This window comes from Streptomyces antarcticus (genome assembly GCF_026627255.1).
GTDB classification, from domain to species: domain Bacteria; phylum Actinomycetota; class Actinomycetes; order Streptomycetales; family Streptomycetaceae; genus Streptomyces; species Streptomyces antarcticus.
In genome coordinates this window covers 55,989-147,554 of the sequence record NZ_JAPNLM010000021.1, presented here as the reverse complement: position 1 = coordinate 147,554, position 91,566 = coordinate 55,989, and the positions used below count along the sequence as shown (strand labels likewise).

Sequence of the window (91,566 nt, the reverse complement as noted above, 5' to 3'; positions counted from 1 at the left end):
AAGGACCTGGACCGAGTCATCCCCGAGATCGATGACCCCGCAGCAGCCAAGTACTGCCAGCAGTTGCACCAGCTCGCTGTGCTCGTGTCAAGGAACCTGCCCAGCACCAAATGAGACAACTTCTTAGCCGTCGTTTCTTATGGCGGTTCTTGGGCCACTCCATGCGGGGATACTGCTTCAGTGCTGTTGACATGGATCGCTGAGGTGGCCGAAGAGCCGTTGGCATTGGAGCCGAGTGACCGGCGGGTGGAGTGGGAGACCAACACCTGGTCGCTGGGGGCAGAGGACGAGGACCGGCAGTCGTTGTCCTCTGCCGAGGTGGTCGCTGCCTTCGAGCAGACTGCCGCTGGCATCCGGGAACGCGTTCGCGAGCTGGGCTTTTCCGGAGTAGCGACGTTCTATGTGTGGCACGACGGGCAGGCCGGGCAGCTCCGGTGCTCGACCGGCTCTGTTCCTCCGGATGGTCTGCCGTTCAACGGCACCTACGTGGTTTCCGACCATCTTGGTCCGGTCGTCGAGGGGTTTCTGGCCGACAGCATGCCCGGCGTTGGCACCTGGTCGGACCTGGACGACGCGGAGAGCCGCTTGGCGCAGGCCATGACAGAGCCTGAGATCACGCCCATGCGTGTCTGGACCAGCAACGTTGGAACCTCACACTGAATGCCCTTGCGCATCCAGGCGGGCGAGTCGGCGGTGGCCGATGAGGATTGCGGCTATGCCGACGAAGGCAAGGAAGTGTTCCGCCTTGCGTTCGTAGCGGCGGTGGAGCCGACGGCAGCCCGCCAGCCAGGACACGGTTCGCTCGACCACCCAGCGATGCCGGCCCAGCCGCTGTGAGGAGTCGACGCCCCTGCGTACGATGCGGGGGCTGATTCCACGCTCACGCAGCCATCGGCGCAGGCGGTCGTAGTCATAGCCCTTGTCGGCGTGCAGCTTCGCCGGCCGTCGGCGCCGGGGCCCGCGGCGTGAACGGATGGGCGGGATGCCCCAGACAAGCGGTTCCAGACCCTGACTGTCGTGCATGTTCGCGCCCGAGATGCCCAGGGACAGCGGAAGCCCGTTCCTGTCGGTGATCAGGTGGATCTTCGATCTCAACTTGCCACGGTCGGTCGGATTCGGTCCCGTCAGTGGCCCCCTTTTGCCGCCCGCAGACTGACCGAGTCGATCGCGCACCGCGACCAGTCCAACTCGCCCCTCAGTCCCAGTTCGTCCAGGATCACGCGGTAGAGCTTTGCCCAGACCCGGTCCCGGCTCCACTGGGCGAAGCGCCGGTAGACCGTCTGCCAGCTCGCGCCGAACACCGGCGGCAGCTGCCGCCACGTGCAGCCCGAGGTCGCCACGAACATGATCGCCGCCAGCACCTCACGATCACCCGCCCGACGCCGGCCACCACCCTGCGGACGTACCACCACCGTCGGTGGCACCACCCGCCGGAACAACACCCACAACTCGTCCGGCACCAGCCGCTCTATGAGATCCGTCATGCACGGCTCAACGAATGATCACGCCATAAGAAACGACGTCTAAGCCCGGACAGGACAATTGCAGCCGACGAGAAGGTCAAGGACGCCTTCAAGCACTGATCGTCAGGCGGCAGGGCCGGGACCACAGGAGCGGTTCCGGCCCTGCCGCGTGTCCGGACGCTGTCGTCCGGGGTCAGACGGCGGCGGGCTCGGGCCGGCGCAGTTCGGCCTGGCCGAAGAGGAGGGCGTAGCCGTCGGGGAGCCGGCGCAGGATGCGGGCAAGGAGGTCGGGTCCGGCGAGGCGGCCGGCGACGGCGAGGACAGCGCCGGTGTCCCAGCGGGCGGTGGCCGGGCTGGCGCCGGTGCGTACGGCGAAGTCTTTGACGAAGCCCCAGCCGGTGAGGTGTTCGGTAGTGGGGATCTGGGCGGTCAGAGTGAGGGCGGCTTCGACGGGCAGACACTGGGCGAGGTCGACGCGTTCGTCGCCGGTGAGCTGGCGGCCGAGGCTGGCCAGGACGTGGCGGACGGCTTCCGCGGCGCGTTCGCGGGTGGGGTAGGCGCCTTCGTAGCGCACGCGTTCCAGCATCTGGTCGAACGTCATGAACGTCTGGGGCGGGTTCGGTCGAGGCTGGTCGTACATGGCTGCGGTTGCCTTTCTGTGCGAAGGATCCGGCCTGCGGCCGGTGGAGGTCAGAGAGGTATGGGCGGTCGGGTGGGTCGACAGTCAGGTGGTCTGGGGGTGGCCGAAGAGGAGGTCGTAACCGTGGGGGAGCTGGAAGAGGATCTCGCGGGTGAGGACGTCTCCCGCGGCGGCGGCCGCCGTGGACAGGACCGCACCGATGTCCCACAGGGCCGTCTTCTCGGTGGCGCCGTCTATCCAGGCCGCGGTCGCACGGACGAACCGCTCCGACGAGAGCGGCTCCGCGGCCTGGAGCGGGTTGAGGAGGATCAGGGCGTAGGTCTCGGGGAGGCGGGCGGCGAGCTCGGCCCGCACGCTGCCGACCAGGTGTGCGCCCAGCAGGGCCAGGACGACGCGGGCAACACGATCGGCCTCTTCCGGGGTTTCGTACTCGCCGCGTTCCTGGACATGGGCCAGAAACGCTTCCCGGCGCATCGACATCACGTCACCTCCGGAGAAGGGGTGAGGGGGTCAAAGGGAGAGGTGCGGAGGGCGGGGTGCCGGAGGGGGAATCGGCGCTTCCCGCCCTCCGCTGCCGGCTGGTACTGGAGGGTTCAGCCGGAGATCTGCTTGCGGCCGCTCTCGCCGCCGATACTGATCTTGCGGGGCTTGGCGCGCTCGGCGATCGGGATCCGCAGGGTCAGAACACCCGCGTCGTAGTCGGCCCGGATGCGCTCGGTGTCCAGGGTGTCGGCCAGGACGACCTGGCGGGAGAAGACACCCAGGGGACGCTCGGAGAGCTCCACCTTCACGGAGTCGGCCTTCGCGACCGGCCGGCGCTCCGCCTTCACGGTCAGCATGTTCCGCTCGACGTCGATGTCGATCGCCTCACGGTCCACACCCGGGAGGTCGAAGGCGATCACGTACTCCTCACCCTCCCGGTAGGCATCCATCGGCATCACGGACGGCTTCGACCACGTACCCGACGCCCCCGACATCTGCTGGACGATCCGGTCCATCTCGCGGAACGGGTCAGTGCGCATCAACATCGCGAAACACCTCCAGTTGGTTCAGGCAGAAACTGCCAATGCGCTTCAACGTGCATCCGTTGTAACATGTCATCCAAGCGATGACAAGTGTCGAGTCATCTGGAGGATGACGAGACGGCGGAGAGCCCCACGACCGACCCCGCCCCGCCGGCCACGCCGGTTCCCTCCCTTCCCTGCCGCCCCGGCGGGCGGCGCTCGAGGCCATCACCCAGTCAGTGAGGGACGCGCAGCAGCCCTCCGCGCGAGCGCCTGCGCCCCCAGCACCGCGCGCGGCCGGCTCCGGCCCGCACCCGGCTCTGGCCGCACTGCTGACGCTGCGCGAGGTCCGCGCTAACGCTGCGCGAGGTCCGCGAACAGCTCGCCGGCTGGGAGAGCGGGCTGGTCGAAACCGCCCGAGGCGAGGGTGCGAGCTGGGACGAGCTCGCCGGACCCCTCGGGGTAGCCAGCCGCCAGGCCGCCAACGCCGATACCTCCGCCTGCGCCCCGGCTCCAACGGAGAAGAACTGTGGAGGACGATCCACTCGACTCCCACAGCTCCCGCGGCATCCCGTCACCGGCGGCTTCAGGGGTGCGTGCGCCGTGGCCGGGCAGCGCACAGCCAAACCTCGTGACTGCGGCGTGATTGAGCCACCCTTCTCACACCTGGCCGGCTCGGCAGGATTAGAGTGTGCCCGTGACCGAGCAAAATCCGGAACTCATCGCCGGCCGGTACCAGCTGGTCGAACGCATCGGCCAGGGGGGTATGGGCCGGGTCTGGCGCGGCCTCGACCAGCACCTCTTCGGACGCGAGGTCGCCGTCAAGGAGATTCTCTTCCCCCCGGGTATGGACGACGGCGACCGTGCAGTGCTGCTCCGGCGGTTCACCAGTGAGGCCCGCGCGGCGGTCACTCTCAGCCACCCGGGGATCATCACCGTCCACGATGTCGTGGACCACCACGGCGCCCCCGTCATCGTCATGGAGTTGATCCGCGGTCAGTCCCTGGCCGCCGCCATTCGCAGCCGGGGCCGGCTGCCGGTACGGCGCGTGGCCGAGATCGGCGCCGCCATGCTCGACGCGCTGGTCGAGGCACACGGGGCGCGGATCGTCCACCGCGACGTCAAGCCGGACAACGTTCTCCTGACCAAGGACCGTGTCGTCCTGACCGACTTCGGCATAGCCCACCTCGCGGACGCCACGACCAAGCTGAGCCACAGCGGAATTGTCATCGGTACGCCGCAATACATGCCGCCGGAGCAACTGGAGGGCAAGCGCCCGACTCCAGCAAACGACCTGTGGGCGCTCGGCGCCACCCTCTACCACGCCGTTGAGGGGCACCCGCCGTTCGACGCAGAGGGACTCCACGCCCTGGCCGTGGCCGTGTTCACCCGCCCGCACCGGCCGTCGCTGCACGCCGGCCCGCTGGCGCCCGTGCTGGACGCGCTGCTCGCCAAGGACCCGGATCAGCGCGTGAGGGCCGCGGAAGCGGCCGAGATGCTGGCGTCAGTGCTGCGGTCCTGCCCGCCCGGGCCTCAGGCCGACGCGCCGGGGAACGGACCGGAGACGCACGGGCCCGCCGCGAGCCGCACGTCCGATCCGAGGACGGCACCCGTACCGGCACCGGACGCGGCGGAGCACGTTTCTGCTGCGCCCACGCTGGAGTTGGCTCCGTCGACGACGCCGTCACCGCGGACGCCCACCGCCGTGGACCCCGGCGCGCGCCTCGGTACCCGGCAAGACACCCCGCCGGAGGACCCGACCGGGCCGCCCGTGCCCCTGCCTCCGGCCGACGACCCACATGAGCCGAGGACGACGGCCGAGGTGGGGCGCGGCCGGCGGCATGCCCTCACCCGGCGAACCCTGGTCCTGGGCGCGGCGCTGGCCACGCTCGCCACGGGATCCGCCCTGACCTGGACCCTCGCCCGCGATGAAGACGCGCCTCGCGGCCGCGAGGCGGCCGGCGGCTCAGGTGCCTCCTCCGTCACGGTGGTGATCGGGGTGGACGCACCACTGAGCGGCGGGCTGTCCGCGATGGGCGTCGGAATCAGGAACTCCGCCGACCTGGCGGCCAAGACGGCCAATGAATCCCGGTACGTACCCGGTGTGAACTTCGAGATCAAAACCCTGGACGACGGGGCCGACCCGGCCAAGGGCGGTCCCAATGCCGCCCGGTTCGTGTCCGACGAGAAGGTGCTGGGGGTCGTCGGGCCCCTCAACTCCGGAGTCGCCAAGACCCTCGTGCCACCGCTCCAGCGGGCGGGCGTCGTGACGGTGTCACCGGGCAACACCGATCCCGCGCTGACGCTCGGCCCCGACTGGGCCGCGGGCACCAAGTCCCGTCCGCACTCCACCTACTTCCGCACCATCGCCACCGACGTCCACCAGGGGCCGTTCGCAGCCCGTTACCTGCACGGCAAAGCCAAGAAGACCAAGCTCTACGTCGTCGACGACGCGAGCGCCCACGGCACCGCCCTCACCTCCGGTCTCACGACCGAGTTCACGAAGCTGGGCGGCACCGTCGTGGGGACCGAGCAGGTCGATCCCGCGGAACGCGCCTTCGCGGGCCTCGCCGACAGGGTACGGTCCTCGGGCGCCGAAGCCGTCTACTTCGGCGGCTACTACGACACCGCAGCGCCGATCTCCCAGCAGCTCAAGCAAGCGGGCGTGAACGTGCCCCTGATGGGCGGCGACGGCATCTTCGACCAGCAGTACCTCACGGCGAACCCGCAGGCCGACGGGGACCTCGCGACCAACATCGGGTCACCCGCCGAGGAGTCGGCGGCGGGGCGGGAATTCCTGGCCCGGTACGGCAAGGCGGGCTACCCGGAGGCGGCCGGCTGGTACGGCCCCTACGCATATGACGCGACCTGGGCGCTCATCGAGGCGGTCAGAGCCCTCGTGACGGCCAACGGCGGCACCCTCCCCCCTGATGCCCGGGCGAAACTCCCGCAGGCCGTGGCCCGTTCCGCCTTTGACGGTGTCACGGGCAGCGTCGCCTTCGACGGGGCCGGCGACACGGTCAACCACAACGTGACGGTATACGCCGTGGACGATGGCAGCTGGGTGACCGCGCCGAGCGGGAGCGTCGCCCCCCGGTGATGCCCGCCGGGAGAACGCCCGCATTCAGGGCCGAGGGCGCGGAAGTCGTCGGGCTGGGACAGATCGCCCAGGCCGCTGGCAAGGCCGTTCTGGACGACAGCCGGGAGCAGTGGCCCGATGTGTACCTCATGCGGCGGAGCGACGGGGGGGCCTGGCAACGGGTCGCCTCCTGGCACCCCGACGCTGGCTCCGAAACTCCCTTTGCTCCGGGTCCCGGATGCCGTCAACGCCCGTTCGCGACTGCCCGAACTCCCCGCTGAACGCGCAGCCATGCCCACTCCCCCGTCGGGCCGTGGGGCCGTGGGGCCGTGGGGCCGTGGGGCCGTGGGGCCGTGGGGCCGTCGGCGGAAGGACTGCAGGGCTGACCTCCACCAGGGGCCGGCCCTGAGGCATTCCCAGCCACCGGACCCGCGCACATGTCCCGCGGGCACCACGTCGCCGAGCCAGGCCCCCGGCCGCCGATCCGCAGCAGCCGGACCCGCCCCGGACCCAGAGGCCGCGGCGGGGGGCGAAGACGGACGAAGGCGGAGGCGGAGGTGCTCACGAGCCGGGAGGGACGCCGCCCGCGGGGTCCGGTCGCAGTCCGGCGTCCGAGCAGGCCCGGCAGGACGACCACCTCAACCGAACCCGCGCCCCCGAGCTCGTCCCGGCATCCATTCGTGCCCAACGCAGCGGGCGCTCCCGGTCCGCCCGGCCCCGACCGCATCGCGGCGGCCGCACCCATCAGCATGCCGCCAGCGCCCACAAAAAGGGGCAGCCCGCCCTGACCATGTCCTGGGCGACAAGGCCTACAGCTCCTTCAGCCACGTGCTCGTTCTGACCGCCCGGAGCTGCCGACCACAGCCAACCAGGCTCGGCGCCATGCACCCCGGGATGGCCGCTGGCGGAACGGGCAGCCCGGGGGACGCGCCCGGGTGATGCCGGGCGCGCCGCCGTGCGACTCGGTGGTGCGGGGCCCGTGAGCCCGTGTCAGTTGCCGATACCGGAGCTGCCGACGCCCGAGTTGCCGATGCCGTGGCTGCCGATGCCCGTGTTACCGACGCCCGCGTTGCCCAGACCCCAGTTGGCAACGCCCGAGTTGCCGATGCCGTCGTTGAAGGCGCCCGAGTTGCCGACGCCCGAGTTCCCGATGCCTGCGTTGCCCACGCCGTCGGCGCTGGCCGCGCCGGCGCCGCAGAGAGCCAGAACTGCCGCGGCACCCATCGCGGTCGTCACACGGAGAAGAGTTGTACGCATCGTCGCATGCCTCCTGTTTCAGGAATCCTTACCCTCTATCCCTAGCATGCAGACATGTCAGATACGGGTATAAATGTCCGAAATTGCCGTGTCGTCCGCCGGTGTGAGGTCACAGGGCGGCGGCCCAGAGGGCCCGCTCCCCCGCGACGATCACCTCGTGCTGGCCCACGTAACGCGTGAGCGGGACGGCCACCAGCGGGACGCGCCGACTGCATCTCTGGGGCTGACAGCCAACGATCACGGCAGCCCCTGGCCGTCACTTCCCGACGTCCGCTCCCCTGCCGACCGCTCGGCCACCGCTGCGACTGATGTCCGTGGTCCATGACACGCTGCTGGCGTGGTCATGCAGCCACCGCACGACGCGACCGACTTCGCCTTCCGCCCCGACCGACGCCCCGGACATACCTGTCGTCGTGCGCGACTTCAGCGCGCTGCGGCGACCCCCCGCCCCCCTGTGGAAGGGCGCCACCCAGCCGTGGCCGGGGTGGCCGCCGTGCCTTCGTCGTACGGGACCTACCTGGCGACCACGACCTGGCGGCAGGTCCTCCTCGCGGCCAAGGGCGTCGGGCGCGGCCTGACCCCGCGACTGCGTCGCACCCCCTGGCTCGCCTTCAACGAGCTCATCTCCCGCACCGCACCCCTCCAGACATACCTGCAGCTGAGAAACGTGCCTGCGCCCGCGCCCGCCGCCGGCCGCAGGCTCTTCGTGAATGCCCTCTACCAGTACGGCAGTGAGCGCAGCGCCCACAGTGGCGGGGACGGTCACCACACCGTCCTGGCCTGGGCCGAACTGGACGCCGGCTTCGGCTTCGGCTTCGGCTTCGGCTTCGGCTTCGGCTTCGGCTTCGGCTTCGGCTTCGGCTTCGGCAACAGTCCGGTCCTGCTGGCCCGCACCCGGCCGTCCGCGCTCATCGCGGCAGATCGCGAGCGCAGGACGGGCACAGCCCGCGGTAGGTGACCTCGACGTCGGACACCGTGAAGCCGTACCGCTCCTGCGCCGGCAGGCCGGGCGGGGTGACGGTCGGGCGGACGTCGCGGATGATGCCGCATCCGGTGCACACCAGGTGCTGGTGCGGGTGGTGCGCGTTGGGGTCGAAGCGCTTCGCACGGCCGTGGACGGAAACTTCCGCGACCTCACCGAGCAGGACGAGCTCGCCCAGGGTGTTGTAGACGGTCGCGCGCGCGATCTCGGGCAGCTGCCGGGCCGCTCGGGCGTGCACCTCGTCGGCCGTGAGGTGGAGGTGGTCACCGTCGAGGACCTCGACGACGACGCGCCGCTGGGACGTCATCCGCCAGCCCCGCCGTCGCAGGCGCTCCAACAGGTCGCTCATGGCGGCTCACCCTTTCAGGCTCGACGGGACGACTGAATGACTGGATGACGGAGACGGAGACGGCGTTTGACCGGCATGGCGCCGAGCCAGCCGCCTCTTCTCCGAAAGGGAGGCACAGATTACCGGGAGGCCGCGGGTTTCTTCGACATCAAATCCACTTCGGTGTGCACGCTCCTTGCCGCCGGGAAAGGTCGCGATGATCAGACAATGCCATCCATGGCGGCAGTTCCGGAGAGCGGGGGGAACGGCGGACGGCCCGCCGGGGCCCGATCTGGATTTCGACTGCCGGTGATGGGGAAGCACCCCGCGTGTTCTCGCGGCAGTGGGCTCTCCGGTGCGCGACTATACGGACGCGCCGACACGCTCCCGGTCATCGGCGCCGTTCAGGCGGCGCCGGGGGCGGACGGTCGGCAGCGGGACCACCGATATGGAAAGAAGGACGGACGTGTCCGGAAGCGACAGCGAGAACCCGGTAATCCCTGCCCCCACCCCCGAGCCGACTCGCCCCCGCTCGAACCGGGACTGGTGGCCGGATCAGCTGGATCTTCAGGTGCTCCACCAGCACTCGCCTCTGGCCGATCCGATGGGTGCGGGCTTCGACTACGCGAAGGAGTTCGCGACGCTGGACCTCGACGCCCTGAAGCAGGACGTCTTCGAGGTGATGACGGCGTCACAGGAATGGTGGCCCGCCGACTACGGCCACTACGGGCCGCTCTTCATCCGGATGAGCTGGCATTCCGCCGGAACATACCGCATCGCCGACGGCCGGGGCGGCGGCGGAGCCGGCGCGCAGCGTTTCGCCCCCCTCAACAGCTGGCCGGACAATGCGAGCCTCGACAAGGCGCGCCGTCTGCTGTGGCCGGTCAAGCAGAAGTACGGACGGAAGATCTCCTGGGCCGACCTGCTCGTCTTCGCCGGCAATTGCGCCATGGAATCGATGGGGTTCAAGACGTTCGGCTTCGCTTTCGGGCGGCAGGACATCTGGGAGCCCGAGGAGATCTTCTGGGGCCCCGAGGACACGTGGCTCGGAGACGCGCGCTACAGCGGCGACAGGGAACTGACCGGTCCGTTCGGAGCGGTGCAGATGGGCTTGATCTACGTCAACCCGGAAGGGCCCAACGGGAATCCGGATCCGCTTGCATCCGCCCGGGACATCCGCGAGACGTTCGGGCGCATGGCGATGAACGACGAGGAGACGGCCGCGCTCATCATCGGCGGCCACACCTTCGGCAAGTGCCACGGTGCGGGCGGCGCCGAGTACATCGGCCCTGAGCCCGAGGCGTGCCCCGTCGATCAGCAGGGCATCGGCTGGCGGAACACGTACGGCAGCGGCAAGGGCGCCGACGCGCTCACCAGCGGGCTCGAGGGAGCGTGGACCTCCGCGCCGACGACGTGGGACAACGGGTACCTGGACAACCTGTTCCGGTACGAGTGGGAACTGACGACGAGCCCGGCCGGCGCGAAGCAGTGGACCCCGACGGACGACTCGGCCCGGGACACGGTGCCCGATGCCCACGACCCGTCGAAGCGGCACGCCCCCATGATGCTGACCACGGACCTCGCAATGCGGGTGGACCCGGTCTACGGCGCGATCGCCAAGCGCTTCCACGAGAATCCGGAGGAACTCGCGGAGGCGTTCGGCAAGGCGTGGTACAAGCTGCTGCACCGCGACATGGGACCCCTTTCCCGGTACCTCGGCCCGTGGGTCCCCGAAGCGCAGCTGTGGCAGGACCCGGTGCCCGCGGTTGACCACGAGCTGGTCTCGGACGCGGACGTCGCCGCCCTCAAGGGCAGGGTCCTCTCGTCGGGACTGTCCGTCTCCCAGCTGGTCGCCGCCGCGTGGGCCTCGGCGGCGAGCTTCCGCGGCACCGACAAGCGCGGTGGGGCCAACGGAGCCCGCATCCGACTCGCGCCGCAGAAGGACTGGGAGGTCAACGACCTCCCCGAGGTGGCCGAGGTGCTGCGCACCCTGGAGCAGATCCAGCAGGACTTCAACCGTGCGCAGACCGGCGGGACGAAGGTCTCGCTCGCGGACCTGATCGTCCTGGGCGGATGCGCGGCCGTGGAGCAGGCCGCGAAGAACGCCGGGCACGACATCACGGTGCCGTTCGCACCGGGGCGTACGGACGCCTCGCAGGAGCAGACCGACGTGGAGACCTTCGCCGTCCTCGAACCCGAGGCGGACGGGTTCCGCAACTACCTGCGGGCCGGGGTGAAGCTGTCGCCGGAGACCCTGCTCCTGGACCGCGCCTCCATGCTGACCCTGACGGCGCCCGAGATGACGGTCCTGATCGGCGGCATGCGAGCCCTGGACAGCGGCTTCCGGCGCTCTCCCCACGGCGTCCTCACCGACCGGCCGGGGGTGTTGACGAACGACTTCTTCGTCAACCTGCTCGACATGCGCACGCAGTGGAAGGCCTCGGACGCCGACGAGAACGTCTTCGAGGGCCGGGACGCCGTCACGGGCGAGACCAAGTGGACCGCGACCGCCGTCGACCTCGTCTTCGGCTCGCACGCCCAGCTGCGGGCCCTCTCGGAGGTCTACGCCTCCAGGGACGCGGGGGAGAAGTTCGTGCGCGACTTCGCCGCCGCCTGGGACAAGGTGATGCGGCTCGACCGCTTCGACCTCGCCTGAGTCCGACGCGCCGGCCGGCCGTTCATCGGCCGACCGGCGCACCGGGCCCCCGGCATCGACCGGCGCGACGAAGCAGAGCAGACTGCGGTGCAGTACGTCGGACCCGACCGGAGGCGCGCGCCATGGGGATCACCCTGCTCAGCATCGCCCTGGTGGTGGCCGCCCTCGTCATCAGGACGGCCGTCGCCGAGTTCCGCCGTCCCGGCAGCGGGCGCGGGCAGTGGGCGTTCCTCACCAGTCCCCGGGCAATGGCCACCGGAGCCCTCGCCGCCCTGCTGCTCGGGATCCTCGCCTGGATCACCGCGGGCGCTTCGGCGGCCGCCTGGGCCGTGTTCGCCGGAGCACTCGTCGCGTACGTCGTGGGAACGGGCGAGAGCAAGGACTGAGGCCTCTTCCCCCGTCCCCGCCGGCGTGGCGGGCGCAGCGGGCGCGGTGGTTCACCCCGCGAACGTCCCACCGCACGCTCAGGCCGGCTTCATCACCGCGTACGGGACAAAGGCCGGCGTCCCTGACCAGGCCGCGATATGGAGGCGCTGCGGTGCAGCGGACGGCGCTCGTACAGCAGCACCGGCCGGCAGGCGGTCGGACCGGGCCGTGGCCGCGAGCAGGACCGCCCCGACCGCCGCGAGGGCCTTGTTCGCAGCGGAGGCTCGGCTGTCCACTCCCTGCCCGAGCATCAGCGTGATCACATCCATCAGCAGGCTGAACGCGGTGATCCCGGCCAGCACGCAGGCCACCCAGAGCAGTACCCGTGACGCTGGCCTCAACCCGTACCGCAACACCGCTCCGCTGACCAACGGGGCCGGCGCACCCACCGCCATGACCGCCCACCCAACCCGGAGGCCCACCAGTCACCGCCGTGGTAGAGCAAGGAGGTCCCGCTCAGCGCGCACGCCAGGCCGAAGCCGGCGTACAGCGCCGAGCACGAAAGCAGTTCCAGCGGCGCCGACCAGTCTCAGCGGAACGCGGCGACATTGCGGGCGGCCCAGTCGGCGAAGGGCCGCGGGGCGTGACCGAGGACCTGCTGGACGTCCGGGCTGACGCGCAGCTCGGCCGGGCTCGGGGAGCCGAGGATGTCCAGAGTGTCGTCGGCGAGCTCCGCCGGCATGCTCTGGGTCATGGCGGTCTTGGCCTCGTCGCGGGTGAGCTCGTGAAACCTCACTGGCGAGCCCAGCGCGGAGGCGATAGCGTCCGCCTGCTGGCGCGGAGTGATCACCTCCGGGCCGGTCAGCTCGTAGACGGTGCCGGTGTGCCGGTCATCCAGCAAGCAGGCTGCCGCGACCGCGGCGATGTCCGCCGGGTCGATGATCGGCACTCCGACGTCGCCGAAGGGCGCGGCGACGACCTGTTGCGCGCGGACGGACTCGGCCCACCACAGGGCGTTGGAGGCGAAGCCGCCCGGCCGCAGGATGGCCCACTCCAGGTCGGACTCCCGCAGCATGTCCTCCAGTGCGCGCATCGCGATCCGCGTGTGGCCGGAGGGCCTGGTCACCACGCCCAGCGTGGAGAGCAGGACGACCCGGCGGACCCCGCTGGCCGCAGCTTCGCGGATGATGTCGGCAGGGTTGGCTCCAGTGGCGTGCAGGTCGCCGGACAGCAGCAGGAACAGCGCCTTCGCACCGGCCAGCGCGGGCTTGAGGCTGGCCGGCTTGGCCAGGTCGGCCGGCACGTGGCGGACGCCGTTCGGAACCGCCGCCGTGTGCCGTGACACGGCCGTCACTTGCTGGCCCGCCTCGGCCAGCGCCTGCGTCAACGGCCGGCCGATATTCCCGGTGGCCCCGGTCACTACGATCATGATCAGCTCCTTGTCGGATGTTCTCTGTGGCCATCACGCTAGGAGCATGGGCTAACTTTTGGTAAGGACATACCTCGAGGTAAGCTCATGACATGACGGAAGGCGCGCAGACCAGACAGGCCGAGACGGGGAAGCGGTATGACGTGTTTCACACCGACTGCCCGGCGCGCGATGTGGTCGACCATGTGACCAGCAGGTGGGGCATCTGGGTGCTCATCTCGTTGCGGAGCAATGACCTTCGTTTCTACGAGCTGCGCGAGAGCATCCAGGGCATCAGCGAGAAGATGCTCGCCCAGACCCTGCGGGCGCTGGTCCAGGACGGCCTGGTCTGGCGGGAGGTCGAGCCGACGACGCCGCCCCAGGTCACCTACGGGCTGACCGAGTTCGGCCGGGACGTCGGCGAGCCGCTGACGGAGCTGTTCGACCGGATCACACGGCGGCTGTCGCCGCGCAGCACGGGATAGCGAGGCGCCCGCCGTCCGACCACGGGCCGGCCGTACCGAGTCGTCGCCCCGCCCTCCGCACTGCTCACCCACAACACCGGCCGCGGCGAGGACGAGTGCGTGCTCGACACGGACGCACTGACCATCACCGAGGTACCGCTCACCCCCTGACGCCTCCGACCCCGCCAGGCCGTACGCGTCACAGGGCAGGAGCGGAGCGGCCACGCCCGACTACGCGCCGCCGCACCCTTGTTCGATGTACAGCCGCGTGCGGGCCTGCCGGGTGATGACGCGGCCGGGGGGCGGAGCGGCAGGGTTCACGGCCGTCCGCCCCCCTCGCGGATCGGTCTGGCGAAGTAGGAGGTCGTCGCGGATGAGGGCTGCGGAGCCTGGCGCATCGTGACGCGGGTCGGGTTCACCTCGCGCCGCGTGCCGATGCGGGCCAGACCCCCTTCTCGCGAGGCCGCACGCTGGATCCTCACCGCTCCCGACCGGCACACCCCGCACACCACCCAGCGCCTGCAGCGGATTCTCGCGCGCTGCCCGGAAGCCAGGTGTCGTGCTTCCGTGCTCCCCGCGGCGAGGCGCGCCAGCCGGGGCAGAGCCGCGATGCCGGCGGGCGACAAGAGGTCACGCTCAAGGATCAGCCGGTGCCACAGCTCCGTCCACGCTTCGGCGTCGTCCTTACGATCCACCGAAGACAGAAGCTCGGGAACGCGATCCACGTCGGAGTACCAGTCGTACATTCGCGCCCAGTTCACCACCCAGTCATTGAACCGTCCCGCGAGCGACCAGCGCCCTCATGGCTCTTTCGAGCGGGGCTGGGACGTCGGAATGCGATGCGTGAAGAACAGGGCGAGCAGGGCGGCGAGGGCGAGGATGGCGAGCGCCGCCTGAAGCCCGTCGAGTCTCGCTGCGGCGTTCGCGTCCAGCGCGCTCCGGGTCACCTCGCTGCTGGTGCCGGCTTCGTCGAGGGCCGTCTCGAGTTGCGCGTCCGACAGGAACGGCGCGCCGCTTTGAATCTTGACGGTTGCCTGGCTCTTGACGCTTTCGGGGATCGCCGGATTCTGCTCGACGCTGGTCAGGAAGGACGTGGCAAGCGTGGCGATCATGATCGAGCCGGCGAGTGCCGTACCGATCGAGGCACCGAGATTGGTGACGGCGTTCTGCACGCCGCCGACCTCCGCACTCTGTGCTTCCGGTACCGCGGACACGGTGACCGCCCCGAGCTGGGACGCCAGTGCGCCCATGCCGAGACCGATCAGCAGGAGGGGGACGGTGACGACTTCCGCACCCGCGTCCGCGTCGAGCGCGGCCATCATGACCACCGCGCCCGCGAGCAGGGCGATGACACCGAGCCGTACCACCCGCCTCGGCGAGATGTCCGGGAGGAGGCGGGGGATCAGGACCGCGGCCGCGAGCAGCGTCACCGACAGCGGCAGGAGTCGGACACCGGTCTGCAGGGCGGACAGGCCGAGGGCGACCGACAGGTAGAGCGGGACGACGAAGAACACGCCCATCTGCACGAGGTATTGGAAGAAGAACATGGTCAGCCCACCGGTGAGCTGCTTGTTCTGCAACAGGGCCGGATCGAGGAGCGGATCCCTGCCCTGCTCCACGAGGCCGGCCTCCCAGCGCAGGAAGAGCCAGATCAACAGCAGGCCTGCCAGCATCAGCCACACGACCAGCGAGATCCCCAGCCACGACGGCGCGTCGGGCTTCGGCTGGAACCACCCCCACTCGTCCGAGCGGAGCACCCCGTAGACGAACAGCCCGAGCCCGAGCGCGGACAGCACCACACCGACGAGATCGATGCGCCGGCGTTCGCCGGTCGGGGCGTCGGCGATGCGGCGGGCCAGCACCAGAATGCCGAGCACCACCAGCACCTCCCCGGCGAACACCCACCGCCAGGAGAAGTACGTCGTCGCGACACCACCGATGAGCGGACCGACCGCGATCGCCACGGCCCCTGCCGCCGCGACGAGTCCGTATGCGGCGGGACGGCGTTCAGCGACGAAGTTGCCGGCGACGAGCGCCACGATCGCGGGCAGGATGAGCGCCGCCCCGAGGCCTTCGAGGAGCGCCCAGCCAATCAGGAGTACCGTGAGATTCGGTGCGAGCGCCGTAGTGAAGGAACCGGCCCCGTAGATGCAGCAGCCGATCAGGAACGCGCGTTTGCGGCCGATCAGCGCCCCGATCTTGCCTCCGGGAATCATGAACATCGCCATCACGAGGGTGTAGGCGGTGATCGCGCCCTGGATGCCCGACACGGTCGTGCCCACGTCCTCGGCCACCGTCGCGATCGAGACGTTCATGACCGAGCTGTCGAGCGCCATCAAGAACTGACCGGCCGACAGTGTCAGCAAGACGACCCGCGCTGGTGCCGAACTCTCGACAGGGCCTGTCCTCGGTGCCATAGGCAGGATCGTCCCAGCAAACCCAGCGGACGGATCCGTGACCCGCCACAGGTCAACCGATTGGCGGACCGTGCCGTTCGGTGCGGCCGTTTCGACCCGATGGTCGTCGTGGTCGAGGTGAGGTCCGAAACCGGGATCTCCGCGGCGGAGCGGAGCGGCCCCTGCCGCCCTGACGGCGGTGCAGTTCCGGTACGAGACGCTGCCGCCGCCCCACCGGTACTCGAACTGCCACCGGATGAGGATCCCCCGCCCGTCTCCGCACTGACCCACTGAGCGCACACTCCGCCCGGAAGGCCGGAAGGGATGAACCGGCCTCGCCTTGCGGGAGAGTGGTGGCCCTTGCCTGGGTCGTTGCCGCACTCAGGCGTCCCGGCGGACGAAGACCGCGCCGGCGACGGCCATCGCGGTCGCCGCCCGCAGCAGCAGAACCAGACCACCGGTCGAGGGCGAAAGGCCCCCCGCATCCTGATGGACCTGCGTGAGGTGAAGTCCGGCCCGATCCGGCCTCGAGCATCCCAGCGGGCGGCGACCAACAGGGCGCCCGCGCGCGGGTTGTGAGCCCAGCATCTTGCTCAACTAAGAACGCTGCGGCCCGCGCGTGGAGGCTCTCGTCAGTTCGCGCCCGTACGTGCCGGGGCCGTCCGACGGGCGCGGCGAACCGCCGGCGGCGGGGAGCACGACTGCGGCCGGGGCATCGTACGGCTCCGGCCCGGCCCCTGCGGGCAGGCCTCGCCGCAGCGCGCGTCCTCTACAGGTGTAGAGTCCTATTCCTCAGCCTCTACAGATGTAGAGGTCGGTCTGACCCAACCTCAAGGAGTCACGATGAGCGCCACCGCCCCATCCGCCATCGGACACGGGCACCGGCCCGGGCCCGGGGCCCTGCGACCCTTCAAGGTGGGCGCGGGCGGCTTCGTGCTGCTGGGTACCGGCCACCTCGCCATTGCCGCCGCGACGGCCTGGGGCGACCCGACACCACAGCAAGAAGCCTCCTCGGCAGCCATGCGGGCCACGGGCATGACGATGCTGGGCCTGGAACGCAGCACCCTCGACCTCGTCAACGGCATGAGTGCCGTCATGGCCCTGTTCGTCATCTCCGGCGCGGCCCTTGCCCTGCTCGCAGCCCGGCACTCCCCGGCCTTGGTCGAGCGGCGCACCGCTTTCGGGTGGACGCTCCTCGCCACCTCACTCGCCGGCCTGGCGATATCAGCCCTCTTCCTGCCCCCTCCGCCGATCGCCGTCCTCACCGTCACCAGCTGCGCCTTCGCCCTGTCCCTGCGCCGGGCCGCACGCTGACCTCGGCACCGGTGCCGGTGCCGGTGCCGGTGCCGGTGTCCGTCAACTCGACGGCGGGCTGAGACTCCCGCCCCTCGCCGCGGCCGTGCCGCTCGGCAGGCCGCCGGGCAACGGCCCTGCCCGTCGGGGCGGCATGAACGTACGGCAGTCCGGCCGGACAGGGGTGCGCTCCGCCCCGGCCGGTTGCCGGGGCGGAGCGAGGAGGCGTACGGGGTTGGCCTCAGCGGCCGCTCGCGCGCCTGCGGTGGCGGAGCAGGGCGAGTCCGCCACCGAGGGCGAGCGTCGCACTGGAACCGCCGGCAAGGAGCAGGGTGGAGGATGCGGAGTCGCCCTCCGTGCGCGGGAGGCCGTAGCCGCTGGAGTAGCCCATGGTGTCGTACTCCGAGCCGGGCAGCTTGTCGGCGTAGCGGGCCTTGACCAGCTTCTGGTAGTCGCTGAGCGATACGGACGCCTGGCCGCCCAGCCCTTGCCGGGCTTGGTCGTTGAGCGGCTCGACGGTGAGGAGTTTGAGCTGGTACCAGCCGCGGTTCTGCGGCTCGGTGAAGACCAGCGTGCCCGCGGTGGCCTTGCCGGCGTACACGGCGTCGCTGTCGCCGTCGCGCACGGCCGCCAAGTGCCAGCCGCCGCCTTGGGTGGGAGCCAGCATGACGGTGGCGTTGCGGCCGTTGACGGTGGTGCTCAGCGAGGAGACCAGCTGCGTCAGCTTGACCGCCTCGGTGGGCAGTGGCTGGGCGGTGCCCGCGACGAACCCGGGAGTGATCTCGTTCAGTGCCACCGGGTCCTTGATCGTGAAGACCGGGAGCCCCTGGCACGGCTCGGCGGTCTCGGGGATCGTCTGCACCGGGCCGCCGGCGTCACCGGTGGGCACCGGAGTACGCAGGAAACGGCAGACGGTGTCGCGCACGTCGGCGGACCTCACCGCGTTGAGAGCCGCCTGGTAGTCCGGGATGTCTGCCGGGAGAGGATCCCTGGCCGGGGCCGCGTGGACCGGAACCGCGACGGACAGCAGTGCGGAGGCACTCAGCGCGATGACGATGGAGAGACGGGAGCGGCGGGAGGCCGCCCGATTGCTGGACGTTTTGGTGCAGCTGGTGTCGCGCATGTCGCCTGCCTTAGCGGGAGATGCCGATGCGGGAGTGGGTCCACTTGGACGAGCTGTTGCTCACGTAGTCGTTGTAGTTCCACCACGTGTACGTGGTGGTGTCCGGCCACGGGTCGGCCACGGCGATCGTGGTGTTCGACGTGTCGAAGCCGTAGACCACGTTCATGTGGCCGCCACCGGACGCCCACCCGATGCGGGCACCGATCGGCCGGGCCGCCTTGACGTCGGTGTACACCTGGTTGAACGTGGCCGCGCTGTTCAGGCCGGAGCCGGTGTGGGCCATGCCGAGGCTGCTCCAGCCCTTGGCCATGTCGTCGAGCGTGGCGGGCTGGTTGTTGCAGCCGTAGTAGGGCTGGGCCCGGTTGCAGAAGTCCGTCTGTGTGGAGCCGAAGCCCTGGAACTTCGCGATGGTCAGCCCGGAGGCGGCCCAGCACCACTGGGACTTCTCCTGTTTCAGCATGGTGATGGTGTCCTGGCCCGCTTCCGCGTGAGCCGTGCCTGCCGCGGCCGTGAGCGATCCCAAGGCGGCCAGCGCGATGGCCGACGCCGTGGTTCCGTACCTGAACCTGCCCATTTTCCTGCCTTCCCCTGATGGGTACAACGAGATGAACGGGGCAATCTGGCAGGAATATGACAGCGCATTATGTCTGCGGCAGAAAGGGGACTTGCGGCAGATTGCCCCCTAATGATTACTTTTCAGGTAGTCATGGGATTCTGGCCTACGGCTCCCATCTGCCTGCCGAAGCGGGTGCCGTACGGGCACGCCGACCCCATCAACAAGCTGGAGCTCAGCCCCCACGGGCGGACCCCCGCCAGCGGGTCCGACGACCGGACCGTACGGCTGTGGCGGGTGGACGGGGCCGGGCCGCCTCGGGGGTGAGCGCGGCCGTTGCGCAGGCACCGGCGACCCGGCCCTTCCGCCGGGCGAAGTTCCCGGCCGTGAGCACGGCGCGGACGGTTTCGGCTCCGTCCCGGACGTGGATGTTCGAGGTGTCGGCCCGAGGGTCGCCGACCCGCAGCGGTCCCCTCCAGAGAGACGAGACGATGTCCCCGAGGATCGACGAAGCCGGACAGGACACACCCTGGCGCCGCCCCGGCAGGGCCCGATACGCCGCCGTCCGCGTCCGCGGGCTGCTCCGGCCTCCCGTCACGGTCCACGGCCCGCCCCCGGAACCGTGGTCATCGATCACGACCAGTCCGCCATCACCCGGGACGGCACCGTCCTACGGGCAGCATCCACCGCCCGCCCGGCAGCGGCCCGTTCCCGGTCATCCTGGCCGCGCACCCGTACGGCAAGGACAACCTGCCGAAACCCACCTCCCGCTCCCCGCCATCCCCCACCCGTAGCCCGCCCGTAGCCCGCCCCGGAGAGGCCGTCACCGCCCACCTCGCTCCCGCGTTGCGTTCCCCCCTCTCCACGAACGCGCTACTCGAGCCCCGGGCGTACCCGGCGATCCCCGCGGCGCTCCCGCAGCTCCGCCAGTTCCCGGAGGGCATGCCGGTCTCCGGCCTCGACGGCCAGTCGGGCCAGTCGCTCGGCGCCCTGGAGGTCCCCTGCCCGCTCCCGTATCCAGGCCAGCGCGGTGTAGCAGCGTGGGCTTCCGGCGTCGGCGGCCCGCCGGGCCGTGTCTTCGGCACCTTGGCGGTCCCCCGTCCGCTCCTGCAACCTGGCCAGGGCGTTGTAGGCGCGCCAGTCTCCCGCGTCGGCGGCCAGACCGTAAAGGCGCTCGGCGCCCTTGGGGTCCTCGGCCCGCTCACGGCTCCGGCCCAGTCTGCGAAGGGCGCCCTGGTCGCCGGCGCCGGTGGACAGTCGGGCGAGTCGCTCGGCGCCCTGGAGGTCCCCCGCTCGTTCCCGCATTTCGGTCAGGCTACGGAGAGCGTCCGGATTTCCCGCACCGGCGGCGAGCCGGGCCAGTCGCTCGGCGCCTTTGGAGTCGCCTGCTCGATCCCGCATCCAGGCCAGAGCGGCACAGCAGTGCGCGTCTCCGGCATCCACCGCCAGCCGGGCCATCCGCTCGGCGCCCGGGAAGTCACCGGCCCTTTCGCGTGTCTCGGCCAGCGCGGCGTAAGCCCCGGAGTCGCCCGCGCGGGCGGCGAGCCGGGCCAGGTACTCGGCGTCGTGGGTGAGGCCCATTGCTTCTGCTTCACGGCTCAGCCGGGCCAGAGGGCCTGCGTCCTCGGCGTGGGCGGCTGAGGCTGTCCAGAACGACTGTGGCGGGCGTACGCGTGCGCGGGTGGCGCGGCCGTGGGCATCGAGGTAGTCCGACAGGCGCGAGACACCGCACTGTGCCCCCATACCGCTGGTGCGGAGGACGGGTTCCAGGGCCGCGGCAACGTGCTGGACAGGAGCACGGGCGTCGGCGAGGGCAGAAGGGAACCAATCGGGGCCGGCCGTGGTGCGCTGCTCGTCGCTCAGGTAGCCGGGGGCCGCGTCGTGGAGGAAGCCGTCGGGCAGGGGGGTGTCCCAGCCCATCCGGCAGGCGTCCATGGCGGCAGTGATCAGGGCGTGCGTGTAGCAGGCGGGGGGCGCGTCGGCGGATTCGTAGCGGTCCACGAGTTGCAGGCCGGCTGCCAGGGTCTGGGTGATCTTCCCGTCCCGGGAGGACCGGCCGGCAGCCGTGAGCGCCGGATCGTCACCGCGGGTGTCGAGCACCCGCAGGTCCTCTACGCCGAAGGCGGAGGGGATGCACACGACGGCTGTGGCACCCGTCAGGAGCGTACGGGCATGGCGGTGTGGGTCCGCGCTGCCGAAGGCGCGTTCAGGTGGGGGCGCGGTCACCTCCGTGAAGGCGGTGTCCCACAGGGTGGCCATGATGATCGTGGGGCCGGGCTGGGCCAGACGTGAGAGCAGGCCGGCGGCGAGCGCTTCGCCCTCACGGCCGGCCAGAAGCTGGTGGGCGTCGTCGAGCCACAGGACCGTGCGGGGGGTGAGCACACGGGCGGCCATGACCTCCAGTGCACTTGCCGCTGTGCGGGGGAAGACGAGTTGCCAGTCGGCCAGGGCGCCGACGTGACGGACGGCTTCGTACGCGGCGCGGGTCTTGCCCGTGCACGAGCCCCCGCGCACCACCACCAGCACCGCCTCCCGGCCGGTGACCGCGGTCCGTAGCACCTCGCGCAACTGCTGGTCGTGGGGGCGCTCGACGTAGGAGGGGAGGACGAAGCCGGTGGAAGGCGAGCTGATGCCGGAGATTGACGGATGGACGCGCAATTGGGCCGCCGTCCAACGGTCCAGGCGCTGGGGCGGGTCGGTCAGGGCATCGCGTTGGGCCCTTGCCTCGGCGGCGGCCAGGTCGGCGGCTGCCCGTTGCCCCAACCGTGCTTGTTCGGCCTCCCGGACGCGGGCCCGGTTGACCGCTGTGTGCCGCTGCCGCCACCGCTGCGGATCGAGCAGTGCTGCGTCACGGGCGGCGATGCCGCCATGGGCGGCTGCTGCCTGCCTGATGCCGGCGATCACACCGGCCAGGACGTCCACGTCCGCGGGGAACGCCTTGCCGCTCAGCCAGTTGTCGACGGTGTTGTGCGAGCGCTCCACGCGCGCGGCAAGCTCTCGCAGGGAGGGGCGCACGCCCACTGGTAGCTGTCGGCGTAGGTGTTCCACACTCTGGAGATCGGCGAAGAACCCTTCCTCCAGCGCGGCCGCGGTGTCGTACTGCGTCATGGGGCTACCGGCCCGTCCCTTCGACAGCCGTCCAGCGCGTCCACAACGAACGCGTCGGATGGCTGTCAGCGTAGGCCCGCCAACCGCCGTCCGGAACACCGCCTGTCCAGTCCGGGGCGGGGCAGTCGATGGACACACCGGTGGACGGACGTGATGGGGGTTGTCCCGCTCCCCACAACGCATCCATCGGAGTCAATGATGAGTACGTTCCACGTTTTGTTCGTCCTGCTGGCCACGCAGGGGATCGTCGTGGTGCTGACCACCACCGTGACCGCGGCAACGGTCGTGGTGATCGTCCGTCAGTCCTTGCAGAGTGCCCCGGCCCAGGACCGAGCCGCGATTCTCCGCTCCGTCGCCGAGATCACTCGCGCACTGTGCGGTCGCCGGAAGTGAGAACGTCCGGCGAGTAGGCGGAGATCGACAGCGGGCACGACTCCGTGCCCGCGCCACCGCACCGAGATCGCCCACCGCTACGAAGTCAGCGACCGCGCGCGCCGCGCCGGCGTGTCCTTACCAAGCGCTCTTGTCGCGCGCATCCCAATTGGTGGGCGAGTTGACGCGGGGCACCGGGCGGCCAATCGGTTCTTCGCCTTTGCGCCGGCGGTGTGGCATGACGAGTCCGGTGCCCGGGGTAGCCGGCGTCAGCGACGGTGAGGGTCTTGCTGATGGCGGCCTTGGCGCCGGAATCCTCCCAGGCCTTGCAGTCGTTACGGATTCCGGCAAGCAGTCTGCCCACCGCGACGACCATGCGGGTGTCGGCGTCGATGACGACCTGCTGGATGGTGGAGTACCGGTAGTTCTTCGACTGTGCGGCGATGGTGTGGTCGCGGGTCGGGGCCAGGTGCCGTCAACGATGAGCACGGCGTCCTCGGCGAACCGTTTGCGGGGCTGGAGCGTGAGCATCGGCCCGAAGTGGTCGATGATGCCGTCCGCGACCGACTTGGACACCCCGAACAAGGGGGCGAGTTGGCGCATCGTCAGGTTGGTGCGCCAGTACGCCGCGACCAGCAGTGCCCGGTCCTGCAGCGGAAGGCTCCACGGCCGGCCCTTGCGGACCGCATCCGCACCCTCACGTCGCAGCACAGCCACCAGCTTCCCGAAGCAGCGCGGGTTCGGCCCGCTGAACGGGGCTATCCAAGACGGCTACGACGCCGTGATCACACCACCCACACCAAGATCAGCTCACCCGTGACCAGCAGTTACGGGAGAAGCCTTGGGCACTGCTCCGCCGACGCAGCATCGGTACGCACGAGGACGTCGTCACGCAATGGGGCGCCACTGGCCACAAACGTCCAGAGCTTCCGCCTCTCCGCAGCATCAGCCTTGAACAGCACAGTTGTGCCCTGTTCAGCCAGCGTCTCCATGATCGCGACCATGTCCACCGGTGACCCCTCCAGAAGTGGCTCGAACACACCACGGTCAAGCGGGAATACGCGGCACCTCAACATGCGGCCCTACCATTCCCGAGGTCGGAGAGCCCGTGGGTTCAGGGAACTGAAGGTTTTTGAGCGGGCACCTGCGGGTATCTGCGGTTATCTGCGGGTCGGATGCTGTGCTCTGCGGGGATCGACCCCCGAGTCCGTGCGGACTCACTGCGAGGAGTCCTGGCTTGTGGGCGTCGTCGCCTCGTGGAGATGCTCCTCAAGCGGACCCAGGTGCCGGTCATGGGCCAGGACGATCTCGTCCGCGAGGTTGAGGATGCGGATGGTGCCGTCGGGAAACCGGACGGTGATGCCGACGGCGAAGTCGTAGTTGCCGTGCTCGTAGCGGATCTCCCGGACGGAGAGGATCCGCTGGCCGGCGAACCGGGTCATGGGAAAACCGGGCAGGTCGTCCTCGACTGTGGTGTGGCCGTATTCGTCCATGTCGTAGGGGCCGTGAGGCTGGTCGATCTCAAGGAACAGCCCGTCGCCCGGTGTGTGGAACCGGATGGGGCCGAGGCCGTCCATGTACAGCCACATGTGCAGGAGGGAGGGCTCGTTCTCCTGGTAGTGATGCCAGGAGGTCGTCACCTTCAGAAGGTGTCTGCCGACCAGGTCCTGAGCGTTGATCATCCGTCGATGCTGTCACGAGGTTCCACGATGCGGCACTGGTTTCCAGGAGGCGCCGGGCCGAGTCCGCGTATCGCAAGGCGGTCTTCTCGTCGAGCCCGCACACCTCGGCGGCGCGGTCTGCTGGGGTGCGCAGAGCGCTGCGCCCCGGCTCTACGGTCCGGTGGCTTTTCGCGAGCGGTTGCCGCTGGTGGCGGGGCGGAGGGTTCCGGGGCCGTAGCAGGCACGGGCCCGGTCGGTGACCGCTTCGATCGCGAGGGCGCGGTCGTCGCCGGGGGCGAAGTGAGCTGCTGGGCGGCTCCCGTGTCCGGTCAGGATGCGGTGCACCGTCGAGGCGGGCAGGCCCAGAACCGGACCGATACGCGCGGGTCCGAGCTTGCGGTCCCGCTGCGACGGCAGACCTGTGCCTCCACCTCGGCGGATGTCCGGTGCGGGGTCCTGGCAGGCCGGCTGGAGCGGTCGTGCAGGCCCGCCTCGTGGCGGCGAAGTGGGTACCCGGCATGGCCTTCTCCCCGGTGGGTAGCTGCCCGGCGGGCGGGACGCACTCGCCATGCCGCAGACGGCTGATGAGGGGGTGGTTCCCGGGCATCCGGTGCGGCCCGCCGACGAGCGTCCCCCAGGGGGACGGCTGTCCCGGCGGCTGGTGAGGGAGCTGACCAGCTCCTCGACCACTGCTCGTGGCGCGGTTGCGCTACCCGTGGCGGACGGGACACAGGATAATGGGGCGCATGGTCACGGTCTCCCCCGCCTCCTCCGCACCGTCCGCGGCCGAGGTGCTGTACGCCCGGTATGCCGGCCGCCTGCCCGCTTCTCTCGAGAAGCTCACGGGCCCCGACCACGGAGTGGTCCACCTCCCGCTGCACGTGGCCTGGTCCGGGCTGCGCGCCTACGACCTCGACCGCCCCCGGCTGCGGATGGGCATGTACCGCACCGTCCTCGCCGAAGGCCAGCACGAGGACCTGGTCCACCTCCTCAACCGCGACCTCCTGATCACTCAGTGGCCCGTCCTGCGCACGCTGGTCCCCCGGCACCTGCGCCAGGCCTGGGAGGAAGCCTTCCCCGAGCTCACCGCTGAGGAATCCCCCGCCGCGTGAACCTCTCCGACCTGCACCGCCGGCTCCTCGCGGCCGTCATGGACGTCGGCGCCCCCTACCCCCTGGTGATTACCGGCGGGTACGCCGTCCAGGCGCACGGCCTCGTCGACCGCCTCAGTCAGGACCTCGACGTCGCCACCGAGAACCCGGCCCCCATGCCCGAGATCGTCGGCAGTCTCGAACGGGGACTCGCCACCCGGGGCTGGCGCGTACGGGTGATCAGCGTGGACCCGCTCTCCGCCCGCCTCATGGTCACCGACCCGGGCACTGGCGAGGACTGCGAGGTAGACGTCCTCAAAGAGCACTTCTGGACGCCCCCGGCACAGACCGCGTACGGCCCGGTCATGCCTTTCGACTCCGTCATCGGCACCAAGGTCCGTGCTCTCGCTGACCGCGGCGTCGCACGCGACCTCATCGACGTCCACGCCGCCTCCCGGCACCGCGACGTCGGCGAACTCGAACGGCTGGGCGAGCGGCACGGCCGCGACGAGTTCCGGCTCGAAGACCTCCGCGACCGCCTCGCCGGCGCCCTATGGACCGACGACGAGGAGTTCACGGCCTACGGCCTCACTGCGGAGGAGACCGCCGAAATCCGGGCCTGGGCCCGGCACTGGGCCGACGACCTCGACCGACGGCTACACGAAAGCGAACCTGAGGCCTGACGAACCCGTGGAGACCGCACCACGTATGCACCACTACACGGGCGCCGCGGGTACACAGTCCGCCTCGCCCTCGGCGAACGCGGCGAACGCGGCGAAGATGTCCTGGTACTTCGTCGCTGGTTGGCACGGGGTCAGAGTTCGGTTGTCCACATCCCGGCAGGGTGCTCACTCGGTGGCAGCCACAACTGAGGCTGTGACTCCCGATGGCTCTCCTCAGCCTGTTCGTCCCAGTGAAATCGGTCATCCGCGGCAGGCCACGCAACTTGCAGCACAGGGAAGGGAGGACGCCGGTAGAACCCGATGGCCTGTCGGAGGAAGGTCCGGTACCAGCGGAGATCGACCTGCCTGAGCGCGACGTGGCGACCGCCGACAACGTCAGGATGTCTCTGGCCGTCAGCCAGTACAGCGCCCGCGGCGGCCTTCTCTCCCATTCTGTTGAGCATGCGGTGCATGGCGTGGATTTCAAGTCCGAACATGGCGAGCTCAGGCGCGCTGTGAGTGTGCGCCAGGCCGATCGTGTAGGCGAATCCAGGCCCGCTGTCGTCTTCGGGAACCATCACGACGTGCCATCCGTGCCGCTTCACATTCCCGATGATCGTCAGATCCATGCGGTCCGCGTCGTCCCGGTCACCGTAGTCATGGCAGAGGACGCAGTGGCACTGGAACGGGTCAGCAGTCATACCCGGAGGCTACGAGGTGAGTGGTCCGGCGACGCCTCCGTACCGGATCAGCTCGGACGGGACTGCCGTGCCGGGGCGCTGGCATCGGCCGGTGCCGGTGCGGGCACGGCGCCGGGAGGCAGCGCCCGCAGGGCGCGCACGACCGTACGGTTCACCGCAGCATTGGAGGCCGCCACGACGCGGGCCTGCTCCAGGCGTGCCCTCGTCTCCCAGGCCGACGCGCGTCGGGGCGCGCGGTCGGCCGGGCGGCGGGCGAAGCCGACGCCTGCCACGTGCCCGGCGAGGGCGGGAGTGACAGCCGCCGACCGCTCCCGCAGGGAGCCGCCGACGGCCGAGGGCTCTCGGGCCCGCTCGATCGGGCCGTGCGGCCGATGAGCTTTCCCGGACGTCGGCGGATGTGCGGATCAGCGCAGTCCGGCGAAGAGGTCGTTCTCGGGTACGGCCGCGCCGGTGGCGTCCTTGACACGTACGAAGGTCTCCATGCCCATCAACTCGCCGAACCTCTCCTTGCCCATCTTGAGGAAGAAGATGTTCTCGCCCTGACTGGCGTGCGCGGCCAGCGCGTCGAACTTCTGACCGCTGAACGCGGTGGTGTCCACCCATGTGGTGATCTCTTCGTCGGGGAGGCCGATCTCGGCCATCGCGGCCGCCTCTGCGGGATCCGGCTCCGGCATGTCCCCGTGAAACTCGCGCATGATCTCCCCGAACCGCTGCATTCCGGAGCGGGGCATCGTCGTCCAGTACACCTTCGGTGTCAGCGCGGTCATCTCCAGCGCCGCCATCGTGATCCGGTGGGCCTGGATGTGGTCGGGGTGGCCGTAGAAGCCGTTCTCGTCGTAGGTGACGACCACATCGGGGCGGTAGTGCCGCATGAGTTCCGCGAGTCGGGCGGCGCCTTCCTCCACGGGGGTCTGCCAGAAGGATCCGGGGGCGTCGTTGCTCGACCAGCCCATCATCCCGGAGTCGGCATAGTCCAGCATCTCCAGATCGCTGATCTTCAGGACGTCACAACTCGCCTCAAGTTCTTGACGGCGCATCAAGGCGACGGCCGCCGGATCGTGCCCGGGACCGCCCGGCTTGACACCCCCCGGACCGTCACCGCAACGGCCGTCGGTACACGTCACGAGAACCGTGCGAATGCCTTCCGCCGCGTACCGCGCGAGGACCCCTCCGGTGCCGGTGGCCTCGTCGTCGGGGTGGGCGTGCACTGCCATGAGCGTCAAGGGCCGGTCAGTCACGAAACAATCCTCCTGCAGAAATACTTCTTGGTCCAAGTGCGCGGCGGGCGTACCGCGATCCGGGGGGGGCGGGTTCTGGTGGGGCGGACGACCTTGTGGTCTCCGTGCTCCCGCCCGTGGCTCCGATCCCTCGGTTGATGCAACCGCGCCGACCAGACCGGCTGTTCCCGGGGCGGCTTCCTGGTTTTCCCAGACAGCCTCGATCCTGAGCCGGCCGAGGCGGTCTGTCGCTCGGCCGCTTCCGCGATGTCCGGGTCCACCCGGCCTGGCGCCGCGATTTCCGTGGTGCGCGGCAAGCGCGGCGCCGTAGCCCGCGCATGCACCGGCGGCTGCACGGCCGCGCCGCCCGTATTCCGTACGGGTCCGGATCCGGCAGACCCTCCAGGAGCGCGGCCCTGGTGAGCGCAGCCGCCTTGTCCCACGACGTTTATGGCCTTTCCCGCGACCTTTACGACTTGTCCGACGACGTTTCCGAGCGGGCCGGCGCGAGAAGTCGTAGGCCGGGGAAGGGACGCGGCCCGGGCACAGCGCTGTCCCTCGACCTGAGGAGCCGCAGGACAGCGATGTACCCGCGGACATCAGGGGGTGAGCCCCCAGCCGACGTCTTCCCCGGCCACATCGCAGTCAATGCCAGTGCTGCTCAGCTCACGGCGATACCCCCGTTGCTTGCGAGATCCGTTTCGGTTGCCCTTGCGGTACGGATCAGCAGTTCCGTCGGTCAGAGGTGCCGTACGGCGAAGCTTTCTAGGGTGCCCACGGCCCGAGCATGTCCTTCATCGCTTCCGTCGTCGCGAGCTGCAGCAGCGGGCCGTAGGTGAGCCGGCCGACGCCGAGGCGGCGGAAGTGCTCGAGGTCGTGCTTGACGGGATGGGCTGTGGAGTTCACGGGAATGGCGACGGCTCCGATCACCGCCGCCAGCAGGTCGTCGTTGTCCTGGATGGCCACCGGGTAGACACTGTCGGCGCCAGCCTGCTCCATGGCCCGCAGCCGCTCGATTGCCTCGTCGAGGACGCTGGGGGCATCGTCGGCATGCAGGAAGAGGTCGGTGCGCCCGTTGACCCAGATCGGGATCCCCGCGTCGTCGGCCGCCGCGCGCAGGCCCGCGATGTAGCGCGCGTGCTCCTTCGTGCTGCGCACGCGGCCGCCGTCCGAGTGGACGGTGTCCTCGATGTTGAGACCGACGCCGCCGACTTCGATGAGTCCGGCGATGAGGTCTGCGGGCTTCTGCCCGTACCCAGCCTCCAGGTCCACGGACACGGGGATGTCGACCGCCGCGATGATTGGCCTGACGGCAGCGAGTACCTCCTCGAAGGACTGCCCCTCGTGGTCATCGGCCCCCCGTGAGTCGGCGAGTGGATGACTGCCGATCGTTAGCGCGGGGAACCCGGCATGGGCTGCCGTCCGCGCGGACCAGACGTCCCAGACGGTCGGCAGTACCAGCGGCTTGTGCTCGGCGTGCAGCTGCTTGAGGCGTTGAGCGCGCTCAACGGTGGTGCGAGAGTCCATGTCAAGGACGCTACCCCCAATTCGCCACCAACCCATCGTCATCGGAGCGACCGTCGAGCGGCTCGGCTGGGCCGACGAGAATGGGCGGTTCGACGAGCAGAAGATGCGCGAGGCGTCGGCGAGTAGCCCGGCGCCCCTGCCGGGAGGGACGCTTTCGTGCGTCCGGGGTCAGTCGAGCGGGAGCGCCTGGTGCGCGGCGACGATCGCGTCGATGCGGTGCGCCGGGTCGAGGTCGGCCGTGGTGAGCCGGTATCCGGCGCCGTGGGTCGTGGGTCGTGATCTACGCGCGGGGGCTGTCGATGCGGAGGTCGAGGTCCGCGTGATGCTGGTCCCGCCGGGACCGGTCGGCGATCGTCGGGATCGCTGCCACCGCCGCGTGATACCGGATCGGGTAGGTACGGGTGATCTCGTCGCCCCGGCCGTTCCCACCCCGGCAGCCCGGCAGCCCGGCCAGTCCCTCCGTGATCTCCGTGGCGGGCCGCGCGGAAGCCGCCGCCGAAGCCCTCGCCGATGCCGCCGAGGCAGACAGCAGGGCAGGCAGGCAGGCAGGCAGGCAGCACGCTCGGAGCACGGCCGCCGGCCGCAGGAAACGGGGCGGGGGCATCATCGCCGCCCGGATCACCGAACTGATCGACCAAGCGGCCGGGCGCGGGAGAAACGATCCGCCGGCCGAACCCGCGCCGGGCAACGCGACAGCCTCCATCACGACGACTTGGAGCCCTTCGTACGGACCCCCATGCCCGTGCGGCGCTTGCACTGGATCACCCGGTCCGGCGAGAGCGCGGCATGGTGGCGGCCATCGCATCGGCGCAGGGTCCGCCACCACGGCCCTCGTCCTTGAACCGCCAGCTCCGCGGCGCCATCGCCTAGTTGTCGACGGACATCGTGGACGAGCTCGACAAGATCGGCGCCACAACAGGCCGCCCGGAACCGCGCCCCGCAGCCTGAGATTCCGGTGGTCAGGACACGCCACGGCCGATGGGGCCCTGGGCTCATGATCGCTGCGTTCGAGGGGAATCAATATCTGTCCCGGCGGTCTAAGAATTCAATGGACCCCGCAAGGAGAGTTTCTTCCGGAACGCCTCGGGCGGAAATGTTTTACGTACACAAGCCGCTGCAGCGTGCTACTGTCGATCTCGGTTGCAGTTTTGGTACCCAAAAACTTCAAGCGCCTCAAAGCGGCCTCCGCGCCGCATAAAGGCGCTTCATATTTCCGGTCATTTTTCCGGGCGGGGCATCATCGCGGCGACACGGTGTCCGCACAATGCAGGCGCTGATGTACTGCCCCAAAGGAGATATGACATGGCTGCTGGCACCGTGAAGTGGTTCAACCCGGCAAAGGGTTTCGGCTTCATCGAGCAGGACGGTGGCGGCGACGACGTCTTCGCCCATTTCTCGAACATCGCCGCCCAGGGCTTCCGCGAGCTGCTCGAAGGCCAGAAGGTCACCTTCGACATCGCGCAGGGCCAGAAGGGCCCGACGGCCGAGAACATCGTCCCCGCCTGACGCTGACGCGCATTGTGTAGCTGGGGCCCGCATCCCTCGGGGTGCGGGCCCCAGCTACACACATTCGCCCGCAGTGCGTCCACCTGCGGGACAAGGCACTTAAGGATGCATCCTCCTTGAGGCTGCATCTGAGTGATTTCTCTGGATTTCTCGCGTCCGTATGACGCCATCTCATTCCAACACCTGCGCCCCTGCAGATTTCCTGTGGGCCAGATGTGCTTTCGCATTCCATTCGGCCCGTTCCTGTGATTCCCGCGCCGCTGTTCCCGCTGCCGGAATTCCTTGATTGGTGCCGCAATCAAGGAAGGTTCTGAATGAACCCCACACGTACGAACAACCGCTCCTCCCGCAGCCGCACCGGCGGCCCCGCTTTCGGCACTGACGCCGGTTCGGGTCGAAGCAGCCGCTTCGGCTCGTCGGCCCCGAGCCGTTCCGGAGGTCCGAGCCGTTCTGGCGGCTACGGCCGCCGGCCCGCCGCGGTCCAGGGCGAGTTCGCCCTGCCGAAGACGATCACGCCCCCACTGCCCGCCGTCGAGGCGTTCACCGATCTCGACATGCCGGCCGAGCTGCTCGCCGCGCTGAGCGCGCAGGGTGTGACCATGCCCTTCCCGATCCAGGGTGCCACCCTGCCCAACACCCTCGCGGGCCGTGACGTCCTCGGCCGCGGCCGCACCGGCTCCGGCAAGACCCTGGCCTTCGGCCTCGCTCTGCTGACCCGCACCGCCGGGCAGCGCGCCGAGCCCCAGCAGCCGCTCGCACTGATCCTCGTACCGACCCGCGAGTTGGCCCAGCAGGTCACCGACGCCCTCACCCCGTACGCCCGCTCGGTGAAGCTGCGCCTGGCCACCGTCGTCGGCGGCATGTCGATCGGCAAGCAGATCGGTGCGCTACGCGGAGGCGCGGAAGTCGTCGTGGCCACGCCCGGCCGGTTGAAGGACCTCATCGACCGCGGTGACTGCCGCCTGAACCAGGTCGCCATCACCGTTCTCGACGAGGCCGACCAGATGGCCGACATGGGCTTCATGCCCCAGGTCACCGCGCTCTTGGACCAAGTGCGCCCGGAGGGGCAGCGGATGCTCTTCTCCGCGACCCTGGACCGCAACGTCGACCTGCTGGTCCGCCGCTACCTGACCGACCCGGTCGTGCACTCCGTCGACCCGTCCGCCGGTGCGGTGACGACGATGGAGCACCACGTCCTCCACGTCCACGGCGCCGACAAGCAGCGGATGACGACGGAGATCGCGGCGCGCGAAGGCCGGGTGATGATGTTCCTGGACACCAAGCACGCCGTCGACCGGCTGACCGAGCACCTGCTCAACAGCGGTGTACGGGCAGCCGCGCTGCACGGCGGGAAGTCCCAGCCCCAGCGGACCCGCACCCTGGCCCAGTTCAAGACCGGACACGTCACCGTCCTGGTCGCCACGAACGTTGCCGCCCGCGGCATCCACGTCGACAACCTCGACCTCGTCGTCAACGTCGACCCCCCGACCGACCACAAGGACTACCTCCACCGCGGCGGCCGCACCGCCCGCGCCGGAGAGTCCGGCAGCGTCGTCACCCTGGTCACCCCCAACCAGCGCCGCGACATGACCCGGCTGATGACGGCCGCGGGCATCACCCCGCAGTCCACCCAGGTTCGCTCCGGCGAAGAGGCACTGAACCGGATCACGGGCGCCCAGACCCCTTCCGGCATCCCGGTCACCATCACCGCACCGGTCTCCGAGCGGCCCAAGCGCAGCGCCGCCTCCCGCGGTCGGCGCAGGCCCGTTTCGGCTGCCCGGCGCGTGAGCGCGCGACAGTCCGCTTTCGACGCGGCTGCCTGAGCATCAGTGATCCGGAAACTGACCCACCTCTGCAGGAGGCACGTGTTGACGCTGGTCCAGATGCAGTCCCGCTCGGCGAACGCCACCGTTGTACCCCGGACGGTGAACGACGTGATGGAAGCGGCCGGCCCACAGGTCTGCGACGACATGACGGTCGAGGTGGCCATGGCCGTCATGGCCAGTGCCCGCGCGGACCATCTCCTCGTCTGCGACGAGGACGGCCTGTGTACCGGACTGGTCACCCAGTCCCAGCTCGCCGCCATCCGCGACAGCGCCGCGTACACGGACCAGCTCCGGCTGCGCGCCGTACTCGGCGAGCGCGGGCCGTTCGCCTCGCCCGCCACCACGATGGCCGAGGCCGACCACGCGATGCGCTACCGCAGGCTCGCTGCCCTGCCCGTCGTCGACGAGCGGGGAAGCCCGCTGGGCGTTCTCGCCCTTGCACGCTGACCGCCTCACGGCACGACCGGTCCTCCGCTGCGTCCCCTCGGTGTCGTGGACCCGGAGCATGCGCCGACCAACGACGTCGATGAATCGGAACGACCCATAACGGGCACCGAACCGGTCCCGCAGGTTCCGCGCGACGATATCGAGGGAGCCCACGGGGCGCGGCAGCCTCCGCCCCATGGCGCCCCACCGACGCACCCGGCCGTACAGCAGCCAACTTCAGCGTCCGACGAACATCGGCACCCCGCTCCGGTACCGGCATAGGTGCGGCGGCACGGGTCGGGCGCCGGGTGGGTCGGACTCACCCCGTGCAGCTCCTCCCCGGAACGCGACACAGGTCAGGGCGCGGGGCGCCGATGTCGGGGCTGCCCCCCAGGTGCTGTGCCGGTCGTAGTTGAGGTCAGGGACAGTGGCCTGGATGTCCGCGAGGACCTGACACCTGCGGAGCGGCCGCTGAAGGGCCCCGCGTCTACAGGGTGCGGGCCTCTCTCATGCCGTCGGCCGTGGGGAACAGCCGGTCGGCCTGGGTGAGTTCCAGGACCCGGGCCAGGGTGCGGGGCAAGGGGCCGGCCAGGACAAGGCTGCTGGTGCGCAGCAGGTGCAGCAGGTGCAGCAGGTGCAGCAGGTGCAGCATGGTGTTGAGCATGGAGGAGTCGGCGAAGGTGACCCGGCTGACGTCCAGGACGATCCGCCGGACTGCCGGGTCGGCGAGTGCTGGCGCGCAGGCTCGCCGCAGGGGTTCCAGGGTGGCCTGGTCGAATGCTCCCGAGCACGTGATCACGCGGACACCGTCATCCTCCTCCGTGAGTACCAGCACTTCTTGGTCCACGAGTCTTTCCTTGGTCGGGCTGGGGTTCCCGCGTGGCCACGGGGGGCGGAGCAGGGAGGGGTTCTCGTGTCGGCTCGTATGGGTTGGGCTGCTGCCGGGCGGTGAAGCGGTTGGGCTCGCTCGCGGGCTGCGGACGTCGGCGGAGCGGCCGCTGACGGGCCCCGCGTCTACAGGGTGCGGGCCGCTTTCACGCTGTCGGCGGTCGGAAAGAGTTCGCGGACGCGGAAGGGGTCCAGGACGCGGGTCAGAGAGCGGGGCAGGGGGCCGGCCAGGACCAGGCGGCCGGTGCGCAGGAGGCGGAGCAGGGTGTTGAGTAGGGAGGAGTCGGCGAAGGTGACCCGGCTGACGTCGAGCACGATCCGCTGGATGGCCGGGTCGTTGAGGGCAGGGTCGCAGACCTGCCGTAAAGGTTCCTGCGTCGCCAGGTCGAACTCTCCGGCGCAGGTGATCACGCGCACCCCGTCGCCCTCGTCCGGCAGGGTCAGTACTTCCTGTTCCACAGGCTGTTCCTTGATCACGCTCGGGCTTCCTGCCTCGCCAGGGGTTGGTTGATGGAGCCGATGCGGGATTCGTCCGCATCGGCCGGTGGATACCGGAGGTCGCGTAGCGGGAGCCGGCCGACGCAGGCTCAGGCGGCGGCCCGGGGCCGTGCCGTCGCCACGGCGGCGGCGCGCTGGTGCTCGGCGTTGATGCGCTGGGCTTCCTGCAGCTGGTCTTCGAGGATGACGATCCGGCAGGCGGCTTCGATGGGCATGCCCTGGTCGACGAGCTCGCGGGCGCGGGCGGCGATGCGGAGCTGGTAGCGGGAGTAGCGGCGGTGGCCGCCGGCGGAGCGGAGCGGGGTGATCAGGCGGGCCTCGCCGATCGCGCGCAGGAAGCTCTGGGTGGTGCCGAGCATGTCGGCGGCCCGGCCCATCGTGTAGGCGGGGAAATCATCGTCGTCGAGACGGCCGTACGAATCATCCGCTGTCATTTCACCTCTCTCTGGAGCATGCGGAGGGGCCCTGGTGCCTATGGCACCAGGGCCCCGAAGGAACTGCTACACCATCTGCCGGCCCTGGTACTGCGCCGGCCTTCCGTATCCGCTGACCCGTCCGAACGGGGACAGGCTGTGCGGGGATCGCGGTTGCTCGACCGGAGACCACCTCACTATCGATGTCCTGCGGTACCCGGGCTCAACACTCCGCCCGGGCGATCCTGATGGCTCCCAATCCCTCCGTTCATCCCTCGGATGATCGACTACCTACCACTGGGAACTACTGGTACTGCGAACTGCGGATACTGCTCCACTCAACTGCTGGTACTGCTTGCGGCCTGACCCAGCGCCACGCTCCGGCAGCCAGCCCCGTCGCCCGTCCTGCGTCTGCTCTGGCTTAGAACCCCACTGCCGAACCTCCCGATGCGCGCGCCCGCAGCCGACGCCTTCACCGAGGTGCTGCTCACTGACTTCACTGCTGGGTACTTCTTCTACTGCGGTATTGCGAACCGCTCGGTACCGTACGCGGCCTGATCAAGCGCCACGCTTTCGGCAGCCAGCCCCGTCGCCCGTCCTGCGTCTGCTCTGGCTTAGAACCCCACTGCCGAACCTCCCGGTGCGGACGCCCACCATCGACACCCTCACCGAGGTACTACTGAGTACTGCGAACCGCTTGTACTGCAACCACTGCGCGTGGTGGCCCCTGATGACTGCGGGCCACCCGGTCCGGTGATCAGTCCCGTCGCCGTCCTACGACAAACCTGGCTTCGACACTCCACCACCGCACCGTCATACGGGCACTACCTGTACTGCGGATACCGCCTGCCCGGCAGTTCGTCTCTGCCAGGCCCTTCGGTCTCTCTGGGCTACGAGAGAAACCATAACCACGCGATCCCGCAATGTCTACTCCGGCCGTCACAGATTTCCATTCGGTGGGCGGAGAGGTAATCGAACCCCGTGGAACACAGGCCCCGCCGCCGGGCGGCGGGCGTCGGGTGTCACAGCGCCTCCGGCTGGCCCGTGGTGTCGTCGAGGTGGGTCAGGCGCGGGTTCGGGAACGTGGTGAAGCGGTTGCGGTCGACGGGAACCGGCGGCCACGGGGGACCCACGACCGAGAACGATCAGCCATCACAGCGCCCCGTACCCGGGCCCGCGGTTCAGCCGGATGCGGTCTACCTCTCGGGGAACTCGACATGGACGCCGACCGCTCCGCCCTGCTCATCGCGGCCCTGCAGCACGCGGTAACCAACCCGGGCGGCCCCGCGGTGATCACCATCGATGTCAGTGAGCTCGGCTTCTGCGACTCCAACGGCATCAACGTCCTCCTGCGCGCCCAACTCACCGCCATCACCCACAGCCGCACCCTGCGTCTGCGAGGGCCGAACTCTCAGCTCCTCAAGCTCCTGAACCGCACCGGGGCCCTCACCCTCTTCCGCCTCGCCCCCTAACCACACTGGGGCCGGCACACCCCGACGCCGAAACCGGGTCCGGCCAGCGGGCCGACGCCGGCCCTTCGCGTTCCTCCCGTGCTCCTCGCACCAGAACGCGGGAATGATCACGCCGCAGTATGCCGGACGCACGGGCAGCCCCGCGTGCAGGGGAAATTCCCTGGCTTCCGCCTCACTCGGCCAGCCCGGACGGGGGTGCCGGAAGCCGGCGCGCAGTTGAGGGTGGGGGTGTGTCCGAACCCCGCTTGATCGTCCATCCGGCCGACGCGAACGGGTGGCGCCGCGTGCGGGCAGTCCATCGATGTCGCCCACCACGCCCCAGCGCCCAGGTCGTGGAGTGGCGCGGCGGCGGCCCGGAAACCTGGGCCGAATCACCGCGTAGGCGGCGCCGGGCCGGGCGGGTCAGCGGGGATCAATCATGCAGGCTTCCTCGATGCTCTGGGTGACCCGGAACAGGGTGCGGACCTGGGCGAGTTCCCGGACCCTACGCCAACTTTCCGCGCTTCGAGCAAGCCTTGAACGCCCCATTCCGGCAGCGATCTCGATGACAGCGGGTCTTCGCGGGTTGATGCACATCGTGATCCTCACGTTCGGCTACATGATCAGCCTAGGACTGGCCAAGTCCGGCAGCCGCGACCACTACGACGGCTCCTGACCCGCCGCCAACACAGGGCCACAGGGCCAGTGCGTCATCACTCACGGTAGAGCCCGCGACCGGTCAGACGGATCGCCAGGTCCTCTCCCACCCTGTCCACCAGGGTCGGAGTGGGCTCGGTATGGCTGTTGAACGGGTCACCTCGCGCTCCAGACGCCAGCTGCGCTCCTCGGGGTCCGAGTCAGGCGGCGGGGCGAGTTGCTCGAACCGTTCGGCCATGTCCTCCAGCCGGGCGCGCCACTCCCGAAGAGGCCACTACCCCCCGTGCAGCGGTCTCCCCCTCCACGCCATTGACGTGGCTTCTGTGGTTGCCCCAGCGGTAACAGGTCCACCGTTGGAAAGTGGTGAGCAATTCCAGCCGCAGGTCCAGCTCCCGTAGCGCGCGGCCAGCAATGCGGCCACCTCGCGCATGAACCGGAATTTTTCCGTCCAATCGAAACCGGGAGGAGGTGGCATCGAGGCGACCGATGCCGCCGGCCGCGGGGCTTCGTCGTCGTCCCCCGCGAACGCGTGCCGGTCAGGGTCAACAGCAGACCATGCGTAGTGGGTGGACGTGGTGTACCCCCGAAGGCAGTGGTGCCAGAAGAACTGAAGCTCCGCCATCTTGAAGTGGCTGGTCAGCGGGGTGGCGTGACCTCGTTTCGGGGTGCTCGTGCTGGTCGTGGGCGGCAGTCTGTGTTGTAGATCGTCCGGCGGCGTGGTTTTGCCGATGAGTTCACCGTCCTCGAACGGTCTACCCAGCGATACGACCGTTCTCGACAGGAGTGCCATGTCCACCATCCAGCCAGTGATCGTGACTGCCGACCAGGACGTTCTGCTCGGCTTCTATACGAAATTGTTCGGCGCTGAGGAGATCTTCCGGGTACCGGCGGAAGGCCCGACCTTCTACCTCGGCTTGCGCATCGGCGACACCGACCTCGGGCTGGTGGCCAAGGAGAACCCGGGGACCGGGGCGGCACCGCGGATCCTGCTCAGCATCGGTGTCGACGACGTCGACGAGACGCTCAGCCGGGTGGCGGCGCTGGGCGGCTCGGTCCGCAGCGGCCCCAACAACATGCCGTGGGGACAGCGGGTCGCCCACATCCAGGACCCCGACGGCAACCCGGTGAACCTCACTCAGCCGATCCCGGCCCTGTGACGCTGTTCCGGGAGCATGTGCTGATCGTGGGCTACCTGCGGTAGAGATCAATTGTCGGTGGTGGCCTTGATGTTCGTCAGGACGAGCAGCGCGCGAAACAGGTGGGTGGCGCGGGCGGGTTCAGTACGGAGCTCGGTGAGGATCCGCCAGTTCTTCAGGTGGGCGAAGCCGCGTTCGGCGGGGACGCGTCCGGCGGCCAGGACCCGGTTGGCCTCCTTCTCGGCGGGGGTGAGCTTACGGGCGCGGGTGGCCTTGAAGCCGGTGACGACCACGGGATCGTCCCCGTCGTCGTCCAGGCCGAGGAAGCCCAGGTCGGCCAGGGCGCCGAGGCCGGCAGCACGCAGGTGGGCCAGGATGTGGTCGCGGCGGGCGGCGGTGATGTCGTGGGTGCGTCCGGGCCGGGCGGCCGATATCCACACCAGACGGCCTCGCTCGTCGGTCAGCGCAAGGACGTGCAGGCCGTGGCGGCGATGCTTGCCGGAGTAATTCGGGCGGTTCGCCTCTCCGGTACGGCGCTGGGTGGGGATGAGGGTGCCGTCGATCAGGACGACCTCCCCGCCGGGCGATCTTCTTCAGGGCGCGGTCCAGGCGCGGGGCCTTCGCGGCCAGCAGGTGGATCAGCTCGTCGCGCCAGCGCCGGATGGTGGTGGCGGAGATGTCGTTGCCGCCGGCCATGTCGGCCAGGCGCTGATCGTGCCGCAGCACGGCCAAGACGATCACCGCGATCCTCCCTGGCGGCAGCGCCCACCACCTCGACCGTATCGCTTTGAGATGGCGTCGCAGCAGGTCGGTGAGGTAGTGCAGGGTGTGCGTGGACAGCGGCAGGCGGCACTGGTAGACCAGCGACACGGTGTCTCCGGCGTGCTCGTTGGTTTCCGTCACACAATTCCAACATCCGCCGGGGGCAGCTTGGTTACGCCCCGATCCCCGTGCGGACCGGTCGCGGGCGGGTGGTGAACTTCCCGTCGGGTCGTTTGTGCAGCCAGCCGCGGTCGGCCAGCTTCGTGAGCTTCCCGCGCAGCGGCTCCAGCTTGCCCCGTACCCCGGTGTCCAGTCCCAGTACCTCGCCGATCTGCCGGGTGGAGACCGGGCCGGCGGCCTGCCGCACCGCGGTCAGGATGCGCTGGTACTCCGCCGGCAGTGCGGACTCAGCCACCCCCGGCCCACGGTCCGGGACCAGCCGTACCGCCCGGCCTGCCACCTGGACCACCGGCGACCCGGCCTCCGTGCGCTCGTCGGCGAGCTGCTTGCTCATCCGCTGCCACACCCGCTCGGCCACGGCCAGCTCATCGCGCTCAGCTCGTACCTCCGAGAGCTGCTTGACCAGCTGCTCTTCGAGTCCGTCCAGCTCCGCACGCCGCGCTGCGATCTGCTCCAACACCTCGGGATCCATCATGGGCCGGAGCGTAGGAGCGGCACCCGCGACGACGGACGGGAATCCACAAACCCACTCCTGTCGGACGATCTACACCCCAGACTGCCGCCCACGACCAGCACGAGCACCCCGAAGCGACATCACACCAGCACCCTGACCAGCCACTTCAAGATGGCGCAGCTTCACTGACCGATGGTGCCGACGGAATCGAGACTTGTCATCCGAATTCGCGGACCAGACGTCCGACGCCATCGCCATGCCGAGCACGTTCAGGTGTAGCCGGCGGAGCACTTTGCCGGGTACGCCGATACCGCTGTGTCCAGCCACTTACCGTTACCCGGCGACCTAGGCACGGCGTTGGAGCAGGGGTACGCCCCTGCATGCCATGCCCTTGTGTCACCGGCGGCCATCCCCGCGCGTCGCGGGCAAGGGGTCAGAGGAGTATCGCCAGGCCGGCCAAGGCCAGAACGGTCCCGCTCAGGCCGACCGCCGTGCCGAGGCAGCGGTAGACGCCAGCCGACATGCTGCGGGTGGCGGGGCCAAGGTCCCCCTGGGCGTGCCTGTGCAGTTCGGCGTTGGTCTCGGCCCAGCGCTCCAGAGCGGTGGCCGAGCCGCGTGCGTTCAGCGCGACCCAGCCGGCGGGTATCGCGCTGACCAGTCCGAGTACGAGTAGGAAGAGACCGATATCCATGCGTTGCCCCCAGCCGATGTGATGATCGCCGGAACCGTAGCAGCCGTCAGGCCCAGTCGCAGGAGCGGGCAGTCCACTTCGGCCTGCCGGAGCCGGTGGGCGGGACCGCCACGGCCGGCAGTGGGCGTTGCAGGGCGCGCCGTGGTGACTGCACTCGCCGCGGTGGGTGGGCACGAGAGGGCAGATCCGCCACCGTGGTAATGCTGGCTGGTGCGGAGTCGGGCTCAGCGTGGGCGCACCGAAGCTGGTTGGCCTGGATGCTGTCGGCGGGGCCGGGCGCGACGGACAGGACGAGCGACGCGGCGCTGGCCGCGGCGATGATGCTCACGGCACGGAAGGCCGAGGTCTTGACGGACAAGGTGACTCCTGGTGATGAGGAATGTGAAGGGAACTCGGTTGGATGTGCGCCGTGTTCGGCGAACTCAGCTCTGGGTACCGCGCTCGGCGAGCGCGCCGAGCACGCCGAGCACGGCGGCGTCGATGCGGGTGTCGTGCGGTGGTGCGGGACGCTCGGCCAGCTCGTCGAGGCGAAGGCATGGGTGGAGGAACAGGTCCCCTACAGCACCAACGGCCTCATCGCCCCCTACAGCTGGTGGGCCGACGGCTGTACCGGTGGCCGCTACCGGCAGGACTGCTCCGGCTTCGTGTCCATGGCCTGGCAGCTCACCGGCAGCCCCACGACCATGCCCCTGCCCAACGTCTCCACCGCGATCAACAAGTGGGACCTCAAGCCGGGCGACATCCTCAACAGCGACGACCACGTCGTGCTCTTCGCGGGCTGGAGGGACAAGTCCGCCAGCACCTTCAACTACTACCAGGAGAGCAGCCGCAGCCGGCCGACGAACTACAACACCGATGGAAACCTCTACGGTTCCATGCTCGCGTCGCACCCCACGAGCAGCTACTCCGCCCTCCGCTACGGGTTCCGGGCGGAGGGTGACGTACCGCTGGTGGGTGACTGGAACGGCGACGGCACGGACAAGGTCGGCGTGTACCGGCCGGCCGAATCCGACTTCTTCGGCGCCGCCAAGGACTCCAACACGGTCATCTACAAAACCCGCTTCGGCAACCCCGGTGACATCCCCGTCACCGGCCAGCGGTAGCCACTGCCCACCGGCCCGCAGGCCCGTAGGGTCCAGGTCCGGCCCGCGTCGACTCACGCCGTCGACGCGGGCCGGGCCTCGTCTCATATTTCGGAGCAATGCTCAAGTCCTCTGGATCGGCCTCGGGTTGAACACGAAGGGCGTACCCTCCCGAGTGATCGATAGGTCATCGAGTAGACCGACGGCTGGACGCGGGTGACCCCCGGTCCCTGGACAGCGGGCGTCTCGACCACGACATCGAGGCTGCGCTGACCGCGGCTTCCGTCGCGATTGTCGACGGCCTATTCGCCCGCCGGGTCGCCGCGCAAATTCCGTACTGGCGCTTCGATGTCTTCGTTGATCTGCCAGGCGACCTCCGGCTGGTTCCGGAAGATCCAGCGCATGTGCGTGAGGGACGGCTTCCCCCTCGACGTCCTGTTGCGGAACCACATGCGAGTTCGATGGGACATGACCGAGCTGACCTGTCTCCATGTCCCGCAGGCACCGGTCAAGATCCATCGCAGGTCGGCCCCATAGGGTCGGAGGCATGACAACACCCCTTGCCGGCAGTGCTTTCGACTCGCTCCGCCTCGATGCCATGCGCGAGCCAGAAGCGCTGCGCCAGGCCTACGAACTTCCCAGCGACGCGGCCGTGCGTAAGCAGATGACCGAACTCACTGAGCAGACACGGAGGTTGATTGGATGTTCATCGCTGGTCCTGGTCGCCAGCGCGGATGCCGAAGGCAACTGTGACGTTTCCCCGCGTGGCGGCCCCGCCGGGTTCGTCGCCGTCCTGGACGCACGGACGCTGGCCATACCGGACGCGACCGGCAACAAGCGTCTGGACACCCTGCAGAACGTCATCGCCACCGGACGGGCCGGGCTGCTGTTCATCATCCCGGGGCGCACCACGACGCTCAGAGTGAACGGCCGGGCCTGCGTCTCCACCCGCCCGGAGCTGCTGTCGCAGCTGACCGCCGTGGGCAAGCCGCCGGCCAGCGCGCTGGTGCTGGGGATCGAGGAGGTCTACCCGCACTGCCCCAAGTCGCTCCTGCGCAGCGGGGCCTGGAAGCCGGAACAGTGGCTGCCGGCGGACGCCCAGCCGACCTCGGCCGAGGTGACGCTGGCCCAGCTGCGGATGCCGGAGCTGACGATCGTCGGCATCGAGCAGGCGGAGGCGGATTCGCTGAAGTACCGGTACGAGTAACAGGTCGGCCGGCGATTGCTGAACCACCAGCCCGCCGTACCCGGGCCCCGGGCCGCCCCGCCCCGAGATCGATCGCGGGGCAGCCCGTCGGAGCGGCATCGATCGGCGCCGGTTGGTCATCGCGGGCCGCCTCCGGCTCTGGAACCCGCGCCGACTGGCCTCACGTAAGGCGTGGCCGGATCCAACACCCTCGGACACAGCCGCCCCCTCCCCCGCCGCTCCCTTGCCGCGGTTCACGAACCGCGCCGGGCTCTGGAAGCCCAGGTAAAGACCGTGCGTGGAGGAGCACCCGCTTGCGAAGGTCCTGCCTCGATACCGGGGGGGGCGCGGTCAGGACCGCCGCAATACTGCCGATTACCGGTCGGCGACGGCATCGCCTTCCCCGGCGCTGCCCGTCTGGCCTCCTGCGCCCGCCTTGACCCAGCCATGAGACCGACCGTCAGAGACCTCGATCCACGGCGAACACGCACCACGCGGCCGGAAGAGACAGGTCGGCGCAGATCAACACCTTGTGTCGTCTGCCCATGCCGAGATGTCCGCGGCCCCGCGGCCCCGCGGCCCCGCGGCCCCCCGAAGGACCGCTTCTTCCGGATCCCGGGCGAGCTTCCCGCAGGCCACTGCGACGTCCGGTGCGCCGTCCATCCCACGAGCGCGTCACGCACCCCGGTATGGAGCAGCCAATCGGCCGGCTGTCGTCAGCCTCGGCAAGCGCGAGAGCGATGAGCCTGGTGCCGGCCACCCTACCCACCCTGGCGAGGACCTCTGCCGTCGGCCGTCGGCCGCTGCCGTCTGCCGTCTGCCGTCTGCCGCTGACGCCCGGGTCAGTGGGGGGCTCGGGCGCGGTTGTGGGGGTGGCCGCGAAGGGTGATGTTGTGGTCGGTGACGGCGGAGAGGTCGCCGGATGCGTGAGCCCGCCGGCGCCGCGCGCTCGCTTCCGTGCAGATCTCGCATCCGGGCGAGGGGATGGGGATCTGCCAGTCGTGGTCGGGCAGATCGATCGGTGGTGGCTGAACGCTGTCGTGGTGGTCCATGAACCTGCCCCTTCGCCACCGGCCTCGAACCCCACCCGAAAGCCGACGCCGACTTCGCCGGCCTCAACCGCGAGGACGGTCTCTTCCTCGGCTTCCAGCGGGTCGATGACTACCGGGCGCCACGCTGGCCAGAGCAATCCATCCCCCAGCAGGTCCACCTCGACTTCGAGGTTGAGGACCTGGACGAGGCCGAGGCCAGGCTGTTGGAGTTGGGCGCGCGCAAGCCGGATCATCAGCCGGGTGAGGACAGATGGCGCGTCTTCGTCGATCCTGCCGGACATCCCTTCTGCCTGGTCAGAGCTGCTCACTGAGATCGGAAACAGTGAGCGCGCTGCCTGCCGTCGTCGTGGGGAGCTCGCTCCCTTCACGCGCCTGCGCCAGCTCCGGTTCGTCGGCCGCGCTGGGCGCAGGGGCGCCGGCCGCCGTGGTTCCCCGCGCCGCGTACGGTCACAAGCGCGGTGAACGCCTCTCCGAGGTGCGTGGGGGCGCGGGCGTCGCGTCGGCCGTCGCGCTGGCCGTCGGGGTCGTCCCTACGGTGTCAACAATGCGGTCTCCAGGCGCCGTTACGGGCGCCGTGCATGACGCGTGACTGCCACGGACCGACTGCCGGGCCGGTGGGCATGCCTGGCCCGGTACCGGGTCCGGCATGCGCACCGGAGAACCAGCCCGCTCCCCGCCCCGTCGAGCGGCCGGCCGCGGCCGGGCCGGCCGGAGTCGCCGCGGGCGCGGGTGCAGGCCGCAGCCCGCAGGCTTAGCGGTAGACACTCCAGCGGCCGTAGCGGGCCAGCAGCTTGCGGGTGTCGGGGGTACTGAGGCCGAGCGCGGCGGCGGCCTGGTCGGGTGTCGTGTCCTTGTGGGTGTCGTGGGCCGCCCAGTAGCCCACCCGCGCCGCGGCGACCTCCAGCCGCCGGGCCGCCTTCACCGCCGCCACCGGCGAGGTACGGGCCAGCTTCTCGATCTCCTCCACCAGCCGCTCCACGAGATCGGTGACCCCCGCGGGCAGGGGAACGGTCGTCGCCTCGACGGCCACGGTGTGACCGTCCCAGTCCTCCAGGCAGGTGTCCGCGTCCGTCAGGGCTGCCTCCCGGAAAGGTGTCCCGCCGATCGACTCCCAGTCGACCGCGTGCTCCGGACCGGTCCAGCCGCACGAGCACACCGCCCGCAGGGCCGCCGCCCTCGGCACGTGCGACCAGCGACCGTCGTAGACGCTCCAGTGCCCCACCGCCTCCCCGCCCGCGCCCGATGCGGAATCGAAGTACACCGGCCCCGGGACGGCCCCGTCCGCGAGCAGCACGCCGACTGAGCCCTCGTGCGAGGCCCCGTACTCGTCCGTCGTCCAGGTCTCCTCCACCACTGCCTCCCCAAACCGGCCCAGCCTGCGCGCCCGCGCCGGGCGCCCACCGACCATCCCGCAGCCGGTCCGGCCGTGCGCCGGAAACAGCGAAATCCGTCTGCTTCCGGGCGTACTTCAGGCGCTGTGGGGTGGCTCCAGTCGCCCTCGCCGAAACGCTGCCGGACTGGACATGAGCGAGCTGCGCAACGAGTACGGGGACGCCCCGGAGCAGGTCATCACGGCGAACACCGACGGCGGACCGGCACCGCCGGCGCGACCGTCCCCGACCTCCTGGCCCCGAAGAAGACCACCGGCGTATGGTGCGAGTTGGCGGTCGGCGCCGCCGCGGCCGTCCCGATGTGATGGGCGCCGGCCCCGTCAGGCCGACGCGTACGGGCCCTGGGTCGCCACCGTGTTCTGCATGGCCGTCAGCCTGCGGACGAAGAGGATGGCGAGCACGCCGGCGGTCATGGTGCCCAGGTCCGCAGTGATCCCGAGCAAGCCCGCGGCGAGCAGCTCGTCCACGGTCTCGGCCGCCATGAAGATCCGGCTGAAGACGCGGCCCACGATCGCCGAGAGGACCCAGACCACCCACCAGGACGTCAGCAGCGGGGCGGGCGCCGTGCGGTCGGAGCCGTCGGGGCCGCGCTGGGTGCTGGCCCGCCAGGTCTGCCGGGCGATCAAGAAAGGCAGGACGCAGTTCGCCGCGGGCACGAACCAGGCGCCGATGGCCCAGCCCCGGCCCAGGGTGAACGCATCGGGGCGGAAGATGCCGCCGTTGCTGCGCACGCGGTGGAACCAGATGATGAAGACGACGACCGTGGGCAGCAACGTGAGGAGCTGGAACGCTCCGGCGAGCATGGTGAGCGCGGGGGACAGGCCGAGTTCGAGGTCGTCGAAGTGGGTGTCCCCCGCGAACCCCCGCATCCACGACTGCTCGTACGCGCCGGCACCGGCGGAGAAGAGGTGCACCGCGACCGCGGCGCCGAGCAGCCAGGTCAGGGCCGTCGCGAGGCCCGTCGGGGAACGCAGAACGCCTTGGGGCGCCGGCGGGGCCGCGTGGAAGGGCCCGCCGGGGTAGGCGTGGTCCTGCGGGGGAATCCCGTCCGGCGCCGGGCCGGGCTCCGGGTACGGCTGCGGATGCGGCGGTGAGCCGGGCGCGCTGAAGGACATGACGGTGGACCCCCCACGGGAACGAATGACAAGCGGACTGCCCCGCCGGGCGGGCGGAGGGGCCTTGGAGAAGATGAGTCGGCCCCCGTGCCCGGAGTCCAGACGGTTTCTGCTGGTCAGAGCATACGGGGATCAGCGAGGCCGGCCTGCCCCCGCTCGAGTGGGACCGAGGTCACCTCCGTCGCCTGCACCCCGGCGCAGCACCGCCCCATCGGCTGTGCCCGGTTCGGCCGCCGCATCCGGGGGGATCTCCGCGACCCGGTCCGGCGCCTGGCCAGGGCGATGAGCACGCGCAGCCGGCTGCCGACCGGTCGTTCAGCGCGCCTCGGTGGGAAACGGTGCGTACTTCCTTCTGCTGGGCGGAGGTCTCCTTGAGAGTGTGCCGGTACGTCAGGTGCGGTGACGACGGCCGCTCCCCCGGTCCCATGACCGTCCGGACACGTCCCAGTCGTGCACGGGCTCGGCGGGCGTGCGGGCGTGCAGGCGTGCGGGCGCGGCGGGCGCCGGGTCAGCCCGTCGGCGTGTCCACGTCTTCGCAGCCGCTGTTCGCGGCGGCCTCGGGCGGGCTGACAATCGCCTCCTGCCAGTGCTCCCGTGCCAGGGGATTCGAGAGAAGCGGCCAGCCCGTCAGTCCTTCGGCCGGGGCAGCAGTTCGGCGTGCCTGACCGTGTAGCCGCCCTTGGTCACCGGGGCGTACGCGGCGGGGGCCATGCAGGTGCCGACCACTGCTTCCTCGGGCACGGCGTCGCCGCTCGGCAACAGGTTCACGCCGTTCCAGGAGAAGCCCACGCGGTCGCGGGAGTGTCCCTTGTCCTTGCCTCCGTCGTAAACGCTGAACCCGAGCCGCTTGCCGACGTAGTCCGCGGGGCCGCCCGCGCTCACCTTGGTGATGACCGCCGTCAGCGTCGCGTGGCTGGGGCCGGTGACCAGGCAGTCCACGCGGCCTTCGAACGTGTAGGTCACGTTCTCCTTGGCGGAGTAGTGCGAGACCGTGGCCGTGCCCCGGGCATCGGTCGGAAGCCCCCAGGGGATCCCGGGCAACGGTCGGCTGTACGGAGCCGCCTGCGCGTCGAAGCGGAACGAGCGGACGTCGTCGTCCGGGTAGTAGGGAAGGACGAACTCCGCGCTCCCCGAGACGTTCGCGTACGCGGACTTGTCGGCACGCTGCTCGGCGGAGGCGACCGGAGCAGCGCTCAGGGGTAAGCCGACCGCGAGAGCGGCGAGGAGGGCCGGGAGGACGATCGTCCTGGGGCGGGGCATTGAAGTCATCGGACTCTCCGAGTGGTTGAGGGCCCCCGTTGTTGGGCCTACTTCATCCTTGCGCCCGCCCCCGTCCGGGCCATCCACCCTGATCCGTAACACATGACGTGTTCCGCTCAGACTCGAGATCGACCGCACATCAGCCCCGGGTCGCACCCACGGGGTACCAAGCTCCCGTTCGGGAACCGTTGGGAGTCAGCGCACCCCACCGCGCTGAGAGCGCTCGGGCCGGAAGCGAACTGCGGCGGCTACCGTCCGAGGGGTCCAGTGGCCGTGGGTGGTGATCAGGCAGCTCGGTGACCTCCCCTTGGGGAGTCCGCCCGGGGCCGTTCCCGCTACTCGGCTGCCTGGCCGGCGGCCGCGTCCTCGACGGTGAGTACCTGGCCGGTGCCGGTCACGGCCAGGAGGCGGGCGAGCTGGCGCGGCAGGGGGCCCAACAGTCGCAGATCGCACGCGCCGGAGAGGGTGAGGAGCAGGTTCAGGAAGGTGGAGTCGCCGAAGGCGACGCCACGGACATCCAGGACCAGCCGCTCGACGCCGGCCTCCGCGACGGCCGTATCGCACGCGGCCCGGAGCGGGGCGAGGGTGCTGAAATCGAACACACCCGCGCACCGCACCACCCGCTGCCCGTCACGATCGGGCAGGACGGTTACCGTCGTCGGTTCCACAACGCCTCCTTGAACACACGTAGGGATCATGCCCCCAGCCTGCCCAACCCGCGGCCATCCACCGGCAGCCATCCCACACCACAGGGAAAGCGGGTCAGGTCAGCCGCAGAACGGCTCTGATCGTTTTGCCCTCGGGATGGAGGGTGATGTCGATGTGTTCGGCCAGGCGCTGGATGAGCGGCCACCCGTATCCGCCCGGCTGGCCGGGATCGCCCCGGCGGGAAGACGGTGTGCGCGTACTGGCGTCGCCGACCGACACGTGCAGGGCGTCACCGGCGATGTCGGTATGGAAATGGAGAATGCCGCCACCGTGACGGATCGCGTTGGTGACGAGCTCCGTCGTGACCATGAGGGCATCGGCAGCGATCACACTGTCGAGGCTGATGCCCACGTGCTCCAGACATTCGCTGACGCGGCGGCGGGCAGCGGCCGACGTGGCGACGACCGGCCGACCGCCGTCACAGTGACGGTCGGAACCGGTGGCGTCGGCTGCTGTGGGCGTGCTCATACCTCATCACCTGTCCTCGGTGGCGCGAGTTATGCCGCCCCCGGGCCATTCGTCCGCAGTGTGGTGATCACCGTGCCATCGCGGTTGCCCAGGCCGGCCCGCGGCGACCCCTGTGCATCAGGCGTGTGGGGCCTTCGGAGAGATCTGGGTGTGTCCGCTGGCGCCCTTTCGGTGTCGTGAACGCGCAGCATGCGCCGGCGAACGATGTCGATGAACAGGAACGACACGCACCGGGCACCGAACCGGTCCCGCAGGTTTCGTGCGACGACGTCGAGGGAGTCCACGGGTGCGGCAGTCTCCGCTGGCGGGACCACAAGGCGTGTGGAGGCCCCGTGGGATACCGACGCGCGCTTCCCTCATCCACCGGCGCCGCCCGGATCGCCGCACACGGCCAGCCTGCCCTGCGGCAGCCTGGGAGCCATGCTTGCCGCCGCCGACGGCAGGCAGGAAGGAGGCAATTGCTACCAGGGGAGCTCCGCGCAGATGGTCTTGCCACCTGGAACCGGCTTGATGCGGATGTGGGTGGCGAGTCGCTTGACCAGGAACCATCCCCACCCGCCGGCTCCCTCCGTACTGGGGGTCCGCGGCTGGGGATGGTGTGGGCTGTGGTCGGTGACGCAGACGTCGATCGAACCATCGAGGAGTTCCAGGTGCAAGGCGCAGGGGCCGACGGTGTGCCGGATCGCGTTGGCGACGAGTTCGGCCACCACCAAGAGAACGTTGTCCGTGCTCTCGTCCCTGGCCGGTGCCCGCAGGCGGGCCGCGCGGGCCAAGAAGGCACGGGTGGCATCACGTGCCGCCGCGGTTGGTCGATTCATGCGGGACAGGGGCTGATCCAGGACGGCTGCACTCACCTGTTCCTCCTTCCACCCACTCGGGCTTGTATGTCGCGCATGCCCCGTTACGCCAGTCGAAACCGGGACGCGCCCTACCGCATGAGGCCCGGGAAGGGAAAGGGCTCCTGACCTTGGAAGGAGTCTGCGGTGTTCCAGCCGACCCCGCGTCCTCGCATGATCACCACATGTGACCGGCGCAAGGAAGGGGGGTCTCGCCCGGCTTTGTGGCGCCTTCTGATGGCCGCACGCCCACGACCTCACGGGGGATGCGCGGCAGCGCTCCTGCGCAGGAGCGCGGGCAGGAGCCGCTCCAACCGTCCGCAGCGCGGAGGAATGATCGCGATGGACCGAGACTCGCGGCCAGGACCGATGTCGAGGCCTTGGCGGGGGTTCTACTCATATCTCTTTCTCTTCTCGCGTACGGGCTCGCCGTGCTCCCGGGGGAGCGCTGGGCACAACGTCAAAGTGACCGGCGGGCAACGCCCGACTGAGCCGCACCCGGGGCGTCTCGGCCCCCTTGCGACGGTGGACCGGTCGGCGCTGTGCGTAAGGGTGGTGCCACCAGGGCGTTTGCCAGGAACGCGACGCCGAAGCGGTCGCCCGCCGTCGGCGGCGAAAGCACGGGGCGGGGGGCGGGGGCGGGCGGTGACCTGGCGCTGCTGTGCGGCGTTACAGGCGGGCCGGAGCGCGCACCTTGCCGGCGGTCCGCTCCCGCACCCCTGCCTACGGGCCGTTCGGACCAGCCGCGCTGGCGGGGGCCGGTCGCCGGGGTGAGGGTGGCGGGAGCGCCGACGGGCCCATCGGCGCTCCCGCCCCGCACGAGGAGCCCCACATGTCCCAACGCCACACCGTCCTGCGCAGCCTTCACGATGTCGGCCTGGCCGCATGGTTCGGAGGCTCCCTGATGGGCGCCGTCGGTCTCAACGGTGCCGCGAAGGAACAGGGCGCGGACTGGCGGCAAAGTGCCAGGATCGCGAGCGCGGGGTGGGCCCTGTGGGCCCCCGTGGGTGCGGTCGCAATCGGCGCGCACCTCGCCGGCTCCGGCGGCCTGCTCGGCGCCAACGCCGCACGCGTCCTCACCCAGCAGGGCGTCGCCGCCTCCGCTCTGGCCAAGACCGCCCTCACCGGCGCCGCGCTGGCCGCCAGCGTCTACGGCCGGGTCCTCGGCAAGAAGATCGAGCTCGCCTCCTCCGAGAGCCCCGAGGACGCGGAGAAGGCCGAACGGCTCCCCGTCGACACCGGGCAGGCCGAGCGCCACCTGTCCTACGTGCAGTGGGCCGTACCGGCCCTGACCTGCGGCCTGATCGTCCTCAACGCCCTCCACGGCGAGCAGCAACGACCCGCCCAGCAGCTCTACGGAATGCTGCGGCGCGCCCGCACCCTGGCCCCGTACGTGATGAGCTGCCACCACCGCCACACAAGCCATTGAGCCGTACCCGTACCGACAGCACCGCCGGGGGTCCGGGTGCGCACGCGCGAAAGCGAGGCGGCGTGCCGTTCGTCGGTCGAGCGGCCGTCCGAGGGGTTCGCCGATCCTGCCGTCGGGTCGGCGACGTGAGGGGGAAGGGATCCATTTGTCCCAGATGAGCGGGCCGCCCGTAACCTGCGGCCCCCGCCGGAAGGAACCCTCACGCCGTGTCCCAGGTCATGGAATCCATCAAGGTCGACGTCCCCGTCCGCATCGCCTACAACCAGTGGACCCGGTTCGAGACGTTCCCGCTGTTCATGGACGGAGTGCGGCGCGTCGAGCAGGTCGACGAGACCCTCACCCACTGGGTGACCAGGATCGGCGGCGTGGACCGGGAGTTCGACGCCGAGATCAGCGAGCAGATCCCGGACGAGCGGGTCGCCTGGATCACCGTCGACGGGGACATCGAGCAGTCTGGTGTCGTCACTTTCCGCCCCATCGACCCCACCCACACCGAAGTCACCTTGCGCATGGACTTCGACCCCGACGGACTCGCGGAGAACATCGCCGACACGTTCGGCTTCATCGACCGCCATGTCACCGGCGACCTCAAGCGGTTCAAGACGTTCATCGAAGAACGCGGCGCGGAAGGCGGCGCCCGGAGCGCCCAGGTCTGATCCCGTACCGGCAGCCGCCATGGGCCCTTGACGGTGGGCGTGGGCGCGGTGCGGTCTGCAACAGGGGGGAGGGCGGCCCTGCCGGGGTGGTGAGGTCGTGGCAGAGCCCGGCCGGGCCACTACGGGCCCGGCCGGGCTCTGCGTGCCTGAGGTATCGCGCTGTCTAGAAGGCGTCGTCGCGCTCGCGCTCGCGCTCGTCGCGGAGCAGGTCTTCCTCGCGACGCCGCTCCATCTCCTCGGGGCGCTGATCGCCGCGGGACGGAGTGACGGGCTCGGGGCGGAGCGGGTCCTGACCGGGGTGCTGGGGGTGCTGGGGGCGCTGGGGGCGCTGCTGCTCTTCGCGGCCCTTGCCCGGCTTCTGGCTCATGTCCTTCGTACCGCCCATGACGGCGACTCCTCGGTGCGTGGGATGTGACGTACGTACTCGCACACCAAACTTGCACGGGCCGTAACCTTTCGCACCATTTCGGCTACCGCGTGTGGCGAGAGGGTGATGCGTACGGCGGCTTCGATGCGCCGCGCCGGAATGCGGGCGGCCGTTCCGGCACGCAACCGGTGGTGGTCGTCCTGATCAGCCGATGGTCGGGGCATCGCACGGCTCCTGACACGGATTGCCGCGGATTGCCGCCGGCGCGCTCGCGCTCCCGCCGCGAAGATCGGAGGGGATTCGGCGAAGCACTCGGGAAGACCAACCTCGTCCAACCGGTTTCCGAGATGCCGGGCGCGACCGTGTCGCGGTTGGTCATCGCTCGCTCTCGCGGGCGGGGTGTCGGTGGCTGGTGCGGCCTTGCGCACAGGTGGTCCCGCAGTCGCCGACCCGGCGACTGGAGCACTGCGGCCGTCGAGGACGTGCTGGATGTGATCGACAGCCTCGTGGACGGGCATGCGTTGCGGTGGGCGCCGCACGGGGACGGGTCCGTAGGCAGGTCTGTCAGAGGGTTTGTCGGGTCGGTCAGAAGGTCGGTCAGTGCTGGGGCGGCAGTGACGCCGAACCGGTGCCGGGTACGAGCGGCCCGAAGCCCACCCGTGCAGTGGCGCGCCCTTGCCACTGCGTACCTTGCAAACCCGCCAGGGGGGCGGCGTCTGCCTCAGGACTGGTTGTGGATCAGGCCGGTGATCGCGTGCGTGAACTCGGCTGGTTGCTCGATGGTGCGGGTCTCCGCACGGTCAGGCGAGCGGCGACAGGATGTCGAGGGCGGCTGCGTGGATGCCGGGGGCGGCGGCCAGGAAGTCCTGGCTGTCGGTGCTCCACGGTTCGCCCGCCAGGTCGGTGACGGTGCCTCCGGCCTCGGACACCAGCAGAGCGCCGGCGACCAGCCCGGAGCGGACGTCGGAGAACTGCCAGAACGCGTCCATGTGTCCGGCGGCGACGTGAATGAGCTGCATCGTGGCGGGGACGGACACGCGCACGACGAGTGCGCCTGTGAGCAGGGCGGTGACGGATTCGCCGATCCGCCGGTAGGTGTCCTTGTCCTCGCCGGGCTTGGCCTGACCGGTGCCGACGAGCGCGGCACCCAGGTCGGTCTTGACGGACACCCCCATGGGCGGTCGTTGAGGCGGGCGCCGCCGGCGACGGCGGTGTACGTGTCGCCGGTCAGCGGCAGGTGGACGACGGTGAGCACCGGCCGGTTGTCGCGGACGAGGGTGGCGGTGACGGCCCAGTCGTCAATGGCGTGGACGTGGTTGATGTTGCCCTCGGCGGGGTCGACGACCCACCACTCCCCCGGCGGCAGCGCACCGCCGGCCAGCTCGTCCTCGGCCCACCGCGATCCTTGCCGGGCCCGCAGCAGCGGTTCCCGCACCACGTCAAGCACCGCGTCGTCGTTGGCGTGGATCTCCTCGACCACCTCGTCCCAGGCTCGCGCCCCAGGCGTGCGAGGTGTAGCGGTCGAGCAGCGTGACGCCGGCGGACTTCACCGCGGCGGTCACCTCGGACAAGAGCGTGGTGACGGCGTCAACAGGCATGGCGGCTGTGCTCATGGCGGGCTCTCCTGAAGTTCGGTCGATGCGGGACGACTTGTGCCGCACCCGCACTTCGAAGTGAGGGCCCCAGTCGATTAACAACAAGTGCATGTCATTTACTCATAGAGTTACCCTCATGCAACTGGACTTGAACCTGCTCACCGCCTTGGACGCCCTGCTGGAAGAGGGCAGTGTCACCGGCGCCGCAGCCCGCCTCCACGTCACCGCACCGGCGATGAGCCGCTCCCTGGGCCGCATCCGCAAAGCCACCGGTGACCAGATCCTGGTCCGCACCGGCCGCAGCATGGTCCCCACCACCCGCGCGCTGGCCATGCGCGCCCAGGTCCACGTCCTCGTGCAGCAGGCACACCACCTTCTGTCCGCGCAGCAGGAACTCGATCTGGCTTCTCTGGAGCGGGTGTTCACCGTGCGCTGGCACGACGCCCTGACCGCCGCCTGCGGCACCGCGCTGATCACCGCCGTCCACCGCCAGGCACCCGGCGTTCAGCTGCGCCTGCCCGCCGAATCCGGCACGGACACCCCCGAGCTGCGCCGGGGTGAGGTCGACCTCGAATCAAGCTCCAGCGCTCCGACGCTCCCCGACATCCGCCACCGCCTCGTCGGCAGGGACCGGCTGGTCGTTGCCGTCCGACCGGGCCACCCGCTTACCGAAGGGCCGCTGAGCCTCGCGCGCTACGCGGCCGCCGAACACCTCACCGTCTCGCGGCGCGGGAGCCTGCGCGACCCGATCGACGACGCCCTGGCCACGAGCGGCCTCGAACGCCGCGTCGCCGCCGCCGGGCCCACCGCCGCCTTCGCGCTGCAACTCGCGCTCGGCACCGACCTGGTCGTCACCCTCCCCGACGCGGTCACCCGCGCCGCCCGGGAACAACTCGGCCTCGTCACGCTGCCCCCGCCGCTCCCGTTGCCCCACGTCCCCCTGTACCTGCTGTGGCACCAGCGCTACGACGACGACCGCGCCCACACCTGGCTGCGCGAGACGGCCGCCGAAACCGTCCAGGCACTGTTCGCACCAGCGCCACACCTCACGTCGGGCCGCCCGCGCTCTTCCCGGTCTTGACGGTTGACGGTCGGCCCCCGGTCTTGACGGTCGGCTTCTTGGCGGTCTCGGGGACGGCGACGACCGGTTGCGGACTGTGCTGTCCGCGGTGGCCGGGGCCGCCCCGCCGCGGGCCCGGTCCGGCATTGCTGGAGGGCAGGGTGGTCCCGGTGGCGCGCCTGGGTCAGGTGGCGGTCAGGACGAGGACGGCTTGGTCGTCGTCTATGTCGTGGCCGCCGGTGAAGGTGCGGACGGCTTGGGTGAGGGCGTCGATGGCCTCATGTGCTGCCCGCTGGCGCGGGCAGCTGCTCAGGGCGGTGATGAGGCGGTCGTCGCCGAACTGCCGGCCGGTACTGTCGCGGGCTTCGGTGATGCCGTCGGTGTAGAGCAGCAGGCTTTCGTGTGGGTGCAGGTGGAGGTGGTGGACGCTGACTTCGGGGTCGGCGGTGATGCCGAGGAGTGAGCCGGGTGCTTCGACGGTGTGCGCGGTGCGATGGGTGTCGAGGTGGATCGGGTGGGTGTGGCCGGCCCGGACCAGGTCGATGTCGAGGCCGTGGTCGGTTGGGGTGAGCTGCCCGTAGACGAGGGTGACGAAGCCGGTGCCGTGGCTGGCCGGCCGCTTGATCAGGGCTCGGTTGATGGCGTGGACGACGGCATCGGGGCCGGGCAGGAGGGGGGCGACGGCGCGGGCGGTGTGGCGTACCAGGGCGGTGGTGGTGGCGGCGATGGCGCCGCGGCCGCAGACGTCGCCGAGCATGAAGGCCCAGCGGCCGTCGTCGAGGGGGAAGACGTCGTAGAAGTCGCCGCCGATTTCGAGGCCTTCTCCGGCGGGGTGGTAGTAGGTGGCCACGTCCGCGCCGGGTACGGCGGGCAGGTCGGGCAGGAGCAGTCCGGCTTGCAGGTCGCGGGCGAGGGTGACGCGGTGGGTGTACTGGCGGGCGTTGCGGGCGGCCAGGGCGGCGCGCCGGGCGAGTTCTTCGGCCAGGGCGACGGTGTGGCCGTCGAAGGTGTGCGCTCCGGTCGACAGCAGGGTGACGGCGCCGAACGCCGTGCCCCGGTCCATGAGGGGGATGCACAGGTAGCCGGTGACGCCCAGTTCGCGCCACGGGCCGGATCCGGTGGGCGTGCGCCGTGCGACCTCGCTCATCCCCGAGGCGAGGACGCGGGCTACGGCATCGTCGGCTGCCTCGTAGACCGGGATGTGTGCGGCCAGCAGCTCGTGCTGCCGGTGGGTGGGAGCGGCGGTGGCCAGGCGGCGTACTCGCCCGCCCTTGACGATGTCGACCGCGCACAGGGACGCCAGTTGGGGCGTGCAGGAGTCGGCCAGGTGCCGCAAGGTCTGGGCAGCGTCCAGGTCTGCCGAGAAGGCGGTGCTCGCCTTGAGGAGGAAGGCGAGGTCGTCGCGAGCCGCTTTCTCCCGGGCTTCGGCGGCCTTGCGGGCCTGTTCGGCCTGGTGGCGTTCGATGGCCAGCGCCGCGGTGTCGGCGAAGACCCGGGCCAGGGCCAGGTCGGTCTTCTGTGGGGCGCGCGGCGTGCGGTGGTACATCGCGAAGGTGCCCAGCAGCGAGCCGTCGCGCGCCAGGATCGGCGTGGACCAGCAGGCGGCCACCCCGGCCTTGACCGCCAGGTCGCGGAAGTCGTCCCAGAACGGGTCGGTGGCGATGTCGGAGACGATCACCCGCTGGCGGCGGTGCGCGGCGGTGCCGCAGGAGCCGACGCCCTCTCCGGTGGCGATGCCGTCGATGGCGCGGTTGTAGAAGTCGGGCAGGCTGGGAGCCGCGCCGTGGCGCAGGTGCCGGCCGTCAGTGTCGGCCAGGAGGACGGAGACCAGCACCTGCTCGGGCGCGAGTTCCTCGATGGCTCGTGCCATTCCCTCGAGGACTTCGGGAAGGGGGGCCTGGCGGGCGATCTGCTCCAGCAGGACGCGGTGCTCGGCGGTCAGCCGCTGGGCGTGTCTGACCTGGGTGACCTCGACCCCGATGACCCGAACGCCCATGGTGTTGCCGCCGGTGTCCAGGCGCGGCTCGTAGGTGAAATCGAAGAACGCTTCCCGCGGCGTCTGTCCCTCGCCCAGCAGGACACGGGAATCGCGGCCGGTGTAGACACTGCCGGTGCGGTAGACCCGGTCCAGGAGGCTGATGAAGCCCTGCTCGACCAGTTCGGGCATCAGCTGCCCCAGCGGTATCCCGGTGCGGGTGCGCTCGGTGCCGCCGATCGCGGCGAAGAACGCGGGGTTGGCCGTCTCGAGCATGTGCGCGGGACCGGCGAGGGAGGCGAACACGGCCACCGACTCCCCGAAGAGCACCCGCAGGTCGTCCTCCGGCTCATGTTCCGTCGGGCTTTGCCGTGCCGTGGAGGGCTGGGAGGAGTGCTGGCCCGGTACGCCCGTCATGTGGTCAGTCCTTTGATCGGCTGGGCGGGAGCGTGGACGCCAGCTGGGAGGTCGCGCCTGTCCGGGCCTGATGCCAGGGCCTGGGTCGCGTCGGTGTGGGCGTCCTGCCGTACGTCAACCGAGAACACCCTCGGCTTCCGCCGCGTGGCGGGCCTGCAACAGGTTCTCCCAGGTAGGGACCGCCGGAGCACAGGAGCATGCCGCCCCGTTCCCGGCCCATCGCCCTGCGGTACTCCCCTGGCCGGGGCGGCGGGCTCGTCTGTCGTGAGCGGACGTCTCGCTCTGCGAATCCGTCGCGCCAGGACAGGGCCGTCCGCGGCCGGGCCCCGGCACACGGGGAGGCGGCCGGGGCCCACCAGTACGGCGGCCTTCCGGCTCGCCGCCTGGCTAGCAACCGAAGGTGTCCTTGTCCTTGCCCTTGGCCTTGCCCATGGCCTTGCCCATACCCTTGGCTTCACCCGTGGCCTTGCCCTCGGACTGCTCAGCGTGAGCCTTCCCCTTCTCCGTGCCCGACACCGGGACCTCCTCGTGTAGTACCGGATCGGTCGTGATCCCTCTCCTGTTCCAATACGCCCGGCGCAAACCCCACGACGGGCGACGACGAGGGGCTGGAGCGGGCCGCGGAGGTGTAATCGGCGATGACGCGCTGCGCTTCCTCGAGCTGGTCCTCGAGTCCTCGAGGATGACGATCGGCAGGCCCTGTCCACCGGCATGCCCTGGTCGACGAGGTCGCGGGCGCGGGCGGCGATGCGGAGCTGGTAGCGGAAGTAGCGGCGGTGGCCGCCGGCGGAGCGGAGCGATCAGGCGGGCTTCGCCGATCGCGCGCAGGAAGCTCTGGGTGGTGCCGAGCATGTCGGCGGCCGGCCCATCGTGCAGGCGGAGGAGTCGTCGTCGAGACGGCCGTACGAATCGTCCGCTGTCGTCTCACCTCTCGCTGGAACGTCTGGAACGCGTGGAGGGGCCCTGGTGCCTGTGGCACCAGGGCCCCGAAGGAACTGCTACACCATCTGCCGGCCCTGATCCTGCGCCGGCCTTCTGTGTCCGCGTGCCCGACCGGAATGCTGCCGGGGCTGCGGGGATCGCGGTTGCTTGACCGGAGACCACCTCACTATCGATGTCCTGCGGTACCCGGACTCAACACTCCGTCCGGGCGATCCTGATGGCGCCCAATCCCTCCGTTCATCCCTCAGGCGATCAACTGCTTACCAACGGGAACTGCGTACTGCTGGTGATGCGTACTGCTGGTGATGCGAACTGCTGGTGATGCGAACTGCTCGTACTGCGCGTGACCTGACCGAGCGCCACGCCTTCGGCAGCCAGCCCCGTCGCCCGTCCTGCGTCTGCTCTGGCTTGGAACCCCACTGCCGAACCTCCCGATGCGCGCGCCCGCAGCCGACGCCTTCACCGAGGTACCACTCACTGACTTCACTGCTGGGTACTGCGTACTGCCGACGGCAGCCCCTGATGACTGCGGGCCACCCGGTCCGGTCGCCAGTCCCGTCGCCGTCCTGCAACCGCTCTGGCTTCGGAACTCCACCACCGCACCGCACTGCTGAACTGCGACTACCTGTCTTGCGGGTACTGCTGCCCGGCAGTTCGTCTCTGCCAGGCCCTTCGGTCTCTCTGGGCTACGAGAGAAACCATAACCACGCGATCCCGCAATGTCTACTCTGGCCGTCATAGGTTTTCGCGCCACGGGCGAGGAGATAATCAGGCGCGGTGGGATGCAGGCGCTCGCTGCCTCCGGAAGCGGCGCAGGGAGCGGCCCCAGGGACGATGGCGGCGCCCTCACGCGGCAGGTCAGAGACGCGGGGTCGGGCTGTCACGGGGGTTTCGGCGCGGCGCAGGCGGCTACGGTCACAACAGGACATCGACCACGGGGGAACCATGACCGACCACGGCCACGGCTACGGCCACGACCACGACCACCCGTCACAGCGGCCGGTACCAGCCGATCGGCCGGACCTTGTCTACGTGTCCGGCGAGCTGGATCTGGACAGCGGGCGCGCTGCCGCGATCGACGCGGCCCTGCGGCGCGCGGTCATCGATCCCGGCGGCCCCGCGGAGATCACGGTCGACGTCGGCGGGCTCGGGTTCTGTGACTCCACGGGTCTGAACATCCTCCTGCGCGCCCAGCTCACAGCCCTTTCCCACGGCCGCACCCTGCGTCTGCGGGCGGCCAACCCCCAGCTCGTCAAACTCCTGCACCGCACCGGAGCCCTCGCCCTCTTCACCCTCGACCCCCTACCAGCCGCCCCGGCACCGACGGACGGGAACACCCTGTGACGCCGGATTCGGGTGACGGCCGGCTACCGGGGGCAGCGGTTCGGTTCCGCGCCCACAGCTGACGGGCCGCGTCACACGCTCCGTGACCTGCGGTGGGCAGGGTCGGGGGAGGTCGTCGCGACGTGATCGGTGATGTCACCGAGGCCGTCCCATGCCGGGTTCTCATCTCCTGCCGCTCGCGAGCGTGGGCCGGCTCCCGGCGGGTAGACGATCGCGTGTCGTGCCAGGGATGCATGGGGTGCGGCCGTGGCGGAGGTTACCTGTCTGGTCGGGTGGTGGGGCTGGTGCGGGCGAACTACGGGGCCTCGGGGGGCGCCGTGGTGGAATGTGAGCTGTCCGGTGCCGCCTTGGCGCGGATCTTCGCGCGCATCCGGGACGGAGTCCGGGGGCCGCATCGAACAGCAAGGGGTCGCTGTGACCGCAGGAAAGCCGGACGGCGAGCGGATCTCTCGTCCCCCCAAGGGCGGGAGCCGCCGGGGCAGAGCGATGACGTTGGCGGGGGCGTTGGAGGCGGCGGAGACCGCGGCGCCGGTGGAGTCGCTCGACGTGGTTGCGCGCATGCTCAAGGACCACCTCGGGGCCGTCTCGGTGTCGTTCCTGATCACCGACTTCACGGGCAGCTCGGTCGTACGGCTGGGAGTCGCGGACAGCGTGGAGACCGATGAGCCGGCCCAGCGGATTCCGCTGCGCGGCACCCTGTACGAGGGCGTGATCCGCAGCCAGCAGCCGCAGGTGGAGCACAGGGGCGAGAGCCCGCTGGTGCGCGTGGTGGCCCCGGTGACCAACCGCGGGGACGCCATCGGCCTCCTCGAACTGTTCCTGCCCGCGGTACCGGGCGAGGAAGTGATGCGGGAGATCGGCGAGACCGCGCACGCACTGGCGTACATCGTCATCGCCAACCGGTCCCACACCGATGTGTACCAGTGGGGCCGGCGCACCAAGCCGCTGAGCCTGGCCGCGGAGATCCAGCACCGGCTCCTCCCGGCGTCACTGGCATGTGAGGCGGCACAGTTCTCGGTCGCAGGGGCGCTGGAGCCCGCCGACCATGTCGGGGGCGACACCTTCGACTACGTGATCGACCGGGATACGGTCCAGCTCTCCGTGACCGACGCCATGGGCCACGACGTCGCCGCAGCGCTGCTCGCCACCCTGGTGGTGGGCGCCCTGCGACGGGCCCGGCGGGCGGGCGCCGACCTCGCCGAACAGGCCCACCAAGCCGACCAGGCCATGCGCGACCACGGCCGCAGTGGCTATGTCACCGGCCAGCTGCTGCGCATCAGCCTGCTCGACGGCCGGACGGAGTTCGTCAACGCCGGACACCCCTGGCCACTGCGCATGCGGGACGGGGAGGTCCACGAGATCATTCCGAGAATCGATCCCCCGTTCGGTCTCAGCCTCTACACCCCGCGCGCCAACGACTACCGGGTGCAGGCGCTGGACCTGCGCCCGGGTGACCGGCTCGTCATGCTGACCGACGGGATGCTGGAACGCAACGCCGAGAACCTCGACCTGCCGGACCTGATCATCCGCACCCGCGCACTGCATCCCCGCGAAGCCGCCCGCACCCTGATCAAGGCCATCGTCGACGCGGGTGACGGCCACCTCGACGACGACGCGACCGTCATGTGCCTGGACTGGCACGGCGTCCACCACTCCGAGCGGGACGCCGCCACCGGTGCCGACCTGACCGACGCCTCGCCACTGTCAACGACAGGAACACCCGCTCCGCAGCGATGAGTCCGGGCGGTCCGGGCTCCACCGCCCCGTCCCAGGAAATCGTTCGGGTGCAGTCGCGGCCCGAGACGGGATCGCGGCATGACGCCGGGTAGGCGTCGTGCATGAACTCACACGACTCCGACTCCGACTCCGACTTCGACTCCGACACCTCGCCCATGGGGCAACCTACGGCCCTCAGCACTGTGTCGAAATGGTGGCTGACGACCCTGGACCGCCTCGAGCAGACAGAAGCCGCCGATCCGGCGATCAGGATGCTCCAGCACAGGATCAGCGCGCTCCCCCTGGGCGGAATGCGGGATCTGCTGCGCGGCAGGCCCTTGGGACACCCCGTGCACCCGGTGCTGGTGCAGGTCCCCGTCGGGTGCTGGCTGTCCGCCTCCGTACTCGACCTCGTACCCGGCACGAGGCACGCGACCACGGCCCTGACCGCCGTCGGACTGGCCGGGGTCGCCCCGGCGGCGATGGCCGGCTGGGCGGACTGGGCAGACCTTCCCGCCGAACAGGCGAGGGTCGGCCTGGCTCACGCGGTCTCCAACGTCGCTGCGGTGGCCTTCTACACCGCCTCCCTGGCAGCGCGGCTCCGCGGCCGGCCGGCGAAGGGCCGCATGTGGTCCCTGGGCGGGCTCGCCGCCGTGGCCGCCAGCGGTGCCTTGGGCGGGCACGTGGCCTACCGGCAGGCCGTCGGAGCACATGCCGGAACATGAGCGGCACCTCGTGCGCGGTCGCTCCGCCCGCCTGCGCTGACCCGACAACGGGCAGATGGGTTCCCTGTGGGGCGGGGACAGGGCCGCTCATGGGCAGTCGGATGACCGACACTCGACGCCAGGGTGGGTGCGCGGGTGATCCCCGGTCAGCGGCGGCCGGTGGCCAGGATGACGAGGAACTGGCCGCCGCCCGCCTCGATGCCGGCGGTCACCGGCATCCCCGGTACCAGGCGGGAGAACCGGTCCACCAGCCAATCCGCCGCCTCTTGAGCGTCCTTCCTGGTCGGACAACGGCCCACCATCTCGCGGCCACCCTTGCGCTCCAGCCTGTCGGCAACGGCGATCAACGGCGCCGGTTCGACCACGTACAGGCGCTCCGGCCAGGCGATGACCACCTTGACCGCACCCTTGCGGGTATTGCACCCGCGGTGCGCGAGCCGCTCGGCGACCTTGGCCTTCCGGTCGGCGGTCCGGCTGTCGACACTGGGCCCCCGCGGGTCGTTCACCGACTCGTCGGGGTCCACCGGCTCGTCACACACCCAGCAGCGCCATCCGTCACGCTCGGCCACATCATCAAGAAGACTCATCCGAGCAAACTAGCCTGCCCGGCCGCCACCCGCGCACCAGGGCCCCGGTTACGCCTCGACACCGGCCGACAGCTCCCCGCCGCATGGCCGGCGTGTCCGTGACCCGCAGCGGCGGACGACGGAGGTGCCGTGAAGGCGCTGTACGTACGATCGCCGTTCCCGGAGGAACGCGAGGGGCCGGTACCGGTGTGGAACGGGTGCGGTCGCGCAGGCGCCTGCCATGAGGACCCGCTCTCGGCGGCAGCGCACCGGCGCGCATCCCTTGGCGGGCCGTTTCGCCGTGGTGACCGGCGCCGCACGGGGGATCGGCACGAGCACGGCCTACGCCCTGTCCCTGCGCGGCGGGACGGGACGGGACGGACGCGTCACGCCCGGCTTCGGGCAGTACGGGGGATCGGAGATCCTCATCCTCGATGACCTGCCGTGGCGGCAGGCGCCTACACGTCGGCGGGCGTGCCCGAATGGGACGGCACCGGGCCCGCGCCCACCGCGCGATAGTGGACGTACGAGCTACGGAGGAATCATGGGTGGAAGCGCCGCCGGGCACCGCGGCAGTACGGCACGACGGTGGGCTGCCCGCCTGACGCTGGCCGCGGCGGTCACCGCTGCGGCCTTTCCGCTGGTGGTCGCGGGTGTCAAGAGCCTGGAACTGGCGGCTGTCGCGCTGGCCGGACTCGCGGTCACCGCGGCCGGACTGTGGTGGGCCTTCAGCCGCAGGGGCGTGACCAGGACACTGGCGGTCGCCTTGGCTATTGCCGCACAGGCGGCGGTGATCGGGTTCTTCCTCTCCGTCGGTCTGCTCTGGACGGTGTTCGTCCTGGCTGCCCTGTGGGCCGTGGTGTACCTCGCCGGCTGGACCGCGCTCGGCGACACCATCGGACGGGCCGCTCCGGCCGAATACCCCACTCCTCCACCCGCACGCCCCTTCCTCATCATGAATCCGCGCTCGGGCGGCGGGAAGGTCGGAAGATTCAGGCTCAAGGAGCAGGCCGAAGCACTCGGCGCACAGGTCGTGTTGCTCGACCCCGCGCACCCTCAGGATGTCGCCGCCATCGCCCACAACGCTCTGACGGACGGTGCGGACCTCCTCGGCGTAGCCGGCGGAGACGGTACGCAGGCCCTCGTCGCCGGTGTGGCGGCGCAGCACGGAGTGCCCTTCATGGTGATCTCAGCCGGGACACGGAATCACTTCGCCCTCGATCTCGGACTCGACCGCGCCGACCCTTCCACGTGCCTGCAGGCACTCACCGACGGTGTCGAACTCCGTGTCGACCTGGGTCGCATCGGCGAACGGACCTTCGTCAACAACGTGTCGTTCGGCGCCTACGCGGAGGTGGTGCAGAGCCCTGCCTACCGCGACGACAAGATCCGTACCATCCTCGGCCTGCTGCCGGACATCCTTACCCACCACCTTGGCTCTCGCCTTGACTTCTATGGCGGGGGAAAGAGGATCACCTCACCTCAGGGGGTGCTCGTGAGCAACAACCCGTATCGCGTGGGCGACCCGGCCGGCCTCGGACGTCGGGACGGCCTCGACGCGGGTGTTCTCGGGGTGGTGAGCATCAAGGTCGACAACGCGGTGCAGGCGGCCGATCTCCTCCGCGGCAAACACTCGGCCGGTCTCACCGTCATGACCGCCCGGGAAGTCGTCGTCGACGCCGACGGACTCGAGGTACAGGCCGGCGTCGACGGCGAGTCGCTCTCCTTCCCGACACCCGTACGCTGTGTGATCCGTCCCGGAGCCCTGCGCGTACGTGTCCCGCGGAACCGCCCTGGTGTCCCCCGGCCGAAGTCGCGCCTGGACTGGCGGCGGCTGCGTGATCTGGCACTGTCGCGAGGGTGAGCGAGCAGCGTTCTCCGAGGCGCGACGTCATGGGTCGCTGACGTCCCATGGCCATGCGGATGCGGTGGGAGTCGCGGCAGCACGTTCAGGAGCAGGGCCTCGGGAGGGGGCCGGACGCCCTCGCGGCACAGGAGCGCCGGCCTCGTCTCGAGCCAGGCCCCCGCATGATCGCGCGTCCAGGCCTTGATCGCATGCCATTGCCCCCGGCGCGGAGCCTGAAGCCGGCGGGGGCGTCGTGGGATCAGCTCGAGGGTCGGGCTCGGGGTTCCGTCCGCTCCTCGGGCAGCAGGTCCTTGGCTCTGCGTTCCATCAGGACCGGCAGGTAGGTACGTACACGCGCGTACCTGAGCTCCTCGTACGCCGTCTGTACCGTGCTGTGCACCAGCCCGGCGTCCAGGCCGGGGTGCGTCTTCATCAGCCGCTCGGCAACGTGGCGAATGGCAGCGGCATCCTCCGAATCCGTCATCGTGCGCCTCAGTCCTCTCCGGGATCGCCTTCCTTCAGTTTCGCGGCGCGGGATGCAGCCGGGAAGTCGATCTTCCGCCGTTGTGAGCGGCAGGCGGCAGGCGGCCGCCCGTGCCGTGGGCCGCGAGGGGCGGGGTGTCCATTCCCGCACCGGCCTGCAACCCGGCGAGGACCTCCTGGAGGGCCTCCACCGACGTGTGTCGCGGCTCCCGGTCCAGCTCCGTGCGTGCGCGGGCGCAGTCCATCAGGGGCAGGCGCAGCACGGCGTCGGACAGCAGGTCGGGTGAGGCGGGCACCAGGCGCAGGCTCGATGCCACGGCCAGTGCCGCCCGCAGGGGGGCCGCGGGCATCGCGAAGGTACGTGCGTCGAAGAGGCCGCTCCAGGGGGCAAGGGCGTACTGATGTGACGTGCGGGCTGCGGGATCAGGCCAAGTCAGGCCGGCGGGACGTGAAGATACGCGTTTGTGGGATAGAAGGTGCGAATGATGGAAACCGAGGACGCCTCCATGGTCCGTCACGTCGCCGAGCGCCTGCTGAAGACCCACCCCGCCCTTGGTACCGAGGCAGTCGACGGCGCGGTGCAGACGGCGTACGACGAGTTCCGGTACGCCCGGGTACGCACGTACCTGCCGGTTCTCCTGGAGCGCAGAGCGGGAGACCTGCTCGAGAAGGACTCCCACGGCCGCCCGTGATCAGCGCACGGCGCCAGGCTCCCGCGGACACCGGCGCTCGCCGGCGGCCGCAGGGGCCCGTAGGGGGAAGGCCGTACGGTCGGGTCAGACTGCGGCGGGGAAGCGTTCCCAGACGCGGTGGGCCGCGAGCAGCTCCAGGAGTCGTGGCAGTCCTTGGAATCCCTCGGTGATGGTGACGCCGGGTTCGCCGACGGAGATCCCGGCGGCCTCGAAGAGGGCTTCGGCGCCGCCCCAGCCCGCGAGGGCCTTGCCGTGCTGGTAGGCCTCGGTGAGGAGAGCCAGGACACGCGGGTCACTGACGGGCGGCCTGGGGGCTCCGGCCTTGGCGTCGCGGGCGCCGTAGGCGTCGGCGCCCATTCCGGGCACGCCCGCGAACACGAGCGCGTCGAACTCGACCGAGCGTGCGGTGGCGAAGGTGCGCTGGACGGTGACCGGGTCACCGTCTGCGCCGAGCACGCCGCCGGCCGGGGCGATGACCAGGGGAACCATGCCGGCGTTCAGGACGGCCTCGCGGGCTTCGCGGACGCCGGTCATGTCGAGGGCCTGGCCGGTGACGATGCCGATGACGCGTCCGTCCAGCGGCCAGGTGCGGCCGAGTTGGGACAGGGCGGGGCTCGGGCGGACGTCCGCGAGGGGCTCGGTGGCGGCCGGCGCCGGCAGCCCGAGCCCTACCGCGACCTGGGCGCACAGCTCGGGGTCGATGTTGGCGAGCACGGCCAGGGTGCGTTCCTTCACGGCCTGCTCGTAGCACTTGGCCAGTTCGAAGGTGTAGGCGGCGATGATGTGCTCGCGCTCGACCGGGCTCATGCTGAGCCAGAACAGGCGGGGCTGGGAGAAGTGGTCGCTGTAGGAGGCGGGTGCTTCGCGGACCTTGCGTCCGGCCGGGACTTCGACGGGTACTTCGATGAACGCTCCGGTGTCGGCGCCGGCGAAGAAGGGGCAGCCGCCGTCGAGGCTGTTGGGCTTGTAGGGGGCGACTCCGCGGTGTACGGCTGTCTGGTGCATGCCGTCGCGTTGCATGTCGTTGACGGGCGCGTGGGTCCGGTTGATGGGCAGCTGGGGGAAGTTGGGGCCGCCGAGCCGGGTGAGCTGCGTGTCCAGATAGGAGAAGTTCCGTCCGGCGAGGAGCGGGTCGTCGGTGGCGTCGATGCCGGGGACCAGGTGGCCGGTGTGGAAGGCGACCTGCTCCACCTCGGCGAAGAAGTTCGACGGGTTCGCGTTCAGCGTCAGCAGCCCCACCGGCTTCACCGGCGCGAGCTCCTCCGGCACGATCTTCGTGGAGTCGAGGAGGTCGATCCCCTCGAACATCTGGTCCTCGGTGTCGGGGAACGTCTGGATGCCCAGCTCCCACTGCGGGAACGCACCGCACTCGATGGCGTCGAAGAGGTCCCGGCGGTGGAAGTCGGGATCCACCCCGGCCAGGATCTGCGCCTCTTCCCAGACGAGCGAGTGCACGCCCAGCTTGGGCTTCCAGTGGAACTTCACCAGCGTCCTGGTGCCCTGGGCGTTGATCAGGCGGAACGTGTGGACGCCGAAGCCCTCCATCATCCGGTAGGAGCGCGGGATGCCCCGGTCGGACATGTTCCACAGGGTGTGGTGGGTGGCCTCGGTGTGTAGGGACACGAAGTCCCAGAACGTGTCGTGCGCGCTCTGCGCCTGCGGGATCTCCCGGTCCGGATGCGGCTTGGCTGCGTGGATGACGTCGGGGAACTTGATCGCGTCCTGGATGAAGAACACCGGCATGTTGTTCCCGACCAGGTCGAAGACGCCTTCCTCGGTGTAGAACTTCGTCGCGAAGCCCCGGGTGTCGCGCACGGTGTCGGCGGAGCCGCGCGAGCCCAGCACGGTGGAGAAGCGGACGAACACCGGAGTCTCGACGTCCCGGGCGAGGAAGGCGGCCTTGCTGACGGCTTGCGCCGTGCCGTAGGACTGGAAGACGCCGTGCGCGGCCGACCCTCGGGCGTGGACCACGCGCTCCGGGATCCGCTCGTGGTCGAAGTGCATGATCTTCTCGCGCAGGTGATGGTCCTGCAGCAGCACCGGCCCCCGCGGGCCCGCCTTGAGCGAGTGGTCCGTATCCGGCAGGCGGACACCCTGCGCGGTGGTCAGGTACGCACCGCTCTGCGCCATCCGGGCCTGCTCCGCGCCCGTGGGCTGCCCCGTCGGGCTGACCGTCTCGGGGCCGCTCTGGTCCGCCTTCGGCGGCAACGGCTCGATCGGATCGACAGGCTCGGCCAGCTGGGGGGAGACGAGGGCCGGCTTGCCGGGGACCCCTTCTTCGGGGCCCCCTGCCGGACCGGCGTGCATGACGTCGGCGATCTTTGCGGCGACGGCCTTCACCGGATTCTTCTCGGACATCACGCATCTCCAGACGCAGGGGCCCTCGGGCCCCATACGTGTGACCCGAGCGCCGTGCACCGAAACCCCGCTGGGCTGTCTGGCCCCGCCGGCTCGGACCTCGAACCGCCGCGGCCGTCATTTCACCGCGCCTGCCCTTAGCGGGCGGGGATACGGCTTCGCGGGCCCCTGGTGCGGGGAGTTCCTGGTCGTCATGGGCGAACACCCGCTGCGGGGCGTCGGCGGCACACCGCACGACGCCGCGGTCGACGCACCGGTCCCGCTGCGCCACCTGAGGATGCCCGCCAGATGCGCGGACGTCGTCGAGAAATGCACTGGTTCGGCGCCTGGGTACGGCGTCTGGATTCGGCGCCTGGGTACGGCGCCCGGGTACGTTCCCGACCCGGGACGAGGCGACCACGCATTGCCCGCCCTGGCAGGCCGTTCACCACCCCGGCCCCTGCCGCGCTTTCGGGCTAACCGCGATGCGTGGTCCCGTCCGGCGGTGCTCCCGTCGGGGCCGCGGTCGATCCCGGACGGGGGCCGTGCCAGTCCAGGCACAGTACGGTCGCGTCGTCACTCGGTGGCCGGCCGTCGTAGGCGTCGCTGACCGCGCCGACCAAGGCGCGCACGACCTCCCGGGGATGCTCGGCGGCCGTCTTGCGCAACAGCGCGGGCAGGTCGACCGCTTCGGCTTCGCGTTCCTGCATGCCGTCGGTGTGGAGCAGGAGGCGGTCGCCGGGCCGCAGGTCGAGGTCCTGGACCCGGTAGAGGCCTTGGTGGTGGCCGATTCCGAAGGGCATGTCGACCGTCAGGCGCAGTTCGTCGACTGCGCCATCGCGCAGCCGGAACGGCCAGGGGTGGCCTGCGTTGACGAGCTGGGCGCCGCTCCCGTCGAGGGCGATCCGCAGGAGCTGGCCGGTCGCGAGGGTCCGGCGGCCGTGGTCGAGGAGTGCCTGGTGGGTTTGGCGGGCCTGCTCGGCGAGGTCTTCTCCGGCGCGGCGGGCGCCGCGGGAGGCATTGACCAGGAGGGTGGCCATCAGGGAGGCGGTGACGTCGTGCCCCATGGCGTCGGTGATCGACAAGTGCAGGGTGTCGTTGTCGAGGCTGTAGTCGTACGTGTCGCCGGCGGTGTCGGAGGCCGGGACCAGAGCCCCGGCGAGCGCGAACTCCGGGGCCTCGCACGAGGGGGCCGAGGGCAGGAGCTGGCGCTGGATCTCCGCGGACAGGCTGACGCCGGTGGTGCGGTTGCCCCAGTGATAGAGGTCGGTGAACCGGCGGTCCGTGACGATGATGTACGCGAGGGCGTGCGCGGCCTCCTCCACCTGGGCGAGGATCTCCGCGGTGACCTCGGTGAGGAAGAGCTCCAGGACGCCGATGGTGTCGCCGCGGTTGGTGACCGGGGCAAGGACCCGCTGGCCCTGCCCGCCGTCCGCGGCCAGCACCAGCCGCTGGCCGCGCAAGACGTCGTCGTAGACACCGCTGCCCGCGAGGGGGACCCGCTCGGCATCGCGCTCACGCCGCATGGCCTGCGTGTCGGTGACCCGCAGCAGGCGCCGGCCCACGACGTCGACGAACAGGAACGAGACGTACTTCGCGTCGAACCGGTCCCGAAGATTTCGTGCCACGACATCCAGAGACCGCACCGGCGCGGCATCCTCCGCCGCAGCCAGCACATCAGCCAGTCCGAACCCGTCCCGCTTCACATCAGCCTCCAAAGGTTGCAGGCTCTCCTTCCCACGAACGGCACGATCAACAACCCCGACCACCCGCGGCGCGCCCCAGCGAGGGGGCACCCCGCGGAACGGCAGCCGGACCTCCCCGAGGCGGCCGCGCGGCCGGACCGGCCGGGGCGTGGTTGTGGAGCGGGCACGGGCCGCCACCGCCCGAGCCGCCCGAGCGGGCGGGCGGGCGGGATACGCCGTGCCCGGCGCCGCTACCCCGGGTCCCGCACACACTCGTATCGGTGGTCGTGGTCCGGGTGTGGGACGAGGCTCTGCTGTCTGGTTCGGCGGCCATGGTCTGCCGTTCGGGGGGCAGGAGCGTGAGGAGGGGGAGTCGGCCCGGCGGGGCAACTCGCCACCACCGCGGTACGAACACGGACGAGGAGCAGCACGTGGAGAACCACGACAGCACGGCAGCACCTGATCCCGAGCGGCCCTCCCCCGGACTGCCGGACCGTGGTGCCGCCGTCGACGAGCACGGTCGCGCGCCGGGCGCGCCCTCCCGCACCGGTACCGGATCCGGCGCACCGCCGGCCGACCCGGATCGTGTCGAAGAGGCCGAGGAGCCGACGGAGCGATGACGTGACCCCGACTCGGCCCCGGGGTGAAGGCGTTCCCCTCAGAGGTGCGCCCGCACGGCCGGGTGGCCCAGGGTGCACTGCTCCTCCCGGCCACCGGGCGGCGGTGTGTGCCGAGAGCGCGCCCGCGCCTCAGGGCTCCTGGACGCCCGCGTCACGGTCGGATGCCGGCCAGACGTAGGGGACGTCGTCCGGAACGTCGGGGAAGTGCCCGCCGTAAAAGTCGGGGTCCTTGCGCACCAGCGCGGACTGGTGGCTACGGTGGAAGTCGGGGGCGCCGAGCCACGGTGGCAGGTCGCCGTCGGCGGCCAGCTGCTCCTGCGTCCTCGTCCGGCCGCCCGGCAGCCAGGCGCGGAAGTCCCCGACCAGGGTGGTGGCGCAGGTGTCGCTGCGCCCTTGCGCCGTCCAGACCCCGCACACGTCCAGTCCGTAGCGCACGAGCGCCTCCTCGTAGCCCGCCCACATCCGTACGGCCGGGTGCCTGCGCCAGCCGTAACCCGGGACGATCAGACCGCGCAGCACCTGCACGGCTTCGACCCGCTGCTTTCCGAGCCGGCGTGCGTCCAGCACGGCTGCGGAGGCCCGGAACGATGCGAACGGAAGGAAGGTCTGCACGGCTCCCTCTCCTCACTCGCTACGCCGGTTGTCGCCGCCCGGCCCGTACGTCACCCGGGTGCGGGCCGCATTCGACCGGTCCGTGCGCCGCGCCTGCCCTCCCGGTGGCCGGCGGAAACCGTCCCCGGGCGGGCCGCTCACCCCCGGCGGGACGGCGCGGGCGCCGCGGCCGGCGCGCCTGCCGTTACGGGTGAACCTTCCCGGGACGGCAGGGCCAACCGGTCCCCTCCCGGGTCGGGCGTGGCCGCACGGGGTACACGGTGTCCGGGCGGCACCGGCCGTCCGGAGGATAGGCGTGAAGGGGACCCCCTGTGGACGGGATCGTGCTGCTGAAGGAAGACCACAAGACCGTGGAAAAGCTGTTCAAGCGGTTCGAGAAGGCCGCGGACGACGCGCACGCGGAGAAGCGGGAGATCGCCGACCAGGTGATCGAGGAGCTCACCACGCACACCTGGATCGAGGAGAAGATCTTCTACCCGGCCGCCCGGGAAGCCGCCCCCGACACCAAGGACCACGTCCTGGAGAGCGTCGAAGAGCACCACGTGGTGCTGTGGATGCTGTCCGAACTCAAGGGTCTCGACCCGGCGGACGAGCGTTTCGACGCGAAGATGTCCGTCCTGATGGAGAACGTGCGCCATCACGTCGAGGAGGAGGAGAAGGAGTGGTTCCCGGACGTCCGCAAGGCAATGGGCCGCAACCGTCTGGTGGAGCTGGGCGAGCGGATGGAATCCGAGAAGAAGAAGGCCCCGTCCGATCCTCTCGCCGTTCCCAGCGCCGACCAGTAGGGGCGCCGCGGAGCAGGACGGTCCGGCCTCGTCGGCGCCGCCGGTTCGTTCCCGCCCCGGGCCGCCGAAACCCTGGCGCACCGGGGCCCCCGGGCCGGCGTCTTTCACGTCCCGTCGTCCCGTGAGTCCAGCGATCCGGTGTGACGTGCGCCGCGCGTGAGCACGCGTCGGCGGGGCAGGCGGTTGCGGGAGGTGGTCCTTCTTGCCCGGACGGGTGGATGTATCGCACATATTCCGGTCGGCGGCCGCAGCGCGGGCCGGTCATCTGAGGCGTGCGCTGAAGGAGGCGGGCAGCGAACGGGACGCCGTGCTCCTCGGCGCCAAAACCGTGGTCGCGGCCACGGCGGCGTGGCTGCTGGCTCGCTACCTGCTGCCGCCGGCCGTTTCGACGTTCGCGCCGTTCACCGCCCTGGTGGCACTGCAGGCGACCGTGTACCGCTCCGTCCGCGACTGCCTGCAGTACGTACTGGCCGTGGCGGCGGGAGCCGCGCTCGCCGCCACGCTGGCAGCTGTGGCCGGCATCCACGGGTGGACGTTCGCCCTGCTCACCCTCGTGGCGCTCTGTGTCGGCACGATCCGGGGCTTCGGACAGCAGGGCACCCAGGTCGCCATCGTCGGCTTCTTCGCGTTCTCCTCCGGTCAGGGCCGGATCGACTACATCGGCCACCTGGTCGCGTCCGTGGCCATCGGCGCGCTCTGCGGCCTCGCCGCCCACCTCGTCCTCGCACCCGCCCGGCACACCGACCACCGGCAACGCGCCGTCGCCGGCCTCTACACCACGATGGCCGACCGTCTCGGCGATCTGGCGGACACCCTGGAGGCGACCGATCCGGACCGCGGGCACCTGCGCCAGTGGCGCGGCGACTGGCGCAAGCTGTCCGGCGAGTGCGAGCGCATCCGGCACACCATCGAAGCCGAGATCGAGAACAGCCGCATGAACCCCCGCCACATCGTGAGCGACACCGACCGGGCCCTCCCCCGCGCGCGGGAGGCCGTCGCTCTCGCCGAACGCGTCATGGACCACATGCGCTCCCTGACCCGGACCCTGGACCATGCCCTCGGCAGCGGGGAGCTCGAGAGCCTCCCCACCTCCTTCCGGCCCCGTTTCGGCGCTGTCCTGCGCGCCACGGCCGCCGCGATGGAGGAGATCGGCCGGGAGTCCCCCAGCGATCCTGTCCTCCTCGACGCGAAGTTCGACGAAGCGGCCGCCGAACTGGACCGGGTACAGCGCTACGAACGGACCGCTTCGGAGGCCTCCCCCGCCGTCCACGCCCTGCAGGGCACCCTCGTCACGGATGCCGGACGCCTCTTGGCCGACCTCCGATCGGGCCGGCCGGCTCCCGTGGACGCCTGAGGGCGTCCGGCCGGGCCTGGGGTCGGCGCCCCGGGGCACGTTCTGGCGCGTCACGTATCCACGGACTCGTCCGAAAAGGGGTGAATCCCAGCCGTTGCGCTATCGAAGGCAGATGTGCGGGTAGCCGGTCAGCATGAACCCCGACCAGAACACCCCGCTCCGCGCTGTCGCACTCGTCTGTACCCTCTCCCCCTCCCCCGCTCCCTCCAGTTCCCAGCTGCTGGCCGAGCAGACCATGGCCGCGCTCGCGGAGCACGGCGTGACGGGTACGACCATCCGGATCGCCGACCACGACGTGAAGCCCGGCGTGGAAACCGACATGGGTGACGGCGACGCCTGGCCGCAGATCCGTGCCGCCGTCATGGACGCCGACATCCTGGTCCTCTCGACCCCGATCTGGCTCGGCCACGCCTCCAGCATCGCCCAGCGGGTCCTGGAGCGACTGGACGCCGAGATCTCCGAGACCGACGACGAGGGCCGCCTGCTCACCTACGGCAAGGCCGCGGCGGTCTGTGTCGTCGGCAACGAGGACGGCGCCCACAAGGTGAGTGCCGACCTGTTCCAGGGGCTCAACGACGTCGGTTTCTCCCTCGCGCCGAACGCGGTCACGTACTGGGTCGGTGAGGCGATGCAGGGCACCGACTACCAGGACCTCGACAAGACCCCCGAGAAGACCGCCTCCACCACGGCCACTCTGGCGGCCAACACGGCCCACCTGGCCCGGCTGCTCAAGGCAGCCCCCTACCCCGCGAGCTGACCCCCGCCGCCGACCGCCCCGCCCGGCGGAACGGAGGCGTACGCCACGGCCTGCCACGCCGTGGGCAGCACATCGGACAGGTACACGAAGCGCTCGTCGGACGGCCCGTCCGGGACCCGGATCGGGAGCGAGTTGCCGAACGGGACCCGCCAGGGGCTGTGCGGTCCGCCGAGCACGGTCCACGACCCGTCGGGGGTGGCCCTGGCCGCCGCCTGGATCTGGCCGGTGGCGAGGTCCGCTCCACCGGCTCCCAGCATCACCACCACCTCCTTCTCCCGGAACCGGCCGTCGGCGCCGCGCGCCCCCGGGTCGTGGCCGTCGTAGCGGGAGATGCTGCCGGTGTGCAGGGTCTTGGCGTGCCAGTGCGCGGGCCAGTCCGATTCGGGGAGGGACTGCGGCCAGGGGGGCGATGAGGGCGTCCGCGGGTCGTAGGCGAGGCGGTGGGCTTCGTCCCCGCGGTCGCCGCGCATCGCGGCGACCACGACGGGCGTGCCCATGAGGCGGGCCAGGGTGGCGGCCTCCACCGAGACGTCGCTGACGAACAGGGCGGGGCACTCGCGCCGGATCGGGCGCTCGCGCCGGATCCACTCGGCCATGGCGCCCATGCGTTCGCGGTGTTCCGGGTGGTGGACGGGAACCCAGTGCAGGCGCCCCCGGGCGGTGGGGTCGAGGGGGGCCGTCGCGGCGTCCGGCGGGAGGGACACCCAACTCCCGTTCCACGGCGGCGGCTTGGGGAGGGAGGACAGGACGGTCACCGGGCCTTGCACATGTGCGGCGATGCACTCGGCGCTGTGCAGGTGTCCGCGGCCCTGGTGGTGGACGTAGTAGCCGATCACCGCGCCACCTCCTCGTACAGGCGGGTGTGGGCGTCGGCGGCGCGGCCCGCGTCGGCGCCGGACGCGGTCGGCGGGCCCGGATTCAGCCGAGGTGCTGTTCCAGCCAGTCCGCGGCGGCGCGCCGGTAGAGCCGCCGGTTGTCCGCCCGCAGGAACTCGTGGCCCTCGTTGCGCAGTGTCAACTGCTGTGCGGGCAGACCCCGTTCGCGGGCCGCGCGGACGAACTGCGCCGATTCCCCCGGCGGCACGTTGGTGTCGTGCTCTCCGTGCACGGTCAGCACGGGAACACGCAGTTGATCGATGCGGCTCATCGGGGACAAGGCGCGCAGCAGCTCCCGGTCGTGCTCGGGGTGGCCGTACTTGGCGGCCGCCGACTGCGCGATCCACGGCTCCGTGCCTGCGAAGAACGTGGCGAGGTCCGACATCCCGCAGACCGCGACCCCGGTGCGGAAGAGTTCCGGGTGCCACACCAGGGCGGCCATGGTGAGGTATCCGCCGTACGAGCGGCCCATCACGCCGAGCCGGAGGGGGTCGGCGTACCCGAGCGCGACCACGTGGGCGGCGCAGTCGGCGACGTCGTCGATCGCCGCGAACCGGCCGGCGCCCAGGTCCGCGTCCACGAACGACCGGCCCCAGCCGGACGAACCGCGGACGTCGGGGGCGAACACGTCCAGGCCCCTGCCGAGCAGTTCGTGGTAGAGCGGATTGAACACGGGGCGTTCCTGTTCCTCGGGGCCGCCGTGGAGGTGGATCACGCACGGCGCCGGCCGGCCGGCGTCCCGGCCGGGCGACCGGTAGTACCAGCCGCCCAGCGTCAGCCCGTCGCGGGCCGCGCAGCGCAGGGCCACCGGTCGTACGGGAGGCCGCCCCGGCGGGACCGCCTGCTCGTCCCTCGCCGACCAGCCGGTGCGTACGGGCACGAGGCCTTCGTCCACTTCCCAGATCCCGGGCCTGCGGCGGGATCCCGACAGGGCCGCGAACAGCCCGCCGCGTTCGACGGGGGCGATGCGGGTCACCACCTCGTGGGGCAGGACCGGATGGCGGGCCGGTCCGACGCCGTCGTCGGTGGAAGCGCGGGGAAGCCCGGCGGTTTCCAGCCGGGTCGCGCCGTGCGCGTTCCAGGCGAGGACGGCCCACCGGCCGTGGTCGGGCACGCTCAGCAGATCAAGGCCGCATCGGTCTCGCTCGGCGGCGACGGACAGGCCCCGCGCCCCGCCGCCCGCGTCGAGGCGCACGCGCAGCAGGGCCGCGAACTCCCGTTCCGCGTCGCTGCGCAGCCACAGCGTCCGCGCGTCGGGGGAGAACCGGCCGATCCACGGGTCCCCGTCGGCGACGTGCAGGGAGAAGGTGGTGCGGCCCGAGGCGGTGTCGAGTACGAGGGCTTCCCGTCGGCCGCGCGGTCCGCGGCGGACGAGCGCGAAGCGGGCGTCCGCGGTGGTGTCGCACACCCGGAGGGAGGCCGCTCCCTCCTCGGCGAACAGCAGCACCGGGGCGGCGGCTCCGTCTGGGTCGAGCAGGTAGGCGGCGAGCCCGCCGCCCACGGCCCCGCCGGGGCCGACGGCCACGGCCCCACCAGGGCCGGCGGCCGGTGCGCCGCCGGCCGGCGTGAGGACGGATCCGCTCGCGGACGGTACCGGATACTGGGCGACCGTGACGGCGAGCGCGGTGCCGTCACGCGTCCAGCACCCGAGGTGGGCCGAGCTGCCGGGTTCCGCGCCCGCGAGGACCTGGCGTCCGGTTCCGTCCGGGCGTACCACCAGGACCCGGGTGTGCTCGCCGCCGCCGGGCGCCGAGGTGTAGGCGATCCAGCGGCCGTCCGGTGACCAGGACACCTCCGACACCGGGTCGGGTGCACCGTCCAGCACGTGGGCTTCGGTGCCGCGTGCGGGTCCGCTCCACAGCTGGGGCACCCCGGCCCGGTCGCAGATGAACGCGACGTGCTCCCCCGTCGGGTCGGCCGCCGGGTACCAGCACCCGTGGGCGGCGAGGAGGGTCGGCGGGTCGGCGCCGCGGCGGCCTGGCATCCGGACGGGCGCGGGGGCCGACGGGGCCGCACCGGCGGAAGCGGTGGAGGCGGTGGCTCCGCGGTGCGGTCCGGACCGGTACTCCAGGGGTTTCACGTGTTCGGGGGGCATGGGCCTCCTCTCCGGTCTCTGTCCCGGTCGCTCACTTCCGGATGTCGGCGTTCAGGCGCTCGGGCGTTCAGGTGTTCGGGCGGTCAACGGATGCCGTGCGTCTGGAGCCAGATCTCCAAGGACGCCACCTGCCACAGGGTGTTGGCCCCGCGCCTGGTCCGATGGTCGTTGGGCTCGGCGAGCAGCCGGTCCACGGAGCGCCGATCGAAGATCCCGCGCCCCCGGGCCTCCGGAGCCCCGAGGGCGTCGCGTACGCGGTTCAGGACGGGCTGGGCCATGTTCCGGACAGCCGGTACGGGGAAGTAGCCCTTCGGCCGGTCGACGATCTCCCGTGGCAGGACCGTACGGCCGACGTCCTTGAGCACGCCCTTGCCGCCCTGCGCGAGCTTCAGACCGGGCGGGCAGGCGGCGGCCAGCTCGACAAGTTCGTGGTCCAGGAACGGCACCCTCGCCTCCAGTCCCCAGGCCATCGTCATGTTGTCGACCCGCTTGACCGGGTCGTCGGGCATCAGCGCGTGGACGTCCATCCGGAGGGCCGCGTCGAGGGCGCTGTCGGCGCCCGGGGCGGCCATGTGGGCGCGGACGAAGTCCGTCGAGGCGTCGTGACGGGGGGCGAAGTCCTGATGCAGCATGGCCGTGATCTCGGCGTGGGTGCGGTCGAAGTACGCCGCCGCGTACGCCTCGTCCGCACCGGCCCGGGTGGCCGCGGCGATCTGCGGATACCAGTGGTAGCCCGCGAGCACCTCGTCCGCGCCCTGGCCGCACAGCACGACCTTGACCTCCTTGGAGACCTGTTCCGACAGCATGTGGAACGCCACGGCGTCGTGGCTGACCATCGGCTCGCTCATGGCGCCGATCGCGGATTCCAGCGCGGCCGGGAGCCGGTCGGAGGTGATCAAGAACTGGTGGTGGTCGGTCGAGTACCGGCGGGCGACCAGGTCCGAGTAGCTGAACTCGTCGCCCTCCTCCCCGTTCTCCGACTCGAAGCCCATGGCGAAGGTCGCGAGGTCCTCCTGCCCCTCCTCGGCGAGCAGCGCGACGATCAGGCTGGAGTCGAGGCCGCCCGAGAGGAGCACGCCCACGGGGACGTCGGCGACCGTGCGCCGCCGCACCGCCGTGCGCAGCGCGTCGTGCACCGCTTCCCGCCAGAGTCCCGGGTCCTCGCCGAGCTCGGAGCGCCGGGTGTACGAGGGCTGCCAGTAGCAGTGGTCACGGTGGCTGCCGTCCGGCTCGATGACGCGGACGGTGGCCGGCGGGACCTTCCGCACGCCGGACAGCACGGTGCGGGGCGCCGGGACCGTACCGTGCCAGCTCAGGTACTGGTGGAGCGCCACCGGGTCGAGGGACGTGTCGACTCCGCCGCCCGCCAGCAGGGCGGGCAGCGTGGAGGCGAAGCGCAGGCGGTCGCTGTCCTGGGACACGTACAGGGGTTTGATGCCTAGCCGGTCCCGGCCGAGGACGACGCGGCCAGTGTGGTGCTCGACCACGGCGAAGGCGAACATGCCGACGAGGAAGTCCACGCACTCCGGGCCCCACTGGGCGTAGGCCTTGACGACCACCTCGGTGTCGGAGCCCGAGAAGAAGCGGTACCCGAGCCCCTCAAGGCGGCGGCGCAGATCCCGGTGGTTGTAGATGCAGCCGTTGAAGGCGGCGGTGAGGCCCAGGTGTGCGTCGGTCATGGGCTGCGCGCCGCGCTCGGACAGGTCGATGATCTTCAAGCGGCGGTGCCCCAGCGCCACCGAGCCCTGTGACCACGCGCCTCTGCCGTCCGGTCCCCGCGGCTCCAGCACGTCGGTCATCCTCTCGACCGCGGCCAGGTCGGGCCGTCGGCCGTCGAAGCGCGCCTCACCGCTCAGACCGCACACGGGGCACCTGCTGTCAGCACGGCTCCGAGCGGGGTCTTCCCCTTCGGTACCTCGCTCTCCGTAGAGCTCCGGGTCACGGTCACGTACGCCATCACTGCACTCCTGTGCCGGTTCGGCCCGGCACCGGTCGGGCAGGCCCGAACGGGCGGTCGACATACAGGGCGCCTGCCCGGCCCGGCGGCCCGTAAGCGGACCCGCGCGCCGGCCCGTCGCGCACGCCGGGACAGCGGTTCCCGTCCCCTGCCGCCGAGAACTGACCTTCTGCCGCACCCGACGGCTCGAACGTCCCGTTTATGTCCGGGCGGGTTTCAAAGCGCGAGGCGGGTGAAGAAGCGACGTGACACCGACCTCGTCGCACACGGCAGGAGACACATCGTGGGCATCATCGCTTGGATCCTCATCGGGCTGCTTGCCGGCTTCATCGCGAAGGCGCTGATGCCGGGCAAGGACCCGGGCGGCATCATCATCACCATGCTCATCGGCATCGCGGGCGGTCTGCTCGGCGGATGGCTCGGCAAGGTCATATTCGGCGTCGACTCCATCGACGGCTTCTTCGACCTCTCCACCTGGATCGCCGCCATCATCGGCTCGGTCATCCTCCTCGTCGTCTACCGCCTCGTCACCGGCGGCCGGCGCTCGCACCGGCACGCCTGACCGGACGACGGTCGGTCCCCGCGCGAAGGGTCGCGGGGGCATGACCCCGACGACACCCCGCTGACCGGGAGAAGACCATGGCTCCTCCGGAGAACGATGACGTCGCCTATCGGGACGGCCGGGAAGAGCTGCGCCGCGGCCGGGTCGAAGAAGTCCGCGACCCCGGGCCCCACGCGGTCTACCGGATCCGGAACGAGCGGACCAACGAGATCCAGGTCATCACCCAAGGACAGCGGGAGGCCGAGGCCCCCGAAGCCGGGTGACCGGACCGCACGGTGATGCCGCTCAGTCGTCTCTGCCCGGCCCCCTCGGGGGCCGGGCAGACGTCGTAAGAGCCACCCATGCCACCCATGCCGGTGGGGGACGAGTCCGGTCGGCCGCGCGGGCCTCATTCGGTCATGGCCGCGCCCGTCACGAGGCCGATCAGTTCCGGCAGCCCCGCATCGGCCAGGGCGCGGCGCTGGCGGTCGGCGGGAGTACCCCCTCGCAGGAGCCGGTGGACCAGCGCGCTCACTTCCCGGAGGTCGCCGGCCTCCTTGAGGGCCGGGGTGATGTGCCGCAGGAGCGCGGACAGCACGTCTCCGCTGCTGTGCGGGACGCCGAGCGGGTCCATCAGTGTCCCGTTGAGGCCGTACCGGGCCGCGTGCCAGGTGCCGGCCTGTACCAGCTCCGGCGCGACCACCGTGAGGGGTGCTTGCGACTTCTCCTCGGCGATCGCCGTGGCGACGAGGCCGCGTACGACACCGGCGAACATGACGGCGTCGTCGGCCCGCAACTGGACGTCCAGGCAGCGCACCTCTACCGTCGGGTAGCGGTCGGACAGCCGGGCCTGCCAGTACACCTGCCCCCGGTCCGCGATGGCCCCCGAAGCCACCAGGGCGTCCAGACGCCGTTCGTAGTCGGCGATGCCGTCGAAGTGCGGCGGCGGACCGCTGACCGGCCACCGGCCGAACACGATGGTGCGCCAGCTGGCGAACCCGGTGTCCCGCCCGTCCCACAAGGGCGAGTTCGCGGACATGGCCAGCAGCGTCGGCAACCACCCCCGGATCCGGTTCAGCACCGCGACGCCCATCTGCGGATCGGGGACCTCCACGTGGACGTGCATCCCACAGATCAGCTGCTCGTCGACCAGCTGCCGGGCCTCCCCCTCCATCTTCAGGTAGCGCGGCGTAGGAGTCACCGGTACGCGCAGCACGCCGCGCACCGGGGCCGCACCCGTGGCGGCGATCCGGCAGCCGTTCGCCTCGGCGGCCGCGGCCACCGCGTGACGCAGGCGCAGCAGGTGGCCGCCCACCTCGTCAAGGCTCCAGCACACGGGAGTGGCCACCTCGATCTGGGCCTGCAACAGCTCGTCCTGGACTTCGCCGCGCTCCGCGAACGGCCCCAGACCCGCCGTGCGGCGGACCTCCTCCACCATCGGTGACGGCACACCTGTAGTGGGGTCCACCAGCAAATACTCTTCTTCCACGCCCACAGTGATCACGTGGAGCGACTACCCCGGCACGCCATGATCACCCCCGGTCCTCCGCGAGCGCACCCCGAACGGGGGACGGGCAGGGCGTCACGGCGGGCCGGGGACCACGCGGCGGACCGTCGGCGGTCCCGGACCCGGTCCGGCCCGGTGTCCGGTGCGCATGCACGCCAGTCGGGTCCGTGTGAGATGCGGCCCGACCGGGGCACGCGCACCATGACCGGGACATCACACCGTCGATGGAGGGTCACGTCATGCCGCGAGGATCGAGCCCCAAGCGCGAGCGCCAGTACGAGCACGTCAAGGAGTCGGGCGAGAAGCGCGGTATGCCGGAGGACCGCGCGAAGGAGATGGCCTCCCGCACGGTGAACAAGGAGCGCGCCCGTTCGGGCGAGAGCAGGACCGCGAGCCGTGGTTCCACTCGGGGCAAGTCCGCCGCGCAGCGCGGTGGCGAGAAGTCCGGCGGTGGCGGCTCGTCCGAACGCACCAAGGACGACCTCTACCAGGAGGCCAGGAAGCGCGGTGTCGAGGGCCGCTCGACGATGACCAAGCAGCAGCTCAAGAACGCGCTCGGCCACTGACCTCGGGGGGTTCCGCGCGGGCGGCCTCCCTCGTCGGGACCCCGCGCGCTCTCCCAGGGACCTCGCGCGCTGTCGTACCTCCCACTCCCACCGTCCTTGTCGTCAGAGGAGTTCTCGTGGCCGTCCGTCATCACCTCATCCACCGTCCGCCCCGCGCGGTCTGGGCCGTACTGGCCGACCCCCGCCGCTACGGAGAGTGGGTGGTGGGCACGTCCGAGTCGACGCCACTGGACCACTCCTGGCCCGGAAAGGGTGCCCGGCTGCGCTACACGGTCCGGCTGGGGCCGTGGTCCGCGCAGGGCACGACGACCGTCCGCCACGAGGTGACCGGCGAGGAGCTGGAGCTGGAGGCGGCGTTCAAATCGCTCGGCACGGCGAGGATCTTCCTCCAGCTCAGGCCGTGGGGCGAGGAGACGCTCATCGTGTGCGACGAACACCCCCTGCGCGGCCTGGGAGGGACCCTGCACAACCCCGTCAGCGAGGCGGCCCTCCAACTGAGGCACCGGGGCATGCTGGCCCGCCTGGCCAGGATCGTGGAGGAACAGCCCGAGCACGAGACGGTACGTAGTGCCTGACGCTGTGGTGATCGGCTCGGGCCCCAACGGCCTGGTGGCCGCGAACCTGCTGCTCGACGCCGGGTGGAGCGTGGAGGTCCTGGAAGGCCAGGAAGAGCCCGGAGGCGCCGTGCGCAGTGACCGCGGGGTGCACCCGGACTACGTCTCCGACGTCTTCAGCGCCTTCTACCCGCTCGCGGCCGCCTCCCCGGTCCTCGCCCGCCTCGCCCTCGGCGCCGAGGGCCTGCGCTGGGCGCATGCCCCGCGCGTCCTGGCGCACCCCCTGCTCGACGGCGGGTGCGCGGTGCTGGAGCGCCGTGCGCAGGACACCGCCGCGGGGCTTGCGGAGTTCGCGGCCGCCGACGCCGACGCCTGGCAGAGCATGTACCGGACATGGAGCCGGATCGGGCCGGACCTCGTACAGGCCCTGTTCACGCCCTTCCCGCCGATCCGGTCCGCACTCCGGCTGGCCGCGAAACTCCGGGCCTCCGGGGGGCTGCGGCTGGCCCGGAAGCTGGCCCTGCCGGTGCGGCGCCTGGGCGAGGAGGAGTTCGCCGGGGAGGGCGGCCGTCTCCTGCTGGCAGGCAACGCCCTCCACGCCGACCTGGCTCCCGAGGCCGCGGGCAGCGGCGGCTTCGGCTGGCTCATGTCGATGCTCGGCCAGAGCCACGGCTTCCCCGTGCCCGTCGGCGGCGCCGGCGCCCTCACGGCGGCACTCGTCAGCCGCTTCGAGCGCCGCGGCGGAGTCCTGCGCTGCGGGGAGCGCGTCGCGTCCGTCGTCGTCCGCGGCGGCACCGCGGTCGGGGTCGTGACGGCGGGCGGGGAAACCGTCGACGCGCGCCGGGCCGTGCTGGCCGACACCTCCGCGCCCGCCCTGTACCGGGACCTCGTCGGTGAGGAGCACCTGCCGTCGCGCCTCGTGCGGGACCTGGAACGCTTCCAGTGGGACTTCGCGACCTTCAAGGTCGACTGGGCCCTGACCGGCCGGGTGCCGTGGACGGCTCCCGGAGCGGCCGGGGCGGGTACGGTGCACCTCGCCGACGGCGTGGACGGCCTCACCCGATTCGCCGCGCAGATCGCCATGGGACACGTACCCGACGAGCCGTTCGCCCTCTTCGGCCAGATGACCACGGCGGACCCCAGCCGCTCACCGGCCGGTACGGAATCGGCCTGGGCCTACACCCACCTTCCGCAGCACATCACCGCCGACGCGGGCCCCGACCACCTCACCGGCAGGTGGGACACCCGCGAACAGGAAGCCATGGCCGACCGCATCGAAGCGCAGGTGGAACGCTTCGCACCCGGCTTCCGCGCGTTGATCGCCGCACGCCGCATCCTGGCCCCCACCACCCTCCAGGCCATGAACGAGAACCTCCACAACGGCGCCATCAACAACGGCACCACTGCTCTCCACCAGCAGCTGGTCTTCCGCCCCACCCCCGGCACAGGCCGCCCCGAGACCCCCGTCAAGAACCTCTACCTGGCCTCCGCGGCCGCCCACCCCGGCGGCGGAGTCCACGGCGCACCCGGCGCGAACGCCGCCCGCGCCGCCCTGAGGCCCCGCGGCGCGCAGACCCTGCTCCACCGCGCCCAACGCGTCTGACGGCTCCCGCGCACGGACCGGCCACCTCACCGCGCCGAGACCGCCCGCAAACGCCTGCAAATGCCCGCAAACGCCCGATCCAGTGCATCACCGCTGCCGTACCGCCGGCCCTCGTGTGCCCGGTGACGCCGGATGGCGAGGCTCGTTGTACATCAACGCATGGCGGATCGATTCGTCGGGCACGGCCATGAGGTGCCTCTTACGGCTGGTAGACGATGTGAAGGCGGAGGTAAACCGCCCATGGCGGCGAATGACAACCCGACCATCAGAAGGATCCGGCTGGGCGCGGAGCTCCGTCGGCTGCGCTTGGCACGTGGCCTCACCGGTCTGCGGGTCGCCGAGCACCTGATGGTGTCCCAGCCCAAGATCAGCCTCATGGAGACCGGCCGCCGGGCGATCAGTCCGCGGGACGTACGGGACCTGTGCGGTCTGTACGGAATCGCGGACCAGCAGGTCGTGGACGGGTTGATGGGGATGGCGAGGGAATCGGGACGGCAGGGCTGGTGGGTCGCCTACGGCGAGGTCCCCTGCTCGGTCTACATCGGGTTGGAGATGGAAGCCTCTTCGATCAGTTCCTACGAGCCCATGGTGGTTCCGAACCTTCTGCAGACTCCCGCCTATGCGGCCGCAGTTGTGGCGGAAACGATTCCCCCACCCACCTCCGGACAGGTCGCGGCACGTGTGGAGGTACGGATGCGCTGTCAGCACCGGGCTCACCATCCGGCCCGTCCCCTGCGCCTGTCCGTCGTCCTGGACGAATCGGCGCTGTGCCGTGTCGTCGGGAGCCCCGACATCATGCGCGAGCAGCTTGAGCACCTGAACCGTCTCGGTGCGCAACCGCACACCACCGTGCAGGTCCTCCCCCACGACGTCGGGGCGCACCCCGGGCTGTCCGGACGGTTCTCCATCCTCCACTTCGCCGACGCGCCGGGGACAGGGACGGGGACGGTCTATCTCGAACGGCTCACCAGCGACCTCTACCTGGAGAAACGATCGGAGGTCCTGAGCTACGGCGTGATGTACGACCGCCTCCGGGCCCTGGCTCTGGACCCGGAGAGCAGCGAGCGCCTCATCACCCGTACCGCGCTGACCTACGCGGGACGAGCCGACGGGCGCGCGTCGCGCCCGGCAGGACCGGACTGCGGGCCGGACGGCGCGGACTGCGGGCCGGACGGCGCGGGCTGCCGGCTCTGCGGTGGCAGCGATACGGAAGCCGGGGAAGCGGTCGCCTGCCGCCAGGGGCGGGCCCGCCGGACCGTGCGACGGCACAGCGCGGCCAGTGAGGTGTAGAAGCGGTCGGGGAGGAAGACGGCGTCCGCCACGATCATCGCTCCGGAGAACAGGGGCAGTCCCATGACCAACGCGATGCCGGTGTGCATTCCCAGCAGCATGGTCAGGACCGGGTACTTGAGTCTGCCGAAGAGCACGAAGGGGAAGGCGACTTGTAGGAGCACCGTCGCGTAGGTGGTGATCGCGATCAGGATCGCGTGATCGTCCGCGAGGTGGGAGAGCGCCGGCCAGGGCTGGAAGAGTTCGAGGTTCAGGACGTAGTGGAGGGCGGTACCGCTGCCCCAGGATGCGCCCTGGACCTTGTACAGGCCTGCGGACCCGTACAGGAAGCAGACCTCTGCCGCCATGACGAAGAGGGCGCAGTTGTGCACGACCGTCGTCAAGGTACGGCGCGTGGCGCGGAGCTGAGGCGAGGACGTCCTCCTCGCCTGGTCGAGCGCTCCGCTCGCACGGGCCGCGTGGAGGCGAACTCTGCGTGCGTCCAGGGACCAGCGGCGGCCGCACGCGGTGAAGGCGAGGTAGACGGCCATCAGCAGGATCAGGTTGTCGCCTCCGTCCGTCATGAAGATCGCCTTGGCATGGAAGGAGGTGACCACGACGGCGAACAGAACGGACGTGGCACGGGTCCGCCACCCCAGCATGAAGAGCGCGGAGGTGAAGAGGGCCGTCCCATAGCAGAGTTCGAAGTAGGCAGCGCTGTCGGACAGGGCCAGGACGCTGTTCCATCCCGTCTGGTCGTACAGCTGCTGCGACAGCGCCGGCGTCCACGGGGAGCTGGGCCCCCAGATCTCGTGACGGTGCGGGAACTCGCGTAGGAGGAAGAGCAGGTAGAGCGATCCGTAGCCGGCTCGCATGACCGCCACGGCGTACAGCGAAACGGGCCCGCCGGTGACGAGCGCGATGCCGCGCCGCGCGACCCCGTGCAACTTCTCGATCGTGGAGCCCTGCGGCGCCGATGCTCGGGCGGTGGACCGGGGAATGGGCTCAGTTCCCATGGGAGGTCACCTTCCACCAGGGCAGGAGCCGCTCGTCGGCGGGCATCGGCGGGCGGTTGCCGGTGCCGGGTGCGGCGATCGGCTGTGTGAGGACGCGAAGTTGGATGAAGTCGAACGGGGTGCCGTCGCCGTGGGCCGCGACGCGGTCCGCGGCGATGTTGCGCAGGTACGTCCGCATCATCACGGCACGGTCCGAGGCCGCCTTGTCGTCGCCTCCGTGTGTTTCGACGTACGAGGTCCAGGCCCGGCGCAGGAGATTCTGTGTCGTGTGGCTCGGAAAGACGTTGTGCTTCACGGCGGAGTGGTCCACGGCGCTGAGGTCGAACCAGGTGGTCACTTGGGCCGTACCGTTCGGTCCGGTGCGTGCGGTCCTCGCAAGGATCCGACGGTTGACGGAGTCGGGTTCCGGTGCGAAGAGCCGCCAGTTCTGTTCGAAGAGTGGGTAGATCCAGGCGTTGATCTGCGGGCTGAACCGGTTCGAGACGGAACTGGGGGGCGCGACGTGGAGGAACAGCAGCACGACATGGGTCAGAGTCGTCAGCAGACACAGCGCCACGGCCGCGCGGCGTGCCGCGGTCAGCACACGGACCCCTCGCAGCGGCGCGCTCGGCGCCGTTGTTTCCTCGTGATGTTCCTGTGGCTCCGGGGTGGAGCCGGCCTGTTGGAGTTCCTCGACGGCCGCTGATCTGTTTCCGTTCAACACGCCCCACCCTGCCCTTCTCGTTTCGGCTGCTCCCGCCTGGTGCTTCTGCCGGACCCGGCATACGGCGGAGCCGATGAGGGCTCCGCCGCGCGCCGTCACCCGGTGGGCGGGCTTCGTGCAGTCGGTTGCCTAGCCCTTGAAGGCCTCGTGCTCGAAGTTCACGGGCGCGGCGCCGTAGCCATGGTGTCCGCCGGGCTTGTTCCCGTGGCCGGGCTTCCCGGGCCCTTCGGGACCGTCGTGGCCGGGCTTGCCCGGTCCCTCGCCGTGGCCGGGGCCCTCACCGTGGCCCGGTCCCTCGCCGTGGCCCGGTCCCTCGCCGTGGCCCGGTCCCTCGCCGTGGCCCGGTCCCTCGCCGTGGCCGGGGCCCGGCCGACCGGGCTTACCGACGTTCCCACCGGTGATGCTTCCGCCCGTGCTGTGCCCGCCTGTGGTGTTGCCGACGGTGCTGGCTCCGGTCGTGTTGCCCGCGGTGTTGCCCGCGGTGTTCCCCGAAGTGTTGCCGGAGATGTTCCCCGACGTGCCGCCGGTCACGATGCTGGCGATGGGACCGCCGAGCAGCCCGCCGCCGGTCGTCACACCGCCGAGGACACCGCCGAGGACACCGGACGTCCCGCCTGCCGTACCGCCCGTGGTACCGGCTGTCGTTCCCGTCGTGGTGCCGGTCGTGGTGCCCGTCGTGGTGCCCGTCGTGGTGCCGGTCGTGGTTCCGCCGGTGGTGCCGGTCGTCGTTCCGCCGGTGGTGCCGCCGGTCGCGCACGTCCCCAGGAAGATCCGGTTGGTGTCGAGCGTCACGGCGCCGTTGCGAGCCAGTGCCCGGCCCTCGATGTTCGCCCCCGTGGTCACGCTGATCGAGGTCAGCGCCATGATCGTCCCCACGAAGGTGGAGTTGGTGCCGAGCGTGGCCGAACTGCCGATCTGCCAGTAGACATTGCACGCCGAAGCGCCATTGGTGAGGAGCACCCGGCTGGACGATGCCGTGGTCAGCGCCTCGGGAATCTGGAAGACCCACACGGCATTGGGATCTCCTCCCGCGTCCAGGATCAGGTCACCGGTGAGTCCGACACCGGCCACCGCCGTGTGAACGCCGGGGAGCAGGGTGTTCGCCGCACCGATTCCTGCGGGCAGCGCGAAGTCCGTGGCCTGGCCGGCCGCGTTGTTGTAAGCCGTGACCAGGTCGCTCTTGGCTTGCAGGGCGACAGCGTCCGCGGCGTGCACGGCGCCGAGCATCAGACCGGGCGGGAAGCCGGTAACCGCCGTGCCCGGGTGCACGCCGAGGTCACGGCTGATCACGGAGTTACCCGTGTTCGTCACCTGGGAACCGGCCAATACCGAGTAGCTCGCCGCTGTGGCCAGCGGCACCGGGATGGCGATCGCCAGTGCGGACGTCGGAGTGACGGCGACCATGACGGCGGCGACCGTCGCCGCGATACCTGAGGCCAACCCGCCGGACAAAGCGCGGCGCCGAGCCGCTTGAAGGTTTCTCAGTTTCATCGAGAGGCCATTTCCGTGAGGGGCCGTGGCGTGCCGGGACCTGCCCGATCGCCCGGGAAGCCTGATGGATAAAACGGCATATTACGCAGTGAGTTGCGCAGAGCAACGACAGCCCCGAGCGCGGAGGGGGCGCACTGGGCCATAGTCCGGCGAAAAATGCGCCGGTAACATCCGAATTCGCAGGTGAGACAATCCGATGTAGGACTAAGGCGCAGGGTGCATTTACCCCATCCGGGTTATTCTCTTCGCCCCTTGGCTGATAATCAGACCCATCCACGCATGCGAGCATTAAGCCATTCCGGCGATTCGAATAATTCTCGGGGATCGGGTGAGCCTGTCGTGCGGGCGGGCCGGGCGCGCGCCCTGACCGAGCTGGTGCAGGCGTTCGTTCACCGTTCGTTCCGCTCGCGGCGGGAGCTCCAGGGCTACCGGCTGCTCCGGCATGCGGACGTACCGCAAGGCGCGTACAACGGGGGAGGCCGGCCGACATCGGCATCACGGCACCGCACACCCCGGTGACGGGGCATCACCCACCCCGGGCTCACAGCAGTCGCACCCATCTCACCCCGGCCATACCCCCGCACGGGCAGCACGGCGTCGGCCGGGCGAGCCCGGTGGCGGGTGGAACTCCATCCCCCCTCAGGGCGGGGTCGGGCGGGGGTCAGACGTCCTCGGGCGGCGTGCTCGAGGGCTGGGGGAGCAGCGTTCGGGTGGCCGCCGAGGCGCGCAGCTCCTCCAGGACTTCGATCTGCCGCTCGGCGCGCTCCAGGAGGGTGTCCAGACGGTCGACGGAGAGACGCTCGTCGGTTTCCGCGAGGGCGTGCAGGGTCCGCCAGCAGGCTGCCTTGCCCTGGACGCCCAGGAGCATCGACTCCGCTTCGAGGACGTCGCTGAGCGGGGAGCGGGTGAGGAGATGGCCGTTGGGCTTGAGGCGGCCCGCCTTCTCGGCGAGCCAGCCCATGGCGGCTTTCGAGCGGCTGGTGGGCACCCCCAGATCGCTCATGAGCCGCGTCAGCGAGTCACGGTCCTCTTCGACCTGACGGGCCAAGTCGGCCAGTGCCGTGCCGCTCTCCGTGTTCGCCTGCGCCGACGCGGCCCGCCGGAACAGTTCCAGGCCGCCCGTGGCGCCCGCGTAGTGGTCATTGAGATAGGTCGCCAGGAAGTCGGTACTTTCGGGGCCGTCGGCCCCGCCCCCGCTACCGCCGGCGTTGGACGCTTCCCGGTGCATCTCCCGCTCCACCGAGGCTCCGAGGTCCGTCCAGCTGTCTACGAACTTGTTCAGTCCTTCGCGTTCAAGCGTGTCGGTGACATCGGTGAATTCGATGCCGGCGTGCTCCAGCGCCTCCAGGTGGGCGGCGGCGGCCGTGAAGTCGTCCGCGTTCGGCGGGTGGGCGGGCAGGGTGCCGTGGTCGGCGAACGCGGCCAGGGTGGCACCCGGCATGGTGTTCACGGTGCCCGCGATGACGAGTTCGCTGACGTACATCGTGTCGGGGTAGGACGGGTCCTTCACCCCGGTGGACGCCCACAGGGGCCGCTGGACCCGTGCGCCCTCGGCGGCGAGGCGCTGCCAGCGCGGCTCCGCGGTCATCCGCTCGTACGCCCGGTACGCGAGGCGGGCGTTGGCGACCGCGGCCTTGCCCTTCAGTGCCCGGGCCTCCGGGGTGCCGAGGGCGTCGAGGCGGCGGTCGACTTCGGTGTCGACGCGGGAGACGAAGAAGGAGGCGACCGAGTGGATGCCCGACAGGTCGCGTCCTGCCGCCCGCGCCTGCTCCAGGCCGCTCTGGTAGGCGTCCATCACATCGCGGTAGCGGTCCAGGGAGAAGATCAGCGTGACGTTGACGCTGATGCCCTCGGCGATGACAGCGGTGATCGCCTTCAGCCCTTTGCGGGTGGCCGGGATCTTGACGAGCAGGTTGGGCCGGCCGACCGTCTGCCACAGCTTGCGGGCCTGGGCGGTGGTGGCGTCGGCGTCCTGGGCCAGGCGGGGGTCGACCTCGATGGAGACCCGCCCGTCGGTCCCGCCGGTGCGCTCGTAGACCGGGGTGAAGGCCTCACAGCCGTTCCGTACGTCGTCGGTCGTCAGGGCGAAGACCGCGTCGTCGACGTGTGCGGCGCCTGCGCCGAGGCCGCGCAGCTGCTCGTTGTAGCGGTCGCCCTTGGACAGGGCGGAGGCGAAGATCGTGGGGTTCGTGGTGACCCCCACCACGTGCTTGTCCGCGATCAGCTTGTCGAGCTCGCCACCGGCCAGGAGCTCGCGGGACAGGTCGTCGAGCCATACCGACACTCCGGCCGCGGACAATTCGGCAAGCGGGTCGGGGCCGGCGGATCCAGACATGGGAAACCTCCATGTGATGCGGCGCCGCTCGCGCTGAGGATGCTTCCCACCCGGCGGGCGGGCTTGCCGGCGACGGCACTCGACACCGTGGTTCCCTTCGCGCATGCCCGCATCGCCCTGCGGCAAGCGCACCGCCGCCACTCGGTGACGGGTCTGCCGGTCTGCTCCGGCGCCCCTCGCCCCGCGCTGGTGAGCACCGGGCCGGGAGGGTGGTTCCGCGGGCTCCTGCCGAGGGGGAGGCCCGCAGGGCTCTGGCGGCCGGCCGGCATCCTGTGCCGGGACGCGCTGCGCACGGCTACGCCGAGTGGGCGCACCCCCTGGAGGCGCGGGGTGGTGCTGGAGGGCCATGGGGATGGTCCTTCCGCCGCCTCCCGTGGCCCTGGGGGCCCCGCTCCCGCGGGAAATGTTGACTGCATCCGCTCGGGTGGTCGGCGCGGAAGAGGGACGGGTGCGCGATGGGGCAGGAGGACGGGGTGAGCTGGGATGCCGATGTGACCGTCGTCGGGGCCGGGGCGGCGGGGCTGTCCCTCGCGGTCGGCCTCGCGCGGCCCTGTTCCGGGGGAGGGCCGGCGCCGCGGGTGATCGTGGTCGACGCCCCGCCGGGACCGCTGCGTCCGCCGGTCCGGACCTGGTGCTTCTGGGAGGCGGGTGCCGGTCCGTACGACGGGCTGCTGGCCGCGAGCTGGAACCGGCTGCGTCTGTACGCGCCGGACGGCGCGGTGATCGACCGTCCGCTGGGCGCGATGAGGTACAAGATGCTGAGGTCGGATCGGTTCGAGGCGGCCATGGCGGGGCGGCTCGGCGGGTACGGGGTCGGTGTGCGGTTGATGACGGTGGACTCGGTGCGGGACTCCGGCGGTGGCGCGCTGGTCCGCGGCCGCGACGTGTCGGGGGCGCCCTCGGTGGTCCGGTCGGGAATGGTGTTCGACTCGCGGCCACCGCGGCGGCTGCCCGCCGCCCGGACCACGCTGCTCCAGCACTTCCGGGGATGGTTCGTGCGGACCGCCGAGCCTGCGTTCGATCCCGACGTGGCGACCCTGATGGACTTCCGCCTCCCCCAGCCGCCCCGGGGACTCGCCTTCGGGTACGTACTGCCGCTCAGCCGGTACGAAGCGCTGGTCGAGTACACGGAGTTCTCCCGCTCCATCCTGGACGGGGCGGCGTACGAGCGCGCCCTGCACGACTACTGCACGTCGGTTCTGGGCCTCGGCGACTTCACCGTGGGCGAGCGGGAGCAGGGGGTGATCCCGATGAGCGACGGCGTCTACCCCCGTCGCGGCGGGCGTCGGGTCCACTTCATCGGAGCGGCCGGCGGGGCGACCCGGCCTTCGACCGGCTACACGTTCGCCGCGATCCAGCGTCAGAGCCGCCACCTCGCCGAGGCGGTGCGGGCGGGTCGCTCCCCCGCCCGGGCCCCGGCCGTACACGGTCGCCGGGCCCGGGCGATGGACGCGGTGCTGTTGCGCGCGCTGGACACCGGGCGGGTCGACGGCGGGGCCTTCTTCTCCCACCTCTTCGCTTCCGTGCCGGCCGAGCGGGTCCTGCGGTTCCTGGACGGCGCCACCTCGCCCGTCGAGGACTTCGGCATCGGTCTGCGCACCCCCGTTCTGCCCATGCTGCGGTCGCTTCTGGAACTGCCCCTGCTCCGCCGATCCGTCCCGGCCTCGGGGCCCGGACGGTACTGAAAGGCTGTCATGTCACTGCTGCGCGACGACGCCCTGTCGGTTGCCTTCGACCAAGCCGCGGCCCGCTAC

General features: G+C 70.7%; 83 protein-coding genes and 8 pseudogenes (1 of these 91 cut by a window edge). 39 read left to right on the top strand and 52 right to left on the bottom strand.

The features are described from left to right. The first annotated feature begins 180 nt into the window (after positions 1 to 180). The gene (locus tag OTB16_RS27930; protein ID WP_267723553.1) at positions 181 to 660 is read left to right on the top strand and encodes a hypothetical protein; all 480 of its coding nucleotides are present in this window, start codon (positions 181 to 183) and stop codon (positions 658 to 660) included. Here OTB16_RS27930 and OTB16_RS27925 read toward each other — a convergent pair. From OTB16_RS27925 to OTB16_RS27910, 4 genes are all read right to left on the bottom strand, one after another. Next, a protein-coding gene (locus OTB16_RS27925; protein ID WP_420717810.1) for an IS5 family transposase occupies positions 652 to 1,484 on the bottom strand; the annotation gives its coding sequence in 2 pieces (ribosomal slippage) (positions 652 to 1,134 and positions 1,137 to 1,484; 831 coding nt in all). The genes OTB16_RS27930 and OTB16_RS27925 overlap by 9 nt on opposite strands. A gap of 172 nt (positions 1,485 to 1,656) precedes the next feature. Then, positions 1,657 to 2,103, bottom strand: coding sequence for a DUF2267 domain-containing protein (locus tag OTB16_RS27920; protein WP_267723550.1), 447 nt, complete (start codon positions 2,101 to 2,103; stop codon positions 1,657 to 1,659). 84 nt (positions 2,104 to 2,187) lie between these two features. Then, positions 2,188 to 2,583, bottom strand: a complete 396-nt coding sequence (locus tag OTB16_RS27915; protein WP_267723549.1) for a DUF2267 domain-containing protein — start codon at positions 2,581 to 2,583, stop codon at positions 2,188 to 2,190. Positions 2,584 to 2,696: 113 nt separating this feature from the next. Further along, on the bottom strand, positions 2,697 to 3,131 hold the full coding sequence (locus OTB16_RS27910; RefSeq protein WP_267723548.1) for an Hsp20/alpha crystallin family protein: 435 nt from the start codon (positions 3,129 to 3,131) through the stop codon (positions 2,697 to 2,699). A gap of 673 nt (positions 3,132 to 3,804) precedes the next feature. Here OTB16_RS27910 and OTB16_RS39350 point away from each other — a divergent pair. Then, complete coding sequence (locus OTB16_RS39350; RefSeq protein ID WP_324290890.1) at positions 3,805 to 6,207, top strand: bifunctional serine/threonine-protein kinase/ABC transporter substrate-binding protein; 2,403 nt, start codon at positions 3,805 to 3,807, stop codon at positions 6,205 to 6,207. A gap of 969 nt (positions 6,208 to 7,176) precedes the next feature. Here the strand turns inward: OTB16_RS39350 and OTB16_RS27890 are convergent. Continuing rightward, positions 7,177 to 7,422, bottom strand: coding sequence for a hypothetical protein (locus tag OTB16_RS27890; RefSeq protein ID WP_267723547.1), 246 nt, complete (start codon positions 7,420 to 7,422; stop codon positions 7,177 to 7,179). Positions 7,423 to 7,936: 514 nt separating this feature from the next. On the opposite strand from OTB16_RS27890, the gene OTB16_RS27885 reads away from it, so the two are divergent. Then, the gene (locus tag OTB16_RS27885) at positions 7,937 to 8,401 is read left to right on the top strand and encodes a hypothetical protein (protein WP_267723546.1); all 465 of its coding nucleotides are present in this window, start codon (positions 7,937 to 7,939) and stop codon (positions 8,399 to 8,401) included. Here the strand turns inward: OTB16_RS27885 and OTB16_RS27880 are convergent. Then, positions 8,352 to 8,774: a Fur family transcriptional regulator gene (locus OTB16_RS27880; protein ID WP_267723545.1), complete on the bottom strand. Its 423-nt coding sequence runs from the start codon at positions 8,772 to 8,774 to the stop codon at positions 8,352 to 8,354. The two genes, OTB16_RS27885 and OTB16_RS27880, sit on opposite strands and share 50 nt — an antisense overlap. 445 nt (positions 8,775 to 9,219) lie before the next feature. On the opposite strand from OTB16_RS27880, the gene katG reads away from it, so the two are divergent. Beyond that, positions 9,220 to 11,409 carry a catalase/peroxidase HPI gene (gene katG, locus OTB16_RS27875; RefSeq protein WP_267723544.1) on the top strand — a complete coding sequence of 730 codons (2,190 nt, stop codon included), beginning with the start codon at positions 9,220 to 9,222 and terminating at the stop codon, positions 11,407 to 11,409. A 122-nt stretch (positions 11,410 to 11,531) separates the two neighbouring features. Then, the gene (locus OTB16_RS27870; protein WP_267723543.1) at positions 11,532 to 11,795 is read left to right on the top strand and encodes a hypothetical protein; all 264 of its coding nucleotides are present in this window, start codon (positions 11,532 to 11,534) and stop codon (positions 11,793 to 11,795) included. Positions 11,796 to 11,873: 78 nt separating this feature from the next. Here OTB16_RS27870 and OTB16_RS27865 read toward each other — a convergent pair whose 3' ends face one another. Together OTB16_RS27865 and OTB16_RS27860 are read right to left on the bottom strand one after the other, a co-directional pair. Continuing rightward, positions 11,874 to 12,146: a hypothetical protein gene (locus OTB16_RS27865; protein ID WP_267723542.1), complete on the bottom strand. Its 273-nt coding sequence runs from the start codon at positions 12,144 to 12,146 to the stop codon at positions 11,874 to 11,876. A 218-nt stretch (positions 12,147 to 12,364) separates the two neighbouring features. Then, positions 12,365 to 13,204, bottom strand: a complete 840-nt coding sequence (locus OTB16_RS27860) for an SDR family oxidoreductase (protein ID WP_267723541.1) — start codon at positions 13,202 to 13,204, stop codon at positions 12,365 to 12,367. 92 nt (positions 13,205 to 13,296) lie between these two features. On the opposite strand from OTB16_RS27860, the gene OTB16_RS27855 reads away from it, so the two are divergent. Then, the gene (locus OTB16_RS27855; protein ID WP_267723540.1) at positions 13,297 to 13,668 is read left to right on the top strand and encodes a winged helix-turn-helix transcriptional regulator; all 372 of its coding nucleotides are present in this window, start codon (positions 13,297 to 13,299) and stop codon (positions 13,666 to 13,668) included. A gap of 296 nt (positions 13,669 to 13,964) precedes the next feature. Here OTB16_RS27855 and OTB16_RS27850 read toward each other — a convergent pair whose 3' ends face one another. The 3 genes and pseudogenes from OTB16_RS27850 to OTB16_RS39690 all read right to left on the bottom strand — a co-directional run. Then, positions 13,965 to 14,411, bottom strand: coding sequence for a hypothetical protein (locus OTB16_RS27850; RefSeq protein ID WP_267723539.1), 447 nt, complete (start codon positions 14,409 to 14,411; stop codon positions 13,965 to 13,967). 36 nt (positions 14,412 to 14,447) lie between these two features. Further along, complete coding sequence (locus OTB16_RS27845) at positions 14,448 to 16,064, bottom strand: MFS transporter (RefSeq protein ID WP_267723538.1); 1,617 nt, start codon at positions 16,062 to 16,064, stop codon at positions 14,448 to 14,450. Positions 16,065 to 16,181: 117 nt separating this feature from the next. After that, a pseudogene (locus OTB16_RS39690) lies at positions 16,182 to 16,334 on the bottom strand (excalibur calcium-binding domain-containing protein); the annotation flags it as partial. Between the two features lie 552 nt (positions 16,335 to 16,886). Between OTB16_RS39690 and OTB16_RS27840 the strand changes: the two are divergent. Beyond that, on the top strand, positions 16,887 to 17,357 hold the full coding sequence (locus OTB16_RS27840; RefSeq protein ID WP_267723537.1) for an LIC_13387 family protein: 471 nt from the start codon (positions 16,887 to 16,889) through the stop codon (positions 17,355 to 17,357). 220 nt (positions 17,358 to 17,577) lie between these two features. Here OTB16_RS27840 and OTB16_RS27835 read toward each other — a convergent pair whose 3' ends face one another. Together OTB16_RS27835 and OTB16_RS27830 are read right to left on the bottom strand one after the other, a co-directional pair. Beyond that, positions 17,578 to 18,459, bottom strand: coding sequence for a hypothetical protein (locus tag OTB16_RS27835; protein WP_267723536.1), 882 nt, complete (start codon positions 18,457 to 18,459; stop codon positions 17,578 to 17,580). A 10-nt stretch (positions 18,460 to 18,469) separates the two neighbouring features. Next, the gene (locus OTB16_RS27830; RefSeq protein WP_267723535.1) at positions 18,470 to 19,033 is read right to left on the bottom strand and encodes a papain-like cysteine protease family protein; all 564 of its coding nucleotides are present in this window, start codon (positions 19,031 to 19,033) and stop codon (positions 18,470 to 18,472) included. Positions 19,034 to 19,165: 132 nt separating this feature from the next. Here OTB16_RS27830 and OTB16_RS27825 point away from each other — a divergent pair, with 132 nt between their 5' ends. After that, positions 19,166 to 19,339, top strand: coding sequence for a WD40 repeat domain-containing protein (locus tag OTB16_RS27825; protein WP_267723534.1), 174 nt, complete (start codon positions 19,166 to 19,168; stop codon positions 19,337 to 19,339). Between the two features lie 546 nt (positions 19,340 to 19,885). On the opposite strand, the gene OTB16_RS27820 is transcribed toward OTB16_RS27825, so the two are convergent. Continuing rightward, complete coding sequence (locus OTB16_RS27820; protein ID WP_267723533.1) at positions 19,886 to 22,120, bottom strand: hypothetical protein; 2,235 nt, start codon at positions 22,118 to 22,120, stop codon at positions 19,886 to 19,888. Positions 22,121 to 22,318: 198 nt separating this feature from the next. Here OTB16_RS27820 and OTB16_RS27815 point away from each other — a divergent pair, with 198 nt between their 5' ends. Continuing rightward, positions 22,319 to 22,513, top strand: a complete 195-nt coding sequence (locus tag OTB16_RS27815) for a hypothetical protein (protein WP_267723531.1) — start codon at positions 22,319 to 22,321, stop codon at positions 22,511 to 22,513. 192 nt (positions 22,514 to 22,705) lie between these two features. Here the strand turns inward: OTB16_RS27815 and OTB16_RS27810 are convergent. The 3 genes and pseudogenes from OTB16_RS27810 to OTB16_RS27800 form a co-directional block, all read right to left on the bottom strand. Continuing rightward, positions 22,706 to 23,254, bottom strand: a pseudogene (locus tag OTB16_RS27810) (transposase family protein); the annotation flags it as partial. 455 nt (positions 23,255 to 23,709) lie between these two features. Beyond that, positions 23,710 to 24,174, bottom strand: coding sequence for a hypothetical protein (locus OTB16_RS27805; RefSeq protein WP_267723530.1), 465 nt, complete (start codon positions 24,172 to 24,174; stop codon positions 23,710 to 23,712). Positions 24,175 to 24,471: 297 nt separating this feature from the next. Continuing rightward, positions 24,472 to 24,647, bottom strand: a pseudogene (locus OTB16_RS27800) (IS481 family transposase); the annotation flags it as partial. A 252-nt stretch (positions 24,648 to 24,899) separates the two neighbouring features. On the opposite strand from OTB16_RS27800, the gene OTB16_RS27795 reads away from it, so the two are divergent. Together OTB16_RS27795 and OTB16_RS27790 are read left to right on the top strand one after the other, a co-directional pair. After that, complete coding sequence (locus OTB16_RS27795; protein ID WP_267723529.1) at positions 24,900 to 25,265, top strand: hypothetical protein; 366 nt, start codon at positions 24,900 to 24,902, stop codon at positions 25,263 to 25,265. Further along, the gene (locus tag OTB16_RS27790) at positions 25,262 to 25,927 is read left to right on the top strand and encodes a nucleotidyl transferase AbiEii/AbiGii toxin family protein (RefSeq protein ID WP_267723528.1); all 666 of its coding nucleotides are present in this window, start codon (positions 25,262 to 25,264) and stop codon (positions 25,925 to 25,927) included. Before OTB16_RS27795 ends, OTB16_RS27790 begins: the two co-directional genes overlap by 4 nt. Before the next feature lie 131 nt (positions 25,928 to 26,058). On the opposite strand, the gene OTB16_RS27785 is transcribed toward OTB16_RS27790, so the two are convergent. From OTB16_RS27785 to OTB16_RS27775, 3 genes are all read right to left on the bottom strand, one after another. Continuing rightward, complete coding sequence (locus OTB16_RS27785) at positions 26,059 to 26,607, bottom strand: DUF4262 domain-containing protein (protein ID WP_267723527.1); 549 nt, start codon at positions 26,605 to 26,607, stop codon at positions 26,059 to 26,061. 404 nt (positions 26,608 to 27,011) lie between these two features. Next, positions 27,012 to 27,845, bottom strand: a complete 834-nt coding sequence (locus tag OTB16_RS27780; protein WP_267723526.1) for a PIG-L family deacetylase — start codon at positions 27,843 to 27,845, stop codon at positions 27,012 to 27,014. Between the two features lie 744 nt (positions 27,846 to 28,589). Further along, the gene (locus OTB16_RS27775; protein WP_267723525.1) at positions 28,590 to 29,351 is read right to left on the bottom strand and encodes an isocitrate lyase/PEP mutase family protein; all 762 of its coding nucleotides are present in this window, start codon (positions 29,349 to 29,351) and stop codon (positions 28,590 to 28,592) included. 1,302 nt (positions 29,352 to 30,653) lie between these two features. Here OTB16_RS27775 and OTB16_RS27765 point away from each other — a divergent pair. The 3 genes from OTB16_RS27765 (at position 30,654) to OTB16_RS27755 (ending at position 33,130) form a co-directional block, all read left to right on the top strand. Further along, positions 30,654 to 30,857 (top strand): cold-shock protein, encoded by a 204-nt coding sequence (locus OTB16_RS27765; protein ID WP_267723524.1) that lies wholly within the window; start codon positions 30,654 to 30,656, stop codon positions 30,855 to 30,857. A gap of 314 nt (positions 30,858 to 31,171) precedes the next feature. Next, on the top strand, positions 31,172 to 32,680 hold the full coding sequence (locus OTB16_RS27760; RefSeq protein ID WP_267723523.1) for a DEAD/DEAH box helicase: 1,509 nt from the start codon (positions 31,172 to 31,174) through the stop codon (positions 32,678 to 32,680). 45 nt (positions 32,681 to 32,725) lie between these two features. Next, positions 32,726 to 33,130, top strand: coding sequence for a CBS domain-containing protein (locus OTB16_RS27755; RefSeq protein ID WP_267723522.1), 405 nt, complete (start codon positions 32,726 to 32,728; stop codon positions 33,128 to 33,130). 466 nt (positions 33,131 to 33,596) lie between these two features. On the opposite strand, the gene OTB16_RS27750 is transcribed toward OTB16_RS27755, so the two are convergent. From OTB16_RS27750 to OTB16_RS27740, 3 genes are all read right to left on the bottom strand, one after another. Beyond that, the gene (locus OTB16_RS27750) at positions 33,597 to 33,956 is read right to left on the bottom strand and encodes an STAS domain-containing protein (RefSeq protein ID WP_267723521.1); all 360 of its coding nucleotides are present in this window, start codon (positions 33,954 to 33,956) and stop codon (positions 33,597 to 33,599) included. Positions 33,957 to 34,123: 167 nt separating this feature from the next. After that, positions 34,124 to 34,456 (bottom strand): STAS domain-containing protein, encoded by a 333-nt coding sequence (locus tag OTB16_RS27745; protein WP_267723520.1) that lies wholly within the window; start codon positions 34,454 to 34,456, stop codon positions 34,124 to 34,126. A gap of 128 nt (positions 34,457 to 34,584) precedes the next feature. Beyond that, positions 34,585 to 34,929: a helix-turn-helix domain-containing protein gene (locus OTB16_RS27740; RefSeq protein ID WP_267723519.1), complete on the bottom strand. Its 345-nt coding sequence runs from the start codon at positions 34,927 to 34,929 to the stop codon at positions 34,585 to 34,587. Positions 34,930 to 36,125: 1,196 nt separating this feature from the next. On the opposite strand from OTB16_RS27740, the gene OTB16_RS27735 reads away from it, so the two are divergent. Both OTB16_RS27735 and OTB16_RS27730 read left to right on the top strand, forming a co-directional pair. Continuing rightward, positions 36,126 to 36,380: an STAS domain-containing protein gene (locus OTB16_RS27735; protein ID WP_267723518.1), complete on the top strand. Its 255-nt coding sequence runs from the start codon at positions 36,126 to 36,128 to the stop codon at positions 36,378 to 36,380. A gap of 1,424 nt (positions 36,381 to 37,804) precedes the next feature. After that, positions 37,805 to 38,173, top strand: a complete 369-nt coding sequence (locus OTB16_RS27730; protein WP_267723517.1) for a VOC family protein — start codon at positions 37,805 to 37,807, stop codon at positions 38,171 to 38,173. A 47-nt stretch (positions 38,174 to 38,220) separates the two neighbouring features. Here the strand turns inward: OTB16_RS27730 and OTB16_RS27725 are convergent, their stop codons facing one another. The 3 genes from OTB16_RS27725 to OTB16_RS27715 form a co-directional block, all read right to left on the bottom strand. Then, positions 38,221 to 38,700 carry a transposase family protein gene (locus tag OTB16_RS27725; RefSeq protein WP_267723566.1) on the bottom strand — a complete coding sequence of 160 codons (480 nt, stop codon included), beginning with the start codon at positions 38,698 to 38,700 and terminating at the stop codon, positions 38,221 to 38,223. A 386-nt stretch (positions 38,701 to 39,086) separates the two neighbouring features. After that, positions 39,087 to 39,569 carry a hypothetical protein gene (locus OTB16_RS27720; protein ID WP_324290273.1) on the bottom strand — a complete coding sequence of 161 codons (483 nt, stop codon included), beginning with the start codon at positions 39,567 to 39,569 and terminating at the stop codon, positions 39,087 to 39,089. Between the two features lie 412 nt (positions 39,570 to 39,981). Further along, entirely contained in the window at positions 39,982 to 40,239 is a 258-nt protein-coding gene (locus OTB16_RS27715; protein ID WP_267723516.1) for a hypothetical protein, read from the bottom strand. Between the two features lie 248 nt (positions 40,240 to 40,487). Between OTB16_RS27715 and OTB16_RS27710 the strand changes: the two genes are divergently transcribed. Next, positions 40,488 to 41,342, top strand: a complete 855-nt coding sequence (locus OTB16_RS27710) for an NlpC/P60 family protein (RefSeq protein WP_267723515.1) — start codon at positions 40,488 to 40,490, stop codon at positions 41,340 to 41,342. A 526-nt stretch (positions 41,343 to 41,868) separates the two neighbouring features. Then, positions 41,869 to 42,528 carry an MSMEG_1061 family FMN-dependent PPOX-type flavoprotein gene (locus OTB16_RS27705; protein WP_267723514.1) on the top strand — a complete coding sequence of 220 codons (660 nt, stop codon included), beginning with the start codon at positions 41,869 to 41,871 and terminating at the stop codon, positions 42,526 to 42,528. Between the two features lie 821 nt (positions 42,529 to 43,349). Here OTB16_RS27705 and OTB16_RS27700 read toward each other — a convergent pair. Further along, complete coding sequence (locus OTB16_RS27700) at positions 43,350 to 43,559, bottom strand: hypothetical protein (protein ID WP_267723513.1); 210 nt, start codon at positions 43,557 to 43,559, stop codon at positions 43,350 to 43,352. A gap of 14 nt (positions 43,560 to 43,573) precedes the next feature. Here OTB16_RS27700 and OTB16_RS27695 point away from each other — a divergent pair. Continuing rightward, positions 43,574 to 43,870 (top strand): annotated as a pseudogene (locus OTB16_RS27695) (VOC family protein); the annotation flags it as partial. A gap of 440 nt (positions 43,871 to 44,310) precedes the next feature. On the opposite strand, the gene OTB16_RS27690 reads toward OTB16_RS27695, so the two are convergent. The 6 genes from OTB16_RS27690 to OTB16_RS27660 form a co-directional block, all read right to left on the bottom strand. Beyond that, entirely contained in the window at positions 44,311 to 44,910 is a 600-nt protein-coding gene (locus OTB16_RS27690; RefSeq protein WP_267723512.1) for a hypothetical protein, read from the bottom strand. Between the two features lie 360 nt (positions 44,911 to 45,270). Beyond that, entirely contained in the window at positions 45,271 to 46,065 is a 795-nt protein-coding gene (locus OTB16_RS27685) for a DUF4328 domain-containing protein (RefSeq protein WP_267723511.1), read from the bottom strand. 627 nt (positions 46,066 to 46,692) lie between these two features. Then, the gene (locus OTB16_RS27680; protein WP_267723510.1) at positions 46,693 to 47,334 is read right to left on the bottom strand and encodes a hypothetical protein; all 642 of its coding nucleotides are present in this window, start codon (positions 47,332 to 47,334) and stop codon (positions 46,693 to 46,695) included. Positions 47,335 to 47,660: 326 nt separating this feature from the next. Beyond that, positions 47,661 to 47,993: an STAS domain-containing protein gene (locus tag OTB16_RS27675; protein ID WP_267723509.1), complete on the bottom strand. Its 333-nt coding sequence runs from the start codon at positions 47,991 to 47,993 to the stop codon at positions 47,661 to 47,663. 94 nt (positions 47,994 to 48,087) lie between these two features. Continuing rightward, the gene (locus OTB16_RS27670) at positions 48,088 to 48,501 is read right to left on the bottom strand and encodes an ATP-binding protein (RefSeq protein WP_267723508.1); all 414 of its coding nucleotides are present in this window, start codon (positions 48,499 to 48,501) and stop codon (positions 48,088 to 48,090) included. 461 nt (positions 48,502 to 48,962) lie between these two features. Next, positions 48,963 to 49,355 carry an ATP-binding protein gene (locus OTB16_RS27660; protein WP_267723507.1) on the bottom strand — a complete coding sequence of 131 codons (393 nt, stop codon included), beginning with the start codon at positions 49,353 to 49,355 and terminating at the stop codon, positions 48,963 to 48,965. An 814-nt stretch (positions 49,356 to 50,169) separates the two neighbouring features. Here OTB16_RS27660 and OTB16_RS27655 point away from each other — a divergent pair. Together OTB16_RS27655 and OTB16_RS27650 are read left to right on the top strand one after the other, a co-directional pair. Further along, the gene (locus tag OTB16_RS27655; RefSeq protein ID WP_267723506.1) at positions 50,170 to 50,766 is read left to right on the top strand and encodes a hypothetical protein; all 597 of its coding nucleotides are present in this window, start codon (positions 50,170 to 50,172) and stop codon (positions 50,764 to 50,766) included. 206 nt (positions 50,767 to 50,972) lie between these two features. After that, positions 50,973 to 51,422 (top strand): SRPBCC family protein, encoded by a 450-nt coding sequence (locus OTB16_RS27650; RefSeq protein WP_267723505.1) that lies wholly within the window; start codon positions 50,973 to 50,975, stop codon positions 51,420 to 51,422. Between the two features lie 163 nt (positions 51,423 to 51,585). Here OTB16_RS27650 and OTB16_RS27645 read toward each other — a convergent pair whose 3' ends face one another. Further along, complete coding sequence (locus tag OTB16_RS27645) at positions 51,586 to 51,807, bottom strand: hypothetical protein (protein WP_267723504.1); 222 nt, start codon at positions 51,805 to 51,807, stop codon at positions 51,586 to 51,588. Positions 51,808 to 52,589: 782 nt separating this feature from the next. After that, positions 52,590 to 53,402: pseudogene (locus OTB16_RS27640) on the bottom strand (inositol monophosphatase family protein). A 118-nt stretch (positions 53,403 to 53,520) separates the two neighbouring features. Between OTB16_RS27640 and OTB16_RS27635 the strand changes: the two are divergent. Further along, entirely contained in the window at positions 53,521 to 54,465 is a 945-nt protein-coding gene (locus OTB16_RS27635; RefSeq protein WP_267723503.1) for a LysR family transcriptional regulator, read from the top strand. 163 nt (positions 54,466 to 54,628) lie between these two features. Here the strand turns inward: OTB16_RS27635 and OTB16_RS27630 are convergent, their stop codons facing one another. From OTB16_RS27630 to OTB16_RS27620, 3 genes and pseudogenes are all read right to left on the bottom strand, one after another. After that, positions 54,629 to 56,836 (bottom strand): GAF domain-containing SpoIIE family protein phosphatase, encoded by a 2,208-nt coding sequence (locus tag OTB16_RS27630; RefSeq protein WP_267723502.1) that lies wholly within the window; start codon positions 56,834 to 56,836, stop codon positions 54,629 to 54,631. 387 nt (positions 56,837 to 57,223) lie between these two features. Then, positions 57,224 to 57,352 carry a hypothetical protein gene (locus OTB16_RS27625; protein WP_267723568.1) on the bottom strand — a complete coding sequence of 43 codons (129 nt, stop codon included), beginning with the start codon at positions 57,350 to 57,352 and terminating at the stop codon, positions 57,224 to 57,226. Between the two features lie 91 nt (positions 57,353 to 57,443). Further along, positions 57,444 to 57,705: pseudogene (locus OTB16_RS27620) on the bottom strand (MerR family transcriptional regulator); the annotation flags it as partial. A 1,018-nt stretch (positions 57,706 to 58,723) separates the two neighbouring features. Here OTB16_RS27620 and OTB16_RS27615 point away from each other — a divergent pair. The 3 genes from OTB16_RS27615 (at position 58,724) to OTB16_RS27605 (ending at position 61,563) form a co-directional block, all read left to right on the top strand. Next, the gene (locus tag OTB16_RS27615) at positions 58,724 to 59,122 is read left to right on the top strand and encodes an STAS domain-containing protein (RefSeq protein WP_267723501.1); all 399 of its coding nucleotides are present in this window, start codon (positions 58,724 to 58,726) and stop codon (positions 59,120 to 59,122) included. A gap of 486 nt (positions 59,123 to 59,608) precedes the next feature. Further along, positions 59,609 to 60,859: a PP2C family protein-serine/threonine phosphatase gene (locus OTB16_RS27610; RefSeq protein WP_267723564.1), complete on the top strand. Its 1,251-nt coding sequence runs from the start codon at positions 59,609 to 59,611 to the stop codon at positions 60,857 to 60,859. Between the two features lie 101 nt (positions 60,860 to 60,960). After that, positions 60,961 to 61,563: a DUF2231 domain-containing protein gene (locus OTB16_RS27605; RefSeq protein ID WP_267723499.1), complete on the top strand. Its 603-nt coding sequence runs from the start codon at positions 60,961 to 60,963 to the stop codon at positions 61,561 to 61,563. Positions 61,564 to 61,709: 146 nt separating this feature from the next. Here the strand turns inward: OTB16_RS27605 and OTB16_RS27600 are convergent, their stop codons facing one another. Then, a complete protein-coding gene (locus OTB16_RS27600; protein WP_267723498.1) occupies positions 61,710 to 62,150 on the bottom strand; it encodes a hypothetical protein in 441 nt (146 codons plus the stop codon). Between the two features lie 523 nt (positions 62,151 to 62,673). On the opposite strand from OTB16_RS27600, the gene OTB16_RS27595 reads away from it, so the two are divergent. Further along, a complete protein-coding gene (locus tag OTB16_RS27595) occupies positions 62,674 to 63,993 on the top strand; it encodes a diacylglycerol/lipid kinase family protein (RefSeq protein ID WP_267723497.1) in 1,320 nt (439 codons plus the stop codon). A gap of 241 nt (positions 63,994 to 64,234) precedes the next feature. On the opposite strand, the gene OTB16_RS27590 is transcribed toward OTB16_RS27595, so the two are convergent. Further along, on the bottom strand, positions 64,235 to 64,459 hold the full coding sequence (locus OTB16_RS27590) for a three-helix bundle dimerization domain-containing protein (RefSeq protein WP_267723496.1): 225 nt from the start codon (positions 64,457 to 64,459) through the stop codon (positions 64,235 to 64,237). 34 nt (positions 64,460 to 64,493) lie between these two features. Next, the gene (locus OTB16_RS27585) at positions 64,494 to 64,808 is read right to left on the bottom strand and encodes a hypothetical protein (RefSeq protein ID WP_324290888.1); all 315 of its coding nucleotides are present in this window, start codon (positions 64,806 to 64,808) and stop codon (positions 64,494 to 64,496) included. 132 nt (positions 64,809 to 64,940) lie between these two features. On the opposite strand from OTB16_RS27585, the gene OTB16_RS27580 reads away from it, so the two are divergent. After that, positions 64,941 to 65,150 (top strand): three-helix bundle dimerization domain-containing protein, encoded by a 210-nt coding sequence (locus tag OTB16_RS27580; protein ID WP_267723495.1) that lies wholly within the window; start codon positions 64,941 to 64,943, stop codon positions 65,148 to 65,150. Between the two features lie 84 nt (positions 65,151 to 65,234). Here OTB16_RS27580 and OTB16_RS27575 read toward each other — a convergent pair whose 3' ends face one another. Together OTB16_RS27575 and OTB16_RS27570 are read right to left on the bottom strand one after the other, a co-directional pair. Beyond that, positions 65,235 to 67,508: a catalase gene (locus tag OTB16_RS27575; protein ID WP_267723494.1), complete on the bottom strand. Its 2,274-nt coding sequence runs from the start codon at positions 67,506 to 67,508 to the stop codon at positions 65,235 to 65,237. 455 nt (positions 67,509 to 67,963) lie between these two features. Further along, positions 67,964 to 69,193, bottom strand: coding sequence for a PP2C family protein-serine/threonine phosphatase (locus OTB16_RS27570; RefSeq protein ID WP_267723563.1), 1,230 nt, complete (start codon positions 69,191 to 69,193; stop codon positions 67,964 to 67,966). 410 nt (positions 69,194 to 69,603) lie between these two features. Here OTB16_RS27570 and OTB16_RS27565 point away from each other — a divergent pair, with 410 nt between their 5' ends. Beyond that, complete coding sequence (locus tag OTB16_RS27565; protein WP_267723493.1) at positions 69,604 to 69,792, top strand: hypothetical protein; 189 nt, start codon at positions 69,604 to 69,606, stop codon at positions 69,790 to 69,792. A 129-nt stretch (positions 69,793 to 69,921) separates the two neighbouring features. Here OTB16_RS27565 and OTB16_RS27560 read toward each other — a convergent pair whose 3' ends face one another. Beyond that, complete coding sequence (locus OTB16_RS27560) at positions 69,922 to 70,404, bottom strand: MSMEG_6728 family protein (RefSeq protein ID WP_267723492.1); 483 nt, start codon at positions 70,402 to 70,404, stop codon at positions 69,922 to 69,924. A gap of 311 nt (positions 70,405 to 70,715) precedes the next feature. On the opposite strand from OTB16_RS27560, the gene OTB16_RS27555 reads away from it, so the two are divergent. From OTB16_RS27555 to OTB16_RS27545, 3 genes are all read left to right on the top strand, one after another. Next, positions 70,716 to 71,189 carry a hemerythrin domain-containing protein gene (locus tag OTB16_RS27555; RefSeq protein WP_267723491.1) on the top strand — a complete coding sequence of 158 codons (474 nt, stop codon included), beginning with the start codon at positions 70,716 to 70,718 and terminating at the stop codon, positions 71,187 to 71,189. A 202-nt stretch (positions 71,190 to 71,391) separates the two neighbouring features. Next, positions 71,392 to 72,543, top strand: coding sequence for an aromatic acid exporter family protein (locus OTB16_RS27550; protein ID WP_267723490.1), 1,152 nt, complete (start codon positions 71,392 to 71,394; stop codon positions 72,541 to 72,543). 133 nt (positions 72,544 to 72,676) lie between these two features. Next, positions 72,677 to 73,300, top strand: a complete 624-nt coding sequence (locus tag OTB16_RS27545) for a flavodoxin family protein (RefSeq protein ID WP_267723489.1) — start codon at positions 72,677 to 72,679, stop codon at positions 73,298 to 73,300. An 11-nt stretch (positions 73,301 to 73,311) separates the two neighbouring features. On the opposite strand, the pseudogene OTB16_RS27540 reads toward OTB16_RS27545, so the two are convergent. From OTB16_RS27540 to OTB16_RS27530, 3 genes and pseudogenes are all read right to left on the bottom strand, one after another. Further along, positions 73,312 to 73,452 (bottom strand): annotated as a pseudogene (locus tag OTB16_RS27540) (glutathione-dependent formaldehyde dehydrogenase); the annotation flags it as partial. A gap of 766 nt (positions 73,453 to 74,218) precedes the next feature. Beyond that, entirely contained in the window at positions 74,219 to 76,270 is a 2,052-nt protein-coding gene (locus OTB16_RS27535) for a S9 family peptidase (protein WP_420717808.1), read from the bottom strand. A gap of 83 nt (positions 76,271 to 76,353) precedes the next feature. Then, the gene (locus OTB16_RS27530) at positions 76,354 to 78,135 is read right to left on the bottom strand and encodes an N-acetylglutaminylglutamine amidotransferase (protein ID WP_267723488.1); all 1,782 of its coding nucleotides are present in this window, start codon (positions 78,133 to 78,135) and stop codon (positions 76,354 to 76,356) included. A 375-nt stretch (positions 78,136 to 78,510) separates the two neighbouring features. On the opposite strand from OTB16_RS27530, the gene OTB16_RS27525 reads away from it, so the two are divergent. Next, positions 78,511 to 78,789: a GlsB/YeaQ/YmgE family stress response membrane protein gene (locus tag OTB16_RS27525; RefSeq protein WP_267723487.1), complete on the top strand. Its 279-nt coding sequence runs from the start codon at positions 78,511 to 78,513 to the stop codon at positions 78,787 to 78,789. Positions 78,790 to 78,866: 77 nt separating this feature from the next. Then, entirely contained in the window at positions 78,867 to 79,052 is a 186-nt protein-coding gene (locus OTB16_RS27520; protein WP_267723486.1) for a hypothetical protein, read from the top strand. A gap of 125 nt (positions 79,053 to 79,177) precedes the next feature. Here the strand turns inward: OTB16_RS27520 and OTB16_RS27515 are convergent, their stop codons facing one another. Then, complete coding sequence (locus OTB16_RS27515; RefSeq protein WP_267723485.1) at positions 79,178 to 80,272, bottom strand: carboxylate-amine ligase; 1,095 nt, start codon at positions 80,270 to 80,272, stop codon at positions 79,178 to 79,180. A 242-nt stretch (positions 80,273 to 80,514) separates the two neighbouring features. Here OTB16_RS27515 and OTB16_RS27510 point away from each other — a divergent pair, with 242 nt between their 5' ends. The 4 genes and pseudogenes from OTB16_RS27510 to OTB16_RS27495 form a co-directional block, all read left to right on the top strand. Continuing rightward, positions 80,515 to 80,841 (top strand): plasmid stabilization protein, encoded by a 327-nt coding sequence (locus OTB16_RS27510; protein WP_267723484.1) that lies wholly within the window; start codon positions 80,515 to 80,517, stop codon positions 80,839 to 80,841. A 116-nt stretch (positions 80,842 to 80,957) separates the two neighbouring features. Then, complete coding sequence (locus OTB16_RS27505; RefSeq protein ID WP_267723483.1) at positions 80,958 to 81,416, top strand: SRPBCC family protein; 459 nt, start codon at positions 80,958 to 80,960, stop codon at positions 81,414 to 81,416. Next, on the top strand, positions 81,409 to 82,998 hold the full coding sequence (locus OTB16_RS27500) for a phytoene desaturase family protein (protein ID WP_267723482.1): 1,590 nt from the start codon (positions 81,409 to 81,411) through the stop codon (positions 82,996 to 82,998). Before OTB16_RS27505 ends, OTB16_RS27500 begins: the two co-directional genes overlap by 8 nt. Before the next feature lie 132 nt (positions 82,999 to 83,130). Further along, a pseudogene (locus tag OTB16_RS27495) lies at positions 83,131 to 84,066 on the top strand (DUF5753 domain-containing protein); the annotation flags it as partial. 23 nt (positions 84,067 to 84,089) lie between these two features. Here OTB16_RS27495 and OTB16_RS27490 read toward each other — a convergent pair. The 4 genes from OTB16_RS27490 to tal all read right to left on the bottom strand — a co-directional run bounded on the left by OTB16_RS27490 (position 84,090) and on the right by tal (position 89,812). Continuing rightward, positions 84,090 to 85,283 carry an HTTM domain-containing protein gene (locus OTB16_RS27490; RefSeq protein WP_420717807.1) on the bottom strand — a complete coding sequence of 398 codons (1,194 nt, stop codon included), beginning with the start codon at positions 85,281 to 85,283 and terminating at the stop codon, positions 84,090 to 84,092. Beyond that, on the bottom strand, positions 85,273 to 85,866 hold the full coding sequence (locus OTB16_RS27485) for a DUF5819 family protein (protein WP_267723481.1): 594 nt from the start codon (positions 85,864 to 85,866) through the stop codon (positions 85,273 to 85,275). Before OTB16_RS27485 ends, OTB16_RS27490 begins: the two co-directional genes overlap by 11 nt. Before the next feature lie 249 nt (positions 85,867 to 86,115). Further along, the gene (locus tag OTB16_RS27480; protein ID WP_267723480.1) at positions 86,116 to 87,477 is read right to left on the bottom strand and encodes an ice-binding family protein; all 1,362 of its coding nucleotides are present in this window, start codon (positions 87,475 to 87,477) and stop codon (positions 86,116 to 86,118) included. Positions 87,478 to 88,138: 661 nt separating this feature from the next. Beyond that, the gene (gene tal / locus OTB16_RS27475; protein WP_324290887.1) at positions 88,139 to 89,812 is read right to left on the bottom strand and encodes a transaldolase; all 1,674 of its coding nucleotides are present in this window, start codon (positions 89,810 to 89,812) and stop codon (positions 88,139 to 88,141) included. A 473-nt stretch (positions 89,813 to 90,285) separates the two neighbouring features. Here tal and OTB16_RS27470 point away from each other — a divergent pair, with 473 nt between their 5' ends. After that, entirely contained in the window at positions 90,286 to 91,497 is a 1,212-nt protein-coding gene (locus OTB16_RS27470) for a lycopene cyclase family protein (protein WP_267723479.1), read from the top strand. 9 nt (positions 91,498 to 91,506) lie between these two features. Then, positions 91,507 to 91,566 carry the 5' portion of a class I SAM-dependent methyltransferase gene (locus OTB16_RS27465; RefSeq protein WP_267723478.1) on the top strand. Its footprint extends 651 nt past the window's final position, so the window shows 60 of its 711 coding nt (coding positions 1-60); the start codon lies at positions 91,507 to 91,509; its stop codon lies off the right edge, out of view.

Excerpts from the sequence above, each read along its gene's own strand:
- OTB16_RS27920 (WP_267723550.1), bottom strand. The coding sequence starts at position 2,103 with ATGTACGACCAGCCTCGACCGAACCCGCCCCAGACGTTCATGACGTTC.
- OTB16_RS27915 (WP_267723549.1), bottom strand. The coding sequence starts at position 2,583 with ATGTCGATGCGCCGGGAAGCGTTTCTGGCCCATGTCCAGGAACGCGGC.
- OTB16_RS27910 (WP_267723548.1), bottom strand. The coding sequence starts at position 3,131 with ATGTTGATGCGCACTGACCCGTTCCGCGAGATGGACCGGATCGTCCAG.
- OTB16_RS27880 (WP_267723545.1), bottom strand. The coding sequence starts at position 8,774 with ATGAGCGACCTGTTGGAGCGCCTGCGACGGCGGGGCTGGCGGATGACG.
- OTB16_RS27870 (WP_267723543.1), top strand. The coding sequence starts at position 11,532 with ATGGGGATCACCCTGCTCAGCATCGCCCTGGTGGTGGCCGCCCTCGTC.
- OTB16_RS27860 (WP_267723541.1), bottom strand. The coding sequence starts at position 13,204 with ATGATCGTAGTGACCGGGGCCACCGGGAATATCGGCCGGCCGTTGACG.
- OTB16_RS27855 (WP_267723540.1), top strand. The coding sequence starts at position 13,297 with ATGACGGAAGGCGCGCAGACCAGACAGGCCGAGACGGGGAAGCGGTAT.
- OTB16_RS27845 (WP_267723538.1), bottom strand. The coding sequence starts at position 16,064 with ATGGCACCGAGGACAGGCCCTGTCGAGAGTTCGGCACCAGCGCGGGTC.
- OTB16_RS27840 (WP_267723537.1), top strand. The coding sequence starts at position 16,887 with ATGAGCGCCACCGCCCCATCCGCCATCGGACACGGGCACCGGCCCGGG.
- OTB16_RS27835 (WP_267723536.1), bottom strand. The coding sequence starts at position 18,459 with ATGCGCGACACCAGCTGCACCAAAACGTCCAGCAATCGGGCGGCCTCC.
- OTB16_RS27830 (WP_267723535.1), bottom strand. The coding sequence starts at position 19,033 with ATGGGCAGGTTCAGGTACGGAACCACGGCGTCGGCCATCGCGCTGGCC.
- OTB16_RS27825 (WP_267723534.1), top strand. The coding sequence starts at position 19,166 with ATGGGATTCTGGCCTACGGCTCCCATCTGCCTGCCGAAGCGGGTGCCG.
- OTB16_RS27820 (WP_267723533.1), bottom strand. The coding sequence starts at position 22,120 with ATGACGCAGTACGACACCGCGGCCGCGCTGGAGGAAGGGTTCTTCGCC.
- OTB16_RS27815 (WP_267723531.1), top strand. The coding sequence starts at position 22,319 with ATGAGTACGTTCCACGTTTTGTTCGTCCTGCTGGCCACGCAGGGGATC.
- OTB16_RS27805 (WP_267723530.1), bottom strand. The coding sequence starts at position 24,174 with ATGATCAACGCTCAGGACCTGGTCGGCAGACACCTTCTGAAGGTGACG.
- OTB16_RS27795 (WP_267723529.1), top strand. The coding sequence starts at position 24,900 with ATGGTCACGGTCTCCCCCGCCTCCTCCGCACCGTCCGCGGCCGAGGTG.
- OTB16_RS27785 (WP_267723527.1), bottom strand. The coding sequence starts at position 26,607 with ATGACTGCTGACCCGTTCCAGTGCCACTGCGTCCTCTGCCATGACTAC.
- OTB16_RS27775 (WP_267723525.1), bottom strand. The coding sequence starts at position 29,351 with ATGGACTCTCGCACCACCGTTGAGCGCGCTCAACGCCTCAAGCAGCTG.
- OTB16_RS27765 (WP_267723524.1), top strand. The coding sequence starts at position 30,654 with ATGGCTGCTGGCACCGTGAAGTGGTTCAACCCGGCAAAGGGTTTCGGC.
- OTB16_RS27760 (WP_267723523.1), top strand. The coding sequence starts at position 31,172 with ATGAACCCCACACGTACGAACAACCGCTCCTCCCGCAGCCGCACCGGC.
- OTB16_RS27740 (WP_267723519.1), bottom strand. The coding sequence starts at position 34,929 with ATGACAGCGGATGATTCGTACGGCCGTCTCGACGACGATGATTTCCCC.
- OTB16_RS27735 (WP_267723518.1), top strand. The coding sequence starts at position 36,126 with ATGGACGCCGACCGCTCCGCCCTGCTCATCGCGGCCCTGCAGCACGCG.
- OTB16_RS27730 (WP_267723517.1), top strand. The coding sequence starts at position 37,805 with ATGTCCACCATCCAGCCAGTGATCGTGACTGCCGACCAGGACGTTCTG.
- OTB16_RS27720 (WP_324290273.1), bottom strand. The coding sequence starts at position 39,569 with ATGATGGATCCCGAGGTGTTGGAGCAGATCGCAGCGCGGCGTGCGGAG.
- OTB16_RS27715 (WP_267723516.1), bottom strand. The coding sequence starts at position 40,239 with ATGGATATCGGTCTCTTCCTACTCGTACTCGGACTGGTCAGCGCGATA.
- OTB16_RS27705 (WP_267723514.1), top strand. The coding sequence starts at position 41,869 with ATGACAACACCCCTTGCCGGCAGTGCTTTCGACTCGCTCCGCCTCGAT.
- OTB16_RS27700 (WP_267723513.1), bottom strand. The coding sequence starts at position 43,559 with ATGGACCACCACGACAGCGTTCAGCCACCACCGATCGATCTGCCCGAC.
- OTB16_RS27685 (WP_267723511.1), bottom strand. The coding sequence starts at position 46,065 with ATGTCCTTCAGCGCGCCCGGCTCACCGCCGCATCCGCAGCCGTACCCG.
- OTB16_RS27680 (WP_267723510.1), bottom strand. The coding sequence starts at position 47,334 with ATGACTTCAATGCCCCGCCCCAGGACGATCGTCCTCCCGGCCCTCCTC.
- OTB16_RS27670 (WP_267723508.1), bottom strand. The coding sequence starts at position 48,501 with ATGAGCACGCCCACAGCAGCCGACGCCACCGGTTCCGACCGTCACTGT.
- OTB16_RS27655 (WP_267723506.1), top strand. The coding sequence starts at position 50,170 with ATGTCCCAACGCCACACCGTCCTGCGCAGCCTTCACGATGTCGGCCTG.
- OTB16_RS27645 (WP_267723504.1), bottom strand. The coding sequence starts at position 51,807 with ATGGGCGGTACGAAGGACATGAGCCAGAAGCCGGGCAAGGGCCGCGAA.
- OTB16_RS27635 (WP_267723503.1), top strand. The coding sequence starts at position 53,521 with ATGCAACTGGACTTGAACCTGCTCACCGCCTTGGACGCCCTGCTGGAA.
- OTB16_RS27630 (WP_267723502.1), bottom strand. The coding sequence starts at position 56,836 with ATGACGGGCGTACCGGGCCAGCACTCCTCCCAGCCCTCCACGGCACGG.
- OTB16_RS27615 (WP_267723501.1), top strand. The coding sequence starts at position 58,724 with ATGACCGACCACGGCCACGGCTACGGCCACGACCACGACCACCCGTCA.
- OTB16_RS27610 (WP_267723564.1), top strand. The coding sequence starts at position 59,609 with ATGACGTTGGCGGGGGCGTTGGAGGCGGCGGAGACCGCGGCGCCGGTG.
- OTB16_RS27605 (WP_267723499.1), top strand. The coding sequence starts at position 60,961 with ATGAACTCACACGACTCCGACTCCGACTCCGACTTCGACTCCGACACC.
- OTB16_RS27600 (WP_267723498.1), bottom strand. The coding sequence starts at position 62,150 with ATGAGTCTTCTTGATGATGTGGCCGAGCGTGACGGATGGCGCTGCTGG.
- OTB16_RS27595 (WP_267723497.1), top strand. The coding sequence starts at position 62,674 with ATGGGTGGAAGCGCCGCCGGGCACCGCGGCAGTACGGCACGACGGTGG.
- OTB16_RS27590 (WP_267723496.1), bottom strand. The coding sequence starts at position 64,459 with ATGACGGATTCGGAGGATGCCGCTGCCATTCGCCACGTTGCCGAGCGG.
- OTB16_RS27585 (WP_324290888.1), bottom strand. The coding sequence starts at position 64,808 with ATGCCCGCGGCCCCCCTGCGGGCGGCACTGGCCGTGGCATCGAGCCTG.
- OTB16_RS27580 (WP_267723495.1), top strand. The coding sequence starts at position 64,941 with ATGATGGAAACCGAGGACGCCTCCATGGTCCGTCACGTCGCCGAGCGC.
- OTB16_RS27575 (WP_267723494.1), bottom strand. The coding sequence starts at position 67,508 with ATGTCCGAGAAGAATCCGGTGAAGGCCGTCGCCGCAAAGATCGCCGAC.
- OTB16_RS27545 (WP_267723489.1), top strand. The coding sequence starts at position 72,677 with ATGAACCCCGACCAGAACACCCCGCTCCGCGCTGTCGCACTCGTCTGT.
- OTB16_RS27535 (WP_420717808.1), bottom strand. The coding sequence starts at position 76,270 with ATGCCCCCCGAACACGTGAAACCCCTGGAGTACCGGTCCGGACCGCAC.
- OTB16_RS27520 (WP_267723486.1), top strand. The coding sequence starts at position 78,867 with ATGGCTCCTCCGGAGAACGATGACGTCGCCTATCGGGACGGCCGGGAA.
- OTB16_RS27510 (WP_267723484.1), top strand. The coding sequence starts at position 80,515 with ATGCCGCGAGGATCGAGCCCCAAGCGCGAGCGCCAGTACGAGCACGTC.
- OTB16_RS27490 (WP_420717807.1), bottom strand. The coding sequence starts at position 85,283 with ATGGGAACTGAGCCCATTCCCCGGTCCACCGCCCGAGCATCGGCGCCG.
- OTB16_RS27480 (WP_267723480.1), bottom strand. The coding sequence starts at position 87,477 with ATGAAACTGAGAAACCTTCAAGCGGCTCGGCGCCGCGCTTTGTCCGGC.
- tal (WP_324290887.1), bottom strand. The coding sequence starts at position 89,812 with ATGTCTGGATCCGCCGGCCCCGACCCGCTTGCCGAATTGTCCGCGGCC.